We start from the raw sequence: 114,958 nt of genomic DNA, 5'->3' as shown, positions 1-114,958 counted from the left end.
TTGCCATGCATGCGCGCTTCAAGCAGGTAGATGCCGCCTTCGAGCGAGATCAGGTTGAGCTCGTCGATCAGGCCGGCATTGGCGTGGGTGGTCAGTTCCTGAAAATTCATGACTGCACCTCAAATGATTTGTCTGGATACCGCTGCTCATTTTTCATACAGCGCCAGACAAAGCACAAGGCGGCCATCACACCGCCTGTCCGATACCGGTCAAATCAGTGCTTGGTCAGCTTGTCCAGGTATCCCATGGCGAACGCCGACACCACGAAGGTCATGTGGATGATCACGTACCACATCAGGTATTGCGGCTCGATGTTGCGCGCGTCCATGAACATGCGCAGCAGGTGGATGGAGGAGATGGCCACGATGGAGGCCGCCACCTTCATCTTCAGCGAGCTGGAGTCCATCTTGCCCAGCCAGCTGAGCTTTTCCTCGCCCTCGTCCACGTCCAGTTGCGAGACGAAGTTCTCGTAGCCCGAGAGCATCACCATCACCAGCAGGCCGCCCACCAAGGCCATGTCGATCATCGACAGCAACACCAGAATCAGGTCGGCTTCACCCATGGAAAACACGTTGGGGATGACGTGGAAGACTTCCTGGAAGAACTTCAACGCCAGCGCCAGCAGGCCCAGCGACAGGCCCACGTAGATGGGCGCCAGCAGCCAGCGCGAGGCGTACATGGTTTTTTCGATAAAGCGTTCCATTGAAAACGGCACCTGGGCGGTAAAATCGGGGAGCCGATTATACCTGCGCAAATGCCATTCCTGCCCCCCTGCGACCTGTAGCCGCGTGGGAGCGGGCTCTGCCCGCGAAAGGGCCACTGCAGTTCGTCAGGCGGATCGCGTTAGCCTTTTCGCGGGCAGAGCCCACTCCCACAACCAATAGTGGTCAGGAGGAACAGCGGTGACATCGCTCCCCATTGATCTTGCGCAGTTGCGCCTGCAAGTGCAGCGACCAGATCTGCGGGTCTCCCGCCACCTGGTAACCATGCAGCGTAAGGCTGTCGACAATGGCTTCCATCACCGACTCGGCCACCGTGGGGCCCGGGAAGGGGCCTTGGGATTTGATGGCGGAAGGCTGTTCGCCGGCCATGCCGGCGGCAAAAAGCAGAGTCCACATCCCGGTATCACCGGCCAGTGGGCGTATGCTGCATTCGATTCGGGTCACCAGACCCAGGCATTGGCGAGTAAGGCTGAGGTTGCGCGGCATGGCGTCGCTCCTCGGTAAAGCTTTTGCTTCAACCTTCGCTGGAAGGCTGTTTCAATCCTGCGACCCGTGGCTATCCTTGCCCTGAGGATAGAAGAAAACCTGCGCTGGCAAAATGCGACTGCGCGGTCAGGCGCCGAATGGTCATTCGGCGCCCTTCCGGGTTCAGGCTGGCTTGACCTGGGCCAGTTCGGCCTCGGCGTGCTCTTTCTCCGCTTCCTTGAGGTCTTCCTCGCTGATCATCTCGGCGATCTCGCGCAGGCGCTCCACGACGCGGGCGTTGACGCTGCCCTCGGGGAACTCACCGTTGGCGTCCGGCGAGCCGGCGTCCTCGCCCACCAGCAGGCTCAGAGCCTCGTCGGCCTGGCGCACGGCGTACACGTGGAACTGCCCGTCACGCACGGCCTGCAGCACCTTCTCGTCGAGCATCAGGGTGGCGACGTTGGCGTAGGGGATGATCGCCCCCTGCTCGCCCGTCAGGCCACGGGCCTCGCATAGGCGGAAGAAGCCTTCGATCTTCTCGTTGACCCCGCCCACCGCCTGCACTTCACCGAACTGGTTGATGGAACCGGTGATGGCGAAGCACTGCTTGAGCGGTGTGCGCGACAAGGCCGAGATCAGTGTGCACGCCTCGCCCAGCGACGCACTGTCGCCGTCCACGTAACCGTAGGACTGCTCCAGGGCGATGCTCGCCGAGATCGCCAACGGGAATTCCTGGGCGTAACGGCTGCCCAGGTACCCGGTCAGAATCATCACGCCCTTGGAGTGGATCGGCTGGCCCAGATTGACCTCGCGCTCGATGTCGACGATGCCGCTGCCACCCGGGTACACCGTGGCAGAGATACGCGCCGGCACGCCGAACGCCGAATCACCCACTTCCAGTACCGTCAGGCCGTTGCACTTGCCCACGGCGGCGCCATCGGTGTCGATCAGGATGATGCCCGCCAGCATGTCGTCGAGAATCCGCGCCGACACCCGCCCGGTGCGGGTGGCCTTGGCCCTCAGCGCGCGGTCGATGTGGCCGGCGTCAGTCATCTCGTCGTTGGCCAGGTGGCGAATGAAATCGGCCTCGCTGACCAGCTGGAACAGGTCGCCAATGCGCGCCGACAGGCGCCCCTGGTGCTCAGCCAGACGCGCGCTGTAGGTGGCCAGGCGCGCCACCGCATCGGCGGTCAGCGGCGCCATGCCCTCCTCCGAAGTGCGGGTCTTGAGCAACTGGGCGAACTGCTCCAGGCTCTCGTCGACCATGGGGATGTCTTCGTCGAAGTCCACCAGCACCCGGAACATCTCCTGGAAGTCCGGATCGGCGTCCTGCAGCGCGTAGTACAACTGGCGCGAACCGATGATCACCACTTTGACCTGCAGCGGGATCATCTGCGGCGTCAGGGTGACGGTCGCCAGGCGACCGTACTCGCCCAGCGGCGATTCCATCTTCAGCTTGCGCGATTGCAGGGCGCGTTTCAGCGCGTCCCACACAAAGGGTTCGCCCAGCATCTTCTCGGCTTCCAAAATCAGGAAACCGCCATTGGCGCGGTGCAGGGCACCGGGGCGCAACTGCCGGTAAGTGGTGTACAGGGCGCCCTGGTCGGTGCTGTATTCGATGCGGCCGAACAGGTTGTCGTAGGTAGGGTGCGGCTCGAACACCATCGGTGCGCCACCGTTGCCCGGATGGCCCACCACCAGGCTCGGCGCGTACTGCTCTTCAAGCAGTTTACGCGCCTGGGCGTCGGTCTTGCTGTCGTCCACCAGTTGCTCGACCACGGTCTTGAGCAAGTACACCTGCATGGCCTGCAGGTAAGCGCAGACGGCGGCGTTTTCCGCGTACTTCTCCGACAACGGCGCCAGCAGCGGTTGCAGGGCCAGGGTGATGGTCTCTTCGTTCAGCTGGCGCAGCTGGTTGCCGGACTCGCGCTTCCACTGCGGCAGGCTGGCCAGTTCTTCGTTGAGGCGCTCCTCAAGGTCCGAGATATCCTGGTGAAAGCGATCACGGTCGGCTTCGGGCAACTGGGCGAATTCGGCTTCATCCAGCGCCTTGCCGTCGAGCATCGGCGTGAAGGCGATGTTGCTGCTGTCGCGGTACAGGGCCACGTCCTTTTCCAGCGACAGGCGCTCGATCACGTCCAGGGCGCGGTCGTAGCGCTGGTTGAAGGCGCGGTCGATGGCGCTTTTTTTCTGTTGGTAGGACGGGTGCTCGAACACCGCCGGGAAGGTCGACAGCAGGTTGTCGATCAGCCCGCCGATGTCGGTCATGAAAGTGGTCGCGCTGCCCGCTGGCAGCTCCAGCGCGCGGGGTTCGCGGGGCTCGTCGAAATTGTTGACGTACACCCAGTCCGCCGGCGTCTTCAGGCGCTTGCCTTCGGCCTTGAGGTAGCGTTTGACGAACGAGAAACGGCCAGTGCCGGGCTCGCCCATCACGAATACGTTGTAGCCGGGGCGTGGCATGGCCACGCCGAATTGCAGCGCCTCTACGGCGCGTTCCTGGCCAAGCACACCGCGAAAGGGCTCCAGATCATTGGTGGTGGAGAAGCTGAACTGTTCAGCGGAAAACGGACGGGTCAGCGCTTCTGGCGCAAGACGCAAGCTGGCAGCAACAGGATCAGGCATCGGGCATCCTTACTTCGGCGGGGCAGATGACGGCATTCTGGCGCCGATAAGCGCCGCGCTGCAAGCGGCTTCCACCTGTAGCACCAACTGTCTGTGTGGGAGCGGGCTCTGCCCGCGAATGGGACGCTGCGGTGCATCTGAACCCATGCGGTGTGGCCTTCGCGGGTAGAACCCGCTCCCACAGCAGCAGAGCCTGCCCCCAGCAACACAGGGCACTTGAAATAGTCAGTTTTTCAGTGGAACTGTGAAACCCCGCCTAAACTCCAAACTGCGTCCTGGAGCCAGGCAGTCCCAGGCAATCCTGAACCTTTGGTTTTGCACCTTACAAAGAGAACAAAGCTATGAAACGGATTCTTCTGGGTACGCTGTTCACCGTTGTCTCGCTCAACGCCATGGCCCAGGCCCCTGGCGGTCCGGACTGCGGTTGGGGGAACATGCTGTTCGCAGGCCAACGCGGCACGCCGGCACACTTCCTGGCTTCCACCACCAACGGCACTTCGGGCAACGCCACCTTCGGCATGACCTCGGGCACCAACGGTTGCTCCACCAACGCGGCACTGACCTACGGCGGCAAGTCGTGGATCGCCATGAACGGCATGATGAACGAACTCTCCGAAGACATGGCCAAGGGTCAGGGCGAAGCGCTGACCACCTACGCCGTGGTACTGGGCGTGGCGCCACAGGATCGTGCCTACTTCGAATCCGTCACCCACCAGCACTTCCAGGACATCTTCACCACCGCCAACGTGACGGCGGACGATGTTCACGCCAACACCCTGCAGGTACTCAAAAGCGACCCACGCCTGGCCAAGTACGCGGCCGAGGCCTAAGCTCGAACCGCCCGCCCCTCGGGGCGGGATTTCCACGCCACTGCGGCACGCCTTTTCGTCCCTCTGACTTAGTTGCCAAAGATGCTCAAACGCCTCGCTTACCTGGCGCTCTGTGTCTGCGCCCCGCTGCATGCCGCACCTCACGTGGATCCATCCCGAATCACAGCCCTGGCGGCCGACCCGTACTGGATCGCCCTGGGCCACTACACACCGGCCAAATTCGGCGGCTGGCGCAGCTACGTCGATGACCGGCGGTTCTTCCTGGCGGCCGACGGTGCCCATCACCCGGACCAGGAACTGGCGGCCACAGTCGACGCGCTCTACGCGCCTGCCGCCAAAGGCGACCAGCACGCCCAATGCGTGTTCCCCGCCCGTACCCGCTGGCTGCGCCAGCAACTGAATCTGCAGGAATTACCCGCGCCCGACTGTGGTGACTTCCACAAGTGGTACAAGGAAATCTCGCCGCACCACACCGTGCTGGTGTTCCCCGCCGCCTACCTCAACAGCCCGTCGTCCATGTTCGGCCACACCCTGCTGCGCATCGACCAGGCCGAAGCGCGGCAGGACAAGACCTCGCTGCTCAGCTACGCGATCAATTTCGGCGCCTACATTGAAGGCAATGACAACAGCATCCTCTATGCCTGGAAAGGCCTGGCCGGCGGCTACCCGGGCATGTTCTCGCTGGTACCCTACCAGCAGAAACTGGCCGAATACCGCAGCCTGGAAAACCGCGACCTGTGGGAGTACCACCTCAATCTCACGCCCGAGGAAACCGGGCGCATGGTGGAGCATGTGTGGGAGCTCAAGCAGGTCCGCTTCGACTATTTCTTCTTCGACGAAAACTGCTCGTACCGCTTGCTGGAACTGCTGCAAGTGGCGCGCCCCAGCCTGCAACTGACCGGGCAATTTCCGCTGACGGCCATCCCCACCGACACGGTGAAAGCGGTGAAGCAGGCCGGCATGGTCGGCGAGATCGACTACCGCCCTTCGCGCGAACGTGAACTGCTGGCCCGCGCCAAACCGCTGAGCGCCGATGAGCAGCAATGGGTGCTGAAGGTGGCCGAGGACACCAATCAACTGCAAAACCCCACCTACAAGGCCTTGGCCGCCGACCGCCGCGCGTTGATCCAGGATGCGGCTTACCGACTGGAGCGCTACCGCGCCACTGCCCAGGAGCGTGACCCGGCGCGCACCCAGCGCAGCTTCCAACTGCTGCGGGCCATCAGCCAGAACCCGCCCCCGGAGCTGAACGTTGCGCGCCCGGGCCTGCCCGAAGACGGCCACGATTCGCGCACCTGGCAAGTGGGCGTAGGCAACCGCGACGGCAAGAACTTCGCCGAGTACGGGCTGCGCATGGCCTACCACGACCTCAACGACAACAGCGAAGGCTTCCCGCTGGGCGCGCAGATCGAAATCCTCAACATGAAACTGCGCCAGTACGCGGGCAACCGCTGGCAGGTACAGCGCCTGGACCTGGCCACCATCCGCTCCATGACCCCGCGCAACGAACTGCTGCAACCCTGGTCCTGGCAGGTCACCGGTGGCCTTGAGCGGGTGTTGGGCAAACACGGCGACGAGAACCTGGTCAGCCACGTCAACGGCGGCGCCGGCGGCACCTGGCAGCTGGGCGACAACACCCTGGCGTTCGCCCTGGGCACGGTGCGGGTGGAGCACAACAACGACTTCTCGGCCCTGGTCTCCCCCGCCGCCGGTTTCGACAGCGGCCTGCTGTGGAAAAACCGTCTGGGCAACCTGCGCCTTGAAGCCCAGGGCGACTACTTCCTCAACGGCGAGGTACGACGCACCCTGAGCCTGAACCAGCAATGGGAGCTGTCACGCAACCTTGGGCTGCGCCTGAGCGCCCAGCGCGACTTCAGCGAGCTTACCGGGCCGCGCAACGAGGTGATGCTGTCGCTCCAGTGGTATCACTACTGACAATTCCATCACACGGCCTTGACGCAGCGCCAACCAAATCGAACCTAGACTTGGCTCATGGGTCCACCGTTTGACCGTCGCAGTTTCCAGACGGGAGCGGTGGGCATGAAACGGGAGTCGGATCATGTGGCGCTGTGTGGTGGTGATGATGGTGGTGGCGCTGGCGGGATGCCAGTCAACCCATGAACAGATGATCAGCCAGGGGTACCCGCCGGGTTACGCCGACGGGTTCAAGGATGGCTGCGGCAGCGGGCGGGAAGCGGCTGGCGTGAATGGGTTCTTCCGCAAGGACGTGCCGCGCTATCTGAAAGAAAAGGTGTACGCCACCGGCTGGGACGACGGCTTCCGCCAATGCCAGGCCAGCGCGGCCAGCCAGCCTAACCAGAGCGACTGGAGCGTGCAGCACGGCGACGACCGCGAGCGGGCGTGGCAGCAACAAAAAACTCAGGGCGAAGGCCGGGCCTATCACCCCTGACCCCGTAGCCGCTGCCGCAGGCTGCGCTGGCCCTGTGCCTCACTGGATATCTTCAGGGTTCACGCCGGCCAGCGCAGCCTGGCGGCAGCGGCTACAGAATCAGGAGCGTGACATGAGTCGAGCGTTCGTCAACGAAGACCATGCCCAGGTCAGCCAGGCCGCCGAGCGGCGCGTCAGCGACCAACCCAATTACGTCACCCCCAGGGGCCTGGAATTGCTGCAGGCACGCCTGCGCGCTTTGCAGGGCGGCGATAACGAGCCGCAGCGGCTTGCCGACCTGCATTACTTCAGCCAACGCGTGCAGAGCGCCCAGGTGGTCATGCCCACTGACAACGGGAAAGTGCAGATCGGTAGTTGGGTGAGCTTTGCCGATGAAAACGGCAACGAACAACGGGTATGCCTGGTAGGCGAGGATGAGGCGGATGCGGCGCAAGGGCTGATCAACTGGGGTTCGCCGCTGGGGCGGGCGTTGATGGGTGCCCGGCAGGGCGATGAAGTGGTGTGGAAACGACCGGTGGGGGATATGCCCATCGAGATCGTCGCCATCGAATGCTTAGCCCCGTAGCCGCTGCCGCCAGGCTGCGCTGGCCCTGTGCCGCGCTGGAGATTTCAGGGTACATGCGGGCCAGCGCAGCCTGGCGGCAGCGGCTACGGGTTTTCGCCCGGCCATGAAAAACGGGGCCCGAAGGCCCCGTTCCTGTATTACGCCAGTTTCTTGTGGCGTACCCGATGCGGCTGGGCCGCTGCGTCGCCGAGGCGCTTTTTGCGGTCGGCTTCGTATTCGGTGTAGTTGCCTTCGAAGAACACCGCCTGCGAATCATCCTCGTACGCCAGGATGTGGGTCGCAACACGGTCCAGGAACCACCGATCGTGAGAGATCACAATGGCGGCGCCAGGGAAGTCCAGCAGGGCTTCTTCCAGCGAACGCAGGGTTTCCACGTCGAGGTCGTTGGACGGTTCGTCGAGCAGCAGGACGTTGCCGCCCTCCTTCAGGGTCAGGGCCAGGTGCAGACGGCCACGCTCACCACCGGACAGGTCCTTGACGAACTTCTGCTGGTCGCCGCCCTTGAAGTTGAAACGGCCGACGTAGGTACGCGACGGGATCTCGTAGTTGCCGATGCGGATGTTGTCCGAACCGTCGGAGATCTGCTGGAACACAGTCTTGCTGCCGTCCAGGTCGTCACGGCTCTGGTCCACGCAGGCCAGTTGCACGGTTTCACCGATTTCGATGCTGCCCGAGTCCGGCTGTTCCTTGCCCATCAGCATGCGGAACAAGGTCGACTTACCGGCACCGTTACCGCCGATCACGCCGACGATGGCGCCCTTCGGCATGGCGAACGACAGGTTATCGATCAGCACGCGGTCGCCGTAGCCCTTGGTGACGTTCTTGAATTCGATGACCTTGTCACCCAGGCGCGGACCGGCCGGGATGTAGATCTCGTTGGTTTCCGAACGCTTCTGGAATTCCTGCGACTGCATTTCCTCGAAGCGCTGCAGACGAGCCTTGGATTTCGACTGGCGGGCCTTGGCGCCTTTGCGCACCCACTCCAGCTCTTCCTTCATGGCCTTTTCATGGGCCGACTGCTGCTTGGATTCCTGGGCCAGACGGTCGGACTTGGCTTCCAGCCAACCCGAGTAGTTGCCCTCGTACGGGATACCGGCGCCGCGGTCCAGTTCCAGGATCCAGCCTGCCACGTTGTCCAGGAAGTAACGGTCGTGCGTGATCGCAACCACGGTACCCGGGAAGTCGTGCAGGAAGTGCTCCAGCCAGGCGACGGAATCGGCGTCCAGGTGGTTGGTCGGTTCGTCGAGCAGCAGCATGTCGGGGGCCGACAGCAGCAGGCGGCACAGGGCCACGCGGCGCTTTTCACCACCGGACAGGTGTTCTACCTTGGCGTCCCAGGCCGGCAGGCGCAGGGCGTCGGCCGCCACTTCCAGCTGGCGCTCAAGGTTGTGACCGTCGCTGGCTTGCAGGATGGCTTCGAGCTTGGCCTGTTCGGCGGCCAATTTGTCGAAGTCGGCATCCGGATCGGCATAAGCGGCATACACTTCATCCAGACGCGCCTGGGCGTCCTTGATGACGCTGACCGCTTCTTCCACCACTTCACGCACGGTCTTGGCCGGGTCAAGTTGTGGTTCCTGCGGCAGATAACCCACGTTGAGTTCGGGCATCGGGCGCGCTTCGCCGTCGAATTCCTTGTCAACGCCGGCCATGATTTTCAGCAGGGTGGATTTACCCGAGCCGTTGAGGCCCAGCACGCCGATCTTGGCGCCGGGGAAGAACGACAAGGAGATGTTTTTGAGGATTTCCCGCTTCGGCGGCACAACTTTGCTCAGCCGATGCATGGTGTAGACGTATTGGGCCATGAGTAACCTGGTGACAGTAGACAGATGAAGAATCCGCGAGAAGGCCAAAGCTACCGGAATGCGCGAAGCAGGGCAAACCGCCCGCAACCAGTAGTGGCACGTAGCCATAAAACAAGGCATGCTAGCCGCCCTTCGGGCGTACGGCTTATAGTGCGCGCTGTTTTCGGCCCCGCCCCTGTTTGCAGAGGGTTTTCGCGGCCTTCACCAGCCACATGCCACAGCCAGCCAGACCGCAGGATCACAGTTTGACCAACCTCAATCAGCCGTCTTCCCTGCGCTCCCCGGCCACTGCGTCCGGCGAACCGACGCGCGGTACGTTAAAGAGTGCCCTGGCGCTACTGGCGCTGCTGCTATTGACGCTGCTGGTCTGGCAGCTGGTTGACCAATTCAAGCACAGCGTTGCCGACCAGCGGCAGCGCACGGTGGAGTACACCGCCGTGCTGGGCGAGCACCTGGGGCTGAACATGGCCCTGGAAGGGCAGCAAGCCTTGTACCGCCTGACCGCCGGCGATGTGCAGACGCCTCAGGCGGTGCAAGCCCTGATGAGCCCGCGGTTGCCCGCCCTGCAAAGCGTGGCGCGCCTGGACAGCCAGGGCAACGTGTTGGCCGACAGCGCCGGCACGGGCCCGGCCCAGGACCTGGCCGGCCTGATCAAGCGCAGCCTGGGCCAGCACTTTCATTTCAGCCAAAGCCAGGACGGCCGCCAAGTGTACCTGCTGGTCAGCGCCAGCGAGCGCCCGGTGGATGGCTACTGGTTGCTGCGCCTGGACACCTCCATCTATTCCAGCCTGACCCACCGAGTGGACCCCACCGCCCTGCCCCGCTGGCTGCTGGAAAGTCGCGAGCCCAACTTGGTACTGCGGCGTGACCCGCGCAGCACCGAGCAAGGCCTGGCCCTGAGCGCCCGCGAGCAGGCCCAGAGCGTCACCACCGTGCCGCTGCCCAATACCGACTGGCAACTGCGCACCCTGTTCGACCAGCACGAAACCGAGCTGCAACTGCTGCCCGCGTTGATCGGCAAGTTCCTGCTGCTGGGTGCCTGCTCGCTGTTGCCACTGGTGGCCCTGTTCAACCTGCGTCGCCGCCAGCGCTTGCTGCATGAAGGCCGCCGTCGCTACCACGACATATTCGAAGGCACCGGCGTTGCCCTGTGTGTACTCGACCTGCGGCCCCTGCAGGACCAACTGGCCGCCGCCCAGGTTGGCAACCCGGCCGAACTGGACGCATGGCTGGCCGCGCACCCGAACCAACGCGAGCAATTGCTGCAGCAACTGCGGGTGACCGAAGTCAACCAGATGGCCCTGGGCCTGCTCAATGTCACCGACAGCCATGGCGCCTGGCAACGCCTGTTCGGCCTTGACCGCCTGGACGGCGCCAGCATGGGCCGGCAATTGCTGGACACCCTGCTCAGCGACCAACAGGAACTGGAAACCGAAATCCGCATCGCCGACCGCCTGGGCCAGGACCAGTACCTGTGGCTGACCTTGCGCCTGCCGCACGCCACCGGCGACTACGGCTCGGTGATCCTGAGCATCAACGACGTCACCAGCCGCAAAAGCGTCGAGCTGTCGCTGGTGGAACGCGAGGGCTTCTGGTCGGACGTGGTGCGCACCGTGCCCGACCACCTGTACGTGCAGGACGTGCTGAGCCAGCGCATGATCTACAGCAACCACCATCTGGGCCAGACCTTGGGCTTCAGCAAGGCCGAGCTGGCGCAGATGGGCGAATACTTCTGGGAGATCCTGCTGCACCCCGAAGACGCCAGCGACTACCAGCGCATGCGCCTGGCCCGCCGCCAGGACGCCGAGCTGCAACTGCTGCAATGCCAACTGCGCTTCAAGCACAAGGACGGCCGCTGGCTGCGCTTCGACATCCGCGAACAGGCCCTGGCCCGCGACAGCGACGGCCGGGTGACGCGCATCATCGGCGTGGCCAAGGACGTCACCGAGCAGATCGAGGCCAGCGAATCCCTGCGTGACAGCGAACAGCGCTACCGCATGCTGGCTGAAAGCATCAGCGACGTGATCTTCTCCACCGACAGTAAGTTGGCCCTCAACTACGTCAGCCCCTCGGTACAGGCGGTACTGGGCTACGACGTGCCGTGGGTGTTCGACAACGGCTGGCAATCGACCATCGCCAACCCGCAGCAACTGACCGGCATCTACCAGTTGATCGAGCAGGTCAGCCAGGTGCTGGACAAGCCCGAGGAACTGGCCGCCCTGCGCAGCCAGCTGACCACGCAACTGTTCGTGCTCGACTGCCTGCGCGCCGACGGCCGCAAGATCCCCATCGAACTGCGCCTGGTGCTGGTGTGGGACGACCACGGTACCTTCGAAGGCATCCTGGGCGTGGCCCGCGACATCAGCCAGCAGCGCCGCGCCGAGAAAGACCTGCGCATGGCCGCCACGGTATTCGAGCACTCCACTTCCGCCATCCTGATCACCGACCCGGCCGGCTACATCGTGCAGGCCAACGAGGCCTTCAGCCGCGTCAGCGGCTACGAAGTGGCGCAGGTGCTGGACCAGTTGCCCACCATGCTCACCGTCGACGAGCAGCAGCAGGCGCACCTGAGCTACGTGGTCAAGCAACTGCACAGCCGCGGCAGCTGGGAGGGCGAGGTGTGGCTCAGGCGCCGCAGCGGCGAGCACTACCCGGCCTGGGTGGGCATCACCGCCGTGCTGGACGATGAAGGTGACCTGGCCAGCTACGTGTGCTTCTTCAGCGACATCAGCGAGCGCAAGGCCAGCGAACAACGCATCCACCGCCTGGCCTACTACGACGCGCTCACCCACCTGCCCAACCGCACGCTGTTCCAGGACCGCCTGTACAACGCCCTGCAGCAGGCCGAGCGGCAGAAGTCGTGGGTAGTGCTGATGTTCCTCGACCTGGACCGTTTCAAGCCGATCAACGACTCCCTGGGCCACGCCGCCGGCGACCGCATGCTCAAGGAAATGGCCATCCGCCTGCTGGCCTGCGTCGACGACGAAGACACCGTGGCGCGCATGGGCGGCGACGAGTTCACCCTGCTGCTGCAACCGCGCAACACCCGCGAGGCCGCGCTCAACCGCGCCATCCACGTGGCCGAGCAGATCCTGGCCAGCCTGGTGAAGCCGTTCGTGCTGGAAAACCGCGAGTTCTTCGTCACCGCCAGTATCGGCATCGCCCTGAGCCCTCAGGACGGCAGCGAGCTGAGCCAGCTGATGAAGAACGCCGACACGGCCATGTACCACGCCAAGGAACGCGGCAAGAACAACTTCCAGTTCTACCAGGCCGACATGAACGCCAGCGCCCTGGAGCGCCTGGAGCTGGAAAGCGACCTGCGTCATGCCCTGGAGCAGAACGAGTTCGTGCTGTACTACCAGCCGCAGTTCAGCGGCGACGGCAAGCGCCTGACCGGTGCCGAAGCGCTGCTGCGCTGGCGCCACCCGCGCCGCGGCCTGGTGCCGCCGGGCGACTTTATCCCGGTGCTTGAAGAGCTGGGGCTGGTGGTGGACGTGGGCGACTGGGTGCTGACCGAGGCCTGCCGCCAGCTGCGCGCCTGGCACCAGGCCAAGGTGCGGGTGCCCAAGGTGTCGGTGAACATCTCGGCGCGGCAGTTCTCCGACGGCCAACTGGGCACGCGCATCGCCAACATCCTCAAGGAAACCGGCCTGCCGCCGGCGTGCCTGGAGCTGGAGCTGACCGAAAGTATCCTGATGCGTGAAGTCAACGAAGCCATGCAGATCCTCGACAGCCTGAAGTTTTTGGGCCTGAGCATTGCGGTGGACGACTTCGGCACCGGCTATTCGTCGCTCAACTACCTCAAGCAGTTCCCCATCGATGTGCTGAAGATCGACCGCACCTTCGTCGACGGCCTGCCCGAAGGCGAGCAGGACGCGCAGATCGCCCGCGCCATCATCGCCATGGCCCACAGCCTCAACCTGGCGGTGATCGCCGAGGGCGTGGAAACCCATGAGCAGCTGGACTTTTTGCGTGAGCATGGTTGCGACGAGGTGCAGGGCTACCTGTTTGGCCGGCCGATGCAGGCCAGCCGCTTCGAGGCGCAGTTCAGCAATGACGCCCTGTTCATGTTCGACTGAGCATCGCGTCGCGTCGTTCGCGGGCAGAGCCCGCTCCCACAGGTACGGGGGCACCGCAGATTTGTGTGGGAGCGGGCTCTGCCCGCGAAGGGCGCACCACCGCTGCCCCTGCATGAACACCACTCGTCAACGCAATGACTGCCTTTCATATGCCAGATAAAACGCGATGGGGTAGAATGCGCGCCTGATCACCTTTTTCCAGCACGATCCTTGAGGACCGCCATGTTCAGCCGTGATTTGACCCTTGCCAAGTTCGACGCCGATCTCTTTGCCGCCATGGAGCAAGAAGCTCAGCGCCAGGAAGAGCACATCGAGCTGATCGCCTCGGAGAACTACACCAGCCCAGCCGTCATGGAAGCCCAAGGCTCGGTACTGACCAACAAGTACGCCGAAGGCTACCCAGGCAAGCGCTACTACGGTGGCTGCGAGTACGTCGACGTGGTTGAGCAACTGGCCATCGACCGCGCCAAAGAGCTGTTCGGCGCCGATTACGCCAACGTTCAACCGCACGCCGGTTCCCAGGCCAACGCCGCTGTTTACCTGGCCCTGCTGCAGGCTGGCGACACCATCCTGGGCATGAGCCTGGCCCACGGCGGTCACCTGACCCACGGCGCCAGCGTTTCCTCGTCGGGCAAGCTGTACAACGCTGTCCAGTACGGCATCGACGCCAACGGTCTGATCGACTACGACGAAGTCGAGCGCCTGGCTGTTGAACACAAGCCGAAAATGGTCGTGGCCGGTTTCTCCGCCTACTCGCAAGTGCTGGACTTCGCCCGCTTCCGCGAAATCGCCGACAAGGTGGGTGCCTACCTGTTCGTCGACATGGCCCACGTGGCCGGTCTGGTCGCCGCTGGCGTCTACCCTAACCCTGTGCCTTTCGCCGACGTGGTCACCACCACTACCCACAAGACCCTGCGCGGTCCACGTGGCGGCCTGATCCTGGCACGCGCCAACGCCGACATCGAGAAGAAGCTGAACTCCGCGGTATTCCCAGGCGCCCAGGGCGGCCCACTGGAGCACGTCATCGCCGCCAAGGCCGTGTGCTTCAAGGAAGCGCTGCAGCCTGAGTTCAAGGCTTACCAGCAACAAGTGGTCAAGAACGCCCAGGCCATGGCCAGCGTGTTCATCGAGCGCGGCTTCGACGTGGTGTCGGGCGGTACTCAGAACCACCTGTTCCTGCTGTCGCTGATCAAGCAGGAAATCTCCGGTAAAGACGCCGACGCAGCCCTGGGCAAAGCGTTCATCACCGTGAACAAGAACTCGGTGCCTAACGACCCACGCTCCCCATTCGTCACCTCGGGCCTGCGCTTCGGCACCCCGGCCGTGACCACTCGTGGCTTCAAGGAAGCAGAGTGCAAGGAACTGGCTGGCTGGATCTGCGACATCCTGGCAGACCTGAACAACGAAGCGGTGATCGACGCCGTTCGCGAGAAGGTCAAGGCCATCTGCGCCAAGCTGCCGGTTTACGGCAACTGATAGCGTGATGATGTGAAAAAGCCCGGCTCAGTGAGCCGGGCTTTTTTTTGTCTGCACGACACTCGTAGCCGCTGCCGCCAGGCTGCGCTGGCCCGCGTGAACCCTGAAGATCTCCAGTGAGGCCTAGGGCCAGCGCAGCCTGGCGGCAGCGGCTACGGGTTAGCGCACCATCACGATTCGGCCGGCGCTGGTGGTGGCGCCGGCGCCCGGGGTCTGCTGCAAATAGCCCAGCAATGCATCAAGGTCAATCAGGCGGGTGTCCACCCGCTGGGTGCCTTGCTTGAACACGCCAAAGCGGTCCCCACCGTCAGCCAGAAAACTGTTCATCACCACGCGGTAGCTCTTGCTCGCCTGCACAGGCTTGCCATCCAACATCAGGCTGCCCGGCACCACCTTGTCCCCACTCTGACGGGTGTGGTCCCAGCGATAGCTGAACCCATGGGAAACCTGCAACGGGTTGAAGTCATCCGCCTGCCACTGCTGGTTGAGCAACTGCTGCAACTGCGCCCCCGTGAGGCTCATCAACACCAACGTGTTGTTGAAGGGCTGCACACTGGCGACCTGGGCGTAAGTGAGCTGGGTCTGCCCCGGCGACAGGATCAACTGGTTGCGGATACCGCCCTGGTTGGTGAAGGCGATCTGCGCACCCAGCTTGCGGGTCATGGCCAATTGGGCGTCGGTGATCAGATCCCCCAGCGGCGACTCACCGTTGATATCGGCCGCAGCGGTGATCTTAGGGGCGCCAGGCGTGCCCACCGGGCGCAGCAGCACAGTGTTGCTGCGCGCTTCCACGGCTTGCTGCAACGCCGCCATCTTCGCATCGGGCGGGTATTTAGCCGGGTCTGCCAGCAGGTTCTGCGCCTGGATGGCGGTAACCTGGTGGGTACCGGGCGTCACTTCCAGCGTCAGATGGGTGAGCAGGTGACCGTAGGAACTGCCCTGGGTCACCAGCAGTTTACCCACCTTGCACAGGTAGCCCTGATGCGAGTGGGCCGAGATCAGCACGTCCACGGCAGGGTCCAGACGCTGGGCCACGTCTACGATATCGCCCTGCAAGTGCGAGCAGTCGGCCTTGTCGTAAGGCTCCGGTGTGTCGCCGCCCTGATGCACCACCGCGACGATGGCGTTGACGCCCTGGGCCTTGAGCTCGGGGATCACCGCATTGACCGCGTCAGCTTCATCCGTCGCCTTCAACCCCTGCATACCCTTGGCACTGACCACCTTGGCCACGTCCCGCAATACCGCCCCTACGAACGCCACCTTCACCCCGTGCACGGTTTCAATGCGGTAAGCGGGCAGCAACGGCCTGCCCGTGTCAGTATCGATCAGGTTGGCCGCCAGGTAGGGAAAGCCGCCACCGGGGAAATTGGCCTGGAATTGGCAGGCTTTATCCGGCCGTGGTGATTGGCAGCCGCCGCTCATCTGGCGCAGGAACTCGGCCTTGCCGTTATCCAGCTCATGGTTGCCGATGGTGCTGAATTTCAGGCCCATGCCGCGCAGCGCCAGCAAGGTCGGTTCATCCGCCCACATGGCCGACAAGGGCGGGCTGGCCCCGACCAGATCACCGGCGCCGATAAACAGCAATTGCGGGTCCTGGGCACGCAGCTGGTCAAGCATGCCGCCGAGTGTGGCAATACCACCGGCCTCCACCCGCTGCACCTGCCCATTGCCATCCTTGTACGCATAGCGGTTGGCCTGCAGGTAGCCATGCAGGTCATTAATGGCAACGATATTCACCGCCACCGGTTTGGGCGGTGCCGACACACAGCCGCTCAGGGCCAGCGCCAGCGCGGTGGCTTTCAACACTCGATGCATTGCACTCTCCTTAGTACAGAACCGTCATTTCGTGCCCGGATGGGGCGTGGGGTAATCGCGGTTGATGTCCACCGGGCTGGCATACGGGCCATCCCACAACTGCGCATGCAGTTGCTCGATACGCGCGGCCATGGCCGGGTTGCGCATCACCACTTCCAGGTTGCGCGACTTGTCCAGGTAGCCGCCCAGCCAGTTGCTGGTGCCGACCCAGGCCACCTGCCCGTCAACTTCCAGGGTCTTGGTATGGATCACCCGAGCATACGGGATGAAGCCCTGCGACGCCTGGGGCAAGGTGACGATACGCACCTGCACGTTGGGCAGTATCGCCAGGCTTTTCAGGTAGGCCAGTTCCGGCGGCGCGGTGTTCCAGTCCGAGACCATCAGTTTCACCAGCACACCGCGCGCCGCAGCAGCGCGCAGGGCGTTGTCGATCACGGCGTAGTACGGCCGGGTGTTGTCGGGGCCATAGGACAGCGGTGCGTAATCCAGCAATTGCACGCGGATCTCTTTCTTCGCTTCCGCCAGCAGGCGCGGCAGTTCCTGCTCCGAATCGCCGACGCCGGGCGGGTTGTAGCGGGCGGGGCTGGCGACCAGATAGTTACTCGTGCGCGGCGCGGGCTGGCCTGCGGCTGGCAGGGGCACGGGCTGGCCCTGGCTCAAGGCCTGTTCGGCGTGCCAGTCCTGATCGAAGATGGCCTGCACCTGGGCGGCCATCGGCGCGTCGCTGATCAGCAGACCGGTTTCGTGAATATGCTCCAGCGAGCGCCAGTCGAAGTTCTGGCTGCCGACGAACGCCCGCACGCCGTCCACCACCATGAACTTGGCGTGGATGATGCCGTTGCCGGTCAACTTGGCGTACGGCAGCACCGCAATGCTCAGGTTGGGGATAGCCCGCAGACGCGCCAGGGTGGCCGGGTCGGACAGTTTCTGACCTTTGTCTTCCAGCAGGAAGCGGATCTTGACCCCGCGCTTGCCGGCGGCTTCCAGATGCTGCAGCACCTGCTCCATCACCGAGCCTGGGTGGTCGACCGCATAGAACTGTTCGATGTCGATGCTGTGCCGGGCGCCGTCGAACAGCTGCATCCACACCGGGCCCGGGCTGCGCAGGTCGGGGGTGGCCAGGGTGGTGTCGACGGGGGCGGTGTGGATCAGTTCGAAGCCGGGGATGGCGAAGTCGGCGTGGGCCTGGGGGATTGCAAACAGCAGCGCGAGTGCGCCCAGGTAGTGCTTGAACATGGTGACTCCCAGTTATCGATATACCTGTGGGACCGGGCGAAGCTCGGGAAAAAGGCGCTGCGGTGTAGCAGTTGAAGCCAAGCGCGCCCTTCCCGAGCTTCGCTCGGTCCCACAAGTCCCGCAGGTCCAACAGTTGGCTCACCAGAAATTATGCGGTGCGGTAGCGGGTGGCCTCGGGTTCCAGCAGGTCGCTTTCAGCCACGGTGCGCGCCCCCATGGCGGCGCGGATCAGCAGCATTTTCAGCTGCTCATTGATGCGCTCCTGGCGGTCCTGGAACAGGTTGTGGAAGACGATGCAGAACAGCGCGATGGCAATGCCCAAACCCGTGGCATACAAGGCCGTGCCGATACCGGCCGAGATCTGCCCCGGGTCCGACACACCGGCGCTGGCCAGGGCCTTGAAGGTGTCGATGATGCCCAGGATGGTACCCAGCAGCCCCAGCAGCGGCGCCGCCGTGGTGATGGTCTCGATGATCCACAGGCTGCGCGCCAACGGTGCACGGGTGTGCAGGTACTGGCTGTCGATCACATCGTCCAGGTCCTTGCGGGTGCCGATCGAGGCTTTCTGCTTGAGTACTGCGGTCACCATCTCCAGCGGCAGGCTGTTGCGCGCCGTCAGTTCGGCTGGCAGTTCACGCGGCGCGGCGTTGCCGGACATGGCGGCCAGCAGGCGCGCGGCCTGCTTGCGCACGTAGGCGAAATACACCGAGCGCTCGATGATGATGAACACGGCGATCGCCAGGGCGCCGTACATCACATAGAACGTGATGTCGTGCATGAGGTTGGTATTCATGAGGTCTGCTCCACAGGGTCGAAATCAGAAATTGGCTTCCAGCGCCACGGTCACCGTGCGCTCCACGCCGACGATGTAGGCCGGGTCGCCGTCGCGGTAGCCGCCGTAGGTGGCCGAGTTGGTCTTCACCGTGTACACGCCGTCCAGGTACTTCTTGTCGAACAGGTTGTCGACGTTCAGGCGCAGGGTGGCGTCCTTGAAGAAGCGATGGTCCACCGGCAGGTGCACACCGGCGCCCAGGTTGAACACTGTGCGGCCGGGGATGCTTTCGTCGTTGGTCAGGTCGCCGTAGATCTTGCTGGTGTACTTGCCGCCGAAGGTGCCGTAGTAGTGGCCGTCGTCGTAGCCGATGTTGGCGGCCAGCATGTTGCGCGGCACGTTGGCGAACTGTTTGCCAGCGGTGGGCAGGGTCACCGCCACGCCGTTGTTGTAGGCCGTCATGTCGTCCTTCTGCTCGGCCTTGGTGTAGGTGTACGAGGTGTAGTAGTTGAAGTTGTGCGGCAGCAGGCCGCTCCAGGCCAGCTCCAGGCCGGAGTTGTCCACCTGGCCCACGTTGATGTCGGCGTAGTCGCCGTTTTCATCCTTGGACGACACCTGGCGGTTCTCGAACTTCATGTAGAACAGGCTGGCCGACAGGCTCATGTTGGGCTGCTGGTAGCGCCAGCCCAGCTCGTGGTTCCAGCTGGTCTCGGGCTTGAGGTCGATGGAAGTTTCGTTGGCGTCGTACAGCACGTAGTTCTGCGGGATGCGCATGTTGCGCGACAGGCTGTAGAACAGCTGGTTGTCTTCGTTGAGCTGATACTTGATGCCGATGTTGGGCAGGAACTTGTTGTAAGTCTGCTCGCGCTTTTCCTCCGCTTCAGTGAGGCTGCCCAGGTTGTGGCCCTTGCGCTCCACGTTCATGAACGACAGGCCGCCGATCAGCGTCCAGTCCGGGGTCAGGTACCAAGTGTCCTGGGCCCAGACCTTCTGCGCCGGGGTCTCGGTGTAGCGGTTGCGGCCCTGCACCTTGTTGCCGTTGGCGTCCACCACGTAGTCGCTGTCGGCCCAGATATCATCCGGCTTGCCGGCGGAATTGATGCTGACGAAGGGTTGGGTCTGACGCTGGCGGGCGTCTTCGAACCAGTAGCCGAATTGCAGGCTGTGGTCGCCCAGGTCCCAGTTCAGTTTGGTGGTGATGCCGGGGCGCCAGGTCTGGGTCAGCGAGGAGCGGTAATACACGCCGCTGTTGCTGGTGCCGTCGGCGTTGTACTGGGCTGCCGTGGACAGGTTGCTCAGGTCATACACGCCGCTGGTGCTGGAGCCGCTGTTTAGCGCGTAGCTGGAACTGCCCACGCCACCGCCGTTGCCGTAGTAGTAATACGGGATCACCGACAGCGACAGGTTGTCGGCCAGCTTGAAGTTGGTGTTGAGCACCGCGGTGAAGGTTTCGAACGGGTTCAGCGCCAGGCCGTAGTAGCTGGTGATCTTGCCGCTGCTGTTCTTGGCGGCCACCGACGGGTACGGGTCGTAGTCACGGCCGTACTGGGTGAACTGCGACTTGGTCAGCTGGCTGTAGCTGTTGTTTTCCTGCTTGTGGTACTTGAGGATCAGGTTGGCGGTGTTGCCGTCGCCGGCGTCGAAGAAGCTGTTCCACTCCACCTTGTCAGCCCGCACGGCGCCGTCACCGCGCCATTTCTGGCCTTCCTCGTGGGACATCGACAGCCAGTTGCTCAGGCCGTTGACCTCGCCGGTGTTGACCCGTGCAAAGGTCTTGTAGGTGCTGTTGCTGCCCACGGTCTGCTTGACGAACACCCCGGTTTCCTTGGTGGGGCGGATCGTGACGATGCCGATGTTGCCGCCGCTGGAGCCGATGTGCGGGCCGTCGGACTCGGACGCGCCCTGGGTGACGAAAATCTGGTCGATGTTTTCCGGGTCGCCCAGCAGGTTGGAGTACAGCGCATAGTTGCCCGAGTCGTTGATGGGCATGCCGTCCACCGACATGCCCACCTGGTCGGAGTTCATGCCACGCATGGTGAACTTGAAGCCCGACAGGCCGGTGCTGTCTTCACTGGCGATGTTCAGGCCCGGCACGTACTTGAGCTTGTCGATGGCGTTGCCGGTGGCGGTCTGCTTGTCCAGGGCTTCCTTGGTCACGGTGGAGCGCGACTTGGGCGCCTCCTCCTGCACCATGTAACCGGCACCGACACTGGCCTTGCCCTCCACGCCAATGGTGCCCACGTCCGAATCACTGGTGTCGGCGTAGGCGGCGCCGTGGGCCATGCCGGCAGCGATCACGGCCAGCCGAATCTTGCTATACCTCATTGCTTGCTCCTTTGCGCTCGGTGCTTATTGCACGCTGTAGTTAAAAGTGGCGGTAAAACGCTGTTGGCTGCGCCCGCCAAAGGCTTGCTCGGGGAACGGCTTGACTTGCTTGATGCGTCGCAGGCTGGTGCTGGCCGCGCGGTTGAGCAGCATGCTCGAGGCCTGGGTCTGGATGCCGGAGTCCAGGACGTTGCCGGCCCGGTCCACCAACAGCCACACCACCACCTCACCCGTGGGGCGTTCCAGCGCCGCCTGGCGGCTGGTGGGGTATTGCTTGAAGCGGTCGATATCGCCGCGCAGGCCCTGCAGGTAGCCGCCTTCCAGGGCCTGGCTGTCGACCTTGGGCGGCGCGGGTGCAGGTGCTGGGGCCGGTGGCGCTGCAGCGACGGCAGGGGCTGGGGATGCCGTAGGTGCGGTGACGGGCTGAGCCTTCGGCGCCGCCTTGGCCACCGGTTTGGCGGTGGGTTTGGGCGGCACCGGCTTAGGCGGCACGGGCTTGGGCACCGGCTTGGGCGGTGGTGGCAGGGCCGCTTCCTCGTCTTCCACCACGGGCGGTGGCGGCGGTGTTTCCACCACCGGCTGGGGCGGTTGCTCAGGCTCGGGCTCCACCAGCGCCAGCTCAACGGCCGCCTCGTCGTAGGTAGGCTCGATTTTCAACGGCGCGGTGCGTACGCCGATCAGGATGATCACCAGCGCCGCCAGCGCCGGTGCCCCGCCCAGCCATTGGCGGGCGCGGTACAGGGCGTACAGGCTCATGATTTGCGCGTGGCGATGGACACGGACGTGAAACCACCGCCGCGCAGGGTGTCCATCACCTCCACCAGGCGCGCCACCTCCACGCCCTTGTCGCTGTTGACGATGATGGTGGTCTTGGCGTCCGGCTGTTGCGCCGCCTTGAGTGCCGGCACCAGGCCGTCGAGGGTCATGGCCTGGCCATCGAGCTGCAGCTGGCCGTCGATGCCCAGGGTCAGGATCGCCTTGTTCTGCGGCTTGAGCTGCTGGGCGTGGGCGGCGCTGGGCAGTTGCGTTTTCATGCCCAGCGCCGGAATCACGTTCAGGCTTACCAGCACGAAAAACACCAGCAAAAACATCATCACATCGATCATCGGGATCAGTTCGATGTGCGCCTTGCGCTTCTTTGGCTCGTCCCAGGTTCTCATGGGGCCCCCTCCGGTAAAGTTAGGGGCGCCAAGCTAGCAGCCGAAAATGACTGAGGGGTTACCTGTTTTTGACCGGTTGGCGGCAAGCGCAAGTCAGTCAGATGAAGCTTTAACTGTTCATTTTCTGTTCACCAAAATGCAACAGGGAGGATTCAGGATCCATGTTTTTTTGACCGAGGAGACAGGCTTTTCATGACCGCCCCCAGCCGTATCGACCTGCCCCGGCGCCGCCTGATCACCGCCGTCGGCGCGGGCATGGCACTGTCTATCCTGAGCCCTTTCGCCCGTAGCAGCGGTATCGAACAGCCCTTCACCCTGGGCGTGGCCAGTGGCGACCCGCTGCCGGATGGTTTCGTTATCTGGACCCGCCTGGCGCCCCAGCATCAGGTATTGAGCAGGCCGGTGGCGGTCCGTTGGATGGTGGCCAGCGACGCGGCCATGACCCGCATTGTGCGCAGCGGCCATGTGCAGGCCGACGCCCGCCTTGCCCACTCGGTGCATGTAGAAGTGACAGGCCTGCAACCGGCCCGGCCCTACTGGTACCGCTTCGAGGCGCTGGGCGAACAGAGCGCCATCGGCCGGGCGATCACCGCGCCGGTGCAGATGGCCGCAGCGCTGAACATGGGCTTTGTCTCGTGCTCGCACTGGGAGCGCGGCTACTTCAGCGCCTACCGTCACCTGGCGGCAGAAAACCCCGACCTGGTGTTTTTCCTCGGCGATTACATCTACGAAAACTCCTACCCGGCCAGCAGCGGCAAGGTGGTGCGCGCCCACGCCATCCCCGAGGCCCGCGACCTGGACGGCTACCGCAACCGTTACACCCAGTACAAACGCGACCCCGACCTGCAGACGCTGCACGCCAGCGCACCCTGCGTGGTCACCTGGGACGACCACGAAGTGCAGAACGACTACGCCAACCGCTGGTCCCAGGACGCCGGCGTCGATCGGCAAGCGTTCCTCAAGCGCCGCGCCGCGGCCTACCAGGCCTTCTACGAACACATGCCGCTGCGCCGCAGCAGCCTGCCCCACGGCCCGGACATGCGCGTGTACCGCCGCCTGGAGTGGGGTCCACTGGCGCGCATCCATGTGCTGGACGGCCGCCAATACCGCACCGAACAACCCTGCGTGCTGCCCGACGGCCGCCACGGCGGCCACGTGGCCACCTGCACCGCCCTCAGCGACCCGCAGCGCACCATGCTCGGCTGGGAGCAGGAGAAGTGGCTGCGCGACGGCCTGCGCCAGTCCCGGGCCGGCTGGAACATCGTCGCCCAGGACCTGCTGATGGCGCCGCTGGACCAGCAAGACCCGCACACCCACGAATGGGGCCACTGGACCGATGGCTGGGACGGCTACGAAGCCACCCGCGACCGGGTGCTGGCCAACGTGCAACAGAGCGGCGCGCGCAACCCCGTGTTCTTTGGCGGCGATATCCACTCGTTCTGGACCACCGACCTGAAGGTGGGGGCCGAGGTGGTAGCCACGGAATTCGTGGGCACCTCGGTGACGTCTGATGGGCCACCGTACGAGGCGTTCAAGGCTGTACTACCGCGCAATCCGCATGTGCGGTTTTTTGATAGCCGGCCGCGCGGGTATGTGTCGGTGAGCGTGGATGCGCGGCGTATGGAGACGCGGTTTCAGGCGCTGTCCGATTGCCGTGACCCGGCGGCTACGGTGTCGACCTTGAAACGCTTTGTAGTCGAGGATGGCCGGCCTGGCGCGCAAGAGGGTTGATGCACCCAACCGGACTACCGCGTCGATGCCATCGCGAGCAAGCTTTGCTCCCACAGTGTTGAGCCGAATACAGGTGTAGGGCTCAACACTGTGGGAGCAAAGCTTGCTCGCGATGAGGCCAGTGAACATCACACAAGACCAGAGCGAACACGGATTTACGGTTAGCTTAGGTCAGTGCCTGGAAGCCTTCACGGATCTTGGCTTCCGGCAGATCATCGGCAATAAACACCATCACACTCTCGCGCACCTCACCCTCGGCCCACTCGGTGTCCCAGTCAAAGCCATACAGCTTCAACACGCCCTGGAACACCAGGCGGCGATCCTCACCTGCAATATTCAGCACGCCCTTGTAGCGCAACAACTGCCGCCCATGCTCCTCCAGCAACTGGTTCATGAAGTCGCTGAGGCGATCAATGTCCAGCGGCTTTTCGGTACGCAGCACCATGCTGCTGATACGGTCCAGGCTGTCGGCCGCCACCACCGGGCGCAGGTTTAGGCTGCCATTGAGGTTGAAACCGCGCACATCCAGCAACTCGGCCAGATCGATCTGGCCATGCTCCACCACCCGCACCGGGGCGCGGCGGTTGATGCGCGTCAGGCGCTGGCTCAGCGCTTCAAAGGCCTCGGCGCTGACCAGATCGGTCTTGCTCACCAACAGCCGGTCAGCGAAGCCCACCTGGGCCTGGGCGATGGTCTGGGCCAGGTGCACCTCGGCATTGGCGGCGTCCACCAGGGTGATGATGCCGTCGAGGATATAGCGCTCGCGCAGCTCCTCGTCGATGAAAAACGTCTGCGCCACGGGGGCAGGGTCGGCCAGGCCGGTGCACTCGATCACCAGGCGGTCAAACGCAATCTCGCCGCTGTCCAGACGTTCCAGCAGCAGGTACAGCGCCTTGGTCAGGTCGGTGTGGATGGTGCAGCACACACAACCGTTGGCCAGGGTCATGACCTGCACGGGGGCATCGCCCAGCAGCTGCGTGTCGATGCCCGCGTCGCTGAATTCGTTCTCGATGACGGCGATTTTCAGGCCGTGCTCGGCCTTGAGCAGGTGGCGCAGCAAGGTGGTCTTGCCAGCGCCCAGGAAGCCGCTGAGGATGGTGACGGGGATGGGGGAAGACAAATTACATTCTCCAGCATTTTCGGGGGGCTGAATGTGGGAGCGGGCTCTGCCCGCGAAGCAGGCACCGCGCACTGTCTGACGCTGCGCGGTGCCTGCTTCGCGGGCAGAGCCCGCTCCTACAAAAGACAATCATGCCCAGTTGCTGTCCGCAGGCATGATCGTTAAATCAACAACACTTCGGCCCGCCCTTGCCGCCGTAGCGGGCCTCCTGGCGTTCGCGGAAGAACGCCTCGTAGTCCATCACCGGCTTGTCCGGGTGTTTGGTCTGCATGTGCTCGACGTAGTTGTCATAGTCGGGCATGCCCACCATCAGGCGCGCAGCCTGCCCCAGGTATTTGCCCAGCCGGCTCAGGTCATTGAACATGTCTGCCTACCTCTGTGATCAAGCGCCGGGCACCGCCTGGAAAGGCGATTCCTTGTCGGTACGTTCCTTTTTGCCCCAGGCCGCGATGCTGACCTTGATGGCAAACAGCAGGATCGAAAACACCACCAGCAGGAACAACCCGGTCAGCGCCGCGTTGGTGTACGCGTTGAAGATCACGTGCTGCATCTGATTGATGTCCTTGGCCGGGGCAATGATCTGCCCGGCGTCCAGCGCGGTGCTGTACTTCTTGGCCAAAGCCAGGAAGCCCACCGCCGGGTTGGCGTCGAACAGCTTGATGAAGCCGGCCGTGGTGGTGCAGATCAGCAGCCACACCGCCGGAATCAGCGGCACCCAGATGTAGCGCTGGCGCTTCATCTTGATCAGCACGACCACGCCCAGCATCAGCGCGATACCGGCCAGCATCTGGTTGGAGATACCGAACAGCGGCCACAGGGTGTTGATGCCGCCCAGCGGGTCGACCACGCCCTGATACAGCAGCCAGCCCCACAGCGCCACGCAACCGGCGGTGCCGATGATGTTGGCCACCCACGACTCGGTACGCTTGAGCGAAGGCACGAACGAACCCAGCAAGTCCTGCAGCATGAAGCGCCCGGCACGGGTACCGGCGTCTACGGCGGTGAGGATAAACAGCGCCTCGAACAGGATCGCAAAGTGGTACCAGAACGCCATGGTGTTCTCACCCGGCAGCACCTGGTGCAGGATCTGCGCGATACCCACCGCCAGGGTCGGCGCGCCACCGGCGCGGGCCAGGATGGTGGTTTCGCCAATGTCGTGGGCCACGGCCTGCAGGGCATCCGGGGTAATCGCAAAGCCCCAGTTGCTGACCGCCGTTGCCACGGCCACCACATCGGTACCCACCACGGCGGGCGGGCTGTTCATGGCGAAGTACACGCCCGGCTCGATCACCGAGGCCGCGACCATGGCCATGATCGCCACGAACGACTCCATCAGCATGCCGCCGTAACCGATGTAACGGGCGTTGGTTTCATTATCCAGCAGCTTGGGCGTGGTGCCCGAAGAGATCAGCGCATGGAAGCCCGACACCGCGCCACAGGCAATGGTGATGAACAGGAACGGGAACAGGCCGCCCTTCCATACCGGCCCGGTGCCGTCGATGAACTGGGTCAGGGCCGGCATTTTCAGCTCTGGCATGGTCACCAGGATGCCGATGGCCAGGGCCACGATGGTGCCGATCTTCAGGAACGTCGACAGGTAGTCACGCGGTGCCAGCACCAGCCACACCGGCAGCACCGCAGCCACGAAGCCGTAGCCAATCAGCATCCAGGTAATCTGAATACCGGTGAAGGTAAACACCTTGGCCCACGCCGGATCAGCAGCAATCTGGCCCCCCAGCCAGATCGAGGCCAGCAGCAGAACCACGCCCACCACCGAAATCTCGCCAATGCGGCCCGGGCGGATGTAACGCATGTACACGCCCATGAACATCGCGATCGGGATGGTCGCCATCACCGTGAACATGCCCCACGGGCTGTCCGCCAGGGCCTTGACCACGATCAGCGCCAGCACCGCAAGGATGATGATCATGATCAGGAAGCAGCCAAACAGGGCGATGGTACCGGGGATGCGGCCCATCTCCTCGCGCACCATGTCACCCAGCGAGCGACCGTTGCGGCGGGTGGACATGAACAGCACCAGGAAGTCCTGCACCGCACCGGCCAGCACCACGCCGGCAATCAGCCACAGCGTGCCGGGCAAATAGCCCATCTGCGCGGCCAGCACCGGGCCCACCAGCGGCCCTGCGCCAGCGATGGCGGCAAAGTGGTGACCAAAAAGGATGTGTTTGTTGGTCGGCACATAGTCCAACCCGTCATTGTTGAGCACCGCCGGCGTGGCCCGGCGCGGGTCCAGCTGCATCACGGTATTGGCGATGAAGAGGCTGTAGTAACGATAGGCAACCAGATAGATAGCCACCGCCGCCACCACAATCCACAGTGCGTTGATCGGCTCGCCGCGGCGCAAGGCCACGACACCGAGCGCGCACGCTCCCAGTACTGCCACGATCAGCCATGGCAGATGGCGGAGCGGACTATTGTTGTTGTTCATTTTTTTTATTCCAACCAAGTGGATACGAAAGTCAGCCCTGCGAGTCTAGCGAGACTGTCGGGAAAGACCACCCCCAACATTGGTCTAGAGCCCTCATTTACAGGACGACCATCATTTTTATCCGCCCTTGAACGCCACTTGGCAAGCACCAGCAGACCAGTGAACACACAGCCAAAATACCGGTCGCAATAAGTAAGCCCCCCGCACAGGACCTACCCCATGCCCAAGGCCCCTTTTCCACCGCCGCTGCTGTACCTGACCTTCATTGCCGTGGCCATCGCCCTGAGCTACGCCCTGCCCCTGCCCGTGCCCGACACCAGTTGGACCCGCGCCACCGGCGTGGCCCTGATTCTCATCGGCCAGGGCCTGTCGTTCTGGGCCATGCTGCGCTTCAAACGCCAGGCCACCACCGCCAGCAACTTTGACGCCCCGGACGAACTGTTGCAAAGCGGCCCCTTCGCCCTGTCACGCAACCCGGTCAACCTGGGCGACACCCTGTCGTACGTCGGCATTGGCGTGATGCTCAGCAGCGTCTGGCCGTGGCTGCTGCTGCCCGCCCTGATCACCATCATGAACCGCGCCGTCATCCGTCCCGACGAAGCGCAGCTCGAACACCTGTTTGGCGACACCTATCGTCAATATTGTCGACGGGTTCGAAGATGGCTCTAAGACACTAGGCTATAGTCAGTGGACTCGCAGAGGGCCGCAGCCATGACCGATAACCACGACGAGCGCCGCCGTTTCAAGCGCGTGTCATTCGACGCCAAGACCCAGATCACCCAAGGCAACCGCACCTGGTCGGTGAAACTCATCGACCTGTCGCTACGCGGCGCCCTTATCCACAAGCCGGAAGACTGGGTGGTGGACCCCAAGCAGCACTTTCTGATCAACATCCACCTCACCGACCTGATCGAAGTGCAGATGGATGCCGAGCTGCGCCATGAAGAGCATGGGCACCTGGGGTTTGCGTGCCTGCATATCGGGTTGGAGGATATTGGGCACTTGCGGCGGATCATTGAGTTGAATCTGGGGGACATGGAGGAGTTGGAGCGGGAGTTGGGGGCGTTGGTGGAGGTTTGAGGGGGAAGCTGCTCCCGGGACTGTAGCCGCTGCCGCCAGGCTGCGCTGGCTCTCGTTTACGCTGAATACCCCCAGCGCAAACTTTGGGTGGGCAGCAGCCTCAGAATTTGGCACGAATGCCATCCAGGACCGTGAAGATCCCTCGCCCTTCGGCCAAGTCTATTTCAAGCCCATGGAAGACCGCCTCCCACCCCGCCAGCGTCTCAAGCGTCTGATCAATGTAATCATCAACCTTGAGATAGCGGTATTCTTTGCATAGCTCCCTTAACAGGGCGCGCGTCGGCTTGCCTTTACCAGCAAACGAAGTGGAGTGCTCACCCATCCCTTCGGAAAACGTTACGTCATAGGCCGGCGCCATGACCCAACCATCGCCGCTGCGAAGGAAAGCAAAGTTCTTGCTGTGATCGTCGTAGTTATGGGCAAGCGCGTTGAAAACCATCAAGCGTGCCATTTTCTCAACTTCCCCCGCCCTGCCTGTCAGCATCTGGGTGAGCTTGAGCATGTCGCTGTAATCAATCGATGGCATCCGAAAATCGGCATACGTCAAGGCAGCCACCGTCATCATGTGGACTTTGGCGTCCCCTTCCCTGTCGAACCTGCGGGTGGCAAATACACGCTCCATCCCCCCCTTGGCCAATGGAACATCGATCAAACGAGATACCGCCATATTCACACCGGCATCACGCGCCATCTGTGCGTAGGCATGCTCTATCGCTCCAGTTTCAGGTGATTCGTCCAATGCCCTGAACTTGATTATCCAATGTTCAAAGCCAGGGGCCAGTGGCTCGAACGCGGAGGTCCCATGGGCGCAGTCGGCGGACAGTGCAACGATTGCCTTCGGCCTGGCTCCCCCTGGAGAACCGCCAGCCAGGCGTAAATCCTGAAGCACCTGCTCGGTCTGCCCGGTCTGAACCTGCACACTGGCTTCATACAACTGAGCCAGGCTGATCTCGCCACTTAAATCTACTGTCTCGGATTGTGGCTGGTACTCCAATGCCCCCATTCCTCGGTCACCCAGATACGCGAGCCGGTCCAGCGGTGTGAGCGTCAGAGAAGTCCCAACCCCGAAAGTGCTGTTGAAAAACTTGTCCATCAACAACAACCCCCATCCATCGGGGAGCGAATCGGCAAATGGCCCATGCAAGCCGCGAAATACGTTGTCCGACGCCAACTGCGGCGCGTCGTCAAATTTCATGGTGAGCGGTGATAAATTGAAACCGTGGGCTAACCAGTCACGCGCATAGGTAAAATAGAGGCCCGCACCCTCTTGCCAGCGAAGTTCGCCGACGTTGTGCCCCCCCTTTACAACCCGAAGCGCTGTAGTAGGGGTAAACACCTTCCGAGCATTGACCGAACTCATCGAGTACCCCGCTGGCGCCCAGCGCTTTTCAACTCCGCCAATGAGCGTGGCGGCACGGCCTTGAACAACCCTGCGACCTGCCCTACTTCATCCAACGCCAACGCAACAAGAATCAGTGCTTCAAGCGAAATGGACCCATTGACCTCCAACCGCTTAATCGAGCTTTCGGAGACCCCTGCCCGCTCCGCCAACGACTTGCGGGACAAGTTCTTCGCCAAACGTAGCTGTTTGACGTTAGCGCCCACGTTGCGAGCAATCTCTGCGGGTGTGGCGAGCAAGTGCAAAAGCGCCATAAAAAAACCTCAAAAACAAAAGGTCATATATGACCAATTATAGCAAATATCCAACCATAACAGCTCATTTATGACCCATTATAGGTGGTACATCATCCTGCCAATGATGCTAAAAACAAGATAAGCGTATTCAAAATCGTGAAGCATTCGGAGAATAGATTCTTCGAAACGCTCAAACCAGCCATCCGGACAAAACCGGAAGCCTCCTACAAACCGTAGGGAAACCTTCCCACTGGATATCCCATCACCCAGCCCACCCGGCAGGAAGCCCCATGAGCAACAGCCCCCTCAACGACCTCAGCAAATTCCTCAGCTACGTCCTGCGCCACGAGCCCCAAGCCATCGGCCTCACCCTGGACAGCGAAGGTTGGGCCGACCTCGACCAACTCATCCGCGGCGCAGCCACGCAGGGCCGCACCCTGAGCCGAGACCAGATCCACGCCGTAGTCGACACCAGCGACAAGAAACGCTTCGCCCTGTCCAGCGACGGCCAGCGCATACGCGCCGTGCAAGGCCACTCCACCACCAGCGTCAACCTGCAGCTAGAAGCACAAGAGCCACCAACCGTTCTCTACCACGGCACCGCCACCCGCTTTCTGGATTCCATCCGCGAACAAGGCCTGATCGCCGGCGCGCGCCACCACGTGCACCTGGCTGAAGACACCACTACGGCAACGGCCGTGGGGCAGCGCTATGGCAAGCCTGTGCTGCTGCGCATCGAGACACAGGCGATGCGGCAGCAGGGCTTCACGTTCTTTCGGGCGGAGAATGGGGTGTGGTTGGTGGAACGCGTGCCTGCGCAATTTCTCGGGCTGGACACGGAAAAGGCGGAACCAAGCCAAGGCTGACGGGTTATGGAAATGCACCGCCAGTTTCTCCGCGCATCCCCCACCCCAAGCAAGTTCTGTAGCCGCTGCCGCCAGGCTGCGCTGGCCAGCAGTCCCGCAGCCCATACTAAGCGAGCACCTGCGTCCGGAACAATGAACGCGCTCCCCCATCTTTGCGGCAGGTCTACCTCCCCCCTCTCACCTTTTGTTTCTAAACGTTTTAGCCCCTTGCGCCCAAACCTCGCGACCACGATCATCGCTTGCCGGAATAATTATCGTGGGTACATTAACTGTGCGATTTCCGTACGATCCAGGAAAGAGCGCACCTAACCTGGCAGAGCGTGGAATATCGTTTGAGAGCGCCCAGGAATTCGATTGGTCAACTGCCCAGGTGCTGCAGGATCTCAGGTTCGACTACGGCGAACCGCGTTACCAGGCAATTGGGTTTATCCACACACGTTTGCACGTGCTGATCTTCACACCGCGCGATAACACGGTGCACGTCATCAGCCTCCGCAAGGCAAACAAACGAGAGGTTCGAGGCTATGCACAAGCCCAGCAAATCTGACCACCCAGATGCAGTCAGCCCTGAATGGTCCGACGCCGACTTCGCGCAGTCCAGGCCCGCTAGTGAAGTGCTTCCTGAGCTGTTTGGGGCGCTGCAAGCACGCGAGATGCTGAAACCCAAGCGCGGCCAGCCGAAAGCCGAGGTGTGCAAGGAGCACGTGAACCTTCGGCTGGATGCGGCTGTGCTGGAGGCATTTCGGGCGTCAGGGCCGGGGTGGCAGACCCGGGTCAATGCCGCGTTGGCAGACTGGCTTAAGGATCACTCTCCAGTGGATCTGGTGCGCTGACGCTTTCATCCAATGCAAGAGCGGCCAGAATCAGTGCTTCGAGCAGAATGGACCGAGAAGCCCTGAAACTTTGATTTGGCTAGCTGTAACTGCAGAGAGGGCGCTTGTTTTGCGTAAGGGCCCACTCATGAACCGAGAAGGGCGACGCTGCCGCGCCCCTCTCTGCTACGGCCCAAGAGTGATCTAGGCACCGCTTCAGCTCAGTGGGCAGGTCAGGCTTGAAGTATCCAAGCCAATACCTCGCCCGGGGTATGCCGGTCGCCCTGTTCACCACAGAAAGACCGACATGCGCATGAGCATCAGCGGCCTTGAGCTTCAATGCCCTCCGCCACAGCGTCCACCAAGGCACGCGCACTCGACATCAGCTCAAGCGTCGCCCACACCAGGCCTGTATCGCCATCACCGTTGTCAGTCAGCTCATAAGCGGTCGCATAGGCACACTTGAGGAGATGGGAGGCATGAACCAACGCATCCCCGACTTGTACGCCAGCGCAGACATTAAACATTGGTCGCTCGAAACCATCGCTCTGCCCAAAGGGTTTCGGGAGCGTGACCGAACCAGCACCGCCGCAGCGTGGCAATGAAGAGAACAGGGTTGTATCGATATCCATCAGTAAAGCTCCATGAGAAAGAGAGCCTTGATCTGGGCGGCCTGTCAAAACCGGCTACTCCATGGGGAGCGGCGGTGGATAGCGTAGGGATCACCGTCCTCAATCGCAAGCGAATAGGGGCGGGCCTAAGGAAATCGGAAACGTCCTACATCGCCTGCATCAACCTCGAGAGGTCTGCTGGCAAGCCGACCTTCTGCAGATACTCAAGAAAATAGACTTCTGCGCCAAGGGCCGCCTTCATTGCTCGATAGCACGGGGGCGCACCTGGCGTACATCAAGTGAACCACTTACGCGGAAGGCTCAAATTTAACACGCCCTGCGACGCTCGGAAAATCAGCAGGCAATAAATGGGTAATTATTTTTCTGGAAAGCAACATAACGAGAAACTCAACACAACCCACTGGATAAATCTCCTCCGTACCCTGATCAACGCTATGCACACCTACCCTCCAACTGTCGGGGTCACCGCAGACTATCCACACCAGCGTTTCGCCATTGTCCGTAACCGCCCAGGGTAGAAAACTTTTCTCCTCAGGAAAACGGGATCTAAAGTACTCCCCTCCAAACTCAGACTTCATCGACTCATAAGCGTTAACGAAGTAGAGAGCCTGATCAAAATTTAGATTATCATTCTTACTCAGTGGGTCAAGCACCCATAAAAAACCATCGATACACCCACCACAAATTGCATCTATCATCATTTTATAATCAGACGGCAGTTTGCGGGTTATACGGCACTCCACAGCGTTCCAGTCAACCGGCACTCGCAATGGCGGGTTTACGAGTATTAGAAGATCTTTTAGCTGTTCAAGCATCATTCATTGCCGCCTTGACAGTTGAAATCACCCCAACTCTACCTAAACTTCCGGCACAGCCCTCTGGTAGTTAGCGGCGCCAAACAGATTAATCCAAAAAACATACCTACTCACCCTTTCCCTCAAAATACTCTAGAACTGTTACAACCAGCTGCAACTATTTCGAACCAAATATCAATGATTGAAACTTGTCTTAACCTCACCACCTCGCACATATGTCATAGTAAAAGATCTCCAGCCTTCTCCTCGCGCCACAAAATTTCTATGCAGGGTACGTACCAAACGATATAGAATAGCCCCATTAAAATCAGTTTCGGCATCATAAAAACTGCCACCATTTATTTCAACACGCAAAGTCTCCTCGGTATACCCCTCAGCCACTTCTACTTCGTAACGAAAACTATCATATCCATTAACGATCCCGGCCTCAATCAAGGAGAATATCTCATGCGCTATTTTTAGGTCTTCAGAGACTGCCATACACTTCACCTTTATAAACTCAACTATTCCAACATTAAATTTTAGCGACCAAAACAACTCAAATATGCCAACCCATTAATTATCTAACAACAGACACAGCCAAGCAAACCACCCTAAGTTACAGACATGACCACCCACCAACTGCTCGATAACCTGTAATACAATTTCATTACCGCGATTATTCCCAGACTCCAACGTAATCATGACAGGGAAGTCGTCATACACCAGCCTCATATTTTCCCCGGACACGCAGACCTCCCAAATCCTGAAATCAACGGCATCAACTTTACCACCGATACTCCAGATAGAAATCCGATGATTTTATTTGCATAATCAGGAAACCCATCCCAACCTACGGACGAGGTCAATTCAACGCGCAGCCAACCGAGCTTATTCATCTCAGCGACCAAATCCAAATGGTCAATAAACTTAACCATCCTCACCTCAAAATGTGATGTAGATCTAGCGACTTTCCAAGCGCCTCCTGAAGCAGTTCATTATAAACTTCCAAAACACTGTCATCCTTGTCGACACTTTACCATGACCATCGCTGAGTAAGCCCAAGCTTATGAAAACGTCGCTTGGAGTTTGAAAATAAGAGCCCATCTTTCCAGAATCAAACGCTTCAGCTGAAGCCCCTTAGGACACGACTCAAAAACGGGAGTCCTTCAGCATAGCCATCATAGTCACGAAAATATTCAGCCCATACTTCTCCAGCCCCGCGCCTCACCAATTGCACCATTGAACTCAGAATATGGTGCGTGTCCGTAGTTTACTTTCGCAACAATCTCTGGCTCGGCTTGATTAATCGCTCCTGCACCGAAGCTCTCGTCGTAAGCGGCAGCTTTTCCGGTACCTACAACACTTTTTTCTCCAGAAACCAAACCGGATGCAGTGTCTTTTGCACCATCAGATATCCTGCGTCAATATATTTACAAACATTTCAAATGCCTGAGAAATATATTCTTCCTCTTCTGGAGAAAGCAACACATTCATAACCTGATCATCAAGAGCACAGTCATATATATCAATACCTACCCAACCTTCAGACCAAAACTCGACAGCCCCCAACTTGTTAAAACCTTCCAGCTCTATCCTTTCAAGGTCTCCAAAATCCCCATCAGCAAATGATGAGCACTCTAGAGAGAACCCCTTCAAATGTGGTTTTACGCATTCATGAAACCAAGAGCAATCCATAAGACCTCTTACTTCTTATCTAGAATTTCAACCACCTCGAGATCAGAGAGACTTCCACATTCATTAAACATAGTCAGAAAGTGTGACTTATCAAAATCCTTCCTTCCTTCACAGGAATCCGTCCAGTCTCTGACAATCTCAATCATTGCTTCAACCTCGCACCTAGAAGCTCAGCAATTGCTCCCGAGAAGCTCACCAGGGGTCGCGGACGCCCCCCTAGCTTTGAACTGATCCCAGTGACTTCAACCGTTCAACTTTTTTAATTCGTCAAGCACAGCCCCGTCAAAAAACCCAACCCAGTTCAAATAATCACGATAAATGTGCCAAAATTCTTCTGTATAAAAAACCGTAAAAATCAGCCGCATAATGAATTAACTCCCCAGATGGCAGCCGTTGCAGTATTGGGTATTCCCCTTCAAAAACCGAAGAACAATCAAACATAAACAACTCACCAAAATCCGTTTCACTTATGAGCAGTTTAGACTTGTCCCACCCGGCCTTCCGCCCTACGATATGGTGATACACAATGTCCCCGCCACAGACAACGTTAAAATCCATGCCATATATACTGTAAATCTCCTCGGAGCCTATTTCCCCGCCACCATAATTTTTCAAAAACCAAAGATAGGACGGAGGCAGCGACCATCCTAATATGCTCTCCGCTTTCGCGACCCAATTGTCACCCACATAATCATTCGTGCACCCGAACTTTACGACCTCTGGATGCCCGGCTATCAGATGCCCTATCCTCTCGCTCCGAATTTCCATCAAATCAACCCCTCAAAGCACCGGGTTCTTCTACTAATTTCCAACACAGCAACTCTAGCTCCCCCATCACGCCTGCTCTCTGCCTGTAACCGATCAGCCCCCCTTTCTAGACTCTGTACGAAATGCATCCCAGCTCACCCATGCTGCGTTGAAAACAGGCTCGGAATGCTCATTTACAATACGTAAGCTCCGCTTCCTCGCCTGTTTTCGCCTTGCCTGGCCTTCGCTGGAATACATTTCATACAGACCCTAGGACACGACCTATACAAAAACAACACCTTCACTTTCGGCAACCTGAGGGGCAACTTCCCCAGAGACGAAAATATCGTCGCCCAAGTTCATAATCACCAACCGCCCGCCTGATTCAAAGCCCATTAATATACCTATAAACTCACCCTGGACTTCCGAATATACCTGACTTATTTCGACGACCTTTTCCCCTACCACGGCAGAAACAACAGTATTATCTTCGAGCACGTAGCGTTTAAATTTTCCGTAAACGCCCAGATCGCACTCTGAAGCGTCCCCCAATTCGAAACTCAAGGAGGCACCGTCTTTCGCGCACTTAACACTAACCACACCAATCGAGTCAAACACCAGTTCCAATACTTGTGGCTGGCCATCACACTTTCCGCCAACCATGTGATATATCGCAAGAATCGATTGGAGAGTTTTTCCATAAAAACGAAAAAACTCAAACTTAAGTATTTCACCAGATATCATCTCAACTTACCTTCCAGCCCACTTTTAACGGCGCAGGGCCGCTGTCGACAGTGCCAGATCAAATTGCAGCATTTCTACAGATCAAAGCAACCAGCTCATTTTTCAACCATTGCTCATGCACATGGGCAACGTGATCATAGTTCGAGGCAGAGTGGTATTGATTCTGCGGCAAAGTCATCGCACCAAGAATCATCAACAGTGGAGCATCAGCAGGCCATTCCCAGCCCGACCAAAACTCAGATAATTTTATCAACCCATAGAGCGGGTCCGAGCTTAGGTTTGCTAGCAGTTCCTCCAATGCGGCCGCTCGCCATATTCTCTTGGCTCGTTGCATTATCGGAAATATCGGAAAAACAATGCCCAACCGGAGTCCATGGGAATTCTTGGGTGGCATAAGGACCATTGAGCCTCTCTGACTCTGAATACACAGGTATTGTTTCTCCATCAGCCCCAACAACTTGTTTATTCGGAAGTTGGCATACTTTATTTCCGCTACCTTGACCCTTCGTACTATTCCCAATACGCGCTTCAATAGAACATAGCTCGGATCGGTATGATTGTGGTTAATCTAGACCAGGCAGTTTCTTTGCTCACTCTAGTTGAACAAGAACAGTCCCAACTCGCAAAGCTTAATCTGTAACTACTTTATAAAATCGATCACGGAGATAACCTCCGTAAAATCAATGCCCCCGACTCCGTCACTGCAGCGAAGCTCCAGACCTCCACTCTCAACGGGGTGAACAACAATCCCGGAGTTCCCGACCCAAGCTTGGACCAACCCATCAACCTCCCATACATTCCAAATTTTCAATATACATCCACGATTTGCAACAACCTTGAAATTGCATATATCGGGACTTGTATTTGACCACAGCACGACATCAGAGTGAGCCTCGCCTTCGATCTCGACTTTACCTTTCGCCACCTTCAACTTCAACCCCGAAAGCGGCATGGCTTTTGCCCGAATGCGCCTAAGGCTAAACTCGTGAACACCTTTGTCCAACGGGAACAGGACAATAGGCACGACAACTTCACCCTGATAATAAATTGGCGCCCCCATGTTTTTTTGAAATACAGCAGACAGTGTCTCATTCATTTTTCATATAGGTATGCGTATGGGTATCGGAAAGATATTCCGCAGGCTTTTCTTGGTTTCCATATCCTTGATTAGTGTAGTCCTTTCTTTTAACCTGCCGACCATACTGGTCGTACTAGATCACAGATTCCTCCAGTTTACCAGTCGCGGCGTTGTACCTCACCCGTGTCACACTCCCTATTCCAAGGATCGTCTTATGCGGTTTCTTCCGGTAAGCACCTCGTCTGGAAACGCCCCTTCCGTTGCAGAAACTTTCGTCCCGCCCGTCGCAGCTGTACCTGCTACTTCTTTTGAACCAAATAGCCTTCCAGCCATCTAAAATCTTCTGCATAAGCTCAACACGATTTCTGCAGTAACATTAGTTGCACCCCAGCTATTCCCCTTCGACAATAACTCGAACAGCAAAAAGCGGCGTTTGAATGCTGGACACAACCCCACCACTGCTTTAGAAGCACTTACTCGCATACAAACATCAAATGAAAAGGTCTATTTTCTTCCAGCCAAAACTCATTGACCTCCAACCATGAGGTCACGAGACGACCGAGTGCAAGTGGATTCCTTCCCCACGCTAAATTTGCGTCTCGAAGAATTAACAACACTCCACTTGGAGCTAACCACCCTAAATCGCCGAGACAGTCATTCAAAGCATCCCAATTACTTCCAAAACATTCAGGAAAGCTCAGCGCCTTAGATACCACGCCAAACAGGTCCTGTTCACTCAACACTCCAGCCAATGTTGCCTCATTACGCTGGACCCTGCTTGAAATCAAAGAATCTAGCTCTTGGAGGCAACCAAAATGCACTGATACTGCCGAAGGCTTTTCAAATGCATCAACCAACATAACATTACCTCTTTACAGGATCGATCTGAATAAAACTCTTGTAGTGATCATCAGTATAGTACACTTTCCCCGTTCCTTGATCGGTGATTACCCTACGTGCCGCCCGATAGTTGACACCAGGAGTATCTACCGTGTATTCCAAATATCTCCCACTCGGCAAAATACCTTCTTTGTTCTTGAAGACTGTTCCATCCTGCCTATAAGGGAACGGACCACCTGCCTGTATACGATTAAGTGTTTTATTGACTTCTACAAGACGATCGGGATCACGAAAAGGTAACGCCCTGCTAGGTGGCGCTGCGCTTTCTCCACTAGCCTTCCCTGCCGTACCGAGGGAAATTGCAAGCTGAGCAGTTAGTTTTATTAGTGTACCTATAGCTCCAGCGCTGGTGCTGCCTAGCTCCGAAGCAATCGTCTGCCCTGCTTCTAAGTTGCTGTTGACAATTTGCCCGACGGCCGCTGCTGCACCTACTGAGCCATTGGCGCGAAGTTGGCTTGTAAGTACCAATAGTCTCTCATCGTCGCCAACCAAACGCTTTGATATTTCTGCGCACTCTCCTGGCGAACTCTGACAAAGAGATGAAAGCTCTTCATTCCTTCTCACGTCTAGTTCAGCGTACCGCGCCCTAACGGCTCTCTTACCCTCCTCAGTCGGCTGCTTATCAATCTCAGCCAACATCTGTTCCACTTCCTCGTGATACAGATAATTGAACGTTGTCGCCTTCTGCGCGACTTGAGCCCCAGTGTTCAGATCCCCATCCACCGCCGCCGCCGCAACCAACCCAGTCAACTGCGAAAGCATCAACTGAAGATCCCGGTTATCCCCAGCGACCTCAGCCATCTGATTGATCAGCGCTTCATTCAATCCAGCAGCAACTGCTCCCGTTTTGAAATCACTCCCCGTCGCTTCCGCCAGCAGGCCACCCATGATCGCGTGCGCCGCAATCTTCTCGATGCTGCCATTAGGGAACTTGACGTAGTCGCCAACGAAGTTGAAGCCCGTGGCCATAGCCACGTTGCCGGCCTCACCCGCTAGCGCGGATCCGAAATTCTTGCCGAAGCTTCCACCATCGATCGCCGTCGAGATCCCGCTACTGATGGCTGCTCGCCCAACAGCACGCGTAGCGGTATCAACAGCTGAGCTCCACCGCAGGATATCCTTGGATGAGTTAGTAACTGCCAAGGTAGAACTGGTGGTAGGCGCGACGCCTTGGACGCCGCTAGCGCCCGCTGCTGCGGTACCGCCTTGGGCCGAGCCACGCTAATTAACGTACTAAACTATCCACCTCACCTCAAAATCAACTAGCTGAGCCTGAACCCCTGCCTCATGCTCGAACCAGTAGTCAAACCCTTCAACATCGCTTTTCTTCAAGTAAAGATAATACCCGCCAGTTTCGCCATCACGGTCGTCCGCAACAACAATTTCCCAGCCAGAATATTCGCCAGTGACAACAACACCCTTCCGAACGATAGACATATGCATATCCTAGTCCGCATAGGGAACATGGTTGTTAGAAATATATTTTCCAGTCACAGGATCTTTAACTCCGAAATGTACATGTGGAACCCCCGGAGCGTGTGCTCCTGATATAGATCCTGAATCGATACGGAACTCCTTGGTGCCATCAGCGCTGTGAAACACCCCTGAGCCGGGCTTACCGATTTCCCTGTACCCGGAACCGAGATATTTTTGCCCTGCTGATAGAGCCTCATCGGTTGTGAGCGTCATAGAGCTCGTGAAATTTTTCTTACCAGATAGAGTTTCATTGATAACTTGATCTACACGCTGCCCAGCACCTGCTTCCAGTTGAATCTGCTTTTCAGCATTAACAAAGGTTTTCCAGTTCTTAGTAGGACCAGCTAGTGCAGTCCGTGAAATATCAGTAGCTTTTGCACCATAGCCAATACGCGGTTCGGCGTTAACATCATTTGATAACGCTGTCTCTCTTTTGGCATCAGCAATCCTTTTTTCCGCCGCCACCAATTCGGCAAGGTTACCCCCTGCCTTTGGCTTCAGTCCATTGCTGGTCTCAAAATAGAAGCTACCATTAGGTGCCAGAACCTCTACGTTACCAGTCCGGGTATTGATGACCCGACGATAACCTACCGGTAACCCACCGGTCTCATTGAAAGCTGCCCCTACTGTTCCGCCATCACGGTAGCCTACAGGCAGAATAGAGCTCTCAACAGACAACGCCCCCCTCTTGACAATGTCGCCTTCAATCTTGGCGGCAATCTGTGCCGCCTTCCCAATCCGATTCGCCGGAATCATGTCCAGGATCAGACCAGCCTCATCCTTCGCCCTGACCGCTGCACTGGCCGCCGCATCCCCCTGAAGCGAGTACAGCGCCTCCAACACTTTCGTGTTGTTATGTTCCTCCCAATAACTGTTCCAGGCCTGATCAGTCGAAACCGCAGCCACCAGCCCATTTGCAATGCCGGAAGACGTGCCAACGAAATTATTGGTCAGGCCTTTCGCAAGCGACCAGTAATTGCCAGCTGCCTCCGTGACCGCATCCTTGTAGCCCTGGGCCGTGCCTGAGAGCGAGCCGGACACGCCTTGATAGGCGTTACCGGAATAGTTGAGATTTTTCTCGTAGAACCGGTAATCGTCCTGGCTGCCGAGACCAAACCCCGGGTTGAGGTACTCCGAGTTGATCAGCTTGTCTTGATACTGGTCACCATGCAGAAACTGGTAACGCTGTACCAGGAAGAGCACTTCGTCTGGTGTGTACTGCTGCTCGGCTTGTCCTACAGATGGGAACCCGTTGATGAGCAGTGGCGTGTCGTATTCACTGCCTAGCGGCGCCAACGCGATGCCAAGGTATTTCAGCGTGGTGTCATCCGGCGCAGCATCTTTACCGCCGATAACTTCGTGCCAGCCTGCGTCAAGGTAATATGCCAACGCTCTGGCAAGGCGTTTCTCTGCCTCCGCGTCACTGATACCAGCCTCTTTGGCCAGCTCAGACGCCTGCGTTTTAAGCAGCGCGATTTCCTTGGGGTGCAACTGCCGGTTGTATTGATCTACCGCCGAGCCGGCCTGGGCACCTGCGATCTGGCCGGCCGTGGATTGCCCTGTGGCCCCAGTGGCACCAGCCCCCACGCCAGCAGCAATGATGGAGGCCAGGGCGTTCCTTTGAGTCTCATCGGTGACCCCGCTTGCTTTAAGCGCGTCGTCGACCAGCGGCATGATGCTGGCCGATGCAGCGGCGCCAACTGCGCCGGCCAGGGGGTTGCCGCCAGATAATCCCTGCAACGCGCCGGCCAAGGTGTGCATTAACGTGCGTGCAGAACCACCTTCGGCCCAAGCCGCACGGCTGGCGTCGTCCGTAGCGGAGAGCTCCTGCCGATTGGCAAAGTCGCCAATGGCCTTGTACGTATCCGCTGCCGTGGTGTTGGCCAGTATCCCGACATTCGTCGTGGTGCCAGCCCCGCCCAGTGCTGCGGCGATGACACCGGTGGCGACATCCGCCAGCAAGCGTTTATCGCCACCCAACGCCCAGTCGTTGGCCTCTTTGATTGCGGCATTGGCAGCAGCCACTTCTTCCGGTGTGGAAGCTTTACGGGCTTGTTCTTGCGCATCCTTACGCTTGGCGGCTGCGACGGTTTCAACCGCGCTCTGTCCCAGTTGTACCGTGCTCTGGATCAGGTCGATACGCTCTTGCATCGCCTTCAGGTCGGGTCGATCCAGCTGTTCGTTGGCGTGAGCAGTGTCGCGATTGAGGCCGACAAGATCGTTGGCCCCTTCTGGATTACGAACGGTGATGGAACCTTCGCTGATTGCGCTGCGGGTATCACTGGTACCGTTGTCGGTCAGCATGAGCGGCACACTGCCGCCCACCCCGCTTTCATTGCCGTTGTAGGAAAGGCTAATCCCAGCCGCAGAGCTTTTGACTTCGCTCTTGTTCTTGATATCGCTGACAACCAACCGATCAGTATCAAGGCGGTTTTTGTCCGGCGTAGCCTCGCTGGCGATGACAGCACCATCCAGGCGGGTAGTCCCGCCTACATGAATGTCGTAGCCACCCGTGCCAGCGAACAGCCCCGTCTGCTCCGTGACCGCAGCGTAATCAGACTTGGTGTTGCTTGCTGCCAGGTTGCCGCTGGCGGTAACCGTGGCCCCATAGCAGAACGGCGGTACACAGATGCTGCCGCCAAAGCCACCGCTGGTTTGTTTGTTCTTGCTGTCTGACTCGTCCTGGCGAGACGCGATATTGAGGTTGCCGCCAATGTCAGCATTGATGCTGTCTGCACGTACCTGCGCACCCGCCAGCGTAGTGTCCCGGCCGCTGCGCACTGTCAACTGAGAGGTGTCGACGGTCGTGTTGACCTGGGTTACTTCACTGCCAGTCCCCAAGCCTTTCGCCGCCTGAGCGCCCAGGTCGAGGGTAAAGCCATTCTGCGAGCCGATGTTGAAACTGGCGCCAATGGCCAGCTTGCTGTGGGTGTCGTGATTGCTCCATTCCTGGGTGTTCTGCTGGCTTTCCAGGTTGATGTTGTTCTTGGCCAGCAGCAGCGTCTGCTCAGCCTTGAGCTGACTGCCGAGGATGTCGATGTCACCCTTCGCGTCCGCCTGGTCGCCGGTTGCGATGACGGACAGATTGCCGCCACTGGTCACCGTCGACGATTTGGCCGTCTGGCTTTCGTAATCGCTGGTGCTTTTGCTATGGGTGGACGCCAGTTCAGTGCCGATCTTGATCAGCGAACCGCCACTGTTGGCTGGCCGACCGTCGGACTCGTTGGCCGCGCCGGCGCTGGAGTTGCCCACGGCGTTATAGAGCGACAGTGCCGCCTGCGCGCCCTTTACTGCGGCCAGTCGCTTGTCGTCAGCCTGGCGGGCAGCCTGGACGTCGTTGCGGATACTCTTGACGGTATCGATGACCGTACCGCCAATTACCCTGCCCACGGCAAGGCTGCTGGAGGTATCGACGCTGCTTTGCTTGCCGGTCTCCATACCTGCCGCGATGCGCACATCGGCACCGGTCAGGGTCATGTCCTTGGTGCTGACAAGATCGCTGCCAACCACGCTCAGCGTTCGCCCCGCACTGAGGTTGAGGTCGCCTGCGCTTGAGCCAATAGTGCTACCGGTCAAGGTGGTTTCGCTGGCGTTGCCGGTATGTTTCTGACTGCCGATGGACAGGTGAAGGTTGCCGGTGATGTCATCGAGCCCGCCCATGTTGGCGGTGGCGATGCCCGTCAGGTCACGGCTTTTTTCCTTGTGATACTCCGTGCGCTGGAAGGTATTTTCGGCGGCGTCCACGGTCAGGTCACGCCCGGCCAGCACGTTGATATCGTCGGTGCTAACCAGCGAGGAACCAGTGATAGCCGCATCCCGTCCGGCCGTCACATTCACCGTGTCGCCAGAGACCAGGCTGCCTGCGGCACTGGTCTGGTTTTCGTTGACCTTGTCCTTGACCTTGCTGGCCTTGAGGCCGCCCCAGCTGCTTTTGCTGCTGCTCTTCTCGTGGCGGGCAGTGGTGGTGTCTTCACCGGCAACGATCGCCACGTCGTTGACCGCTTGCAGGCGTACATCGCCTTTGTCGGCCGACACTTCACTGCCTCTGATCAGCAAGTCTTGCCCGGAAACGACCGTAGTGCCCTGCCCGCTGGTGACGGCGCTGCCAGCGTTGGTGGTGTTGGTGACCAGGTCCAGCTGGCTTTTCTTGCTGGTACGGCTCTTCTTGGTCATGTCGTAAAGGGTGGAAGTGCTGTTCTCCCCCGCCAGTACGCTTACTTGTTTGCCGGCATACAGGTACGCCTCGTCGCCAGCGGTAATCTTGCTGGCAACCAGAGTCATGGTATTGGTGGCTACGGCGACAACGTTACCGCCCGCGCTCAACTCACCCGCTTGCTGCTGGGTCTGGTTGTTTTCCCGGGTGACGCGTTTGTGCCCGCTTTTGCTGAACGAGTGCACGTCCTGTACATCGCCCGCCGACAGCAGATTGATGTCGCGGCTGGCGGTGGCCTGCAGGTCTTTCTCGGCGTTGGCTTTACTGGCGACGACATTCAGGTCTCGGCCTGCATCCAGGGCCAGGTTGCCTTTGGCGGTCACCGTGGAAGCGAGGTTATCCACAACGTGGGTGATACTGGAGTTGTGGCCGCCGTTGTGGGATTCGTGCTTCTCGCTGACGTCCTGTACCGCGCGCAAGTTGATATCGTGCCCGGCTTGCAGGTTGGCATTACCCTCGGAACTGATCGCCCCAAGGTTGGTGAGATCCTGGCCAGCGGTAGCATTCAGGGCATTGCCCGCCGTTATCCGCCCCCCCTCATCCGTAACAGTGCGCATCCCCGCCCCATCACGCACCGCAATCGCCGTACGGTCATTGACGATGTCGCCCTTGAGCGTAACCAGATCAACCTGCCCAGCACGAATATCCCCCGCCAGCGCATTGCGGATACTGTCCTGCGCCAACAGGCTCAAGCGCTGATTGGCCTCCGCGACCCCGCCGTTGTAGACGCTCCCGCCTACGCTCGCACTCAGGTCATTGCTGGCACTCAGGGTGCCCACGTTGATCAGGTCATTGCCCGCCATCAGTTTCAGGTCGCGGCCCTGAATCAGCGCGCCGCCATTGACGTTGCGGCTGTCGGCCTGGGCCAGGTACAGCACTGGCACCAGTACGCTCTGGCCGTCGATGACGCGGTTTTCCATCCACACGATGTCGTGGGTCAGGGCGGCGACCTGCTGGGCGCTCAGGCCCACGCCCACGCTGAGGTTGAGCGCGCTCTTGCTGGCCAGGGCGTTGTCCATCAGATAGCGGTACTGGTCGTAGTCGCTGGTCAGGCTGGCGGCCAGGAAGCGCTGGCCGGTGCGCGCGACCACGGCGTCGCTGATCAGGCGGGTTTCGTAGCGGCCGTCGCCCAGGCGGCGGGCGGACTCGTCGCTGCTGTAGCCCAGCTGGCCCAGCAGGTAGTCCGAGCTCATGAATTTGCTCGGGTCGGTGAGGTTGGGGTTGGTCTCGATCAGGTAGTGGCTTTGCGGGTTCTGGCTGGGTACGAACAGGCCGTACTCGCCCTGGGGCAGGCGGAAGCTGCTGGAGGCGGTGGGGTCTACGGCGGCGAAGGGCACGCCGCTGAAGTCCACGGGGGTGAAGCTGACGCGCACCGTGCCGTCGGGGTCGATGTGTTCGACGCGCTCCACGTCCTTGGCATCTGCCAGGGTGCCCTCTGTGTGCTCGGGGCTGAGCTGGATTTCGACGGCGCTTACTTTCAGCGTGTCTTCGGTTTGCAGCTGGCCGGTGAGTTGTGCCTGGGTCTGTTCCAGCAACTCGCCGTTCTGCACGCTGTGGGTGACGTTGAGCGCCACGGTGCCGCCCGATTGAATCGTGCTGCTGTAGTTGTGGGTGGCGTCGGGGGTCCAGGTGGTGACGTCGCTTTGCTGCTGGAAGCGGCTGTCGCTGGAACGGGCGATCAGTTCGTTGAAGCGTGCTTCGTCGAAGTTGCCGGCGGCGACGGCGGCGTTGAACGCCGGGACGTCGATGTATTGCATCTGGTCCCAGTAGCCGGTGCCGATGCGCTCGGGCGTGCCGATGACGATGACCTGGCTGCCGCTGCGCGCCGAGGATGCCTGGTTGAGCAAGGTGTCGGCGTTGATGGTCAGGTCGCCGTTGGCGGCCATCAGGCTGTAGCGGTTCTGTACGTCGCTGGCGTTGAGCACCATGCCCTGGCCGGCGATCAGGCGGGCCATGGGCGAGTCCGCCAGTACGGTTTCGTCCAGAGTCTTGGTGATGGTGATGGTGCCGCGCTTGAACGAGTCGTGGCCGCCGCAGTGCTGGCCGCAACGCCATTCAAGGGTGCCGCTGGTCACGGCCTTGGCCAGTTCGAACTGGGCCTTGGCGTTTTCGATGCTGACGGCATTGAGGTCGATGGCGCCGTGGGCCTGGATGCTGCCGGAGAGGTTGCTGAAGGCGCTGGCGCGGCCACCGTCATAGCCGGCGAAGCTGAAGCCGCCCTGGCTGTACAGCTCGCCGTAGGTGTTGCTGAAGCGGTCGGCGCGCAGGGTCATGTCGCCGGGGCTGAACATCAGGGTGTCGGGACTGTTGATGATGGCGCCCAGGGCCTTGAGGCTGAGGGTGCCGGTGCTGCTGCCCAGGGTGCCGTTGTTGGTGATGCTGTTGGCACTGATGCTGAGGTTTTGGCCGGCGATCAGGCGCCCGCCGTTGGTGAAGTCACCGGGCAGGACCAGGGTGGTGTCGCCCACGCTGGCCAAGGTGCCGCCCAGCTGGCTGAAGGTGGTGGCCTGTACGCTGAGGTCGCGTTGGCTGGACAGCCGGCCGCGGTTGACCAGGCTGCCGGACAACCCCATGGCCAGGCTGTGACCGCTGGCCAGGTCGCCGGCGTTGTCCAGGCTGGCGACGTTCAGGGTCAGTGCGCCGGCGCTGGCCAGACGGTCGCCCGCCAGCAGAGTCAGGTTGCCAGCGCTGGTCAGGCTGAAGGCACCGTCGAACTGGGCGCGGCCCACGCTGTGTACATTGCCCAGGCGCCAATCGGCGCTACCGGTACCGGTGATGGTGCCCTGGCTGCCGTCCAGGGTGGCGGCTTGCAGGTAAAAGGCCTGGCTGTAGAGCTGCAGGGTGCCGCTGTTGGTCAGCGTGCCGCCCAAGGTGAACTGGCTGAGGTCGCCGCCCAGGGCGCGCAGGCGGCCGCTGTTGCTGACGTTGCCACCGCTGAGGGTCAGGCTGCCGGCGGACTCGATCAGGCCCTGGTTGTCGAGGGTATCGGCCAGGTTGAGGGTGAGGTTGGCGCCGCTGATTTCGCCGCCCGCGCCGTTGTCCAGGCGCTGGCCATCGAGGGTCAGCTCGCCGTTGGCGAAGAGTTTACCGGCGCGGTTGCTGAGGTGTGCCACAGTCAGTTTGAGCTTGCCCACCAGACTGGACAGCATCCCGGCGCGGGTGTCGTCGGCGCTGTTGTCGAGGGTGCCGGCGGTGATGTCCAGGCTGTCGGCCACGGCCGTACCGCCCTGGTTCTGCAGGGTGCCGTCGCCCAGCGCCAGGATGAGGTCGCCGCCATTGGCGCGCAGCAGGCCCTGCTGGTTGAGCACGGTGCTGGCGGTGATCAGCAAACCGTCGGCGCCAGCAATGATCTGGCCGCCCTGGCGGTTGTCGATCTGGGCGCCATTGATGTCGATGCGCTTGCCGCCCAGGCTGCCGTTGCGGTTGTCCAGCTGGGTGAAGCCTTGCAGCCACAGGGCCTGGTCGTCGGCATCGATGACGCCGGTGGTGTTGTCGAGCACGCCGCTGATGGCCAGGCGCACAGTGCCGCCGTTGCCCAGTACGGCGCCCTTGGCGCTGTTGTTCAGGGTGGTGGCGGTGAGGGTGACGGCCTTGCCGCTGATGACACCGCCCTGGTTGTCGAGGGTGGGCGCGGTGATGCGCAGGTCGGCGTCGCTCTGGATGCGCCCGCCGCTGTTGGCCAGGCTGTCGAGGATCAGGCGCACGCCGCCAATGCCGCCGACGATCAGGCCGGCGTCACGGTTGTCGAGCTGGCCGGCGGTGAGGTCGAGGGTGTCGAACAGCAGGCTGCCGGCGCGGTTGTCGAACGCCACGCCGGGGTTGTTGAACACCAGCGCCTGGCCTTGCAGCTTGCCGCCGCGGTTGTCCACGCTGGCGGCTTGCAGGCTGAACAGGGTCTTGGCCAGGGCGCGACCGGCCTGGTTGTTGAAGCGCTGGGCCAGGCGCAGGTCGAGGCTGCCTGCCGTGGCGATGATCTGCCCACCGGCGCTGTTGTCCAGGCTGTCGGCGGTCACGCTGACGCTGGCAGCGCTGAGGGTACCGGCGCTGTTATTCACCGTGCCGGCGTTGACGTCCAGCGCTGTGCCAGCCTCGATACGGCCGCCCTGGTTGTCCAGCAGCGCGCTGGCTTTCACCGTGGCGTCGCCGGTGCTGGCGGAGAGGATGCCGCTGCGGTTGTCCAGTTGCCCGACATCGAGGTCGAGGCGGTCGGCCAGCAGGGTGCCGGCGCGGTTGTCGAAGGTGCTGGCGGCTACCTTGAACTGGCCACCCACCACTTCCAGGCGGCCGGCGCGGTTGTCCAGGCTGGTCAGGCTGAGGTCGACGTTCTGCCCGGCGCCGAAGCGGATCAGGCCGCCCAGGTTGGCGAGTGCCGGGGTGTTGAGGTTGAGGCTGGTTTCCCCGCGCAGGCGCGCCGTGCTGCCGTTGTTGGTGAGCTGGGCGCTGTGCAGGGTGACGTCGCGGCCCTGGATGACGCCGCCGTCGTTGCGCAGGCTTTGGGTGCCGCGCGCGTCGAGCGTGCGGCTGGCGATCACGCTGCCAGTGTTGACGATGTCGGCGGCGCGCAGGGTGACGTCGCCCTGGCTATTGCGGGTGTTGTCGGCATTGACGCCGGCTTCGATCACACCGGGGTTGTTCAGGCGGCCATCGGCGCTGAGGGTGATGCTGTCGCGGGCGGTCAGGCTTTGGCGGTTGTCGAGGTTGCCCGCACTGTGCAGCTCAATGCGCGTGCCACCGTATACCGGGCCCTGCGCGTCGATCTGGGCAGCGTTGGCCACCACCGCGCCGTTGGCGCTGACATTGGCCATGGTCAACTTGCCGTTGGCGTCGATCTGCACGTCGCCGGCGCTGGCGGCCAGGTCGCCGGCCAGGCGCACGCCCACGCCTTTCTCGGTGCCCACCAGTTTTACCGCGCCCACGTACATGCCGCCCAGGGCGGCGCTGTCGATGGCCAGTTGCGGTTTGTCCGAGCCGTCATCGGCGCGTGGCGTGGCCTGCAGGGTGTCGGCGTTGACGTCGTTGCGGCCGGTGACCACGGTGAGGTTCTTGGCGTACAGCTTGGCGTTGAGCTTGGTGGAGCGAGTGATCAGCTCGAACTGGTCGACATTGGCGGCGTTGAGGTCGGCGCCTTCGATGGCGATGTCGCCGCCGTCCACTTGCAGACGGTCCAGCCGGCCACTGCCGTCCAGCACCGGCTTGCCGGTGGTCAGCGTGGCGCGCGGGGTGTTGATGAAGCCGCAGCCGTTGCAGGTGATGCCGTAGGGGTTGGCGACGATCACCCGCGCGGCCTGGCCGGCCACTTCGGTGTAGCCCTGCAACTGGCTGCGGTTGTTGCCGGTCACCTCGTTGAGGATGGTGGTGGCGGCCTTGCCGTTGAGGTTGGCGTTGCCCAGGATGATGCCGCCCAGTTGCGTGGCCTGGGTGCGGCCGGTGGCGTTGTTGAGGATCACGCCCTGGCTGCCGACGTTGTAGTCCTGGAACTGGTTGTGCGACAGGCCGCTGGCGTTGGGCGCAGCAATGTTGACCACCGGCACGCCGTTGCCCGCCGCCCCCAGGGTGGTGCCCGGGCCGCTGACCACGATGCCCTCGGCCTGGGCCCACAGCGGTTGCCAGAACATGACGTTGGCCAGCAGGAAGGCCAGCGCACGTTTGGGCATGCCCCAGAAACGTTCACGGGGCTGAAGGGTGGCCGAAGGCTGGCGGGCCAGGAAGGCAAGGTGACGGGCGTCCATGTCGTGTACTCGTGCAGCGAAATTCAGAGGAAGAGGTTGAGGCTGAAATAGATCGGCGTTTCGCGGTCGGCGATGGCGCCGGGGCGTTCCAGCGAGTGGGCGACGGTGACGCTGGCGCCCAGGTAGCGGCCGCGGGCGAACAGCTCCACGGCGTTGCCGCTGAGGCGGCCGTGCTGGTCGCCACTGCCCCGGCCATGGCTGAGCACGCCTTGGTCGTAGGCCAGGGCCATGCCGTATTCGGTCAGGGCCGGGCGCAGCAGGTCCCAGTCCAGCGGGCGGGTCCAGCGCACTTCGTTGCGCCAGTAGCCGCCGCTGTCGCCAGCCAGGTACTGGTCTTTGAAGCCGCGCACCGATGACAGGCCGCCGACGCTCATGCGTTGGGAACTGAACAACTGGTCCTTGCTGTGCTGCCCGGTGGCCAGGCTGCTGAAGGTGAAGCGCTCGCCCCACAGCTGGAAGGGGTGCAGGTAGCTGGCGGTCGCGGTGTATTTGCGGTAGCGCGGGGATGGGCCTGTGCTTCCCAGGTCGCCCTGGGCACCGAAGGCGCCGATGCCTTTCTGGGTGCCGAGGTCGATGTTGAGGAGGGCGTTGCCCACGCGGCGGCCGTGGTTGATGCCGTAACTGGCTTCGGTGAGGGTGTTGCTGCTGCCGATGATCCGCGCCTGGTCGTTGTAGTTGTTGGTGGCCAGGCGCGTGAGGCCGACGTTGACCGAGGTCTTGCTCAGGGCATCGCGGTACACCACGCGCTCGGCGCGCAGTTGGTGGGTTTGGCTGTCGCCTTTTTGCTTGAAGATTTTCTGGTTCGGGGGCACGACCTGTGAGCGATAGGCGCTCTGGCTGTAGCTGTAATTGAAAGTCCACCACCCCCACGGCAGGTTGTAGTTGAGCATCTCGTTGTGCGAGCCGTGGGCCGAGTCGCTGACCGCATCGTGCCCGGCGCGCAGCATCAACTCGTCGGCCAGGCCCAACGGGCTGTCCCACTCAAGCCCGGTGTTCCACTGCTGCTCACCGGTGCTGCGCTGGCCGTCGTTAGTGCGGCCCAGGGAGGCGCGCCAGGGCTTTTGCGGGCTGTTGGTGACCAGCACGTCGCTGCCGCCCACGGCCTGGCCGGGGCTGAGTTCCATGCGGGCCTGGTGGGAGGGCAGGCGGTTGAGCTGGTCGACCATCTGCTCGATCTGGCGCAGGTCCAGCACCTCGCCGGCGCGCCCCGGGAAGGTCATGGCCAGCTCACGTTGGCTGATGCCGCTGTCGGGCGCACCCTTGAGGCTTTCCAGACGCCCTTCCACCACTTGCACCACCAGCGTACCGCTGCTCAGATCCTGGGGCGGCAGGTAGGCGCGGCTGGTCACCAGGCCGCGCTCCAGATAATGGTTGGTGATGGCCTTGAGCACATCGTTTAGCTGCGCCACGGCCAGGCATTGGCCGAGGAAGGGCTGCACCAGCTTTTCCCGCTCGGTGGCGGACAGGTGATCGGCGCCCTTGAGCTCGATGCGGGTGATGGGGAAACAGCGGTTGTCCGAAGGCGCCGAGAGGCTGTCCTGGGGGGCGACCTTGCCGGGCAGGTTCTTGAGGTCTTCGAGACGCCGCTGCTGATCTTCCAGCAGGCGATTCTGGCGCTCGCGGATCAGGTCCTGATCGCCTTGGGCAGGCATCGATACAGGTGCGGCGTGGGCGGTAATGGGCAGGTAGCAGATGCTGAGAAACAGACAGAACCAGGCCGGGATCCGTGGTCTGGGAATGGACATTGAATCGATCCTTGAAGCGTCGGGGTGCAAAAAGAGCGGCGATACTAGGCGCCTGCTGCCCGAACGTCAATTTCTGGATACAATTTCGTATAATCCAAGATATTAACGTTAGAAGGCGCCTAAAATCGGCGATAATCAAGAAGATACAGATTAAATAGAAAAAACCAGTACAGATTAAAAAGGGATCTATTCCGCTTTCTCGGCATATTAAAACCGACGAACGGCACACGCTCCCTTTTTGTTTGTGGGACCGGGCGAAGCTCGGGAAGCGGCCACCCTGGATTACCGAGTCGTTCGCTTCCCGAGCTTCGCCCGGTCCCACATGAGCAGGGCAGAAGGCGTTTTATTCGAACAACGCATCCAACGCCTGTTCCAGCCGCGTCACCCCAATCACCTGCAACCCGGCTGGCGACTCCTTCGGCGCATTGCCCTTGGGCACGATGGCGCGCTTGAAGCCGTGCTTGGCGGCTTCCTTCAGGCGCTCCTGGCCACTGGGCACCGGGCGCACTTCACCCGACAGCCCTACTTCGCCAAACACCAGCAAGTCATGGGGCAACGGCCGGTTGCGCAGGCTGGACATGATGGCTGCCAGCAGCGCCAGGTCGGAGGCGGTTTCCAGCACCTTCACGCCACCCACCACGTTGAGGAACACGTCCTGGTCGTGGGTGGGAATGCCGCCGTGGCGGTGCAGTACCGCCAGCAGCATGGACAGGCGGTTCTGGTCCAGGCCCAGGGTGACGCGGCGCGGGTTGGCCATGTGGCTGTCGTCGACCAGGGCCTGTACTTCCACCAGCATCGGCCGCGTGCCTTCCCAGGTGGCCATGACCACGCTGCCGGGCACTTCTTCCTGGGCGCGGGTGAGGAAGATGGCCGAGGGGTTGGAGACTTCCTTCAGGCCCTTGTCGGTCATGCCAAACACGCCCAGTTCGTTGACGGCGCCGAAGCGGTTTTTCACGGCACGCAGCAGGCGCAGGCGGCCGTCGGATTCGCCTTCGAAATACAGCACGGTGTCCACCATGTGTTCCAGCACGCGCGGGCCGGCCAGGGCGCCTTCCTTGGTCACGTGGCCCACCAGGAAGATCGCCGTGCCGCTCTGCTTGGCGTAGCGCACCAGCAGGGCGGCGCTTTCGCGTACCTGGGAGACGCCGCCGGGGGCGGACTGCAGGGCCTCGGTGAAGATGGTCTGGATGGAGTCGATGACCATCACCTTGGGCTGTTCGACGCGGGCGGTGGCGATGATGGTTTCGATGCAGGTTTCGGTCATCACCCGCAGTTTGTCCTGGGGCAGGCCCAGGCGGCGGGCGCGCATGGCCACCTGCTGTTGCGATTCCTCGCCGGTGACGTACAGCGCCGGCATGCGCGCGGCGATGTTGCACAGGGTCTGCAGCAGGATGGTGGATTTGCCGATGCCGGGGTCGCCGCCGATCAGCACCACCGAGCCGTCCACCAGGCCGCCGCCCAGCACGCGGTCAAGTTCGGTGGAGGCGGTGGTGAAGCGCGGGATTTCCTCGACGCTGACTTCGGCCAGGGTCTTGATCTGCGCCTGCTGGCCGGCCCAGCCGGTGCGGCCGCTGGGGGGCGCGGCGGCGCCGGCTTCGATCATGGTTTCGGTCAGGGTGTTCCAGGCGCCGCACTCGCCGCACTGGCCTGCCCATTTGGGGAAGGTGGCGCCGCATTCGGTGCAGCCGTACAAGCGCTTGGCCTTGGCCATGGTGGAACCCCCTGTATATAAAAACAGTCATCATACCGGAACATTCTTGTAGCCGCTGCCGCCAGGCTGCGCTGGCCCCTGAGTGCACTGCAGATTTCGAGCGTGAACAAGGGCCAGCGCAGCCTGGCGGCAGCGGCTACAGGATTGGATCAAACTTCTGACGCGATGGCCGGTCATTGTTACCAGGTGTTGGGCATGACGCGAATTGGTGTCTTACACTGCCTGCAACCATTCATTTGTCACGAGGGATATCGAAACATGGGCGTACTAACTGAGTTCAAGGCCTTCGCGGTCAAAGGCAACGTGGTCGACATGGCCGTGGGTATCATCATCGGCGCCGCCTTCGGCAAGATTGTGTCGTCGTTCGTGGGTGATGTGGTGATGCCGCCGCTGGGGCTGTTGATTGGCGGGGTGGACTTCAGTGACCTGGCGGTGGTGCTGCGTGAAGCGCAGGGGACCGCGCCGGCGGTGGTGCTGGCGTATGGCAAGTTCATTCAGACGGTGATCGACTTCCTGATTGTGGCCTTTGCCATCTTCATGGGCGTAAAGGCTATCAACCGCCTCAAGCGCGAAGAAGCCAAGGCCCCTACCCTGCCGCCTACGCCGACCAAGGAAGAGCTGCTGCTGGGTGAGATTCGCGATTTGTTGAAAGAGCAGAATGCTCGTCCGTAGACCGCAGTGTCCGTGACGCCGCCTTCGGCAGCTGCTACAAAATACCGTGTAGCAGCGGCCGCCAGGCCGCGTCAGCGGCAACGCGGTTACCAGTAATTCTCTACCGCAATCTGCCCCGGCTTGCGGGTCAGTGCCAGGCGCATGTCTCGGCCCTTTAGCACCTGCCGGGTGTCGTCGATCATCTGCGGGTTGCCGCAGATCATCACCCGCGAATCAGCCGGCGTCAGCGCACAACCCGCCGCCCGTTCCAACTCGCCGTTGTCGATCAGCGTGGTGATGCGCCCACCCAGCGCCCCCGGGTATGGCTCGCGGGTAACCGTGGGGATGTACTGGAATTTGTGCGCGTACTCGGCCAGGTATTCACGCCCGGTCAGTTCGGCAATCAAAGGCTGGTACGCCAGTTCACGACCTTCGCGGGCGCTGTACACCAGGATGATGCGCTCGAATTTCTCCCACACCTCGAAGTCCTGCAGTATCGACAGGAACGGCGCCACGCCCGTGCCCGTAGCCAACAGCCACAGGTCACGGCCATCGGTGAAACGGTCAGGGGTGAGGTAACCGAATGCCTGGCGGTCGACCAGCAAGGTATCGCCTTCGCGCAGCCGGCTCAGTTCGCTGGTGAACTCGCCGCCCGGTACCACGATGGAGAAGAACTCCAGAAACTCGTCGTGGGGCGACGACACCATCGAATAAGCCCGCCATGCCACCGAGCCATCGGCCTTGGTCACGCCCAGGCGGGCGAACTGCCCGGCGCGAAACCGAAACCCGGGATCGCGGGTGGTGCGCAGGGTAAACAGGCTTGGGGTCAGTGGCTGCACCTCCAGCAGGGTCTGGCGGGTGAAATTCTCGGCACTGGCGGTCATGGTGGTCTCCACGAAAACAATGCCTAAGTGTCCTGCAATCGGCCGCGTAATAACACCTGCGAGATGTAATGGCATTTACAAGCTGAGCCTGCAAAATCAATTCGTTTTACCGACGACTTACAGCTTTTTTTCCGCCATCTGCGCCTAGAATCAAACCAGCATCTGTTTTGGATCCTGGATCTCATCTGTGATGGAGGGCGTTCGAATGAAGTACTGGCGTAAGGCGCAACTGTGCGAGTTGCAAGCGATGACCGATGACGACGAGATCCTGGAAGCGGCCTATCGATCGGCGCGTACGCTGGGTTTCGATTACCTGGGATTTGCCACCGCCCCCGACTTCACCGGCCCTCGTTCCCACATGGAAGGCGTGAGCAACATGCCCACCGCATGGTGCGACCGCTATCGACAACAGGGTTATGTAAACAGCGATCCCACGGTCAGGCATTGCCTGCAGTCGGTGGTGCCGCTGCTGTGGTCCGATCAGGTGTTCGCCCGCGCGCCCGCCCTGCGTAATGATGCCTGGGCGCATGGCATGCGGCATGGCGTGAGCCTGGCCATCCATGACACCGGCGGGCGCATGAGCATGGTGTCGTTGATCCGCCGTGAATTGCCGGTGACCGCCGATGAGTTCTGTCTCAAGGCCGGCGACTGCCTGTTGCTGAGCAACCTGCTGCATGAGCACCTGGGCGGCCACCTGTTCAAGTCCCTGGACGGCTCACCGGCGCACCTGTCCACCCGCGAGCTGGAGATGCTGCGCTGGTCAGCGCAAGGCAAGACGGCGGGCGATATCGGCATTATCCTGAGCCTGTCCGAGCGCACGGTGAACTTCCACATCAACAACGCCGTGCGAAAATTGGGCACCAGCAACAAGATCACCGCCGTCGTCCATGCGGCCCAGGCCGGCATGCTGTAGCCACCACCCCTGCATAAATCTGCAAATAAACGTAGAATTCCCGGCCCGGAGCGCCACAAGGCGGCTCCCCGCTGCGAGTTTGGTGTCGCCGAGACTTGCGTATCATAAAGCTGCCCATCCTGAGTCTCTGCCCCATGCCCGTGCTGACCACACCCTTTGCCCAACTCGACCTGATCCGCCAGCCTGACCAGCCCAACGAACCGCTGCAGGCGTTCGACGCGGCGGATGAGTACCTGCTCAGCCATTTGGCCGAACAGCAGTTGCCCGCCAACACGCGGGTGCTGGTGCTCAACGACAGCTTCGGCGCCCTGGCCATCAGCCTGCAGGGCCAGTTCGATCTGGTCACCAGCGGTGATTCGTTCCTGGGCAGCCAGGCGCTGGAAAAGAACCTGGTGCGCAACGGTCGCCCGTTCGACGCCATTACCGTGCTGCCCGCCAGCCAGCGCTGGGAGGGCCTGTTCGACCGCGTGCTGATCCGCGTGCCCAAGACCCTGGCCCTGCTGGAAGAACAACTGATTCGCCTGCAAGGCCATCTGGCGCCTGGTGCCCAGGTGGTGGCTTCGGCCATGGTCAAGCACCTGCCGCGCGCGGCGGGTGATCTGTTGGACAAGTACATCGGCCCGGTCAGCGCCTCGCTGGCCGTGAAGAAAGCGCGCCTGCTGATCGCCAGCGCCGAAACGCGCCCGGCCTTCACGTCGCCCTACCCTAGCCGCTACCGTCTGGAGCAGCCGGCCCTGGAACTGCTCAACCACGCCAACGTGTTCTGCCGCGAAGGTTTGGACATCGGTACCCGCGCCTTCCTGCCGCACCTGCCTACCGGCCTTGGCGCCGCGCGGGTGGCGGACCTGGGTTGCGGCAATGGCGTGCTGGGCATTGTCAGCGCCCTGCAGAACCCACAGGCTGAATTCACCCTGGTGGACGAGTCGTACATGGCGGTGCAATCGGCGGCCGAGAACTGGCAGGCGGCGCTGGGCGAACGTGCCGTGACCGTGCGCGCCGGCGATGGCCTGGCCGGGCAGGCACCGCAGTCGCTGGACGTGGTGCTGTGCAACCCGCCGTTCCACCAAGCCCAGGTGGTGGGTGACTTTTTGGCCTGGCGCATGTTCCAGCAGGCTCGGGAGGCGTTGGTGGTGGGTGGGGCTTTGTATATCGTGGGTAACCGGCACTTGGGCTATCACAGCAAGTTGGCGCGGTTGTTCCGTGGGGTTGAACAAGTAGCCTCCACGCCGAAATTCGTCATCCTCAAAGCCCGCAAATAATCGGTAGCCGCTGCCGCCAGGCTGCGCTGGCCCTTCGCCTTGCTGGAGATCTCCAGGGTTCACGCGGGCCAGCGCAGCCTGGCGGCAGCGGCTACGACATTATCGCCAGGCAAAAAAAACCCTCCGAAGAGGGTTTGAAAACCGCTGCCTGTGCAAAACAGCGGGTGGGATGAGACGGTAATTTCAGTGCGATTTCATGCCCGCGGCGGTCATGAACATGCGCAGCAACTCGGCAACGATGCCCAGGGCGACGATGCTGCCTGCCCAGATCACCAGCAACCAGCCCACGCGCTTCCACCAGGGGGTGTTGGTGGCCGGGTCGGGTTCGTGTTCCTTGATGCTCATGTCAAAATCCTCCAAACGTCGCCGAAATCGGTGACGGCGTCTGTGGGAGCGGGCTCTGCCCGCGAAAAGAACACAGCGTACTCACTGTGATAACGCATTGCCCTTTTCGCGGGTAGAACCCGCTCCCACAGCCAGTACCGTCACACAGCACTATCAGTGGTAGCCATCCTCTGGTTTCACCTTGCCGCGGAACACGTAGTAGCTCCAGAAGGTGTACACCAGGATGAACGGAATGATGAACAGCGTGCCCACCAGGATGAAGCCCTGGCTTTGCGGCGGCGAAGCAGCATCCCAGATCGACACGGCTGGCGGGATGATGTTCGGCCACAGGCTGATGCCCAGCCCGCTGTAACCCAGGAAGATCAGGATCAGGGTCATGATGAACGGCATGTAGTGGGCGCGTTGCGACACCGATTTCAGCAGCGCGTACACCGACAGCAGTACCAGCAGCGGCACCGGCATGAACCACAGCAGGTTAGGCATGCTGAACCAGCGGCTGGCGATGTCGGCGTGGGTCAGCGGCGTCCAGATACTGACGATACCGGTCACCAGCAGCAGTACCAGGGTCAGCGGCTTGGCCAGCTTGTGCATGGCTTCCTGCAGGCTGCCTTCGGTCTTCATGATCAGCCAGGTGCAACCCAGCAGGGCGTAGGCCACGATCAGCGCCAGGCCACAGAACACGCTGAACGGCGTCAGCCAGTCCAGGCCACCACCGGCGTAGGCACGGTTGACCACCGGGATGCCGTCGATGTAGGCGCCCAGGGCCACGCCCTGGAAGAAGGTGGCAACCAGGGAACCGCCGATGAAGGCCTTGTCCCAGATGTGGCGCTTGTTGTCGCGGGCCTTGAAGCGGAACTCGAAGGCCACGCCGCGGAAGATCAGGCCAATCAGCATGAAGATCAGCGGCAGGTACAGGGCTTCCAGCACCACCGAGTAGGCCAGCGGGAAGGCGCCGAACAGCGCCGCGCCGCCCAGCACCAGCCAGGTTTCGTTGCCGTCCCATACCGGGGCGACGGTGTTCATCATCACGTCACGGTCCGACTCGCCCTTCAGGAACGGGAAGAGAATCCCGATGCCCAGGTCGAAACCGTCCATGATCACGTACATCATCACGCCGAAGATAATGATGATTGCCCAAATCAGTGGCAGATCAATACCCATGACTCAGTTCCCCTTGTTCAGGCTGTCGACGGTGCCTTCTTCGGTGCCTTCATGGGCAGCGGAGAGGGGACGTGCAGGCGTGCGGTTCTGGCCAGGACCACCGTGGGTAGCTTCGGCGCCTTCGTGGGTTTTCGGACCCTTGCGCACCAGGCGCATCATGTAGCCGAAACCGGTACCGAACAGCGAGAAGTAGACCACCACGAACAGCACCAGGGTGATGCTCATCTGGGTAGCGCTGTGGTTGGACACAGCGTCCGTGGTGCGCATCAGGCCGTAGACCACCCACGGCTGACGGCCGATCTCGGTGGTGAACCAGCCGGCCAGCAGCGCGATCAGGCCCGATGGCCCCATGCACATGGCCAAGGTCAGGAACAGACGGTTGGTGTACAACCCGCCGCGCCAGCGCAGCCAGGCACTCCACAGGCCCACGCCGATCATCAGCATGCCCAGGCCGGCCATGATGCGGAACGACCAGAACACGATCAGCGAGTTCGGACGGTCTTCAGGCGGGAACGACTTGAGCGCCGGGATCTGCTTGTCCAGGCTGTGGGTCAGGATCAGGCTGCCCAGGTACGGCACTTCGATGGCGTACTTGGTTTTCTCTTCCTTCATGTCGGGGATGCCGAACAGGATCAGCGGGGTCGGCTCGTTGCCGACGTTTTCCCAGTGGCCCTCGATGGCGGCGATCTTGGCCGGCTGGTGCTCCAGGGTGTTCAGACCGTGGGCGTCACCGACGAAGGCCTGGATAGGCGCGACGATCAGTGCCATCCACATGGCCATGGAGAACATCTTGCGGATGGCAGCGTTGTCGCGGCCACGCAGCAGGTGCCAGGCAGCCGAGGCGCCGACGAAGAACGCGGTGGCGACGAAGGCGGCGATGGCCATGTGCGCCAGGCGGAACGGGAACGAGGGGTTGAAGATCACCGCCAGCCAATCCACCGGGATCACGCGACCGTCGACGATCTCGTAGCCCTGCGGGGTCTGCATCCAGCTGTTGGAAGCCAGGATCCAGAAGGTGGAGATCAGCGTGCCCACGGCCACCATGACGGTGGAGAAGTAGTGCAGGCCACGGCCCACACGGTTCCAGCCGAACAGCATGACGCCGAGGAAACCGGCTTCCAGGAAGAACGCCGTCAGCACTTCATACGTCAACAGCGGGCCGGTGACCGCGCCTGCGAAGTCGGTGAAACGGCTCCAGTTGGTGCCGAACTCGTAAGCCATGACCAGGCCCGAGACCACGCCCATACCGAAGTTGACGGCGAAAATTTTCGACCAGAAATGGTACAGGTCGCGGTAGGTGTCGTCCTTGGTCTTGAGCCACAGGCCTTCGAGCACAGCCAGGAAACTGGCCAGGCCGATGGTGATGGCAGGGAACAGGATGTGGAACGATACCGTAAACGCGAACTGCATTCGGGCGAGATCTAGAGCCTCTAAGCCGAACATATGGTTTCCTCTATCAGATGATTCATCTGCGTGTGCCGGGGACGCCCCCGTCAAACCGCGCCGATGGCCCTCACGGTTAATGAGTGCGGCGCGCGAAAAGTGTTCTGGGTGTGCAAGTGCAGCAGTGACCAGCGGTCAGCACACCGTGCCGAAGCAAAGTGTGTTGATCTGGATCAATTACCAGTGAAAGAGTAGACCCAATCTGTCCATATAACCGCGTGGTCGATTGTCACGCGGCAGGTTGCCTCACCCTGCTAAAGCAGGGCTTGCAGCGATTTTCGGGGATCGGGCGAGAGGATGGTGGCGAACGTCATCGACCTGTTTTTACGTAACCTGGCGTTACAAAGTAATGATAATCTCGCGCATTCCGCTCGCGAGGTCGCCCTGTCCCATGTCCAGTTCCACTGTACTGCTGCTGCGCCGTCACCGTCCTTTCATGTCCTTCTGGCTGGCGCGGGTGTTTACCGCCAGCGGTTTCCAGATGCTGACCGTGGCCATCGGCTGGCATTTGTACCAACTGACGGGCAGCGTGCTGGACCTGGGCCTGGTGGGTTTGGTGGAATTCACCCCGCGTGTGCTGTTCATGCTGCACACCGGCCACGTGGCCGACCGCTACGACCGCCGCAAGGTGGCCGCGCTGTGCCAGGCCGCCCAGGCCCTGATTGCCATGGCCCTGGTGATTGGCAGCAGCACCGACAACGTCAGCCGCGACATGATCTTTGTGCTGGCCTTCCTGCTGGGCGCCGCCCGGGCGTTTGAAATGCCCACCACCCAGGCCCTGTTGCCCAATATCGTCCCCGCCGAGCTGTTCCCGCGTGCGGTGGCGGCCTCGGCGTCGGCCATGCAGACCGCCACCATCGTCGCACCGGCCTTGGGTGGCTTCCTTTATGCCTTTGGCAGCGTCTGGGTGTATGGACCCACGGTGGTGCTGTACGTGATCGCGCTGTCGCTGATGCTCAGCCTGCCTGCGCGCCAGACCCCGCTGAACAAGGGCAAGGCCACCCTGCAATCGTTGCTGGCGGGTATCAACTTCATTCGCAGCCGCCCGGATATCCTCGGCGCCATCTCCCTGGACCTGTTTGCCGTGCTGCTGGGCGGCGCCACCGCGCTGCTGCCGGTGTTTGCCCGCGACATCCTGCTGACCGGCCCCTGGGGCCTGGGCCTGCTGCGTTCGGCGCCAGCGGTGGGGGCGTTGCTGATGTCGTTCTGGCTGGCGCGCTTCCCCATCGAGCGCAAGGTGGGGCGCATCATGTTTACCGGCGTGGGCGTGTTTGGCGTGGCCACCATTGCCTTCGGGCTGTCCACCTCGTTCTGGTTCAGCCTGGCGACCCTGGCGGTGCTGGGGGCGGCGGACATGATCAGCATGGTGATTCGCGGGGCATTTGTGCAGCTGGAGACCCCGGATGAGATGCGCGGCAGGGTGAGTGCCGTGAATGGGCTATTTATCGGGGCTTCGAACCAGCTGGGCGAGTTCGAGTCGGGGCTGACGGCGCATTGGTTTGGCACGGTGCCGGCGGTGGTGCTGGGTGGCGTGGGCACGCTGGCGATTACCGGGATCTGGATCAAGCTGTTCCCTACCCTGGCCAAGCGCGATCATATGCATAACCGCCAAGCCTGACCCTGCGTAGCCGCTGCCGCAGGCTGCGCTGGCCCTATGCACCACCGGATATCTGCAGTGCATATCAGGGCCAGCGCAGCCTAACGGCAGCGGCTACAGATCTGCAGTGCATATCGGGGGCGGCGCAGCTTGGCGGCGGCGGTTACAAGAATTCACCGGCAGGCAGCCATGCTGGTATGATGCGCGGCTTTTTTCGGCCCCCGCGCGAGCTTGTGCTTTGCTTGAGGGGTCAATTCATTCACGGCGCCGGGGCGCGCCACGGGGATCAGGCATGCTGGAAAGGCTGTTTCAACTAAAAGCACACAACACCAACGTGCGTACCGAGATACTGGCGGGCATCACCACGTTCCTGGCCATGGCCTACATCCTGTTCGTCAACCCGAGCATCCTCGGCGAGACCGGCATGGACAAGGGCGCGGTGTTCGTCGCCACCTGCCTGGCTGCCGCCATCGGCTCCACCGTGATGGGCCTGATCGCCAACTACCCGATCGCCCTGGCGCCGGGCATGGGCCTGAACGCCTTCTTCACCTACACCGTGGTGCTGCACATGGGTTACACCTGGCAGACCGCGCTGGGTTCGGTGTTCATCTCGGCGGTGCTGTTCTTCCTGCTGTCGATCTTTCGTATCCGCGAATGGATCGTCAACAGCATCCCCCTGCCCCTGCGTTCGGCCATTGCGGCCGGTATCGGCCTGTTCCTGGCGCTGATCGCCCTGCACAACGCCGGTATCGTGGTCGGCAACCCGGCCACCCTGGTGGGCCTGGGCGACCTGAAGCAGCCTGCGCCTATCCTGGCCACCCTGGGCTTCGTGCTGATCGTGGGCCTGGAAGCCCTGAAAGTGCGCGGCGCGGTGCTGATCGGCATTCTGGCGGTGACCGTCGTCTCGATCCTGATGGGCTTCAGCCCGTTCGGCGGCGTCACCTCGATGCCCCCTTCGCTGGCCCCGACCTTCCTGCAACTGGACATCAAGGGCGCACTGAACGTGGGCCTGGTCAGCGTGATCTTCGCCTTCCTGTTCGTTGACCTGTTCGACAACTCCGGCACCCTGATTGGCGTGGCCAAGCGCGCCGGCCTGATGGGCAAGGACGGCCACATGCCGAAAATGGGCCGTGCCCTGATCGCCGACAGCACCGCGGCCATGGCCGGTTCGCTGCTGGGCACCTCGACCACCACCAGCTACATCGAGTCGGCGGCAGGCGTGAGCGCCGGTGGCCGTACCGGCCTGACTGCCATCGTGGTGGCCCTGCTGTTCATCCTGGCCTTGTTCTTCGCCCCGCTGGCGGGCAGCGTGCCGGCCTTCGCCACCGCCCCTGCCCTGTTGTTCGTGGCCGTGCTGATGATGTCGGGCCTGGCGGAAATCAACTGGGACGACATCACCGAGGCCGCGCCCGTGGTGGTCACCGCCCTGGCCATGCCGTTCACCTACTCGATCGCCAACGGCATTGCCTTCGGTTTCATTTCCTGGACACTGATCAAGCTGCTGTCGGGCCGCACCCGTGACCTGAACCCGGCGCTGATCATTCTGTCGATCCTGTTCGTCATCAAGCTGGGCTGGTTCAACGCATGAGTACGGTAGTGAACCCGGCGGGCTACAGCCGCCAACTGGACGAGAAAACGGCGCGCCTGCGTGAGCTGCTGGCGCCGTTCGATGCCCCGGAACCGGCGGTGTTCGATTCGCCGCGCGAGCACTACCGCCTGCGCGCCGAGTTCCGCCTGTGGCGCCAGGACGGCCAGCGTCACTACGCCATGTTTGCCCCGGGCGAGAAGCACACGGCCATCCTGATCGAGGAATTCCCGATCGCCAGCCTGCGCATCAATGAACTGATGCCCAAGCTGAAAGCCGCCTGGCAGGCCAACGAGGCGCTGAGCAACAAGCTGTTCCAGGTGGAGTTCCTGACCACCCTGGCCGGCGATGCCATGGTTACCCTGTGCTATCACCGCCCACTGGACGAGCACTGGCAGGTGGCCGCCGAGCAACTGGCCGCCGACCTGGGCATTAGCCTGATCGGCCGTTCCAAGGGCAAACGCGTGGTGATTGGCCGCGACTTCGCTGTGGAAAAGCTGGACGTGGCGGGCCGTGTGTTCAGTTATCAACAGCCCGAAGGCGCGTTCACCCAGCCCAACGGCACGGTGAACCAGAAGATGCTGACTTGGGCGTATGAAGTCCTGGGCCAGCGTGAAGATGACTTGCTGGAACTGTACTGCGGCAACGGCAACTTCACCCTGCCCCTGGCCACCCGCGTGCGCAAGGTGCTGGCCACCGAGATCAGCAAGACCTCGGTGAACGCCGCGCTGAACAACCTGGCCGACAACGCTGTGGATAACGTCACCCTGGTGCGCCTGAGCGCCGAGGAGCTGACCGAAGCGCTGAACGAAGTGCGTCCGTTCCGTCGTCTGCAGGGCGTGGACCTGAAGAGCTACGAGTTCGGCAGCGTGTTCGTCGACCCGCCGCGTGCGGGCATGGACCCGGATACCTGCGAATTGACCCGTCGCTTCGACAACATCCTGTACATCTCCTGCAACCCGGAGACGCTGGCGGCCAACATCGCCCAGTTGCACGATACGCACCGGATCGAGCGTTGTGCGTTGTTTGACCAGTTCCCGTATACCCATCACATGGAATCGGGTGTGCTGCTGGTTCGCCGCTAAGGCACGCAAACCTCACAGGCTAACCATTGTGGGAGCGGGCTCTGCCCGCGAAAAGACCGCCGCGTAGTTTCAGATAAATCGCGGTGTGCTTTTCGCGGGCAGAGCCCGCTCCCACAAATGGGCGCTGTGAACTAAAACGCGAAGCACGAACAGCCAAACGCCCCCCAGAACCCCTGAAAATCACTGACCGGCACGCTCGACTGCCGCGCCCTGTCGTGGCTGTGGGCATGCACACCGCACGGGCCGCTGCACTGATGCACCTGCTGCAACACCGGCGACTGCGGCCGCCAATGGCCCGGCACGATGGCCACCGGCGACCAGTCCGGGGTTACCGGCAAAGTCGCTGGCGCCAGCTTGTCGAACTCACCCGCCGCGTGCACCACTTTGCCGTCCACCACGGTCAACAATGATTCGATCCACTTGATCGCCTCTTCCTCGACGCTGAAATAGTCCGCCGACAAGGCCACCAGGTCCGCCAACTGCCCGACCTTGATCTGGCCCTTCTTGCCCTGCTCGGATGAAAACCAGGCACTGCCATGGGTGTACAGTTCCAGCGCCGTGTCACGTTCAAGGCCCTGTGGATAAAGCTCCAGCCCGCCCACGGTCTTGCCGCTGACCATCCAGTACAGCGAGGTCCACGGGTTGTAGCTCGACACCCGGGTGGCATCGGTGCCCGCGCCCACCGGCACGCCCTCGGCCAACATGCGCTGGATAGGCGGGGTCTGTTCGCCGGCTTTCTTGCCGTAGCGGTCGACGAAGTATTCGCCCTGGAAGGCCATGCGGTCCTGGATGGCGATGCCGCCGCCCAAAGCCTTCACCCGTTCGATGTTCTTCGGCGTGATGGTCTCGGCGTGGTCGAAGAACCAGGGCAGGCCGTTGAAGGGGATATCGCGATCAACCTTCTCGAACACATCCAGCATCCGCGAGATGGATTCGTCATAGGTGGCGTGCAGGCGGAACGGCCAGCGCTGCTCCACCAGGTGGCGCACCACCGGCTCCAGGTCCTGCTCCATGGTGGCGGGCAGGTCCGGGCGCGGTTCCAGGAAGTCCTCGAAGTCAGCGGCCGAGAACACCAGCATCTCGCCGGCACCGTTGTTGCGCAAAAAGTCGTTGCCCTGCCCGTAGCGGGTGCTGGCGGTCCAGTGCTGGAAGTCGGCCAGCTCTTCCTTGGGCTTCTGGGTGAACAGGTTGTAGGCGATGCGTACGGTCAGCTGGTCCTTGGCGGCCAGCTCGTTGATTACCTCGTAGTCATCGGGGAAGTTCTGGAAACCGCCCCCGGCGTCGATGGCGCTGGTGACGCCCAGGCGATTGAGCTCACGCATGAACTGGCGGGTGGAGTTGACCTGGTATTCCAGCGGCAGTTTCGGGCCTTTGCTGAGGGTGGAATACAAAATCATCGCGTTGGGGCGCGCCACCAGCATGCCGGTGGGGTTGCCCTGGGCATCGCGCTGAATCTCGCCACCCGGCGGGTTGGGCGTGTTGCGGTCATAGCCCACCACGCGCAAGGCAGCGCGGTTGAGCAAGGCGCGGTCATACAGGTGCAGCACGAACACCGGGGTGTCGGGCGCGGCCTTGTTCAGCTCTTCCAGGGTGGGCATGCGCTTTTCGGCGAACTGGAACTCGTTCCAGCCACCCACCACGCGTACCCACTGCGGCGCTGGGGTGCGCAGGGCCTGCTCCTTGAGCATGGCCAGGGCATCGACCAGCGAGGGCACGCCTTCCCAGCGCAGTTCCAAGTTGTAGTTCAAGCCACCGCGGATCAGGTGCAGGTGCGAGTCGTTGAGCCCGGGGATCACCGTGCGCCCGCGCAGGTCGATGACCTGGGTGGCGCTGCCGCGCAGGGCCATGGCTTCGGCGTCGGTGCCTACCGCGACAAACTTGCCGTCCTTGATGGCCACGGCGCTGGCCTTGGGCTTGGCGCGGTCGACGGTGTGCAGGCGGCCGTTGTGCAGGATCAGATCAGCGATGACGGGGGTGTTCATGACAGGGTTCCTTGTTGTCCGGGTTCAACGGGCTTGCAGCCAGCCGCTCAGCCAGCGGGTGGCCCGCGGCATGAAGACGTAGACCACCAGCAGCACGACGCTCAGGGTGATCACGGTATTGGCCGGGGCATAGCCGCCCAGCCAGGGAATCAGGTTGAAGATCGGGCCCCACAGCAGCGGCACGATGAAGCTCAGCGGCAGAATGACCATGAAGGTCACGCAGGCCTGCTTCCAGCGCGGCGGCTGGGCAGCGCCGGCGTCCACCGGGGTGAACCAGAACTCGCGGTCGTTGTTGATTTCCAGCTGGTCGCCGTCGGCCAGCATGGGCTTGGCTTCTTCCACCAAGCGCAGACGGTCACTGGAGTCGAGCCAGGTTTGCAGCTGTTCGGTGCTGGCAAAGCGCAGCACGCTGGTGAACAGTTGCAGGCCCTCGCTCTGGCCGCGCATGACATCGATGCCCAGATGGCCGGGGTAGCTGCGGGCAGTGCCGATGATGCGGCGCAGCCATTCTTCGTAAGCCGGTTCGCGGCCTTTGCTGACGCGGTGGCGAACCAGCAGGGTGACTACGCCATCTGCCATTTCGATGTTCATGCCTGACTCCTTTCACACGGATGCGGTAAGGCGAACCGGGGCCTTGCGGTCCCGGGCGCTGAGCTTAGTTGACCTGACGCTGGGGGGCCTTGTGGACCATGGTGTAGGCGTAGTCCACGCCCATGCCGTAGGCGCCGCTGTGCTCGCGCACCAGGCCCATGACCGCGTCGTAGGTGTCCTTGTGGGCCCAGTCGCGCTGGAATTCGAGCAGCACTTGCTGCCAGGTCACCGGTACCGCGCCCGCCTGAATCATGCGCTGCACCGACATGTCGTGGGCTTCCTGGGTGGTGCCGCCGCTGGCGTCAGTCACGATGTACACCTCATAGCCTTCGGCCATGGCTTCCAGCGCCGGGAAGGTCAGGCACACTTCGGTCCACAGGGCGGCGATGATCAGCTTCTTGCGGCCGGTGGCCTTGACCGCTTCCACGAACTTGGCGTCTTCCCAGCTGTTCATCGAGGTGCGCTCGATGGGCTTCTGGCCTGGGTTGACACCCAGCAGCTCCGGCCAGATGAAACCGCTGAAGCTTTCGGTTTCCACCGAGGTGTAGATGGTCGGCACGTTGAAGATCTTGGCGGCCTTGGCCAGGCCCACGGTGTTGTTCTTCAGGGTCTGACGGTCGATGGACTGCACGCCGAAGGCCATTTGAGGCTGGTGGTCGATCAGGATCAGGGCGGCGTTGGTTGGGTTCAGCAGTTCGCGGATGGACATGGTGTATTCCTTTTCAGATGTCGAGTATTCGGGTTTGAGGTGGCGGACGCTGGTGCCCGTCTTGGGGGGCTGTGTGCGTCCGGCTTGGTGCTAATGTATGCGCGTGCAATATCTGAGACAATTCCCTAGAATTGAGAATCATTGATTCCAATTTGGGGACACCGATGGACCGTATCGACGCCATGCGCGCGTTTGTCACCACCGTCAACGAAAACGGCTTCGCCGCAGCGGCCCGTGCGATGGACGTGCCGCGCTCGAAAATCAGCAAGCAGATACAGGCGCTGGAAGAGGATCTGGGCGTGCAATTGCTGCAGCGCACCACCCGCAGCCTGCACCTGACCGAGGCGGGCGCCGAGTACTACGAAGCGGTGCGTGAAGTGCTGGCCTCGGTGGACGAGGCCGAGCAGCGTGCGCGCAGTGGGTTGGGCGAGGCGCGTGGGGTGTTGCGGGTGAACGCCCCGATGTCGTTCGGGCTATGCAAGCTGGGGCCGCTGGTGCCGCTGTTTCATGAACAGCACCCGCAGATCGAGCTGCAACTGGTGCTCAGCGACCAGCAGGTGGACCCGGTGCGCGGCGGGTTCGACGTGACCATCCGCATCGCCAGCCTGGGCGACTCCAGCATGGTGGCCAAGCAACTGGCCCCGGCGCCGCGGGTGCTGGTGGCCTCGCCGGCCTACCTGGAGCGCCATGGCACGCCGCAGGAACCGCGAGACCTGATCGCGCACAAATGCCTGAACTATGGCTACCTGCAGAGTGGCGTCAGCCTGCAATTGAGCAACGGCCGCGACACCCAGCGGGTGCACGTGACCGGGCCTTTGCACGCCAACAATGGCGACCTGCTGGCCACCGCGGCCGAGGGCGGCATGGGCATTGCGCTGTTGCCGGCGTTCATTGTCGAACAGGCCCTGGCCGAGGGGCGCCTGGTGGCGGTGATGTGCGAATGGCAGGCGCCGCCGATCAGCATCAACGCCGTGTACCCGTCGGCGCGACGGGTGCCGCAGAAGACCCGGGCGTTTATCGAATTCATGGTGGCGCATTTGGCGCCGTAGTAGGAGCCGACCTTGGTCGCGATGCAGGCACCGGGGTGTCAGATAGGGCCTCATCGCGCGCAAGGGCTGGGCGCCCCCCGTTCTCCCGCAGTGTTAAGACGGCACACCACTGTGGGACCGGGCGAAGCTCGGGAAGGGGCCCGCTAGGTTATCCGCGTTGCCTGTTTCCCGAGCTTCGCCCGGTCCCACAGAGCGGAAATGGCTGAGGCCCTGAAAACTCGCTGGCAACCCAGCTCCCACAAGGCGGTTGCTGCTGTGTAGCCGCTGCCGTCAGGCTGCGCTGGCCGGTGTGAACGCTGAGAATCTCCAGTGAGGCCCAGGGCCAGCGCAGCCTGGTGGCAGCGGCTACGGGTTGGGGCGTCAACGAAAATGGTTGGCTACCTGGCGCAGGCCGTCTTCGTCGAAGGTGCCGGCGGTGGCCATGCCGTAGGCCGCGTTGTGATGGCGGCGCAGGTTATTGAGTTCCAAGATTGTGGGACCGGGCGAAGCTCGGGAAGCAGACGACTCGATAATCCTGCTGCCCCCTTCCCGAGCTTCGCCCGGTCCCACAGAGCGGAAATGGCTGTTGTGCCCCTAAGAGCTCGCTGGCAAGCCAGCTCCCACAAGGCCGTTGCTGCTGTGTAGCCGCTGCCGTCAGGCTGCGCTGGCCGGTGTGAACACTCAAAATCTCCAGTGAGGCTCAGGGCCAGCGCAGCCTGGCGGCAGCGGCTACGGGTTGAGGTGTCAGCGAAAATGGTTGGCTACCTGGCGCAGGCCGTCTTCGTCGAAGGTGCCAGCGGTGGCCTGCAGGTCTACCCAGGCCAGCAGCCAGGCATGCTGCGCTTCGCGTAGCTCCAACCGTGCGCGGTACAGTTGCTGTTCTGCATCCAGCACGTCGAGGTTGATGCGTTCGCCACCCAGCAGGCTTTTGCGCGTGGCGTGCAGTTGCGCTTCGGCGCTGGCGGCGGCCAGGCCGTAGGTCGCCACCCGCGCCTGGCCGCTGCGCGCCGCGTTGTAATGGCGGCGCAGGTTGTCGAGGGTGGTGACGATCTGGCCGTCCAGTTCATGCCGCGCCTGGGACAGACGGCTGCCCGCCTGGCGGGTCGCTGCGCTGACGCCGCCGCCGGCAAACAGCGGTACGCTGACTTGCAGGCCGATGCTGTGGGTGTCGAAGGCCTGCTGGTAGGTGTTTTCCGATTCCGATTGTGACTGTCTGCTGCTGGCGTAAAGACTGACCTTGGGCAGATGACCGGCGCGCTGGCGCTGTACTTCCTGTTCTGCCACCGCCAAACCCTGCTGCCGCGCCGCCAATTGATGGTTGCGCTGCAAGGCCAGGCGCTGCCAGCTGTCGAAGTCGGCGGGTGTCAGGGACGGCAACGCGAATCCTTCTGCCAGCGGTTGCAACTGCGATAGGGCCACCCGCTGCCCGATTACACCCTGCAACGCGCGTGCAGCCACATCCTGGGCGTCCAGGGCCTCGATCTCTTCGGCCACCGCCAGATTGAGCCGCGCCTGGGTTTCCAGTACATCGGTGTGGGTACCCGCGCCGCCCGTCAGCAGCCGCTGATTCAGCGCCAGGCGCTCGCCCAGGGCATGCTTGCGCTCACGAACCAACTGCGCCCGCCGGGCCGCGAGCAAGGCGTTGCTGTACAGACGCACGACCTTGGCCAGCAATACGTGTTGCTCACCCTTCCATTGCCGTCGCGCCATGTCCGCCTGGACGTTGCCTTGCCGATAGCGGGCCAGGGCATCGAAGTCCAGCAACGGTTGTTGCAGGCTCAAGGTGGCGGCATGGCTTCGGTAATCGCGATCCTGGCGCTGCGCCCCTTGGCTCACCTCCGACTGGTTGCGTGAGGTGTTGTAGCTCCAGTTCAGGGTGGGCAGCAAGGCAGCTCGGCCAATGGCCTTCTGCTCAAGCCCCGCGTCGCGGGCGGCGGTGGCGGCCTGCCAGGCGGGGTCATTGCGTTGCGCCAACTGGTAGGCGTCGAACAGGCTCAGGGCCTGGGCGCCGGGGGCCAGGCAGATCAGTAGATAAGCTATCCGTGCGTTCATCATTCCTCCACCAGCGCCAGGCGGCTGCGGTCACGCAGGGGTTTGAGCAGATAATTGAGCAACGAGCGCTCACCCGTGCGGATGAACGCCTGCACCGGCATGCCCGGTTGCAGGGTCAGACCGGCCAGCTGCGCCTGGCCGCTGACCTCGGCACGCAGCAGGTAGTACGGCTCCCCCGTGCGCTCGTCCTGCTGGCGATCGGCGCCCACCAGGGTCACCCTGCCGGACACGCGCGGCGTGGTGCTCTGGTTGAAAGCCGGGAACAGCAACTCTACCGGCAAACCGATGCGCACCTTGTCGACCGTCTCCACGGCAAGCCGCGCTTCCACCTGCAAGGGTTTGCCGCGTGGCACGATGTCGAGCAGCACTTGGCCGGGCTTGACCACTTCGCCCAAGGTGCTGACCTGCAAGCCGCTGACTCGCCCGGCCACCGGCGCCAGCAAGGTACTGGCGGCCAATTCGCGCTCGGCCACGGCCAGACGGTGGCGCAGGTCCTCAGCCTGTTGGCGGGTATCGGCCAACTGGCTGGTAGCGTCGCGGCGGAAGGTTTCTTCGAGCTGACCGTAACGCACTTGCTGTTCTTCGACCTGACGACGTAGCAAGCCAATGCGCCCGTGGCTCTCGTCTATCGCTACCCCCAGTTGAGTCAGCTGCCGGCTGAACTCCAACGCACGGTGTTGGCTGACGAAGCCTTCGCTGGCCAAGCCCTGCAGGCTGTCGACCTGGCCTTGCAGGCTGCGTTGCTGCTGTCGCTGGCCTGACAGCGCCGCTTCCAGACCCTTGAGTTGCGCCTGGCTGCCGAGCAGGCTGGCCTTGAGCGCCTGGCGTTCACTCAGCAGGCTGCCGGCGCGGCGCTCGAAAAGTTGCTGCTGCAAAGCCCGCACAGCCGGCTCCAGGTTCGCCGGGAACTGGGGTGTTTCACCGTTTTGTTCGGCGCTCAACCGCGCCATCTGCGCTTCGGCCGCCTGCCACTGTTGACGCAGGTTGCGTACCTGGCTCTGCAGGATCGGTTGCTGCAGCCGCATCAATGCCTGGCCGGCCTCCACCGGCTGACCGTCACTGACCAGGATGCTTTCCACCACCCCGCCGCTGGCGTGTTGCACCGTCTGCCGCTGGCCCACCACGGTGAGATGCCCGGCCACCGCCACGCCCTGGTCCAGCGGCGCCCACATGGCCCAGGCGAAAAAGCCCCCCAGGCCCAGCAGCAACAAGGTCCAGCCCAGGCGTGCCGCTGCTCGCTCATTCGGTATCGGGCTCATGCCGCCACCTCCTGCTGGGCCAGCACCGACGCGGCAGGGCCAAAACGATGCAGTTGGCCGTCACGCAGGATCAGCAGGTGATCGACGCGGCTCAGCACATTGGCCCGGTGGGTCATTAGGATCACTGTGCGCTGCAATGCCTTGAGCTGGTCGATAGCCGCCAGCAATGCGTGCTCCCCCGCTTCGTCAAGGTTGGCGTTGGGCTCATCCAGCACAATCAGCGCCGGTAGCCCATACAGTGCGCGGGCCAGCGCGATACGTTGTTTCTGCCCACCGGACAGCCCCGCCCCGCCCTCGCCCAGACGGGTGTCATAGCCTTGGGGCCATTGCAGCACAAGCTCGTGCACACCGGCCAAGGCAGCGGCGGCCAGCACCTTGTCGCCGTCGGCGGGGCCGAAACGGGCGATGTTTTCCGCGACCGTACCAGCGAACAGCTGAATATCCTGGGGCAGGTAGCCGATCTGTGGTCCGAGTTGGCGCGGCGGCCATTGGGCAAGCTCGGCGCTGTCCAGACGCACCTGGCCAGCGCTGGGTTTCCAAACCCCCACCAGCACTCGCGCCAGGGTCGACTTGCCGCTGCCCGACGGGCCGATCACCCCCAGCACGCTACCCGCTGGCAGGCTGAACGCCAGCCCCTGCAACGTCGGCTGGCTGCGACCAGGAGGCCCGGCGTCTACACCTTGCAACACCAAGGTGCCTTTGGGCGCAGGCAGGCGCAGCGGATCAAGCGCTGGCGGATGGTCATTGAGCAGTTGCCCCAACCGCATGTAAGCGTCGCGAGCCGGGCCCCATTGCTTCCACGCCCCGATCAGTTGATCGATGGGCCCCAGCACCCGCCCCATCAGGATGGAGCCAGCGATCATCATCCCGGGACTGATCTGCTGGTTCACTGCAAGCCACGCGCCCAGTCCCAGTACCAGCGACTGCAAGGCCAGGCGGATGCCCTTGGACCAGGCGCCCACCGCCGCCGACCGCTCACTGGCCAGCCCATGCACCGCCAGAAAGCCTTGCTGCTGCACCTGCCAGCGCCCGCGCAAGGCGTCGAGCATGCCCATGGCCTGCACCGCCTCGGCGTTTGCCAGGTGCGCGGTGGCCTGCTGGGCCGCCACCTGCGCCAACTGCCCGGCCTGCGCCTGATGGCCACCGCACAGCCGCTCGTTGAGCCACGCCAACAGCACCAGCAGCACTGCACCGCCTAGCGCCAGGCCGCCCAGCGCCGGGTGAAACAGAAACATCACCCACAGAAACAGCGGAAACCACGGCGCGTCGAACAAGGCGAACAACGCCGTGCCGCTGGCGAACTGCCGCAGGCTGGCCAGGTCGTGCAAGGCCAGCCCCGCCGCGCCCTGCCCCTCGCGCAACTGCGCGGCATGGGCAGCGTCGTGCACCCGCCCCTGCAACGACAGCTCCAGGCGCGCGCCCAGGCGAATCACCAGCAAACCGCGCAACCACTCAAGCGCCCCCATCAGCGCCAGCACGCCAAGGATCATCAGCGTCAGCATCAGCAGCGTCATCTCGTTGCCAGAAGCCAGCACCCGGTCATACACCTGCAACATGTACAGGGCGGGCGCCAGCATCAGCAGGTTGACCACCGCCGAAAACACGCCGATGTCCACCAGCGAACGCCGGGCAGCCGCCAGCGCACTGCGCAATTCATTGCCAGAGCGGATCATTCAGGGATTTCCTTGCAAAGATATCCACAGGAGCCCGCCGAGCGGCGTTGACGGAATGCCCGGCGTTCCCCACAATTCAAGAGCGCCATGACCTCGGCCTAGAGAACCTCGGGTCACAGCGCTGTTTCAGCGAAGCGGGTGGGAGAGAAATCTTCCACTCGCTTTTTTATGCCTGCGGTTTAGGCAGCGAAGGCCCAGTCCCACCAGGATTGGTCAGCGCTGGCCAGTACCAGGTTCGGCATGGCCACGGGTGCTGCCACGGGGGCTGCGGCTGCGACCTGGTCGAAGGTTGCGGCGGTGGACAGGTTGTACTCCGCGAGGAGTTTGTTGAGGGTGGCTTCCAGAGGGTCGGCGTTGCCTTTCATCAGGCCGTAGACGACTTCGTGGACGGGGTTGCCTTCACGGCCGGCGCCTTCGGGGGCGGAGAGGTTTAGGCCGTTGAAGGAGACGTTGTTTTCAGCAAGAGTAAAGTCTACGCCTTTACCACCACTTAGTTTCTGTCCCAGTTGGACATTGTCCAGCTCACCCCAGAGGTAATGATTCATGTTGGGGCTCACCGCACCAAACATCTTGAATACGTAGTTCAGGCCATCAGCAGTATCGCTCTCAGCAATCATCGCGTAGTTCGAGGTTTTACTTGCGGTGGCGTATTGATCGCCGGTGGTGGGAGGGAGAATCATGCTGGAGGTATTAAACCCTCCAGTTGCCCCTGCACCATGCCCGGCGGTTACGAAGCCGGCCTCCCAACCTTGCAGGTAGTCGCTGATTTTGGAAGCACCCAACTCTGGTTTGTAGCTAACAGAAATGCTCATTACAGTACCTCTGGTACATTCGACGGATAAAGCCGTCACTTCTTCGCCCGACAAGGGCAAAACTTGTTGTTCTTTCAAGTCAAACAGTCAAAACGTGTATTGCAGCGTGCCCGTCAATGTCCGGCCACGCGCTATTGCCAGGTTCTCGAAATCGGCTTTAGGCACAAAGTACGCTTCATCCGTTGCATTCTCCAATGCCAAAAAGACAGTAAGATCCTTGGTCGCCGCATAACTTCCGTACAGGTCATAGGCCACATAAGAAGGCCAAGCGGCAAGATCCCATCTTACCTTCTTAGCACCTTTATCCAAGTCATTGCCAAATCCGGCGCTATATCTGGTGCGTACACCCACATCCAGCTTTTTATCGAAGAAGCGGGCACCCAGCGTTAGAGAGCCACGATCTGCGGGCGTATAGGTAGCACTCCCAACAATATAATTACACTTGGTATTTTTATTAGCTTGATGGTCATCCGACCATATATCCAGATCTGGATTACCTGGGATTGCTGTCCACTTCGTGGCGCCGCCCATATAATTTTCAAGACCGCAAAACTTGTTTTGCCCAATCATTCTCGTGTAAGTGAACCCAGCATAAACCCGTTCAACATCGTAATCAACCCGATACTCAACCCCGCGATACCTGACTTGTTTCAGGTTATTAACATTCGCAAGATTTGAATAACTCCTATAGATGTCAGAACGCGGCGGAACTGCTCCCAGCATCATGAACATCATCTTATCGATCCGCGTATCGAAGTAGTTGACTTTCATCGCCAAGCGGTCATCAGTAAACAGCACTGCGCGTTTGAATACATTGATCCCCAACTCCCAGTTTTCCGAGGACTCAGGTTGCAACGTGGGATTGGGAAATAATAAAGCGCTCCCTCCGCCCGCATGCGGGCTGCCCGACATAAATACCTCACTTACGCTAGGTGGTCGCCAGCCTCTCCCCCAACTGCCATAGATCTGTGCCCACTCGAGCCCAGGCTTGATACCTATGCCGAAGTTTGGTGACCAGCGCCCCCCCTTGAGATCAACGTTGTAACGATGCTCAACCGGGCGTTTTATGAATTCATGGATGCCCACCGGTGGAAACTCGTAAATGGTCGAGTGCGCTTCCCCGTAAACTCGGTACTGGTCATGACGCAGGCCCGCGTCGACGGTGAGCCAGTCACCGTATTCGTACTGCAACCTGTTGAAGATGGCTGCCATGCTCCGATTGCCGTGAGGGGTCGCGCCAATGATGATTGGCGTTGTATCCTGATTTTCTGCCGGCACGTAGCCAGTCTTTGGCTTAAAGCTGTCGTGGAATACTTCACCGCCCACGGTCCATCGGGAAACACCCGCTACGCCATGATCAAAGCGAGCGGTATTTTCAGCCTGCAACCCCCACGTCACGGTCTGATACTGCGAGTCGAAAGGGGCAATGTAATTGCCGGAGTCTTTTGACGCAGCCTTCCCGGCGCTCCAACGATCCAGCTGAGTGTTGACGAAATACAGCTTTGCTTTAGCGTCGATCAACGGGTCTTCGGGCTGGTAGCTGTAGTCCAATGCGTAGTTCTGGACGTTCATTTTGTCCCTGGCAATCCGTCGATAGCCAAGAAAGGTCGGGCCTAGATTCGGCCCTGCCGTCCCACCATCCGCACTGGTACGCAAATAGCTAGCCTGCAACCGCTGATCATTAGGCAAATTCAAACCAAACTTCACCATCTGCGAACGATTTGCACCATCCATAAAATCCACATCCGCCGCCAACCAATCATGAAACGTCTGCGGCCATAAATCGCGAAACCCCAACTGCTCCCCCAACCGCCGATCATTGTTATTCCCCGCCCGATAATCCCCAAACCTTCGCTCACTCACCCCCAGCAATATATCCCCACGCTCATCCCCCACCGCAAACAACCCACTGCCATTGAAGTGCGTGCCATTCCCCAACTTGCCAATCCCATGCCCCACCCGCACTCGCCCACCAACATCCTTGCCATCCTCAAGAAAGTCCCGCGCCTCAAACGTGCGGAAGGTGGCGATGCCTCCCAACACCCCCGCCCCGCCCTGACCCGCCTGGGTGCCTTTTTCGATGTCGATGCCGGCGACCATCTCCGGGTCTACCAGGATGACGCCGTTGCGCTGCTGGTGGCCGCTGACGTTGAAGTTCTGGCGCATGCCGTCGATGTTCATGTTGACCCGGCCGTAGTCCTGGATGCCGCGGATGTTGATCGACAGGCCGGGATCGCGCTGGTTGACGGCGGTGTAGACGCCGGTGGTTTCCTCGAGCATGTCGGCGGCGTGGCGCGGGGGGCGGTTGTCGATCATTTGGCGGCTGATGTGCGACACGGCGCGGGGCTGCTGGTAGACCCAGTCGCCGGGCTTGGTCGATTCGGCTTCGGCGCTGATGTCGATCATGTCCAGTTCGATGGCGCCGCCATCGCTGGCGCCTGGGCGGGGCATCAGGGTGATCAGCCCTTCTTCGTTGCGGCGGTGGATCAACGGGTGGCCCTGGAGCAGTAGCTCAAGCGCGGCGTCCGGGGTGTAGCTGCCCTTCACGGGGGTGCTGCGCAGGCCTGCCAGCAGGCGGTTGTCGTATAGCAGGATCAGGCCAGTGCGTTGGGTGAATTGCTCGATGGCCTGTTGCAGGGGCTGGGCGGGGATATCGAAGAGGGTGGTGCGTGGCTGGCCGGCGGCGCTGCGCCGTTGTTCGTCGGCGTACGCCAGCCCTTCCCCGGCCAGCAGCACGAACACGCCCATGTGGATGGCAAGGGCCAGCCGCCGGGTGACCGGGGCTGCCTTGCGTTGGATGACAGTCATTGAGCTTCCCTTGTTGGCAGATTCTTGTGATGAGAATGGATCTCGGTAGCAAGACGCCTGACAGGGGGAAACTCAGTAAATTATTTTTCGATGGCTGGGCGTAGCCGCTGCCGTAGGCTGCGCTGGCCCTGTGCCTCACTGGGGATCTGTTGTGAACTCATGGGCCAGCGCAGCCTGGCGGCAGCGGCTACGAGTGTGACTGGTATCGCGCGGTGGCCGAATCGCGACCAAGGTCGGCTGCTACAAGGCCAAGGCGGACCAGGTTTGGCGGGCGAAGGCCAGGGCTTCGGCGTGGCGCGGGTCCTGGGCCAGCCAGTTGGCCAGTTCGGCTTTCTCGATCAGGTTGAGTTCGCCAGCATCCTGACGCACCACCCACTGGGCAGCGGCTTCGATCAGGTCTGGGGGTAATGGCTGTTGGTTCACGGCAGGGCTCGACGATGCGTTGTGGGCCTACTATGCCATTCACGCCCTACACTTGTCGTAGGGCATTTCCCACAGAGTCACTGCAAACGCTGCATGATCATTGCCAGGCCCTTTGCCAGATGCTTCTGCACGGAGCTGTCGGAAATTTCCAGTTTACTGGCGACCTCGGCATGGGTCAGGCCTTCCAGGCGGTTGAGTCGCAGCACTTCGCGGGTGCGGGGCGGTAGCTGTGCGATGGCGTCGCGCAGGGCCTGGCGCTGTTGCTGGGCCATGGCGGCAAGCTCGATGCAGGCGGCGGGGTCTTCCACCGTCACCAGGGCCTCGGGAGGCACCGCGTGGGTGTTGCGCCGGGCTTGCTGGCGCAGGTGGTCCACCAGCAGATTGCGGGCGATGCGGTAGAGGTAACCGGCCGAGTACTGCAGCTTGCCCAGACGCTGTTGTTCGGCCAGGCGCAAAAAGCTTTCCTGCACCAGGTCTGCCGCCAGTTGCGGGTCGCCCAGCCGCCTTGCCAGGTAGCCGCGCAAGGCGCGGGCGTGGCCCAGGAACAGGCCCGTGAGTTCCATATCCGACAAACCGATTCCCTGGAAAAAGTGACGCATGAAGGCGGCATCTTAGGGCTTATCGAGAAACATTATCAAATGTAACACCATGTTGAACGGCCGCCTCCGATCGATCGAGCTGACCGGCGATACAAATTAATTTGACCAAATTAACCGGTTAGTACAATTTATGTACACCTCGCTCCACAGTCTCACACCAAAAATAACAAGGGAGAGTCTCCATGAGCCGTACCGTACTGGTGCTCAACGGCCCGAACCTCAATATGCTGGGTACTCGTGAACCTGCCACTTATGGCCACGAAACCCTCGCCGACGTCTCTGCCCTGTGTGCTCGCACTGCCGAAGAACACGACCTTGTGGTCGAGTTTCGCCAGAGCAACCACGAAGGCGAAGCCATCGACTGGATTCACCAGGCCCGCGGTCGCTGCGCAGCGATCGTGATCAATCCAGGTGCCTGGACCCATACCTCCATTGCCATTCGCGATGCACTGACCGCCAGCGACCTGCCGGTGATCGAAGTGCACATCAGCAACGTGCACGCGCGCGAAACGTTCCGCCACCACAGCTACATCTCCGGCATGGCCGTGGCTGTGCTGTGCGGCTTTGGCACCCATGGTTATCGGTTGGCGCTTGAACACGTCAGCCACCTGTTGAACAAGAAAGGTTAACTCGCATGTCCCAGAACAATAAAACCAGCGTACTGGCCGGCCTGATTGGCGCTGGCATCCAGGCTTCCCGCACCCCTGCCCTGCACGAGCGCGAAGGCGCCGCCCAAGGCCTGGGTTACCTGTACCGCCTGATCGACCTGGACCAGCTCAAGCTCGACACCAGCCACCTGGAAGAACTGCTGACCGCCGCCCAGCGCATGGCCTACACCGGCCTGAACATCACCTTCCCGTGCAAGCAGGCGATCATCCCGCTGCTCGATGACCTGTCGCCGGAAGCCCGTGGCATTGGCGCGGTGAATACCGTGGTGCTCAAGGACGGCAAGCGCGTCGGCCACAACACCGACTGCCTGGGCTTTGCCGAAGGCTTCCGCCGTGGCATGGAAGGCGCTGCGCGTGAGCGCGTGGTGCAGATGGGTGCCGGTGGCGCAGGTGCGGCCGTGGCGCACGCGCTGCTGATCGAAGGCGTGCAGCAGCTGACCATTTTCGACGTGGACGCCAGCCGTGCACAGGACCTGGCCGACAACCTGAACCAGCACTTCCCGGGCAACCGCGCCCGCGCCGGCAGCGACCTGGCCGTGGCCATGAACGAAGCCGACGGCATGGTCAACACCACGCCGATGGGCATGGCCAAGCTGCCCGGCATGCCGGTGCCGGCCGAGCTGCTGCGCAAGGATTTGTGGGTAGCCGAGATTGTCTACTTCCCGCTGGAAACCGAACTGCTGCGCACTGCCCGTGCATTGGGCGCTCGCACGCTGGATGGCGGCACCATGGCAGTGTTCCAGGCAGTGAAGGCGTTTGAGCTGTTCAGCGATATCGTGCCGGATGCGGATCGCATGACGGCGCATTTCAACAGCATGTAATCCCGCCCGACGTCACCCACCTGTGGGACCGGGCGAAGCTCGGGAAGAGGACAGCACGACCACCGCGGCGATCGCTTCCCGAGCTTCGCCCGGTCCCACAGAGGTAGCTGCAACCCTGCATCACAACACCGGACGCAGCAGCGCCTGGGCTTCGTAGAGCGCCGGCAGGTAGCGTTGCTGCATGGCCTGGGTGCTTAACCGGGCCACCTGGGTGGTGATCGACAACGTCGCCTTCAGCTCGCCCTTGCGGTCCCGCAGGGGCACGCTCAATACCGCCATGCCCACCTCGAATTCCTGATCCACGCAGCAGAAGCCCTGTTCGCGTACCCGCGCCAGTTCGTCCTCCAGTGCCGCCATTGTGGTCTTGGTATAGGGCGTCAGCGCGCGCAACTCCACACGCTGCAGATAGGCTTGCAACTCATCTGCCGCCAGCGCCGCCAGCCACACCCGCCCGCTCGCCGTGCAGTACAGCGGCAAGCGCGAACCCGGCCGGATCGATAGCGATGACACGTGACTGTAGCGGCTGCGCACCACGTGAATGATGTCGTCATCATCGCGCACGCCCACCGACACATGCTCCTGAGTGGTTCGCGCCACCTGCTCGACGATCGGCCGCAGCATGCGCGGCAGTTGCGCCGAATCGACATACGCCTGGCCGATGCGCAGCGCCTTGGCGGTCAGCCAGTACTGGCGGCCATCGGTCTCCACGAAACGCTCCTGCACCAGCGTCAGCAGAAAACGCCGCGCCGCGCTTTGGGTCAGGCCCGACAGCGTCGCCGCCAGCGGCACAGTCAGGCGTGGATGCTCCTCGCTGAACAACTGCATCAGCGCCAGGCCTTTTTGCAGGCCTACGATCAGGTCGCGGTCATGGATGGTGGGTTGTTTCATCAAAACCCCGAGCGGTAATTATCGACGATGACTGCGATTATCGCAGTGCCCCCGCGAATAACAACCAAAAGCGCCGACAGCCGCGTTGTCGCCTCTACCCCCTCGCCGCACCATGGACCGACAACAACAGACAACGGTCCAGGAGATCGACATGATTCGCGGCTCGACGCAGCTGGTGGCCATTCTCGGCACGCCCATCGCCCAGGTTAAATCCCCGGAAAACTTCAACCGCTGGTTCGCCGACAACGACCGCGACATCGCCATGCTGCCCATCGACCTGGGGGCCCAGGCGCTGCCGGCCTTCATCGACACCCTGCGCGGCTGGAACAACCTGCGCGGGTGCGTGGTGACCGTGCCCTACAAGCAGGCCGTGGCGCCGCTGCTGGACGCGCTGACCGACCGCGCCGCCGCATTGGGCATGACCAACGTGATCCGCCGCGAGGCCGACGGCCGCCTGGTGGGCGACCATCTGGACGGTACCGGCTTCCTCAAAGCGGCAGCGGCCCATGATTTCCACCCCGCCGGCAAGCGTGCCCTGGTGGTGGGTGCTGGCGGCGTAGGCGCGGCAATTGCCTACGCACTGGCGGAACAAGGCGTACAGCACCTGACGCTGGTGGACGTGCGCCAGGCGCAGGTCGAAGCCCTGCAAGGCGTGCTGCTCAAGGCCTTCCCAAGCCTGGACGTGCAGGCCACCTACACTGACCTGAGCACCTTCGACCTGGTGGTCAACGCCACGCCCGTGGGCATGGGCGACACGGGGCAGATGTCGCTGCCCGGCGCACAGGTAGCCACCTTGCGACCGCACACGCTGGTCGCCGACGTGGTGACCTCGCCGCAGATCACGCCCCTGCTGGCCCAGGCCAAGGCGCAAGGCTGCCGCATTCAGACCGGCCCGGAAATGGCTCGGGCGCAGATGGGCAACCTGGGCGCCTTCATGGGCGTGACCCCGGAAGACGCCTGAGGAGCCGGCCATGAACGCACCCGTACCTTCACCGGGCTGGACCCATGACTTCGATCTGGTGGTGCTGGGCAGTGGCGCCGCCGGATTTGCCGCAGCGACGACGGCGGCCTGCCGCGGCCTGAGCGTGCTGCTGGTGGAAAAGGCCGACACCTTCGGCGGCACGTCAGCCATCTCGGGCGGTGCCGTGTGGGTCTATGGCACCGACCAGGCCAGCGCGACGGGCGTCACCGACAGCGCCGACGCCGTGCGCACCTACCTCAAGACCACCATCGGCCGCGGCTACCGCGCCGAGCTGATCGACGCCTACATCGACCGTGGCGCCGAGGCGTTGCGTTATCTGCAAAGCCACAGCGAGTTGAAATATGCCCTGCGGCCCTTCTCGCCCGATTACTACCCCGACTTACCGGGCGCCACCGACACCGGGCGGGCGCTGGAGATGGTCGAGTACGACGGCCGTCGCCTGGGCGCAGCGTTCAAGCACCTGCGCAAACCACCGGCAGGGATGCTGCTGTTCGGCGGCATGATGGTCAACCGCGTGGATATCCAGCACTTCCTCAGCTTCCGCCGCTCGCCGCGCTCGCTGTGGCACTGCCTGAAGCTGATGGCGCGCTACGGCCGTGATCGCCTGAGCCACGACCGGGGCACTCGCCTGACCGTCGGCAATGCCTTGATCGCCCGGCTAGCCACCACGGCGTTCGCTAAAGGCGTGCAGCTGTGGCTGAACGCCCAGACGCAATCGCTGGTGATCGACAACGGTGTGGTGACCGGGCTGACGATTCGCCACGAAGGCCAGAGCCTGCGGGTGCAGGCCCGTGGCGGCGTGGTGTGCGCGGGCGGTGGCTTTGCCGCCGCAGCCGATGCCGGGCAGCGCCGCCCGGCCACCGGCAGCGGCCACCTGAGCATGTCACCGCCCAGCAATAACGGCGACAGCCTGGCCCTGGCCAAGGCCGTCGGCGCACAGCTTGGCGAGGGACTGGCGGCAGATTTCTTCTGGGCGCCGGTGTCGCAATTGCGCCGTGCCAATGGCGAGTTCGAGCGCTTCCCGCACCTGGTCACCGACCGCGCCAAGCCGGGCATCATCGCGGTAAACCGCGCCGGGCAACGCTTCGTCAACGAGTCCAACTCGTACCACTGCTTCGTGCAGGCCATGCAGGCCGAAGGCAATGCACCGTGCTGGCTGATCGCCGATGCCCAGGCGCTGAACGCCTACGGCATGGGCCTGGCGCGGCCCAAGCCGGTGGATAACAGCGCGCTCGTCGAGGGCGGCTACTTACTGCGCGCCGACAGCCCGGAACAACTGGCACACCTGATCGGCGTTGATCCCAAGGGCCTGGCCGCTACGTTGCGCCAGCACAACGCCGACGCCCTGGCCGGCACCGACAGCCAGTTCGCCAAGGGCGGCAACAGCTACAACCGCTCCCTGGGCGACCCGCACCACCGCCCCAACCCCTGCCTGGCGCCGCTGACCCGGGCGCCGTTCTACGCCATCCGCATCGAGACCGGCGACCTGGGCTCGGCACGCGGGCTGGTCACCGACGCCAACGCCAACGTGCTCGACCAGCAAGGCCAGCCAATCCCCGGCCTGTACGCCGCCGGCAATGACATGAACTCGATCATGGACGGCACCTACCCCGGCCCCGGCATCACCATCGGCCCGGGCCTGACCTTCGGCTACATCGCCGCTACCCACGTCGCCGAGCGCTTGCGCAGCGGCACCCCCACCCAACAAGAGGCTTGATCCCATGTTCTATGAATTGCGCACCTACACCCTCAAACCCACCAAGCTGGCCGACTGGCTGGCGCTGTACCAGAGCGATGCCCTGGCCGTGCAGACCGAACACCTGGGCCAGTTGATCGGCTTCTTCACCACCGAGATCGGCGACGTCAACCAGGTAGTGCATATCTGGGCCTGGGAGAGCCTGGACGACCGCATGGCCCGCCGCACGGCGATGGCGGCAGACAGCCGCTGGATGGAGTTCAGCCGCAAGAACAAGGAGCTGGATGCGGTGATGAAGCTGGAGTCGCGGATGATGCGGCCTACGGCGTTTTCCCCGCTTAAATAACGCGGCGCCTGCATCGCGAGCAAGCTCGGCTCCTACAACGGATGTGAGCGCTGCGTAGGAGCCGACCTTGGTCGCGATGCAGGCAATGCGATACCCCGATACTACGAAAATAAAGGGCGACCATGAGCGCTTCCGATTTGTACGACTGCGATGTTCTGGTCATTGGTTCGGGCGCCTCGGGGCTGGCCGCTGCCGTGACTGCCGCCCACCAGGGCCTGAAAGTAATCGTCGCTGAAAAACATCATCAACTGGGCGGCACCAGTGCCTGGTCCGGCGGCTGGTTGTGGGTGCCGGGCAACCCGCTCGCGGTAGCCAACGGGCAGGTGGAAACACCCGGCGCTGTGGAGAACTATCTGCGCCACGAATTGCACACCGACGTGCTCGACGAGCGCCTGCAGACCTACCTGCAACAGGCGCCGCAGATGGTCGAGTTTTTCCAGCATCACACTCAAGTGCAGTTCTATTCCGGCAGCCGTATGCCCGACATGCACGCCTCCCCTGGCGCCGCCAGCGGCGGTCGATCATTGTGTGCCCAACCCTTCGACGGTCGCCTGCTGGGGCCGTGGCTGCACCGGCTGCGGCCACCGCTGGACCTGATCAGCCTGGGCGGCATGGGCATCGCTGGTGGCGTGGACCTGGCGCATTTCTTCAATGCCACGCGTTCGCTGCGTTCGGCGGTTTACGTGGCGGGGCGGTTGCTGCGGCATTGGCGTGATCGCGTGGTGCATGGGCGTGGAATGCACCTGGTGAACGGCAATGCGCTGGTCGCGCGGTTGCTGCGCAGTGCCTTGGATGTGGGGGTGGAACTGCGCACTGGGGCCGCTGCGCATGGCTTGCTGTACGAAGGCGCGCGGGTCGTGGGGGCGCAGTTGTCCACAGGGCAGGTTCGGGCGCGCCGGGGGGTGGTGTTGGCGGCGGGTGGGTTTGCTCATGATCGGGAGCGGATGGCCGCGCTGTTCGGGCATGACAATCATTTGTCGGCGGCGCCTGTGGAAAACTCCGGGGATGGGTTGCGGTTTGGGGAGCAGGCGGGTGGGGTTGTGGCCAGGCTGGTTCATGCGGCGGCTTGGGCGCCTGTGTCTAAAGTAGTCCGTGGCGCTGCCTTCCCGAGCTTCGCTCGGTCCCACATGGATCGCAGTACTCCTGTGGGACCGGGCGAAGCTCGGGAAGCAGGCGCCGCATTCCCCCACCTGATGGACCGCGCCAAACCCGGCTTCATCGCCGTGCTGGACAACGGCCAGCGCTTCACCAACGAAGCCGACTCCTACCACGATTTCATGCAAGCGCTGTTCGCCGCCCTGCCCGAGAACCGTCAGCCCCACTGCTGGCTGATCTGCGACCACCGCGCCCAGCGCCGCTACGGCCTGGGCGCCGCACGACCGTTCCCGTTTCCCAATTGGGGCCTGCAACGCCAGGGCTACCTGCGCAAGGGTCGCACGCTGACGCAATTGGCCGAACGCTGCGGCATCGACGCCGCACAATTGCAGCGCACTGTGGATAACTTCAACAGGGGCGCCAAGGCAGGGCGGGACGATGAGTTCCAGCGCGGCGCATCCGCCTACAACCGCGCCCAGGGCGAGGCGCTGCACGCACCCAACCCGTCACTGGGCGAGCTGCGCACGGGGCCGTATTACGCGGTAAAGCTGGAACCCGGCAGCCTGGGCACCTTCGCCGGGCTGGCCACGGACAGCCAGGCTCGGGTACTGGATACCCAAGGCCAGGTCATCAGCGGGCTTTATGCGGTGGGCAACGACATGGCCAGCCTGATGGGCGGCCATTACCCCAGCGGTGGCATCACCCTGGGGCCGGCGTTGACCTTCGGTTACCTGGCAGGCCTGAGCCTGGCGCAGGACACCCTCAGGGCTTCAGGAAGCGCAGCACCGTCTCCACGATCATCTCGCGATGACGCACCTTGTGCTGCTCGTCACTGAAGTCGATCTGGAAGATTTCGCCAAAGGTGTGCTTGTTGGACACGCGGTAGAAGCAGAACGAACTGATCAGCAGGTGCACGTCCAGCGCGTCCAGGCCCTGGCGGAACAGGCCGCTTGCAGCGCCACGCTCCAGCACTTCGTCGAGGGCATGCAGCACGGTCTTGTTCATCGCGCGAATCGCCGAGGATTGCTTGATGTACTCGCCTTTGTGCATGTTTTCGTTACAGACGATGCGCACGAAGTCGACGTTGCGATCGTGGTGGTCGAAGGTGAATTCCACCAGGCGGCGGATGCCTTCGCACGGCGCCAGCTCGCCCAGGTGCAGGTCCACCTCGGTGCTGCGGATGTCGCCGTAGAGTTTTTCCAGTACTTCGACGTACAGCTGTTCCTTGCTGCCGAAGTAGTAATAGATCATGCGTTTGGAGGTTTGCGTGCGCTCGGCAATGGCGTCTACCCGGGCACCGGCAAGGCCCTGCTGAACGAACTCGGCGATTGCCGCCTGCAGGATGTTCTCGCGGGTTTTCTCGGGGTTGTTCTTGCGGCTCTTGCGTGGTGCGGCTTCAGCGGTATCCACGGAGCGTTCTGTCATTGTTGTCATTCTGGGCTCACGGCCATCGTTAAACAGCGGCAATTATGGAGCGGCCAGCGCGGCGAAGGAAGCCTGCAAGCCCCGGTATACAACCAAAGGCTTGCAGTTCCCTACAAATGGTTACAATTTGGCGTGACGAACACCCTTGCTGCGCGCCTTGGCCATGGCTGCCAGGCGCACCGCCACGTTTGCCGCCCCATAGCCGGCATAACCATTGCGACGCTGGATGATTTCGAAGAAGAAGCGGTCTTCGAAGGGTTCGGTGTACACGTGGAACAGCTCGCCGCCGTTGGCGTCACGGTCGTAGAGCACGTTGTAGTAGGCCAGCTCGCTGAGGAACTCGTCGTCGAAGTCGAAGCGCGCGGCCAGGTCGTCGTAGTAGTTGAGCGGGATGTCCAGCAGCGCCAGGCCCGCTTCCTTGGCCTTGGTGACGGCGGCGAAGATGTCGTCGCAGTCAAAGGCGATGTGGTGCACACCCGAGCCACGGTAGGTGGACAGCGCGTGGGAGATGGCCGTGTTGCGGTTCTCCGAGATGTTCAGCGGCAGGCGGATGGAGCTGTCGCGGCTGCGGATGGCGCGGCTTTTCACCAGGCCGTACGGGTCGGGCAGCACCACTTCGTCGTCGGCGGTGAAGTCCAGCAGGCTCTTGTAGAACAGCGTCCAGTTGTCCAGGTTGTCTGGTGGCAGCGCCATGGCCATGTGGTCGATGCGCTTGAGGCCCAGGGCGCTCGGCTTGACGTCCTGGATGCTGAAGTCGGTGTCGTAGATGGTGCGGCCCTGGTCATCCTGGTCCACCAGGTAGATCAGGCTGCCATCGGGGGCGCGCACAGCGGCCAGTTCACGCTCGTTGGGGCCTACCAGGCCACGGAACGGCTGGCCTTTGTAGGCTACGGCACGCTCCAGCGCCTTGGCGCTGTCTTTTACGCGGATGGCGGTGGCGCACAGCGACGGGCCGTGGGACTCGAAGAAGTTGTGGGCGAACGAGTACGGCTCGGAGTTGAGGATCAGGTTGATGTCGCCCTGACGCATCAGGCTCACGGCCTTGGACTTGTGCTGGCCGGCCTTGGCGAAGCCCAGTTGCTCCAGCCAGCTGCCCAGTTTGGCACCCTGGGCCTCGTCGACGGCGAATTCCAGGAACTCGACGCCATCGTACTGATCGGCCTCGGGCGGCGAGAACAGGATGTCCAGGTTCGGTACCGGCGCTGCTTCCTTCTCCAGCAGCTTGCGGGTTTTTTCCTCAAGGTACAGCAGCGAACGCAGGCCGTCGGCGGCGTTGGCGCGCGGCGGCGCGGCGCGGAAGCCGTCGTTGAAGATTTCCAGCGACAGCGGGCCGGTGTAGCCGGACTTGATGATCGGTGCCAGGAAGCCTGGCAGGTCGAATTCGCCCTGGCCCGGGAAGCAGCGGAAGTGGCGGCTCCACTCCAGCACGTCCATGTTCAGGATCGGCGCGTCGGCCATCTGCACGAAGAAGATCTTGTCGCCGGGGATGTCGGCGATGGCGGCCGGGTCGCCCTTGAGCGACAGGGTGTGGAAGCTGTCCAGCAGCACGCCCAGGTTGGGGTGGTCGGCGGCTTTGACGATGTCCCAGACCTGCTGGTAGGTGTTGACGTGCTTGCCCCACGCCAGGGCTTCATAGCCGATGCGCAGGTCGCGCTTGCCGGCGTGTTCGGCCAGCAGGTGCAGGTCGTCGATCAGGATCTGGCGGTCGCCCACCGAGTCGGCCGAAGCGTTGCTGCACACCAGCACCAGGTCGGTGCCCAGTTCCTGCATCAGGTCGAACTTGCGCTCGGCGCGTTCGATGTTGCGCGCCAGGCGGTCGCGGCGGCAGCCTTCGAAGTCACGGAACGGCTGGAACAGGGTGATGGCGATGCCCAGATCGGCGCACATCTGGCGGATCTCACGGGGGCTGCCGTCGTAGTACAGCAAATCGTTTTCGAAAATCTCGACGCCGTCGAAACCGGCCGCAGCGATGGCTTCGAGTTTTTCCGGCAGGGTACCGCTCAGGGAGACGGTGGCAATCGAACGATGCATGGTTCAGCTCCATGGGGCTGCTGCGCGGGCACTTGAACGGTGCGTACTTCGGCAGCTAACCGGTGTCCGCTGCGAGGTGTCAGGTGCACCTGCGGCGGGTTGAAAGAATTCTTGGATAGTAATTTATACCGCAATTCGGGCGCGTACGAACCAGTTAGTTTTGTGTGCGATTATCGACCGAAAAGCGGCCGGTTCAATTGACGATTTTTCGACCAATCGCCAACATCCCCACCCCTCATTGAAGTCTGTCAGGCGGCCAAAAGCCAACCGGCAAATGAATCTGAAGTTCTCATACCCAGAGAATTCCAGAGAGCGCTACTCCATAAAAATTTCAAGAATCGGGTAACTACCATGCAAGCTGTAAATGTTCTTGCGTCTCGCCATGCCAGCATGGGCGAGAAAATCCGCGGCGCCATGGCCGTCGGAAAGACCCGCTGGGGCATGCTCGCCCTGGTGTTCTTCGCCACCACCCTGAACTACATCGACCGTGCCGCCCTGGGCGTCATGCAGCCTATCCTGGCCAAGGAAATGAGCTGGACGGCGATGGACTACGCCAACATCAACTTCTGGTTCCAGGTGGGCTACGCCATCGGCTTCGTGCTGCAAGGCCGACTGATCGACAAGGTGGGCGTGAAACGCGTGTTCTTCTGCGCGGTGCTGCTGTGGAGCCTGGCTACCGGCCTGCACGGCCTGGCCACCTCGGCGGTGGGCTTCATGGTATGCCGGTTCATCCTGGGCCTGACCGAGGCCGCCAACTACCCGGCCTGCGTGAAGACCACCCGCCTGTGGTTCCCGGCCGGCGAACGCGCCGTGGCCACCGGCATCTTCAACGCCGGCACCAACGTGGGCGCCATGATTACCCCGGTGATGCTGCCGCTGATCCTGACCGTGTGGGGCTGGCAGGCCGCGTTCGTGTGCATGGCGTTCCTGGGCCTGACCTGGGTGGTGTTCTGGGGCCTGAAATACTACAACCCCGAAGATCACCCGCGGGTGAAACAGAGCGAACTGGACTACGTGCAGGGCGAGCCCGAGCCTGACCAGAAGGCCGTGCCGTTCCACAAAATCCTGCGCATGCGCGGCACCTGGGCCTTCGCCCTGGCCTACTCGATCACCGCCCCGGTGTTCTGGTTCTACCTGTACTGGCTGCCGCCGTTCCTGAACCAGCAATACCAGTTGGGCATCAACGTGACCCAGATGGGCATCCCGCTGATCATCATTTACCTGAGCGCCGACTTTGGCAGCGTGGGCGGCGGCATCCTGTCGTCGTTCCTGATTGGCCGTGGCGTATCGCCGGTCAAGGCACGCCTGACCTCGATGCTGCTGTTCGCCCTGTGCATCATTGCCGTGGTGGGCGCGGCCGGCACCAGCAACCTGTGGGTGGCGGTACTGGCGATCTCCCTGGCGATTGCCGCGCACCAGGCGTGGACGGCGAACATCTGGGCGGTGGTGATGGACTACACGCCCAAGCACATGATGAGTACGGTGTTTGGCTTTGGCGGCATGTGCGCGGCGATCGGGGGCATGTTCATGACCCAGATCGTGGGTTACATCCTGACCGTGACGAACAACAACTATCACGTGTTGTTCATGATCATCCCGGGGATGTATTTCATTGCCCTGACGTGGTTGTACCTGATGGCGCCGCGCAAGGTGCCGGTGGTGGATTGAGTCACTGACGCGCGTAGCCGCTGCCGCGAGGCTGCGCTGGGCCCATGCCTCGCTGAAGATCTTCAGCGTACTCGGGGGCCAGCGCAGCCTGGCGGCAGCGGCTACAACATGTCTAGCTGAACAACTCGGACGCCGGGCTGGCGCTGGACAGCTCTTCGGTAGCAGCCAGCAACAACACCGACAACTCCTGCAACCGCGCCTCACTCAACCGCGCCGTCGGCCCCGCCACGCTCAACACCCCCACCACCCCGCCATCCAGCGGGCGACGCACCACGGCCGCAATCGCCGACGTACCCACCGCCGAGCTCTCGATCACCAACGCATAACCCCGCCCCCGCGCCTGCTCCAGGTAGCGCAGCAAGTGTTCATTCGAGGTCGGCGCATTGGGCCCGAAGTCCGCACGGTCGGCGATGCCCTGCTGCTCCACCAGCACCAGCGCCTGCTCATCACTCATACTGGCCAGCCAGGCATGGCCGGATGCGGTGTAGAACAACGGCGCGTCCTGGCCCATTTCCGGATCGTAGCGAAGCCCCGAGCGGGCGCCCTGGGCCTTGGCGATCCAGGTCTGGCGGTCGCCATCGATCACGCCCAGGCGCACCAGCTCACCGGTCTCCTGCGCCAGGCGGTCGAGGATCGGCTGGACGATGTCGGCACCGCTGCTGGCCAGGTAGCGGAAACCCATGGCCACCAGCTTGGTGGACAGGTGGTAGCGGCTGTTGTCCGGGTTCTGCCGCACGTAGCCCAGGCGCATCAGTTCGCCCAGCATGCGGTGGGTGGCGCTTTTGGGGATGTCCAGTTGCTCGGCCAGGCTTTGCATGGGCAAGCCGCGGGGGTCGCTGGTGAGGCTTTCCAGAAGGCTGAAAGCACGTTCGATCTGACTGCCGGCCATGGTCATGGTCCTGGTGAAAGTGTGGCGATAGTAGCCATGGGCGGGCGAAGTGCAACCATTGTCCGATCTTCGCCCAACTTTGCCGCCCCACCCCTTGGCCGGGCGGGAAACGCGGCCATAGAATGTGGAACCTGATTCCAAAATACTACAGAATCCGTCACCACACACGAATGCAGGGAGATCGAGCATGCAGAGCATCACCAACCGTCACGGGCTGAACATGCCCAAGCTGGGCCTGGGCACCTGGCCCATGGTGGGCGAGGAATGCACCGCCGCGGTGATTCAGGGGCTGGACGTGGGCTACCGCCACATCGACACCGCCGCCGGCTACAACAACGAAGACGCGGTGGGCAAAGCCCTGGTGCAGTCCTCGGTGCCGCGCGAGCAGATCCATGTCACCAGCAAGGTGTGGTGGGACAAACTGGCTCCGGCCGACATGCGCCAGTCGTTCGACAACACCCTGAAGGCGCTGCAAAGCGACTACATCGACCTGTTCATGATCCACTGGCCGACCAAGGACTGGGACCTGGAACGCACCATCGAGACCCTGGTGTCGTTCAAGGAAGACGGCCGTGCGCGCAACATCGGCGTGGCCAACTTCCCGCTGCCGCTGCTGACCCGTGTGCTGGAAGAACTGGGCGCACCGCTGTCGGTGCTGCAGGTTGAATACCACGTCACCCTGGACCAGAGCCCGCTGCTGCAACTGGCGCGCAAGCACGACATGGCGCTGACGGCTTATAGCCCGCTGCTGCGCAACCGTGTGTCGGACATTCCTGAACTGCAAGCTATCGCCAAGAAGCACGGCGTGCTGCCGACCCAGGTGGCGCTGAAATGGCTGCTGGATCAGGACGGTGTGGCGGCGATTCCAAAGGCGGCCAGCAAGGCCAATCAGCTGAGCAACCTGGCGTCGCTGCAGGTGCCGCTGGATGATGAAGATCGCCGGATCATTGCGGCGTTGCCCAAGGATCAGCGGCTGGTAAGCCCGCCCTTCGCCCCGCAGTGGGACTGACGAACAACCCGTAGCCGCTGCCGAAGGCTGCGCTGGCCCTGTGCATCACTGAAAATCTTCAGGGTTCACACAGGCCAGCGCAGCCTGGCGGCAGCGGCTACAGGCATAAAAAAACCGCCTTGAAGGGCGGTTTTTTGTGGCTGCATTCAGGCTTAGAAGTCGAAGAACACTGTCTCGCCTTCACCCTGGATGCGGATGTCAAAACGGTAGGCCGTCTTGCCATTCACTTCGCAACGGGTGGCGATCAGGGTCTCGCGACGGGCCGGCTGCTCGATCAGGTTCAGCACCGGGTCCTTGGCGTTGGCCTCGGCTTCGTCGCTGAAGTACAGGCGGGTTTGCAGGTGGATGTTGATGCCACGGGCAAACAGGCTGACGTTGATGTGCGGTGCCATCGGCACGCCAGCGGCGTTCTTGACCACGCCCGGCTTGATGGTGTGCAGGTCCCACTCACCGCCGTCGAAGGTGGTGGCGGTGCGGCCGAAGCTGTTGAACGGCTTCTCCAGGTTGTAGTCCGTGTCGTAGTGGCCGTTGGCGTCAGCCTGCCAGAACTCCAGGAACGAATCGCGCACCTTGTGGCCGTTGCCGTCGTAGACATCGCCCAGCAGGATGATGTGCTCGCCAGGCGCGCCAGGCTTGGCCATCTGGTTCCAGATTTCTTCGTCGCGCGGCGGGTTGCCGGCAGCGGACAGGGCCAGGCCGATGTGCACGTACGGGCCGGCGGTCTGCGAAGGTGTTTCCTTGAGCAGGGTAATAGGCATGGTGGCGCTCTCCTCAGCAGTTTTCGAAGTGGGTCTTGCGCTGGCCGCGCAGCACGATGTCGAAGCGATATGCCAGGCAATCCATCGGGTTTGCGTGGTTCATATCCAGCTTGGCGATCAGGCTTTGCACCGCTTCCGGGTCGGCGATCGATTTGACGATCGGGCACATCGGGATCAGCGGGTCACCTTCGAAGTACAGCTGGGTGATCAGGCGCGTGGAGATCGACGGGCCGCTGATGGACACGTGGATGTGCGCAGGACGCCAGTCGTTGGGGCCGTTGCGCCATGGGTACGGGCCCGGCTTGATGGTGCGGAAGTTGAAGTAACCTTCGCTGTCGGTGACCATGCGGCCGACACCACCGAAGTTGGGGTCCAGCGGCGCCAGGTAGCGGTCGTTCTTGTGGCGATAACGGCCGCCGGCGTTGGCCTGCCAGATTTCCACCAGGGTGTGCGGGATCGGCTTGCCGTACTGGTCGCACACGCGGCCGGCCAGGATGATGCGCTCACCGATCGGCAGGCCACCGTTGTTGAAGTTCAACAACAGGTCGTTGTCGTACTTGCCGAATTTGAGGTGCGAGAAATCAGGGCCGGTGGACTCGCTGACCGACTGCGGGATGCTGACCAGCGCCTGGCGCGGGGAGCGTGCCACGGAGGTCTTGTAGTCGGGGGTCAGGGCCTTGGGGTGCCAGTTACGATCACGGATAACGAAGCGACTGGTGTCTTGGGAAGACATGCCGTTCTCCTATTATTTGATTTATTGGGTCCTGCGGACAGGCTTCGGACTAGTCTCAATGAAAAACACTACAACGAAAATTGAATAGTGCGGTCACATACATAACCAAATGGTTATCCGAAGTCCTGTCGTGGAGGGTATGCGCCATGTTGTGGAAAAAAGGTCGTCGCAGTGACAACGTGGTTGACGCACGGGATGACGGTTCCGCTGCAGGCGGCGGAGGCGGCGGCCTGCGCATTGGCGGCAAGGGCCTGAGCCTGACGGCCGTGGTGCTGATCGTAGGCTTCGGCCTGCTGACCGGCCAGGACCCGATGCAGATTCTCGGACAACTGACCGGGCAACTGAGCCAGCCACAGACCGCCCCGGTAGACACCCGCGACCGCCCTGCCCCGCCCGCCAACGACGAACAGGCGGAATTTGTCCGCGCCGTGCTGGGCGACACCGAAGACACCTGGCGCGAAGTGTTCCAGCAAGGCGGCCGCCAGTATCAGGACCCCAAGCTGGTGCTGTTCCGCGGCCAGGTCAACTCGGCCTGCGGTTTTGCCACCTCGGCCACCGGCCCCTTCTATTGCCCAGGGGACAAGCAGGTGTACCTGGACATGGACTTCTTCAAGGAAATGGCCCAGCGCTTTCAGGCCGCCGGCGAGTTCGCCGAGGCTTATGTGATTGCCCATGAAGTGGGCCACCACGTGCAGAACCTGTTGGGGATACCGGCCAAAGTGCAGGCGGCACGCCAACGCGGCGCAGCCATGGAAGGCGCGAACGGTTTATCGGTGAGGCAGGAATTGCAGGCCGATTGCCTGGCGGGGGTGTGGGCCTACCATGCGCAGCAGCGGCTGCACTGGCTGGAACCCGGCGACGTGGAGTCGGCGCTGAACGCCGCCAATGCCATTGGCGACGATCGCTTGCAGCAACAGAGCCAGGGACGCGTGGTCCCCGACTCGTTCACCCATGGCACTTCAGCCCAGCGCGTGCGCTGGTTCAAGACCGGGTTCGCACAAGGTCAGATCAACCAGTGCGATACCTTTGCGGCGAAGGCGCTGTGATCAGAATGCAGCCTTGATCTGCACACCGGCCATCAGGGCGTTCTGGGTGTTGGTGCCGTAGAAGGCGCCTGGCTCTTTGATGTACTGCACGTCAGGACGCACGGTCAGCCACTTGGTGACCTGGGCGGTGTAGCTCAGCTCGATCAGCTGCTCGCCGCTGTCCAGGTTGTCGATGTCATCGGCCGCAACGGCGGTGGAAGCAGCGGCGATCTGGTTGTCGCGGGTGCGCTCGTTGAGCACTGCACGGCCGTAGGCCAGGCCGATGGCGTCGTCAGGACGGCTGTCGAACGGTTTGTGCAGCACGATGCCAGCCGAGTACCAGTGACGGAACGGCGATGTGGCGGCGTCGGTCTGGGTAGCCTGGCCAAACACGTGCAGGTTGCGCTTGGGGTCGGTTTCCGAACGCCATACAGCCTGGTCGGCCAGCACGTAGGCACCCGAACGACCGGCGGCGGTGCCGCTGCCGTTGATGCGCGCGGTGTCGGAGGTGTCGTAGTACCAGCCGAACTTGTACTGACCGTCGTAGGTGCCACCACGGGTGTAGATCGCTTCGATCGGCATGATGGTGCCGGTGTAGTGATCCGGGCTCATGCGCAGCGCGTACTTGGACTCGCTGTTGGTGATCGGGTTGACCTCGAACGCGGCGGTCTGGATAGCCCACTCGTCGTTGATCTTGTATTTGAGCATGCCGCCCCAGTGGCCGGTCGGGGCGTTGGTCCAGCCGCTGCCACCGGACATCGACAACGGGTGGGCGCAGAAGCCGGCGTTGACGAAGTTGGTGAGGATGCTCATGCCGCCGAAATCGTTACCCATCGGCATGAAGCCGACTTTCATGTCCAGGTCCGGGGTAAAGATGGTGCGCTCGTAGCTGAACTCGCTGATGCGGGTGTACTGGCCACCGTAGATTTCCTGCACTGGCAGGCGGTTGCCGACCAGGTCGGCCGAGGCGCTGTTGCCGCGACGGTCGGTGACGGTCACTTGCACGACGCCGCCGTTATCCACACCCAGAATCTTGCTGAGGTCGAAGCGTGCGCCCAGGCGCAGTTGCTGGGCGTAGCGTGCACCATGGCTTTCACCACCGTGGACAGTGCCGAAGGTTTCGGACACGTAGTCGCCGGTCAGCTTGACGCCTTTCTGTTCCAATTCGGTGCGGGTGCCGCCCCAGTTGCCGGTCATGGTGGAGTCATCGGCCAGGGCCATGCCCGGGGCCGAGACAGCCAGGGAGCCCAACGACAGGCCGGCCACCAGGCCCGAAGTCTTGATGCAACGCGAGGATTTGATCAGCATGATTCTCTACGATTTCGATTGATTCAGGGGGGGTATCGGCAGGCAGGTGCATTACGCCCAATACAGAGGGTGCATCATAATGACGCACCCCGAGGGGATTAAGACCAATGGTAACAAAATTGTATTGCGGAATTTAAGAAAATGATCGGAATAGTTAGTTTAGTTTCATTTTGAGGTGTGCGAAGGTCGTGCGGGGCGCGGTGTGGGTTGTCGCAGGAGAAATCGCGTTGCCTGTATCGCGGCCAAGGCCGGCTCCTACCACGATCGGCGTAGGAGCCGGCCTTGGCCGCGATGAGGTCAGTGAAGAGTTGTGATCAAGTCAGGTATTGGCGAGGTTGAGCAGGTCGGCGCAGGTCGGTGCGTGCCAGTCGGCAAGCTCAGGCCAGGGGTTGTCGGGCAGGTTCACCAGCACGGTGTGGGCCCCCGCCGCCCGACCGCAATCCAGGTCGAAACGGTAGTCACCCACCATCACCATCTGCGCCGGCGCCACGCCCCAGGCGTCGGCCAGCTTCAGCAGGCCATCGGGGTCGGGCTTGGGCAGCGCATTGTCACGCCCCAGCACATCCTGCACCGCGAAGCAGTCGGCGATGCCGATGGCTTGCAGGGTGATGTGCGCCAGCTCCTGCGCATTGCGCGTCAGGATGCCGAGGGTGTGGCCACGTTCGGCCAGGCTGCGAACCAGTTCCACCGCGCCGTCGGCCGCGCGTGAAGCCACGGCCAACTCGCGCTCGTGCGCAAGCAACCAGGCATGCTTGGCGGCGGCCACCTCGGCCGGCAAGGTGGCCAGGTGGGTGAGGATGTCGTCCTCGGGCGGGATTTCCAGGGCCACGCGGATGGCCGCGAAATCATGCACCGCCACCGTCAGGGTGCCGTCCATGTCGAACACCCAGTGGCGGATATCACGCAGGCTCATGCCCAGTCCTTGCGGTGGCGAATCAGGCCTTCCTGGGCCGAGGACGCCACCAGCTGGCCGGCGCGGTTGTACACGCTGCCGCGGCAGAAGCCGCGGGCATTGCCGGCCCACGGGCTGTCCATGGCGTACAGCAGCCAGTCATCGGCGCGCAGGTCGCCGTGGAACCACAGGGCGTGGTCAAGGCTGGCCAGTTGCATATCCTTGTGCCACACCGACTTGCCGTGGGGCAGCAGGGAGGTGGTCAGCAGGCCGAAGTCCGAGGCGTAGGCCATGATGTATTTGTGCAGCGCCGGGATGTCCGGCAGCGTGCCGTCGGCGCGGAACCACACATACTTCACCGGATCGCCCGGCACCGGGTTGTAGGGGTCGCGCTCGGTCACCGGGCGCACTTCGATCGGCTTGGGGCACAGCAGTTTGTCGCGAATGTGCTCGGGCAGCAGGTGCGCCACTTTCTGGGTCAGCTCAAGCTCGGTGGGCAGGTTTTCCGGGCCCACCACGGCGGGCAGCGCGGCCTGGTGCTCGTAGCCCTGCTCGTCGTACTGGAACGAGGCGCTGCAGGTGAAGATCTGCTGGCCCTTCTGCACCGCGGTGACCCGGCGGGTGCTGAAGCTGCCGCCGTCGCGCACCTTGTCGACCATGTACACCACCGGCAACTGGGCGTCGCCGGGGCGCAGGAAATAACCATGCAGCGAATGCACGTGGCGGGCATCCTCGACGGTCTGGCTGGCCGCCGACAGCGACTGGCCCAGCACCTGGCCACCGAACAACTGGCGGAAGCCCAGGTCCTGGCTGCGCCCGCGGAACAGGTTTTCCTCGATCGGCTCAAGGGTCAACAGGTCGACCAGATCGTCCAACACATGGCTCATTCGAACTCTCCAAAAAACAGAAACAGTGCCCGTGAGACGAGACAGTAGTGGCAAATGATACAGCGTTTGAGCACGCCTACCCCAGTGCCACGACATGGGTCTAGCCGTGCAGCGTTTCCCGCCATTGGTCACGATTGATACGGTAGAGCACGTGGCGCTGCAATTCATGACCGGGCGGCAGCCGTGGATGATCGAAATCGTCGCCAGGGTCGCGCTGCATGCCAATGGCCTGCATCACCTTTTCCGACGGCAGATTGCACTGGGCGGTGAATGCCACCACTTCCTCCAGGCCCAACTGGCCGAAGGCGGCGCGCAGGCTGGTCCACGCCGCCTCGCTGGCAAAGCCCAGGCCCCAATGGCGGCGTGCCAGGCGCCAGCCGATTTCCACGGCCGGGGTGAAGGGCGCGTCGAAGCTTACGGTGTTGAGGCCGGTAAAACCGATGAAGGCGCCGGTGTCCTTGCGCTCCAGCGCCCACAGGCCGAAGCCGAATTCGTTGAAATGGCCACGGATGCGGCCAATCAGGGCGGCGCTTTCCAGGCGGCTGAGCAGCTCGGGGAAATAGCGCATTACCTGCGGGTCGGCCGACATCGCGGCGAACTCCGGCAGGTCGTCGTCGCGCCACTGGCGCAGCACCAGGCGTGCGCTTTCCAGCTCCAGGATCGGCTTCATTGATCGAGTCCCCCATGCAGTCCTTGAAGTTTAACGTGCCGATGGCAAGAATCGGACACCCACCGGACCCGAATTGCTCATGCCGCTGCCACTGATTTACCACGACGACTACAGCCCGCCCTTCCCCGCCGAGCATCGCTTCCCCATGGACAAGTTCCGGCTGCTGCGCGACCACCTGGTGGACAGCGGCCTGGTGCGCGACGCCGACCTGCTGCGCCCGCCTCTGTGCCCGGCCGACACCCTGGCGCTGGCCCATGACCGCGACTACATCGAACGCTTCATGAGCGGCCAGCTGGCGCGCGAAGATCAGCGGCGCCTGGGGCTGCCGTGGAGCGAAGCCTTGGCGCGGCGCACCGTGCGCGCCGTCGGCGGCTCGCTGCTGGCCGCCGAGCAGGCGTTGCAGCATGGCCTGGCCTGCCACCTGGCGGGCGGCACCCACCATGCCCACTACGATCATCCGGCAGGCTTCTGCATCTTCAATGACCTGGCCATCATCAGCCACCAGCTGCTGGCCAGCGGCCGGGTCAACCGTGTGCTGATCTTCGACTGCGACGTGCACCAGGGCGACGGCACGGCGCGGATCCTGGCCAATACGCCGGACGCCATCACTGTGTCGCTGCACTGCGAAAAAAACTTTCCCGCGCGCAAGGCCGACAGCGACTGGGACATCCCCTTGCCCATGGGCATGGGCGACGCCGACTACCTGCAGGTGGTGGACGACACACTGAACTACCTGCTGCCGCTGTATCAGCCAGACCTGGTGCTGTACGACGCCGGCGTCGATGTGCACAAGGACGATGCCCTGGGTTACCTGCAACTGACCGACGCCGGGGTGTCGGCACGCGATGAGCGCGTGATGCGCCACTGCCTGGGCCGCGACATCCCGGTGATGGGCGTGATCGGCGGCGGTTACAGCAAGGATCGACCTGCCTTGGCCCGTCGCCATGGCCTGCTGCATCACAGCGCGCAACGGGTGTGGACAGATCTGGGGCTGTGACTTACCCACATCGCCTGTGGAACCGCCTGTGGATAACCTGCGGGAAAGCTCTGCCACGCCAGTAACGGCGTGGCCTGCAGCCGGTTGTACGTTTTTTATCCACCGGCGATGAGATACAATGGACGGCTTATTTCGCCCCGTGTAGCCATCCATGTCCGATTCCCGCCCCGCCCCCGCCCACCACATCGCAATCATCGGCGGCGGCCCTGCCGGTTTGATGGCGGCCGAAGTGCTCAGCCAGGCCGGCGCCCGCGTCGAGGTGTTCGACGCCATGCCGTCGGTCGGCCGCAAGTTCCTGCTGGCCGGGGTGGGCGGCATGAACATCACCCACTCCGAGCCCTACCCGGCCTTCGTCGGCCGTTATGCCGAGCGCCAGGCTGAAGTGGCTGCGCTGCTGGAAGGCTTTAATGCCGATGACCTGTGCCAGTGGATTCACGGTTTGGGCATCGACACGTTCATCGGCACCTCCGGCCGCGTGTTCCCCACCGACATGAAAGCCGCCCCGCTGCTGCGCGCCTGGCTCAAGCGCCTGCGCGAACAGGGTGTGGTTATCCACACCCGGCATCGCTGGCAGGGTTGGAACGCGGACGGGAGCCTGTGCATAACCCATTCCGGGGGTGAGATCGCGCTCAACCCAGACGCCACGCTGCTGGCGTTGGGCGGCGCCAGTTGGGCGCGGTTGGGGTCGGACGGCGCCTGGCTGCCATGGTTGCAGGCGCGCGGTGTGGATACAGCACCGTTGCAGGCGGCCAACTGCGGTTTCGAAGTGGCGGCCTGGAGCCAACTGCTGCGCGACAAGTTTGCCGGGGCACCGTTGAAGAACGTGGCCATGCACCTGGCCGACGGGGCGCCGCGCCTGGGTGAGGCGATCGTCACCGCAGGCGGTATCGAAGGCAGCCTGGTGTATGCGCTGTCGGCGCAGATTCGCGAGCAGATCAATGCGACGGGCCAATCAACGGTCTATCTCGATCTGCTGCCCAACAAGGCTGTGGATAAAGTCGCCGCGGCGCTGAGCAAGCCGCGTGGGTCGCGCTCCATGGCCAAGCATCTGCACAGCGCCCTGGGCATTGATGGGGTGAAGGCGGCGTTGCTGCGTGAGTTGACCGACAAGGCCACGTTCGATGATCCACAGGCCCTGGCCCGGGCGATCAAGGCGCTGCCGATTGTGCTGGTGCGGCCACGGCCGCTGGATGAGGCGATCAGTACCGCGGGTGGGGTGCGCTTCGAAGGGCTGGATGACGGGTTGATGCTGAAGGCGGTGCCGGGGGTGTTCTGCGCCGGCGAGATGCTGGATTGGGAGGCGCCTACGGGCGGGTATCTGCTGACGGCCTGCTTCGCCAGTGGGCGCCGCGCCGCAGAGGGCGCGTTGGGGTGGCTGGCCACTGGATGATGGTGCCGGTGCTGGCCTCATCGCGAGCAAGCTTTGCTCCCACAGTGTTAAGGCAAGCACCGATGTAGGGCTTTACATTGTGGGAGCAAGCTTTGCTCTCACAGTGTTAAGGCAAGCACCGATGTTGGGCTTTACATTGTGGGAGCAAGCTTTGCTCTCACAGTGTTAGGGCAAGCACCGATGTTGGGCTTTACATTGTGGGAGCAAGCTTTGCTTCCACAGTGTTAGGGCAAGCACCGATGTTGGGCTTTACATTGTGGGAGCAAAGCTTGCTCGCGAGAGGCCAGTAGCCCCTGCGCCTGAATCAGGGTTTACGCTTGCGTGGGCCGGTGTTGAACACCGGCACCTTGCGCACCGGCCGCGGCGCTGGAGCCACGTTTTCGGTCGGGGTGTCGCCGCTGTCCATCCATTTGCCCAGCGTTTTCTTGCCGCCGCTGACCTTGGGCTTCTTCGGCTTTTTCGGCTTCTTCAGCACGTCGCCGCTGGCGTTGGTTTCCGGCACACGGTGATCAGGCTCGAAACCGGCTTCGTCGACACGCTTGAGGGTCTGGCGGGTCAGCACTTCAATGGCCGACAGCAGCTGCACTTCATCAGCGCACACCAACGAGATCGCCTCACCGGTCTGGCCAGCACGGCCGGTACGACCGATGCGGTGCACGTAGTCTTCAGCCACGATCGGCAGGTCGAAGTTGACCACGGTTGGCAGGTCATCAATGTCCAGGCCGCGAGCAGCAACGTCGGTGGCCACCAGGATCTGTACTTCGCTGGCCTTGAAGCGATCCAGGGCGCGCTGGCGGGTAGCCTGGGGCTTGTCGCCGTGGATGCCGTCGGCGTTGATACCCAGGCCCTGCAGGCGCTCGACCAGTGCGTCAACACCGTTGCGGGTCTTGGCGAACACCAGGGTCTGCTGCCACTTGTGGCGCTTCATCAGGTGGATGAACAGCTCCGGCTTGCGCTTCTTGTCCACCGTGACCACCCACTGCTTGACCGAGGCCGCAGCGACGTTGCGCGGGCTGACTTCGATGCTCAGCGGGTTGTTGAGCATCTGCCCGGCCAGCAGGCGGATGGCGTCGGAGAAGGTGGCGGAGAACAGCAGGGTCTGGCGCTTCTTGGGCAGGGCGGCGTAGATGTCACGCAGCTCTTCGGCGAAGCCCAGGTCGAGCATGCGGTCGGCTTCGTCCAGCACCAGGGTTTCCAGCTGGCTGAACTTGACTGCGTTCTGGCGGTAGAGGTCCAGCAGACGGCCGGGGGTGGCCACCAGCAGGTCGACGCCCTTGCGCAGCTTCATCATCTGCGGGTTGATGCTGACGCCGCCGTATACCGCGTAGGTGCTCAGCGGCAGGTGCTGGCCGTATTCCTGGATGTTGGCGTGCACCTGCTCGGCCAGTTCGCGGGTCGGCACCAGCACCAGTGCGCGCACCGAGTTGCTGGCCACTTTCGGGCCTTCCATGGTCAGGCGTTGCAGCATCGGCAGGGCGAAGCCGGCGGTCTTGCCGGTGCCGGTCTGGGCGGCGGCCATCAGGTCGCGGCCGGCCAGCACGGCCGGAATGGCCTGGGCCTGGACTGGCGTCGGGGTCTGGTAGCCGAGGGTTTCCAGGGCGCGCAGCAGGGGTTCAATCAGGCCAAGGGTGGCGAATGTCATGGGGGTACCGTCAGGTGAAGTTCTGCAATGGGGGGCAGTTTACCTTGTTGGCGGCGGTTGCTGCTCACCAGCGCGATCAATAGATCAAAGCCGAACCTGTAGCCGCTGCCGAAGGCTGCGCTGGCCCTCTGCCTCACTGGAGATCTTCAGTGTCTGCAAGGGCCAGCGCAGCCTGGCGGCAGCGGCTACGCTGGGTGCGGGTTAGCCGCGATGTTTGCGCAGGGCGTCGCCGATCTTGGCGGCGGGGACTTTCTGCAAGGTGCAGAACAGTTCGTGCGAAACGTTGGGCAGGCCGTGGGTGGTGCGCAATTGACCCGCCAGGTGCTGGATCAGGTTGGCCGCCATCTCGGCGTCGGCCATAGCCCGGTGGGCGGTGCCTGTGTTTGGCAGGCCGGCCCATTGGGTCAGGGTGCCCAGTTTATGGTTGGGCGCCGCCGGCATCAGGCGGCGGGCCAGCAGCATCGAGCAGGCAAAGCGCTGGCGGCGCTCGCGGCGCAGCAGGCCCAGTTCGAAATCCCAGAACCGCTGGTCGAACGAAGCGTTGTGCGCCAACAGTGGCGTGTCACCGACAAAATCAGCCACTTCGTTCATCACCTGGGCCGCAGGCGGCGCTGCGCGCACCATGGCCGTGCTGATGCCGGTCAGGCTGGTGACGAAGGCCGGCACCGCAACGCCGCCGTTCATCAGGCTCTGGTAACGGTCCACGATCTGCCCGCGTTCGAGCATCACCACGGCGATTTCGGTGGCACGGCAGTAGGCCCCCGGCGAGATGCCGGTGGTTTCAAAGTCGATGACAGCAATACGTTCCACTACAACTCCAGGGTATTCAGTTCTTGAGCAGCAACGCGCCTTCGATGGGCACGTAGCGGCTGGCGGCGCGGATCAGCGAATTGGCGGTCAGCCCAGGCACACCGTAGGCCACGGCCTGCACGCCGTGCTTGCTGATGATGCGTTCGAGCAGCATGTCGAAGTCGCCATCACCGGAGGCCAGCACCACTTCGTCGACGTGATCGGCGGCGTCCATGATGTCCAGGGTGATGCCCACGTCCCAGTCGCCCTTGGCCGAGCCGTCGCTGCGCTGGATGTAGGGCTTGAGCTTTACCGTGAACCCCAGGTTGCGCAGGATCTGCTGGAACTGCTGCTGCTTGCTGTCACCGCGATCGATGGCATAGGCGTAGGCCTCGACGATCTGGCCATGCTTGCTGATGTCGGCCCACAGGGCGGCATAGTTGAAATGGCAGCCGTAAGCCTGGCGCACGGTGTAATAGAGGTTTTGTACATCGGCGAACACCGCGATTCTTTTCACCGCACATCCTCGTGGCGCCAAAGCGCTCGACCTTGATCAGGCCGTCAGTATGCCAGTTGCGACGCGGGTGCTGGGAATTGTCTGGCGAAATGGCCCGCCGGGTGGTGGCGGGCCATTGGCCGAGGGGGGGATCAGACGAAGGTATCGTCGTCGTCGAAGAAGCTGCCGCCGCTGTCATCGTTGAAGTCGGTGTCGGCGAAGCCACTGTTGTCGTTGTTGCCCCACGCGTCGTTATTGGCGAAACGCTCGGGTTCGCCACCCCAACCGCCCTGGTCCTGCACCGGTGCTGGCTCTTGCAGCACTTCGACAATTTCCTGGGGCTGGTTGTTGTGGTGGAACAGGCTGCTGATGCCCTCGGCCAGCATCACACCACCGGCCACGCCGGCTGCGGTCTGCAGTGCACCACGCATGAAGCCGCCGCCGGCCGGGGCCGCCGCCTGTTGTGGCGGTGGTGGGGGCGCGTACTGGGGCTGTTGCGGTGGCTGCTGATACTGATTGGCAGGCTCGCGCCAGCCGCCGGACGACTGCGGTGCCGGGGCAGGTGCCGCCGGGCGCGAGCTGCCGCCGAAGATGCTGGACAGAAAACCACCGCTGGCCTGGGGCTGTTGCTGGGAAGCGGCAGCAGCCTGGGCCTGGGCTTGGGCCAGGTCCGATTGCAATTGTTTGACCTGCTCGTCCATGCGCTTGAGGGCCGCTTCCTGCACCAGGATGGCCTGGGCCATGTAGTAAGGCACTGCCGGTTGCGCGGCCACATGTTCCTTGATCCGCTCGAACGCCTGGGCGTCGCGTGGGGCTGCTCCCGTTTCGGCTTGCTTGAGCCGGGTAAACAGACCATCGATCAGGGTTTGCTCTTCGCTGTTCATGGCGACCTCGTTAGATTGCCGGTAAAAATGTCGGCCCGGCCCGGTATGGGCGGCCTGTGTACAAAATGGGGCACGGCCATGACGGTTTCAATGGCGGCACCGCATGAAACTTCCTTCAGGCAGCCATCGGTGACGGCGGTTGGAGCGGCTGGGCGCATCGGCTAAAGTGTCGGCCTGCTTTTACATGTGCGATACCGACTGATGAACCCGCTGACCGTCTTGCGTGACTCCCTGTATTTTTTCCGCCGCAACCTGCTGGCCATCGCCCAACTGTGCCTGCCGCTGGTGGTGCTGGAAGCCCTGGGCGCACAAATGGTGCAACAGGCCGTGGGCCCCGATGCCTCGCCTATGTATGACATCGCCGTGGGGCTGCTGTTCTACCCGCTGTACACCGGCGCGCTGATCCTGTTCCTGGACGCCCGCAGCAAAGGCCTGCAACCGCTCAAGCGCAACCTGCTGGCGGCCACCCTGCGCATGTGGCCGTATTTCGCCCTGCTGGCGGCGACCAGCACCGTGCTGATCATGCTGGGCCTGTCGCTGTTCATGCTGCCGGGGCTATATGTGCTGGTGAAACTGGTGTTCTCCGAATACCTGCTGGTATTGCGCGGCCTGACGCCCATGTCGGCCATGCGCGAGAGCTTCCAGCTGACCCAGGGGCATTTCGTGCGCATCCTCACCTGCCTGCTGGGGGCGATGCTGCCACTGGGCGCCATCGAGCTGGCCAGCGCCATGGTATGGCCGGAGCCCAGCCACTGGCAGCAACTGCTGCTGGACAGCGTCAACGGCTTCCTGCAGCTGTTCACCAGTGTGGTGCTGTACCGCCTGTTCATGCTGCGCGTGGACGACACCGGCCAGGCCTGAGGCTTGGGCGCGACGAGCGGCTCGGTTATGCTGCGGTGATACCGCAAAGCCATAAGCCGAGCCCATGACCCGATTGCTGCGCATTTCCCTGCTGGTACTACTGGCCCTGGCACTGCTGGCGGGGCTGCTGGTCTACACCCTCACCTGGCGCCCCCAGCCCCGCGAAAAGCTTGCGCAGACCTGCCGTGCGCAGGCCCCGCAACTGGTGCCCGGCCAGGCCGTGAAGGTGATGACCTGGAACGTGCAGCACCTGGCCGGCAAGCAATACGTGTTCTGGTACGACCTGCCCGACGGCAGCGGCCCGGACGAGCGCGCCACCCGCGAAGACCTGGCCTACAACCTTGATGAAGTGACCCGGGTGATCCGCGACGAGCAGCCCGACGTGCTGCTGTTGCAGGAACTGGACGACAACGCCAAGGCCAGCGACTACCAGGACCAGCTGGCGTTGCTGCGTGCCCGCATCGTCGACCTGTACCCGTGCGGCGTCGAAGCGTTCGACTGGAAGGCCGACTTTATCCCCAACCCGCATATTCTCGGCAGTGTTGGCCGCAAGTTGGCCACGCTTAGTCGCTATCAAATCGTGCAGGCCGAACGTCAGCAATTGCCACGCCGCGAAGGGCACTGGCTGACGGCGCCCTTCGATCCGCATCGCGCGCTGCTGACCAGCTACCTGCCAATTCAGGGCGGCGGGCAACTGGCGGTGCTCAATACTCATCTGGATGACTACGCACCTGACGAAGATACCCAGGCGCGGCAGATTCAGGCGATTCTCAAGCGTATCGACCGCATGGAGAGCCATGGCACGCCGTGGTTGCTGGGCGGGGATTTCAATGCCCTGCCGCTGGGGCAGGCGATGCGTTTGCCGCCGGCGCAGCGGGCGGCCTATCCCGCCGACAGCGACCTGCATCTGCTGTGGGATCGTTACCCCATGATTCCGGACAACACCGAGGCCAGTGGCGAGGATCGTGCGGACTGGTTTACCCACTACCCCAACGACCCGGCGATAGCGGCGCCGGATCGCACGCTGGATTACCTGTTCCATAGCCCCAAGCTCAAGCGCATCGAGGCACGGGTGCGCCAGGAGGATACCGAGGAGATCTCGGATCACCTGCCGCTGACGGCGCGGGTGCTGCTGCCGCCGCCAACGGTCCCGTAGCCACAACTTTCTTCTGTGGGAGCGGGTTCTACCCGCGAAGGCCATCCCGCGGAATGGCTGACGAACCGCGTGGTTCTTTTCGCGGGTAGAACCCGCTCCCACGAAGGGTCATTTGCGGGGTTTGATGCGCGCGGTGGCTTCGGCGATCAGGGGGTCGTCCGGCCAGTAGTGTTTGGGGTAGCGGCCTTTGAGGTCCTTCTTAACTTCGGCATAGGTGGTGCGCCAGAAGTTGGCCAGGTCCTGGGTCACCTGCACCGGGCGGCGCGCCGGGGACAGCAGGTGCAGCAATACTTGCTGGCGGCCATTGGCGATACGCGGGGTTTCAGCCAGGCCAAACAGCTCCTGCAATCGTACGGCCAGGATCGGCGGATGCTCGCTGTAATCCAGCCGCACATTGCTGCCCGACGGCACCGTCAGGTGCTGCGGGGCCCATTCGTCCAGGCGCTGCGGCAGCGGCCAGGGCAAGGCGTTGCGCAGGATGGAGGACAGGTCCAGGTTGCCGAAGTGGCTCAGGCGCGTGACCTTGCCCAGATACGGTTCCAACCAATCTTCCAGCGTGGCCAGCAGGGCAGCATCGCTGACGTCCGGCCATTCGCTGCTGGTACCCTTGGCCAGGTCCAGCTGGCGCAGCAGGTTGACCCGCGCCTGCCATTGGCGCAGTTCCGGGGTCCAGGGCAGCAGTTCCAGCCCTTTGCGCCGCACCAGCCCGGCCAGCGCCCGGGCGCGTGCGGCATCGTCCAGGCCGGGCAGTGGCTCGCGGCTGAGTACCAGTTCGCCCACCTTGCGCTGGCGTTCGGCGCGCAGCACGCCTTCGCGCTCATCCCACTCCAGCTGATCGACCTGGCGCACCTGCTCGGCCAGCACGCCGTCGAACAGGTGCGCATCGAAATCAGTGGCCAGGTAGATGCGCTCTTCACGCTGACCCTGGCGGCTGCCGAGGTCGGCGATGACAATCCATTCATGCTTCATCAGCGCGTCCGGCTCGCCGAACTGCGCAGCGCGGCCGTTGGCTAGGCGGTATTCGCCGCCACCGGCACGGCGTTGCTGGGCAACCCGGTCGGGGTAGGCCAACGCCAGCAAGGCGCCGAGCCAGCGGGGATGATCGGCATCGCCGACCGGCTCACTTGCAGCCCCTTTCAGATAGCCACGGTATTGCCGTGCCAGTTGTCTCACCCGCTGCACCCCGCCCTGACTGCCTCGGCCGCCGCGCTGCTCGCCGGACAACAGGCCCAGACGACTGTGCAAGTCGGCACCTGCACCACGGACGATGTCACGTTCGCCCAGCAAGGCGGCCACGTCACAGGCCAGGTCAGCCAGCCCCAGCGCCTGCCCGCGCAACAACAGATGGGCGATGCGCGGATGCGCCGGTAGCTGGGCCATGGCCTGACCGTGCTCGGTGAGGCTGACCGCCGTTGGCTCGGCGAGCGCGCCCAGGCGTACCAGCAGGTCCAGCGCCTGGCTGTAGGCGGCAGCAGGCGGCAGGTCGAGCCAGCTCAACTGCGCCGGGGTGACGCCCCAGCGGTTCAATTGCAGGGCAAGGCCGGCAAGGTCGGCCTGCAGGATTTCGGCAGCACCGTACGCCGCCAGTTGCTCGTGCTGCGCTTCGGACCACAGGCGATAACACACACCCGGCTCCAGCCGCCCTGCCCGGCCGGCGCGCTGGGTGGCGCTGGCGCGGGAGATGCGCTGGGTGTCCAGGCGGGTCATGCCGCTGCCCGGGTCGAAACGCGGCACCCGCGCCAGGCCCGCGTCGATGACCACGCGCACGCCGTCGATGGTCAGGCTGGTCTCGGCGATATTGGTGGCCATTACCACCTTGCGCTTGCCGGGCGGTGCCGGATCGATGGCGGCGCGCTGGGCGTTAAGGTCCAGTTCGCCGTGCAATGGGCACAGCAGCACGTTGCCGCCCTCGCCCAGGGCATCGCTGAGTTGCTGGTGCACGCGGCGGATTTCGGCCTGACCGGGCAGGAACACCAGCAGGCTGCCGGTCTCGTCGTTGAGCGCTTCGAGCACGGTATTGACCACCCGCGGCTCGATAAACTCGCCGGGCTGGAACGGCCGACCCCAGCGCATCGCCACCGGGAACATGCGCCCTTCGCTGCGCACCACCGGCGCGTCGTCGAGCATGGCTGCCAGGCGCTCTCCCTCCAGGGTCGCGGACATCAGCAGGATCTTCAGCGGCGGATCGTCACGCAGCAACTCGCGGCCGTTGAGGCTCAGGGCCAGCGCCAGGTCGGCGTCCAGGCTGCGCTCATGGAATTCGTCGAAGATCAGCAGCCCCACGCCATCCAGCGCCGGATCATCCTGCAGCCGACGCGTGAGAATGCCTTCGGTGACCACTTCGATGCGGGTCTTGGGCCCCACGCGGCTTTCCAGGCGGATGCGATAACCCACGGTTTCACCGACCTTTTCCCCCAGCTCGCTGGCCAGGCGCTCGGCGGCCGCGCGGGCGGCCAGGCGCCGCGGTTCCAGCATCAGGATGGTCTGGCCGGCCAGCCAGGGTTCATCCAGCAGCGCCAGCGGCACACGGGTGGTTTTACCGGCGCCGGGCGGCGCTTCGAGGACGGCTTCGTGGCGTTCGCTCAGCGCTTCGCGTAGCGCAGGCAGAACGACATCAATTGGCAATGAAATCATGGTGGCTCCCAAGCAAGCCGACGAGTATAACGGCGAACCAGAGCTGCATAATCATGGTCTTAATTACAGCGACCCGGTACGGTTGCATTTACCTTTTCGGAGATTCCCATGCGTATTCCTTCGCGTTTGATTGGCGGCGTCCTGGTCGGCGCCCTGCTCACCCAGGTAACGGCCTGCGGCAGCCTCTTTTACCCTGAGCGTCGCGGCCAGATCGAAGGCCGCATCGACCCGGTGATTGCCATCGCCGACGCCGTCGGGCTGCTGTTCTACATCATCCCCGGCCTGATCGCGTTCGGTGTCGACTTTGCCACCGGCGCCATCTACTTCCCCCATGGCAAGACCGCCCAGGTCGCGCCGGAAAAACTGCGCGAAGCCGTGGGCGTCGACGGCAAGGTGGACCGCGCCAAGCTGGAAGCCATCCTGCACAATGAACTGGGTCGCAGCCTGCCCCTGAACGACCCGCGCCTGATCGAGAGCCGTGGCAGCGTCGAACAGCTGGCCATGTACGGCCTCAAGCCCGCCGCATAAGCACAGGCCCCCATGACCACATCCGCTCGCCACATCAAGCTGCTGCGCCTGGCCACCCGGGCGTCGCTGGCCACGGCCACGATCCTGATCATTGCCAAGGCCATCGCCTGGTGGTTGAGCGGTTCGGTCAGCCTGCTGGCCGGCCTCACCGACTCGGTGCTGGACGGTGCCACCTCGTTCCTCAACCTGCTGGCCGTGCACTACGCCCTGCGGCCCGCCGATGAGGATCATCGCTACGGGCACGGCAAGGCCGAGGCCATGGCGGGCATGGCCCAGGCGCTGTTCATTGGTTTCAGTGCCGTGCTGATCGCCTACCAGGCCATCGAACGTCTGCAAAACCCGCAGCCGCTGGGGCAGGCCGGGGTGGGTATCGCGGTGATGGTGCTGTCGCTGGTGCTGACCGCAGGCCTGTTGGCCATTCAGTTCAAGGTGATCCGCGAAACCGGCTCCACCGCCATCCGCGCCGACTCGCTGCATTACCGCTCGGACATGATGCTCAACGGCAGCATCCTGGTGGCGTTGCTGCTGGCGCAGTTCGGCTTCGGGCAGATGGACGCCTACTTTGGCCTGGGAATTTCGCTGTACATCCTCTGGAGCGCAGTGCAGATCGCCCGGGAAAGCTCGGCCATCCTGATGGATCAGGAGTTGCCGGTGGATGTCAGTGAGCAGATGCTGCAACTGGCCTGCGCAGTGCCTGGCGTGCTGGGTGCCCATGACCTGCGCACGCGAGTGTCGGGCAACCATTGGTTCGTGCAGTTGCACCTGGAATTACCGGGGGACCTGACCCTGACCGCCGCCCATGACCTGTGCGAACAGGCCGAGGCGGCGATCATGGCGCAGTACCCGAAGGCCGAAGTGCTGGTGCACGCCGACCCCGAAGACGTGGTGCGGGCCGGCAAGCCCCACACGCCTCAATTCACCCTGTAACCCCGGGTGCTCAGGCACGACGCCAAGGCGTTGCGGTAGCTGTACACCACCGCAGGGTCGGGGGCGTAGGTGGCGTTGGCCGGGTCGAAGCCGGTCTGTTGCACGGCAATTCGGTAGCACTCGTACTTGTCTTGCTGGATCTGCTCGGGGCTTTGCCCGTAGGCCGGGTAGACGGCTACGTCATATGGGTCGGCTGCTGGCTGCGGCTGCTCCACCTGGGCAACGGGCGGGTTCACCACTTCATATTCCTGGGAGCTATCCAGCCACTGGTAATAGCTGCCGGCGGCGAGGAAAAGCAACGAGCCGCCAATCCACACTTCGCTGGCGTAGTCGGGCAGATAGCGGGTGCGAATGCCGCGTGGCGGCGCCACCACGATGTAGCGCGGGCCCTCGGGACGGTACCAATAACCGCCTGAGTAGAAGTAGTCACCGCCACGGTACGGCACGCGGTAGGACTGGCCGGGGAAGCGATCCACAAATTGCCCCGGACGGTACTGCGGGCCGGGGCCCCAGCCATTGCCACGGCCATCCGGACGGCCGGGCCAGCGGCGGTCGTCACGACGATCGCGGTTGGGCATGTCGGCATAGTTGCCACGAATCGGTTGCTGGGTCTGGCGCACTTCGTCAGGGCGGGGGCGAATCGGCGGTTGTTCGACCTGCTGTTGGCGTGGCTCCTGGTGGAACTGATATTGCCCGCTTTGCTGCGGCGCACGCGGTTGCTCCTGATGGAACTGCGTGGGGGTGTCGCGCTGCTGGTGGAACTGCGGCTGGGCGTTTTGCGGGCGAGCGTTGCCCGGTTGCTGATCGCGGTTGAAGTTCTGCTGGTGGAACTGGTACTGGCCGCTTTGCTGCTGCGGGCGTTGTTGCTGCTGTTGTTGCTGCGGCTGCGGACGGTTTTCATGCTGACCACCACCGCGTTGCTGCCCTGGCGGGCCCCGATGATCATCCTGCGGCCCCGGGCCTTCGGCCAGGACCTGAGCGCTCGCGCTCACGCAGAGTAAACCAACACCTGCCAAATGCCAGATGCGCGACTTCATGCTGTTCCTCACGGGGGGATTGGGGCGTATAGATGAGACTGGAAAAACCGGGTTCGGTTCTTCAAGTCTATCAGTCTGTATGGGAAGGGTATCGGCGGGGACATGTTTTTCATGCGCGGGTATTTTTTGGCGCACAAATAAAGAAGGGGAGACCCGTCGGCCTCCCCTTGAGTATCTTCCGTCCTGCTCGACGCTTGTGGCGTCGGCTCACCTCACGCCGTCTTCTGGACAGTGTGTAACCCGGGGGCCAGCACGTCCCCTGTGGGGGCGGTGGCCGCAACCTGCCTGCTTGGGTCTGGTTGCAGTGGACTCGTGTCCGGGTAGTGATTCTGGTTAAAAGAATACGGCGAAGCCGGCGGCACAGGATTGCTAAGATTGCTGATGAAAACATCACTTGCGCAATTTTTGCCTTCAGATGGATAATTTGCAGCAATATTAAAGATCAAGGGCTGATCCATGAGCAAGCTGGACCGTTATGACCTGAGCATTCTGGCTGAATTGCAGCGCGATGCCCGTATCTCCAACCAGGAACTGGCCGAGCGCATCGGCCTGTCGCCCTCGCCCTGCTCGCGCCGGGTCAAGCAGTTGGAAGACGACGGCTACATCACCCGCCAAGTGGCCCTGCTGGACCGCAAGATGCTGGGCCTGAGCCTGACCGCCTACGTACATATCGGCATGGATCGCCACACCCCCGAGCGTTTCGAAAACTTCGAGGCCGCCGTGCGCGCCCTGCCCCAGGTGCTGGAATGCAGCCTGGTGACCGGCATGGAGGCGGACTACCAACTCAAGGTGGTGGTACCGGACATGGACCACTACCAGAAACTGCTGCTGGGCCACCTGACCCGCATCGACGGCGTGACCAGCGTGCGTTCAAGCTTTGTGCTGAACCAGGTGCTGGCCAGCACTGAACTGCCCCTGACCCACCTGCGCAACTAGGAGGCGCCACCATGGACCCGGCGGTATTTGAAGATTGGATGATGACCATCCTGGTGACCGTGTTGATCGGGTTCATGGGGTTTATCGTCTGGGACCTGGCGAAGAAGTCCAAGGCGGGGCGGTTTGGCACGATTATTCTGTTTGCGGTGTTGGGGCTGGGGATACTGGCGTTTGCGATCAAGAGTGTGGTGATTGCGGTTATCGAATCCCACTAGGTTTTAGCCCCTGGGTGTTGCTGATGGCCTCATCGCGAGCAAGCTTTGCTCCCAAAGTGTAAAGGCTTGCATCTGTGGCTGGCTCGACACTGTGGGAGCAACCGGGGTCGCGCTCGACCTTGCTCGCGATACAGGCGCCGCGCAATTAAAGCCTGGCCGGGACTTCGCGGTATTTGCCTTGCTCCAGGCCATCCAGCGCCCAGTCGCCGATGCGCACGCGCACCAGGCGCAAGGTGGGCAGGCCCACCGCGGCCGTCATGCGCCGCACCTGGCGGTTGCGACCTTCCTTGATGACGAGCTCCAGCCAATGAGTGGGCACGCTCTTGCGAAAGCGCACGGGCGGGTCGCGCGGCCACAGGTCCGGTTCTTCCAATAGCCGCGCCTGCGCCGGCAGGGTCATGCCGTCGTTGAGCTCCACCCCCTGACGCAAACGCTGCAGATGCTCCTCGGTCGGCTCGCCCTCTACCTGCACCCAGTAGGTTTTCGCCAGCTTGTGCTTGGGGTCGGCGATGCGTGCCTGCAACTGGCCGTCGTTGGTCAGCAGCAACAGGCCTTCGCTATCACGGTCCAGTCGCCCGGCCGGGTAGATGCCGGGGATGTCGATGAAATCCTTGAGGGTGGCGCGCCCTTCCCCGTCGCTGAACTGGGTCAGCACGTCGAAAGGCTTGTTGAACAGGATCAGCCGCGGCTCGGCCGGCGGCGCCTTGGCCACGCGCCGTGGCTGCCCGGGTTTGGCAAAGGGTTTGGCGCCCGGGCGGCGGGCATTGGTGCGGGGTGGCAAAGACATGGAGGCAACATTTCAAGGCAGCTGGGGCGACTATGCTAGTGGCCCCGGCCGCTTTGGGCAAACCTCAACGGAACGGCGGTTCGTCGAAGCTGCGCAGTTTGCGCGAGTGCAGGGAGTTGAGTTGCGTGCGCAACAGGTCCAGGGCCGCGATGCCGATGTTCAGGTGCTGGCTGACCGCGCGGTTGTAGAACGCGTTGGCCGAACCCGGCAGCTTGATCTCGCTGTGCAGCGGCTTGTCGGACACGCACAGCAAGGTGCCGTACGGCACACGCAGGCGATAGCCCTGGGCGGCGATGGTGCCGCTTTCCATGTCCACTGCCACGGCGCGCGACAGGTTGATCAGCGGCCGTTCCTGGGCCCAGCGCAGCTCCCAGTTGCGGTCGTCGTAGGTCAGCACGGTGCCGGTGCGCAGGCGCTTTTTCAGCTCGTCGCCACGCTCGCCAGTGACCTGGGCAGCCGCCTCTTGCAAGGCCATCTGCACCTCGGCCAGGGCAGGGATGGGGATGTTTGGCGGCAGCACGCGGTCGAGGATGCCGTCTTGGCGCATGTAGGCGTGGGCCAGTACGTAGTCACCGATGGTCTGCGACTGGCGCAGGCCGCCGCAGTGGCCGATCATCAGCCAGCAGTGCGGGCGCAGCACGGCCAGATGGTCGGTGATGTTCTTGGCGTTGGACGGGCCCACGCCGATGTTGACCAGGGTCACGCCGTCGCCGTCGGCGGCGATCAGGTGATAGGCCGGCATCTGGTAGCGGTGCCACACCACGCTGTCCACCAGGGCCTGGGCCTGTTCGCTGGCCATGCCCTTCTCGATCACCACGTTGCCGGGCATCACCATACGCACGAAGCGCGGCTCGTTCTGCAACTGCTCCAGGCCGTGGGTGACGAACTGGTCGACGTAGCGGTGATAGTTGGTGAGCAGAATCCACGGCTGCACATGGCGCCAGTCGCTGCCGGTGTAGTGGATCAGGCGGCGCAGGGAGAAGTCCACACGGGCGGCGTCGAACAGCGCCAGCGGCATTGGATCGGCCGCGGCCCAGTCGTACAGGCCGTCGGCCACGCCGTCGGTGGCGGCGGACAGGTCGGTGCTGGGGAACACGCGGGCCAGGGCGGCGGCGGTGACGCCACTGCCGGCCAGCTCATCGCCCTGCTCCACCACGTAGGGGTACGGGATGTTCTGCTCGCTGACGCCCACTTCCACGGTGACCGAGAAGTCGCGCATCAACGGCTTGAGCTGGTCCAGCAGGTAGGTGCGGAAGGCGGCGGGCTGGGTCACGGTGACCGAGTAAGTGCCCGGCGACTGTACCTTGGCGTAGGCGCGGGTGATGGGCGGGACTTCGCCGCTGTAGGTGTAGGTGACGCGCAGTTCCGGGTAGCGGAACAGGTCGCGCTGGGCAGCGTCGGGCTCGCTGCGGTCCTTGAGGTATTGCTTGAGCGCCTGGCTCAGGGCCTGAGTGGCCCGTTCGTGCAGTTCAGCCAGACGATCGACGGCTTGTTCGGCGGTTTCGACAACTACAAAGGCTTCGGCGGTTCGAGTCACGGTGCGCTTCCTGTCTGATATCGCAGGCCTCCATCTTGCCTGTAACAACGCCT

General features: G+C 62.5%; 98 protein-coding genes and 1 pseudogene (1 of these 99 only partly in view). 36 read left to right on the top strand and 63 right to left on the bottom strand.

Features of this window, described 5'->3' with window-relative positions; all coding sequences use genetic code 11:
- The 4 genes from ACZ9GA_RS00760 to ACZ9GA_RS00745 all read right to left on the bottom strand — a co-directional run.
- On the bottom strand, positions 1 to 110 hold the start of the coding sequence (locus ACZ9GA_RS00760) for a DUF6482 family protein (RefSeq protein WP_027981201.1). Its footprint begins 196 nt before the window's first position; the window shows 110 of its 306 coding nt (coding positions 1–110); the start codon lies at positions 108 to 110; the stop codon falls past the left edge of the window.
- Positions 111 to 214: 104 nt separating this feature from the next.
- Positions 215 to 703 (bottom strand): TIGR00645 family protein, encoded by a 489-nt coding sequence (locus tag ACZ9GA_RS00755; RefSeq protein ID WP_457357858.1) that lies wholly within the window; start codon positions 701 to 703, stop codon positions 215 to 217.
- Between the two features lie 184 nt (positions 704 to 887).
- Entirely contained in the window at positions 888 to 1,208 is a 321-nt protein-coding gene (locus ACZ9GA_RS00750; RefSeq protein WP_416426968.1) for a PA4575 family protein, read from the bottom strand.
- 162 nt (positions 1,209 to 1,370) lie between these two features.
- Positions 1,371 to 3,809: a Lon protease family protein gene (locus tag ACZ9GA_RS00745; RefSeq protein ID WP_457357861.1), complete on the bottom strand. Its 2,439-nt coding sequence runs from the start codon at positions 3,807 to 3,809 to the stop codon at positions 1,371 to 1,373.
- A 341-nt stretch (positions 3,810 to 4,150) separates the two neighbouring features.
- On the opposite strand from ACZ9GA_RS00745, the gene ACZ9GA_RS00740 reads away from it, so the two are divergent.
- The 4 genes from ACZ9GA_RS00740 (at position 4,151) to ACZ9GA_RS00725 (ending at position 7,614) form a co-directional block, all read left to right on the top strand.
- The gene (locus ACZ9GA_RS00740) at positions 4,151 to 4,639 is read left to right on the top strand and encodes a DUF3015 domain-containing protein (protein ID WP_457357863.1); all 489 of its coding nucleotides are present in this window, start codon (positions 4,151 to 4,153) and stop codon (positions 4,637 to 4,639) included.
- Between the two features lie 81 nt (positions 4,640 to 4,720).
- Positions 4,721 to 6,574: an Lnb N-terminal periplasmic domain-containing protein gene (locus tag ACZ9GA_RS00735; protein ID WP_457357865.1), complete on the top strand. Its 1,854-nt coding sequence runs from the start codon at positions 4,721 to 4,723 to the stop codon at positions 6,572 to 6,574.
- Positions 6,575 to 6,698: 124 nt separating this feature from the next.
- Positions 6,699 to 7,049: a hypothetical protein gene (locus tag ACZ9GA_RS00730; RefSeq protein ID WP_457357867.1), complete on the top strand. Its 351-nt coding sequence runs from the start codon at positions 6,699 to 6,701 to the stop codon at positions 7,047 to 7,049.
- 112 nt (positions 7,050 to 7,161) lie between these two features.
- Entirely contained in the window at positions 7,162 to 7,614 is a 453-nt protein-coding gene (locus ACZ9GA_RS00725; RefSeq protein WP_457357868.1) for a GreA/GreB family elongation factor, read from the top strand.
- A gap of 137 nt (positions 7,615 to 7,751) precedes the next feature.
- Here the strand turns inward: ACZ9GA_RS00725 and ettA are convergent, their stop codons facing one another.
- Positions 7,752 to 9,416 (bottom strand): energy-dependent translational throttle protein EttA, encoded by a 1,665-nt coding sequence (ettA, locus tag ACZ9GA_RS00720; protein ID WP_416426973.1) that lies wholly within the window; start codon positions 9,414 to 9,416, stop codon positions 7,752 to 7,754.
- A gap of 245 nt (positions 9,417 to 9,661) precedes the next feature.
- On the opposite strand from ettA, the gene ACZ9GA_RS00715 reads away from it, so the two are divergent.
- Entirely contained in the window at positions 9,662 to 13,495 is a 3,834-nt protein-coding gene (locus ACZ9GA_RS00715) for a sensor domain-containing protein (RefSeq protein WP_457357870.1), read from the top strand.
- Between the two features lie 222 nt (positions 13,496 to 13,717).
- Positions 13,718 to 14,971, top strand: coding sequence for a serine hydroxymethyltransferase (gene glyA, locus ACZ9GA_RS00710; RefSeq protein WP_457357872.1), 1,254 nt, complete (start codon positions 13,718 to 13,720; stop codon positions 14,969 to 14,971).
- Positions 14,972 to 15,130: 159 nt separating this feature from the next.
- Here glyA and ACZ9GA_RS00705 read toward each other — a convergent pair whose 3' ends face one another.
- The 6 genes from ACZ9GA_RS00705 to ACZ9GA_RS00680 form a co-directional block, all read right to left on the bottom strand.
- Complete coding sequence (locus ACZ9GA_RS00705) at positions 15,131 to 16,786, bottom strand: bifunctional metallophosphatase/5'-nucleotidase (protein ID WP_457357874.1); 1,656 nt, start codon at positions 16,784 to 16,786, stop codon at positions 15,131 to 15,133.
- 24 nt (positions 16,787 to 16,810) lie between these two features.
- Entirely contained in the window at positions 16,811 to 18,022 is a 1,212-nt protein-coding gene (locus ACZ9GA_RS00700; protein ID WP_457357876.1) for a phospholipase D-like domain-containing protein, read from the bottom strand.
- A gap of 148 nt (positions 18,023 to 18,170) precedes the next feature.
- Entirely contained in the window at positions 18,171 to 18,815 is a 645-nt protein-coding gene (locus tag ACZ9GA_RS00695) for a MotA/TolQ/ExbB proton channel family protein (protein ID WP_457357878.1), read from the bottom strand.
- Between the two features lie 24 nt (positions 18,816 to 18,839).
- Complete coding sequence (locus tag ACZ9GA_RS00690) at positions 18,840 to 21,119, bottom strand: TonB-dependent receptor family protein (RefSeq protein ID WP_457357880.1); 2,280 nt, start codon at positions 21,117 to 21,119, stop codon at positions 18,840 to 18,842.
- Between the two features lie 24 nt (positions 21,120 to 21,143).
- Positions 21,144 to 21,869: an energy transducer TonB family protein gene (locus ACZ9GA_RS00685; protein ID WP_457363601.1), complete on the bottom strand. Its 726-nt coding sequence runs from the start codon at positions 21,867 to 21,869 to the stop codon at positions 21,144 to 21,146.
- A gap of 2 nt (positions 21,870 to 21,871) precedes the next feature.
- Complete coding sequence (locus ACZ9GA_RS00680; RefSeq protein ID WP_027981185.1) at positions 21,872 to 22,279, bottom strand: ExbD/TolR family protein; 408 nt, start codon at positions 22,277 to 22,279, stop codon at positions 21,872 to 21,874.
- A gap of 192 nt (positions 22,280 to 22,471) precedes the next feature.
- Between ACZ9GA_RS00680 and ACZ9GA_RS00675 the strand changes: the two genes are divergently transcribed.
- On the top strand, positions 22,472 to 24,010 hold the full coding sequence (locus tag ACZ9GA_RS00675; protein ID WP_457357882.1) for an alkaline phosphatase D family protein: 1,539 nt from the start codon (positions 22,472 to 22,474) through the stop codon (positions 24,008 to 24,010).
- A gap of 166 nt (positions 24,011 to 24,176) precedes the next feature.
- Here ACZ9GA_RS00675 and yjiA read toward each other — a convergent pair whose 3' ends face one another.
- The 3 genes from yjiA to ACZ9GA_RS00660 all read right to left on the bottom strand — a co-directional run bounded on the left by yjiA (position 24,177) and on the right by ACZ9GA_RS00660 (position 27,579).
- Entirely contained in the window at positions 24,177 to 25,130 is a 954-nt protein-coding gene (yjiA, locus tag ACZ9GA_RS00670; protein ID WP_457357884.1) for a GTPase, read from the bottom strand.
- Positions 25,131 to 25,296: 166 nt separating this feature from the next.
- Entirely contained in the window at positions 25,297 to 25,494 is a 198-nt protein-coding gene (locus ACZ9GA_RS00665) for a YbdD/YjiX family protein (protein WP_008371622.1), read from the bottom strand.
- Positions 25,495 to 25,512: 18 nt separating this feature from the next.
- The gene (locus ACZ9GA_RS00660) at positions 25,513 to 27,579 is read right to left on the bottom strand and encodes a carbon starvation CstA family protein (RefSeq protein WP_457357885.1); all 2,067 of its coding nucleotides are present in this window, start codon (positions 27,577 to 27,579) and stop codon (positions 25,513 to 25,515) included.
- 219 nt (positions 27,580 to 27,798) lie between these two features.
- Between ACZ9GA_RS00660 and ACZ9GA_RS00655 the strand changes: the two genes are divergently transcribed.
- Positions 27,799 to 28,248, top strand: a complete 450-nt coding sequence (locus ACZ9GA_RS00655; protein WP_457357887.1) for a methyltransferase family protein — start codon at positions 27,799 to 27,801, stop codon at positions 28,246 to 28,248.
- Positions 28,249 to 28,290: 42 nt separating this feature from the next.
- Complete coding sequence (locus ACZ9GA_RS00650) at positions 28,291 to 28,659, top strand: PilZ domain-containing protein (protein ID WP_027981180.1); 369 nt, start codon at positions 28,291 to 28,293, stop codon at positions 28,657 to 28,659.
- A 100-nt stretch (positions 28,660 to 28,759) separates the two neighbouring features.
- Here the strand turns inward: ACZ9GA_RS00650 and ACZ9GA_RS00645 are convergent, their stop codons facing one another.
- Positions 28,760 to 30,019, bottom strand: coding sequence for a type II toxin-antitoxin system HipA family toxin (locus ACZ9GA_RS00645; protein WP_457357889.1), 1,260 nt, complete (start codon positions 30,017 to 30,019; stop codon positions 28,760 to 28,762).
- Positions 30,016 to 30,312: a helix-turn-helix domain-containing protein gene (locus ACZ9GA_RS00640; protein ID WP_457357891.1), complete on the bottom strand. Its 297-nt coding sequence runs from the start codon at positions 30,310 to 30,312 to the stop codon at positions 30,016 to 30,018. Before ACZ9GA_RS00640 ends, ACZ9GA_RS00645 begins: the two co-directional genes overlap by 4 nt.
- Before the next feature lie 272 nt (positions 30,313 to 30,584).
- On the opposite strand from ACZ9GA_RS00640, the gene ACZ9GA_RS00635 reads away from it, so the two are divergent.
- The 3 genes from ACZ9GA_RS00635 (at position 30,585) to ACZ9GA_RS00625 (ending at position 31,993) form a co-directional block, all read left to right on the top strand.
- Entirely contained in the window at positions 30,585 to 31,160 is a 576-nt protein-coding gene (locus tag ACZ9GA_RS00635; protein WP_457357893.1) for an RNA 2'-phosphotransferase, read from the top strand.
- A gap of 256 nt (positions 31,161 to 31,416) precedes the next feature.
- Entirely contained in the window at positions 31,417 to 31,707 is a 291-nt protein-coding gene (locus tag ACZ9GA_RS00630; protein ID WP_457357895.1) for a BrnT family toxin, read from the top strand.
- A complete protein-coding gene (locus ACZ9GA_RS00625) occupies positions 31,685 to 31,993 on the top strand; it encodes a BrnA antitoxin family protein (protein WP_457357897.1) in 309 nt (102 codons plus the stop codon). The genes ACZ9GA_RS00630 and ACZ9GA_RS00625 overlap by 23 nt, the downstream gene beginning before the upstream one ends.
- 299 nt (positions 31,994 to 32,292) lie before the next feature.
- Here the strand turns inward: ACZ9GA_RS00625 and ACZ9GA_RS00620 are convergent, their stop codons facing one another.
- The 15 genes and pseudogenes from ACZ9GA_RS00620 to radA form a co-directional block, all read right to left on the bottom strand.
- On the bottom strand, positions 32,293 to 32,604 hold the full coding sequence (locus ACZ9GA_RS00620; protein ID WP_457357899.1) for a DUF3077 domain-containing protein: 312 nt from the start codon (positions 32,602 to 32,604) through the stop codon (positions 32,293 to 32,295).
- A 287-nt stretch (positions 32,605 to 32,891) separates the two neighbouring features.
- Positions 32,892 to 33,422 (bottom strand): hypothetical protein, encoded by a 531-nt coding sequence (locus ACZ9GA_RS00615; protein WP_457357901.1) that lies wholly within the window; start codon positions 33,420 to 33,422, stop codon positions 32,892 to 32,894.
- A gap of 171 nt (positions 33,423 to 33,593) precedes the next feature.
- Positions 33,594 to 33,899, bottom strand: coding sequence for a hypothetical protein (locus ACZ9GA_RS00610; protein ID WP_457357903.1), 306 nt, complete (start codon positions 33,897 to 33,899; stop codon positions 33,594 to 33,596).
- A gap of 909 nt (positions 33,900 to 34,808) precedes the next feature.
- The gene (locus tag ACZ9GA_RS00605; RefSeq protein WP_457357905.1) at positions 34,809 to 35,096 is read right to left on the bottom strand and encodes a hypothetical protein; all 288 of its coding nucleotides are present in this window, start codon (positions 35,094 to 35,096) and stop codon (positions 34,809 to 34,811) included.
- Positions 35,097 to 35,405: 309 nt separating this feature from the next.
- The gene (locus ACZ9GA_RS00600) at positions 35,406 to 35,783 is read right to left on the bottom strand and encodes an SMI1/KNR4 family protein (RefSeq protein ID WP_457357907.1); all 378 of its coding nucleotides are present in this window, start codon (positions 35,781 to 35,783) and stop codon (positions 35,406 to 35,408) included.
- 342 nt (positions 35,784 to 36,125) lie between these two features.
- Positions 36,126 to 36,587: a hypothetical protein gene (locus ACZ9GA_RS00595; RefSeq protein ID WP_457357909.1), complete on the bottom strand. Its 462-nt coding sequence runs from the start codon at positions 36,585 to 36,587 to the stop codon at positions 36,126 to 36,128.
- A gap of 58 nt (positions 36,588 to 36,645) precedes the next feature.
- The gene (locus ACZ9GA_RS00590; RefSeq protein WP_476226072.1) at positions 36,646 to 36,921 is read right to left on the bottom strand and encodes a DUF2247 family protein; all 276 of its coding nucleotides are present in this window, start codon (positions 36,919 to 36,921) and stop codon (positions 36,646 to 36,648) included.
- Between the two features lie 306 nt (positions 36,922 to 37,227).
- On the bottom strand, positions 37,228 to 37,683 hold the full coding sequence (locus ACZ9GA_RS00585; protein WP_457357912.1) for a hypothetical protein: 456 nt from the start codon (positions 37,681 to 37,683) through the stop codon (positions 37,228 to 37,230).
- A gap of 455 nt (positions 37,684 to 38,138) precedes the next feature.
- The gene (locus tag ACZ9GA_RS00580) at positions 38,139 to 38,525 is read right to left on the bottom strand and encodes a barstar family protein (RefSeq protein ID WP_457357914.1); all 387 of its coding nucleotides are present in this window, start codon (positions 38,523 to 38,525) and stop codon (positions 38,139 to 38,141) included.
- 4 nt (positions 38,526 to 38,529) lie between these two features.
- Positions 38,530 to 39,204, bottom strand: a complete 675-nt coding sequence (locus ACZ9GA_RS00575) for a guanyl-specific ribonuclease (RefSeq protein ID WP_476227572.1) — start codon at positions 39,202 to 39,204, stop codon at positions 38,530 to 38,532.
- Between the two features lie 201 nt (positions 39,205 to 39,405).
- Positions 39,406 to 39,711 (bottom strand): annotated as a pseudogene (locus ACZ9GA_RS00570) (DUF637 domain-containing protein); the annotation flags it as partial.
- A gap of 87 nt (positions 39,712 to 39,798) precedes the next feature.
- Positions 39,799 to 40,002, bottom strand: coding sequence for a hypothetical protein (locus ACZ9GA_RS00565; RefSeq protein WP_457357918.1), 204 nt, complete (start codon positions 40,000 to 40,002; stop codon positions 39,799 to 39,801).
- 9 nt (positions 40,003 to 40,011) lie between these two features.
- On the bottom strand, positions 40,012 to 49,983 hold the full coding sequence (locus ACZ9GA_RS00560; RefSeq protein WP_457357920.1) for a hemagglutinin repeat-containing protein: 9,972 nt from the start codon (positions 49,981 to 49,983) through the stop codon (positions 40,012 to 40,014).
- 23 nt (positions 49,984 to 50,006) lie between these two features.
- Positions 50,007 to 51,728, bottom strand: a complete 1,722-nt coding sequence (locus tag ACZ9GA_RS00555; protein WP_457357922.1) for a ShlB/FhaC/HecB family hemolysin secretion/activation protein — start codon at positions 51,726 to 51,728, stop codon at positions 50,007 to 50,009.
- Positions 51,729 to 52,071: 343 nt separating this feature from the next.
- A complete protein-coding gene (gene radA / locus ACZ9GA_RS00550; RefSeq protein WP_455922162.1) occupies positions 52,072 to 53,439 on the bottom strand; it encodes a DNA repair protein RadA in 1,368 nt (455 codons plus the stop codon).
- Positions 53,440 to 53,697: 258 nt separating this feature from the next.
- Here radA and mscL point away from each other — a divergent pair, with 258 nt between their 5' ends.
- The gene (mscL, locus tag ACZ9GA_RS00545) at positions 53,698 to 54,111 is read left to right on the top strand and encodes a large-conductance mechanosensitive channel protein MscL (protein ID WP_457357923.1); all 414 of its coding nucleotides are present in this window, start codon (positions 53,698 to 53,700) and stop codon (positions 54,109 to 54,111) included.
- An 86-nt stretch (positions 54,112 to 54,197) separates the two neighbouring features.
- Here the strand turns inward: mscL and ACZ9GA_RS00540 are convergent, their stop codons facing one another.
- A complete protein-coding gene (locus ACZ9GA_RS00540; RefSeq protein ID WP_457357924.1) occupies positions 54,198 to 54,974 on the bottom strand; it encodes a ferredoxin--NADP reductase in 777 nt (258 codons plus the stop codon).
- 205 nt (positions 54,975 to 55,179) lie between these two features.
- Between ACZ9GA_RS00540 and ACZ9GA_RS00535 the strand changes: the two genes are divergently transcribed.
- A complete protein-coding gene (locus ACZ9GA_RS00535; protein WP_457357926.1) occupies positions 55,180 to 55,887 on the top strand; it encodes an autoinducer binding domain-containing protein in 708 nt (235 codons plus the stop codon).
- A 134-nt stretch (positions 55,888 to 56,021) separates the two neighbouring features.
- Complete coding sequence (locus tag ACZ9GA_RS00530; protein ID WP_457363602.1) at positions 56,022 to 57,146, top strand: methyltransferase; 1,125 nt, start codon at positions 56,022 to 56,024, stop codon at positions 57,144 to 57,146.
- Between the two features lie 183 nt (positions 57,147 to 57,329).
- Here the strand turns inward: ACZ9GA_RS00530 and ACZ9GA_RS00525 are convergent, their stop codons facing one another.
- From ACZ9GA_RS00525 to ACZ9GA_RS00515, 3 genes are all read right to left on the bottom strand, one after another.
- Positions 57,330 to 57,491, bottom strand: coding sequence for a DUF2474 domain-containing protein (locus ACZ9GA_RS00525; protein ID WP_457357928.1), 162 nt, complete (start codon positions 57,489 to 57,491; stop codon positions 57,330 to 57,332).
- Positions 57,492 to 57,644: 153 nt separating this feature from the next.
- Positions 57,645 to 58,652 (bottom strand): cytochrome d ubiquinol oxidase subunit II, encoded by a 1,008-nt coding sequence (gene cydB, locus ACZ9GA_RS00520; RefSeq protein ID WP_457357930.1) that lies wholly within the window; start codon positions 58,650 to 58,652, stop codon positions 57,645 to 57,647.
- A gap of 3 nt (positions 58,653 to 58,655) precedes the next feature.
- Positions 58,656 to 60,095, bottom strand: a complete 1,440-nt coding sequence (locus ACZ9GA_RS00515; protein WP_457357932.1) for a cytochrome ubiquinol oxidase subunit I — start codon at positions 60,093 to 60,095, stop codon at positions 58,656 to 58,658.
- A gap of 391 nt (positions 60,096 to 60,486) precedes the next feature.
- On the opposite strand from ACZ9GA_RS00515, the gene ACZ9GA_RS00510 reads away from it, so the two are divergent.
- From ACZ9GA_RS00510 to trmA, 3 genes are all read left to right on the top strand, one after another.
- Entirely contained in the window at positions 60,487 to 61,713 is a 1,227-nt protein-coding gene (locus tag ACZ9GA_RS00510; RefSeq protein WP_457357933.1) for an MFS transporter, read from the top strand.
- Positions 61,714 to 61,984: 271 nt separating this feature from the next.
- Positions 61,985 to 63,280, top strand: coding sequence for an NCS2 family permease (locus ACZ9GA_RS00505; RefSeq protein ID WP_457357935.1), 1,296 nt, complete (start codon positions 61,985 to 61,987; stop codon positions 63,278 to 63,280).
- Positions 63,277 to 64,362: a tRNA (uridine(54)-C5)-methyltransferase TrmA gene (trmA, locus tag ACZ9GA_RS00500; RefSeq protein ID WP_457357937.1), complete on the top strand. Its 1,086-nt coding sequence runs from the start codon at positions 63,277 to 63,279 to the stop codon at positions 64,360 to 64,362. The genes ACZ9GA_RS00505 and trmA overlap by 4 nt, the downstream gene beginning before the upstream one ends.
- A 131-nt stretch (positions 64,363 to 64,493) precedes the next feature.
- Here trmA and ACZ9GA_RS00495 read toward each other — a convergent pair whose 3' ends face one another.
- The 3 genes from ACZ9GA_RS00495 to ACZ9GA_RS00485 all read right to left on the bottom strand — a co-directional run bounded on the left by ACZ9GA_RS00495 (position 64,494) and on the right by ACZ9GA_RS00485 (position 67,644).
- A complete protein-coding gene (locus ACZ9GA_RS00495; RefSeq protein WP_457357938.1) occupies positions 64,494 to 66,344 on the bottom strand; it encodes an amidohydrolase in 1,851 nt (616 codons plus the stop codon).
- Positions 66,345 to 66,368: 24 nt separating this feature from the next.
- Positions 66,369 to 66,935 carry an antibiotic biosynthesis monooxygenase gene (locus ACZ9GA_RS00490; protein ID WP_457357940.1) on the bottom strand — a complete coding sequence of 189 codons (567 nt, stop codon included), beginning with the start codon at positions 66,933 to 66,935 and terminating at the stop codon, positions 66,369 to 66,371.
- A 64-nt stretch (positions 66,936 to 66,999) separates the two neighbouring features.
- A complete protein-coding gene (locus tag ACZ9GA_RS00485) occupies positions 67,000 to 67,644 on the bottom strand; it encodes a hydrolase (RefSeq protein WP_416427002.1) in 645 nt (214 codons plus the stop codon).
- A gap of 164 nt (positions 67,645 to 67,808) precedes the next feature.
- Between ACZ9GA_RS00485 and ACZ9GA_RS00480 the strand changes: the two genes are divergently transcribed.
- Positions 67,809 to 68,693 (top strand): LysR family transcriptional regulator, encoded by an 885-nt coding sequence (locus ACZ9GA_RS00480; protein WP_457357942.1) that lies wholly within the window; start codon positions 67,809 to 67,811, stop codon positions 68,691 to 68,693.
- A gap of 723 nt (positions 68,694 to 69,416) precedes the next feature.
- On the opposite strand, the gene ACZ9GA_RS00475 is transcribed toward ACZ9GA_RS00480, so the two are convergent.
- The 7 genes from ACZ9GA_RS00475 to ACZ9GA_RS00445 all read right to left on the bottom strand — a co-directional run bounded on the left by ACZ9GA_RS00475 (position 69,417) and on the right by ACZ9GA_RS00445 (position 78,271).
- Positions 69,417 to 70,724 (bottom strand): TolC family outer membrane protein, encoded by a 1,308-nt coding sequence (locus ACZ9GA_RS00475; RefSeq protein WP_457357944.1) that lies wholly within the window; start codon positions 70,722 to 70,724, stop codon positions 69,417 to 69,419.
- On the bottom strand, positions 70,724 to 71,983 hold the full coding sequence (locus ACZ9GA_RS00470; protein WP_457357946.1) for an HlyD family type I secretion periplasmic adaptor subunit: 1,260 nt from the start codon (positions 71,981 to 71,983) through the stop codon (positions 70,724 to 70,726). Before ACZ9GA_RS00470 ends, ACZ9GA_RS00475 begins: the two co-directional genes overlap by 1 nt.
- A complete protein-coding gene (locus ACZ9GA_RS00465) occupies positions 71,980 to 73,656 on the bottom strand; it encodes a type I secretion system permease/ATPase (RefSeq protein ID WP_457357948.1) in 1,677 nt (558 codons plus the stop codon). The genes ACZ9GA_RS00470 and ACZ9GA_RS00465 overlap by 4 nt, the downstream gene beginning before the upstream one ends.
- Positions 73,657 to 73,835: 179 nt before the next feature.
- On the bottom strand, positions 73,836 to 74,546 hold the full coding sequence (locus ACZ9GA_RS00460) for a heme acquisition protein HasA (protein ID WP_457357950.1): 711 nt from the start codon (positions 74,544 to 74,546) through the stop codon (positions 73,836 to 73,838).
- Positions 74,547 to 74,555: 9 nt separating this feature from the next.
- Positions 74,556 to 77,276 carry a TonB-dependent receptor gene (locus ACZ9GA_RS00455; protein ID WP_457357951.1) on the bottom strand — a complete coding sequence of 907 codons (2,721 nt, stop codon included), beginning with the start codon at positions 77,274 to 77,276 and terminating at the stop codon, positions 74,556 to 74,558.
- Positions 77,277 to 77,516: 240 nt separating this feature from the next.
- Positions 77,517 to 77,699 (bottom strand): FecR/PupR family sigma factor regulator, encoded by a 183-nt coding sequence (locus ACZ9GA_RS00450; RefSeq protein ID WP_457357953.1) that lies wholly within the window; start codon positions 77,697 to 77,699, stop codon positions 77,517 to 77,519.
- Positions 77,700 to 77,776: 77 nt separating this feature from the next.
- Entirely contained in the window at positions 77,777 to 78,271 is a 495-nt protein-coding gene (locus tag ACZ9GA_RS00445) for an RNA polymerase sigma factor (protein WP_457363603.1), read from the bottom strand.
- 209 nt (positions 78,272 to 78,480) lie between these two features.
- Here ACZ9GA_RS00445 and aroQ point away from each other — a divergent pair, with 209 nt between their 5' ends.
- Both aroQ and ACZ9GA_RS00435 read left to right on the top strand, forming a co-directional pair.
- Positions 78,481 to 78,927: a type II 3-dehydroquinate dehydratase gene (gene aroQ, locus ACZ9GA_RS00440; protein ID WP_027981158.1), complete on the top strand. Its 447-nt coding sequence runs from the start codon at positions 78,481 to 78,483 to the stop codon at positions 78,925 to 78,927.
- 5 nt (positions 78,928 to 78,932) lie between these two features.
- Entirely contained in the window at positions 78,933 to 79,787 is an 855-nt protein-coding gene (locus ACZ9GA_RS00435; protein WP_027981157.1) for a shikimate dehydrogenase, read from the top strand.
- A gap of 120 nt (positions 79,788 to 79,907) precedes the next feature.
- Here ACZ9GA_RS00435 and ACZ9GA_RS00430 read toward each other — a convergent pair whose 3' ends face one another.
- Positions 79,908 to 80,675, bottom strand: a complete 768-nt coding sequence (locus ACZ9GA_RS00430; RefSeq protein ID WP_457357955.1) for an IclR family transcriptional regulator domain-containing protein — start codon at positions 80,673 to 80,675, stop codon at positions 79,908 to 79,910.
- A 151-nt stretch (positions 80,676 to 80,826) separates the two neighbouring features.
- Here ACZ9GA_RS00430 and ACZ9GA_RS00425 point away from each other — a divergent pair, with 151 nt between their 5' ends.
- The 4 genes from ACZ9GA_RS00425 to ACZ9GA_RS00410 all read left to right on the top strand — a co-directional run bounded on the left by ACZ9GA_RS00425 (position 80,827) and on the right by ACZ9GA_RS00410 (position 85,630).
- Positions 80,827 to 81,636, top strand: a complete 810-nt coding sequence (locus ACZ9GA_RS00425; protein ID WP_457357957.1) for a shikimate dehydrogenase family protein — start codon at positions 80,827 to 80,829, stop codon at positions 81,634 to 81,636.
- A 10-nt stretch (positions 81,637 to 81,646) separates the two neighbouring features.
- Entirely contained in the window at positions 81,647 to 83,374 is a 1,728-nt protein-coding gene (locus ACZ9GA_RS00420) for an FAD-dependent oxidoreductase (RefSeq protein WP_457357959.1), read from the top strand.
- 4 nt (positions 83,375 to 83,378) lie between these two features.
- Positions 83,379 to 83,699 carry an NIPSNAP family protein gene (locus tag ACZ9GA_RS00415; RefSeq protein ID WP_457357961.1) on the top strand — a complete coding sequence of 107 codons (321 nt, stop codon included), beginning with the start codon at positions 83,379 to 83,381 and terminating at the stop codon, positions 83,697 to 83,699.
- Between the two features lie 122 nt (positions 83,700 to 83,821).
- Positions 83,822 to 85,630: an FAD-dependent oxidoreductase gene (locus ACZ9GA_RS00410; RefSeq protein ID WP_457357963.1), complete on the top strand. Its 1,809-nt coding sequence runs from the start codon at positions 83,822 to 83,824 to the stop codon at positions 85,628 to 85,630.
- Here the strand turns inward: ACZ9GA_RS00410 and ACZ9GA_RS00405 are convergent.
- The gene (locus ACZ9GA_RS00405; RefSeq protein ID WP_457357965.1) at positions 85,557 to 86,228 is read right to left on the bottom strand and encodes a TetR/AcrR family transcriptional regulator; all 672 of its coding nucleotides are present in this window, start codon (positions 86,226 to 86,228) and stop codon (positions 85,557 to 85,559) included. The genes ACZ9GA_RS00410 and ACZ9GA_RS00405 overlap by 74 nt on opposite strands.
- Before the next feature lie 111 nt (positions 86,229 to 86,339).
- Positions 86,340 to 88,250, bottom strand: coding sequence for a 3-dehydroshikimate dehydratase QuiC (gene quiC, locus ACZ9GA_RS00400; protein ID WP_457357967.1), 1,911 nt, complete (start codon positions 88,248 to 88,250; stop codon positions 86,340 to 86,342).
- Between the two features lie 351 nt (positions 88,251 to 88,601).
- Between quiC and ACZ9GA_RS00395 the strand changes: the two genes are divergently transcribed.
- A complete protein-coding gene (locus ACZ9GA_RS00395) occupies positions 88,602 to 89,918 on the top strand; it encodes an MFS transporter (RefSeq protein ID WP_457357969.1) in 1,317 nt (438 codons plus the stop codon).
- Positions 89,919 to 90,030: 112 nt separating this feature from the next.
- Here ACZ9GA_RS00395 and ACZ9GA_RS00390 read toward each other — a convergent pair whose 3' ends face one another.
- On the bottom strand, positions 90,031 to 90,807 hold the full coding sequence (locus ACZ9GA_RS00390) for an IclR family transcriptional regulator (protein WP_457357971.1): 777 nt from the start codon (positions 90,805 to 90,807) through the stop codon (positions 90,031 to 90,033).
- Positions 90,808 to 90,994: 187 nt separating this feature from the next.
- Here ACZ9GA_RS00390 and ACZ9GA_RS00385 point away from each other — a divergent pair, with 187 nt between their 5' ends.
- Complete coding sequence (locus tag ACZ9GA_RS00385; protein WP_457357973.1) at positions 90,995 to 91,816, top strand: aldo/keto reductase; 822 nt, start codon at positions 90,995 to 90,997, stop codon at positions 91,814 to 91,816.
- Positions 91,817 to 91,968: 152 nt separating this feature from the next.
- Here the strand turns inward: ACZ9GA_RS00385 and pcaG are convergent, their stop codons facing one another.
- Together pcaG and pcaH are read right to left on the bottom strand one after the other, a co-directional pair.
- Positions 91,969 to 92,574: a protocatechuate 3,4-dioxygenase subunit alpha gene (pcaG, locus tag ACZ9GA_RS00380; RefSeq protein WP_027981146.1), complete on the bottom strand. Its 606-nt coding sequence runs from the start codon at positions 92,572 to 92,574 to the stop codon at positions 91,969 to 91,971.
- Positions 92,575 to 92,587: 13 nt separating this feature from the next.
- Complete coding sequence (pcaH, locus tag ACZ9GA_RS00375; protein WP_457357975.1) at positions 92,588 to 93,307, bottom strand: protocatechuate 3,4-dioxygenase subunit beta; 720 nt, start codon at positions 93,305 to 93,307, stop codon at positions 92,588 to 92,590.
- Between the two features lie 146 nt (positions 93,308 to 93,453).
- On the opposite strand from pcaH, the gene ypfJ reads away from it, so the two are divergent.
- Positions 93,454 to 94,353, top strand: coding sequence for a KPN_02809 family neutral zinc metallopeptidase (ypfJ, locus tag ACZ9GA_RS00370; RefSeq protein WP_457357977.1), 900 nt, complete (start codon positions 93,454 to 93,456; stop codon positions 94,351 to 94,353).
- Here ypfJ and ACZ9GA_RS00365 read toward each other — a convergent pair whose 3' ends face one another.
- The 4 genes from ACZ9GA_RS00365 to ACZ9GA_RS00350 all read right to left on the bottom strand — a co-directional run bounded on the left by ACZ9GA_RS00365 (position 94,354) and on the right by ACZ9GA_RS00350 (position 98,089).
- Positions 94,354 to 95,640 carry a carbohydrate porin gene (locus tag ACZ9GA_RS00365; RefSeq protein WP_457357979.1) on the bottom strand — a complete coding sequence of 429 codons (1,287 nt, stop codon included), beginning with the start codon at positions 95,638 to 95,640 and terminating at the stop codon, positions 94,354 to 94,356. It abuts the gene before it with no gap.
- Between the two features lie 319 nt (positions 95,641 to 95,959).
- Positions 95,960 to 96,553: an HAD family hydrolase gene (locus ACZ9GA_RS00360; RefSeq protein ID WP_457357980.1), complete on the bottom strand. Its 594-nt coding sequence runs from the start codon at positions 96,551 to 96,553 to the stop codon at positions 95,960 to 95,962.
- Positions 96,550 to 97,419, bottom strand: a complete 870-nt coding sequence (gene tesB / locus ACZ9GA_RS00355; protein ID WP_457357982.1) for an acyl-CoA thioesterase II — start codon at positions 97,417 to 97,419, stop codon at positions 96,550 to 96,552. Before tesB ends, ACZ9GA_RS00360 begins: the two co-directional genes overlap by 4 nt.
- Before the next feature lie 100 nt (positions 97,420 to 97,519).
- Positions 97,520 to 98,089, bottom strand: a complete 570-nt coding sequence (locus tag ACZ9GA_RS00350) for a GNAT family N-acetyltransferase (RefSeq protein ID WP_457357983.1) — start codon at positions 98,087 to 98,089, stop codon at positions 97,520 to 97,522.
- Positions 98,090 to 98,168: 79 nt separating this feature from the next.
- On the opposite strand from ACZ9GA_RS00350, the gene ACZ9GA_RS00345 reads away from it, so the two are divergent.
- Both ACZ9GA_RS00345 and ACZ9GA_RS00340 read left to right on the top strand, forming a co-directional pair.
- A complete protein-coding gene (locus ACZ9GA_RS00345) occupies positions 98,169 to 99,086 on the top strand; it encodes a histone deacetylase family protein (RefSeq protein WP_457357985.1) in 918 nt (305 codons plus the stop codon).
- Positions 99,087 to 99,237: 151 nt separating this feature from the next.
- The gene (locus ACZ9GA_RS00340) at positions 99,238 to 100,476 is read left to right on the top strand and encodes a TIGR03862 family flavoprotein (protein ID WP_457357987.1); all 1,239 of its coding nucleotides are present in this window, start codon (positions 99,238 to 99,240) and stop codon (positions 100,474 to 100,476) included.
- A 304-nt stretch (positions 100,477 to 100,780) separates the two neighbouring features.
- Here ACZ9GA_RS00340 and ACZ9GA_RS00335 read toward each other — a convergent pair whose 3' ends face one another.
- The 4 genes from ACZ9GA_RS00335 to ACZ9GA_RS00320 form a co-directional block, all read right to left on the bottom strand.
- Positions 100,781 to 102,118: an RNA helicase RhlE1 gene (locus tag ACZ9GA_RS00335; protein WP_457357989.1), complete on the bottom strand. Its 1,338-nt coding sequence runs from the start codon at positions 102,116 to 102,118 to the stop codon at positions 100,781 to 100,783.
- Positions 102,119 to 102,319: 201 nt separating this feature from the next.
- Entirely contained in the window at positions 102,320 to 102,928 is a 609-nt protein-coding gene (locus ACZ9GA_RS00330; RefSeq protein WP_457357991.1) for a 3'-5' exonuclease, read from the bottom strand.
- A gap of 16 nt (positions 102,929 to 102,944) precedes the next feature.
- Positions 102,945 to 103,424, bottom strand: a complete 480-nt coding sequence (locus ACZ9GA_RS00325) for a LabA-like NYN domain-containing protein (RefSeq protein WP_027981137.1) — start codon at positions 103,422 to 103,424, stop codon at positions 102,945 to 102,947.
- Positions 103,425 to 103,555: 131 nt separating this feature from the next.
- Positions 103,556 to 104,287, bottom strand: coding sequence for a DUF2076 domain-containing protein (locus ACZ9GA_RS00320; RefSeq protein WP_457357993.1), 732 nt, complete (start codon positions 104,285 to 104,287; stop codon positions 103,556 to 103,558).
- Between the two features lie 201 nt (positions 104,288 to 104,488).
- Between ACZ9GA_RS00320 and ACZ9GA_RS00315 the strand changes: the two genes are divergently transcribed.
- The gene (locus ACZ9GA_RS00315; protein WP_457357995.1) at positions 104,489 to 105,148 is read left to right on the top strand and encodes a hypothetical protein; all 660 of its coding nucleotides are present in this window, start codon (positions 104,489 to 104,491) and stop codon (positions 105,146 to 105,148) included.
- 64 nt (positions 105,149 to 105,212) lie between these two features.
- A complete protein-coding gene (locus tag ACZ9GA_RS00310; RefSeq protein ID WP_457357996.1) occupies positions 105,213 to 106,304 on the top strand; it encodes an endonuclease/exonuclease/phosphatase family protein in 1,092 nt (363 codons plus the stop codon).
- 108 nt (positions 106,305 to 106,412) lie between these two features.
- Here ACZ9GA_RS00310 and hrpB read toward each other — a convergent pair whose 3' ends face one another.
- The gene (hrpB, locus tag ACZ9GA_RS00305) at positions 106,413 to 108,938 is read right to left on the bottom strand and encodes an ATP-dependent helicase HrpB (RefSeq protein ID WP_457357998.1); all 2,526 of its coding nucleotides are present in this window, start codon (positions 108,936 to 108,938) and stop codon (positions 106,413 to 106,415) included.
- Between the two features lie 108 nt (positions 108,939 to 109,046).
- Between hrpB and ACZ9GA_RS00300 the strand changes: the two genes are divergently transcribed.
- Complete coding sequence (locus tag ACZ9GA_RS00300) at positions 109,047 to 109,466, top strand: hypothetical protein (protein ID WP_027981110.1); 420 nt, start codon at positions 109,047 to 109,049, stop codon at positions 109,464 to 109,466.
- A gap of 12 nt (positions 109,467 to 109,478) precedes the next feature.
- The gene (locus ACZ9GA_RS00295) at positions 109,479 to 110,393 is read left to right on the top strand and encodes a cation diffusion facilitator family transporter (protein ID WP_457358000.1); all 915 of its coding nucleotides are present in this window, start codon (positions 109,479 to 109,481) and stop codon (positions 110,391 to 110,393) included.
- On the opposite strand, the gene ACZ9GA_RS00290 is transcribed toward ACZ9GA_RS00295, so the two are convergent.
- Positions 110,378 to 111,430, bottom strand: coding sequence for a DUF6515 family protein (locus tag ACZ9GA_RS00290; RefSeq protein ID WP_457358002.1), 1,053 nt, complete (start codon positions 111,428 to 111,430; stop codon positions 110,378 to 110,380). The two genes, ACZ9GA_RS00295 and ACZ9GA_RS00290, sit on opposite strands and share 16 nt — an antisense overlap.
- 456 nt (positions 111,431 to 111,886) lie before the next feature.
- Here ACZ9GA_RS00290 and ACZ9GA_RS00285 point away from each other — a divergent pair, with 456 nt between their 5' ends.
- A complete protein-coding gene (locus ACZ9GA_RS00285; RefSeq protein ID WP_027981107.1) occupies positions 111,887 to 112,366 on the top strand; it encodes an Lrp/AsnC family transcriptional regulator in 480 nt (159 codons plus the stop codon).
- An 11-nt stretch (positions 112,367 to 112,377) separates the two neighbouring features.
- On the top strand, positions 112,378 to 112,581 hold the full coding sequence (locus ACZ9GA_RS00280; protein ID WP_457358004.1) for a DUF2788 domain-containing protein: 204 nt from the start codon (positions 112,378 to 112,380) through the stop codon (positions 112,579 to 112,581).
- A 145-nt stretch (positions 112,582 to 112,726) separates the two neighbouring features.
- On the opposite strand, the gene ACZ9GA_RS00275 is transcribed toward ACZ9GA_RS00280, so the two are convergent.
- A complete protein-coding gene (locus tag ACZ9GA_RS00275; RefSeq protein WP_457363604.1) occupies positions 112,727 to 113,293 on the bottom strand; it encodes a pseudouridine synthase in 567 nt (188 codons plus the stop codon).
- A gap of 139 nt (positions 113,294 to 113,432) precedes the next feature.
- Entirely contained in the window at positions 113,433 to 114,926 is a 1,494-nt protein-coding gene (gene amn, locus ACZ9GA_RS00270) for an AMP nucleosidase (protein WP_457363605.1), read from the bottom strand.
- Between the last annotated feature and the right edge of the window lie 32 nt (positions 114,927 to 114,958).

This window comes from Pseudomonas sp. TE3644, assembly GCF_056278815.1.
Note: the sequence above shows the minus strand (reverse complement) of the source record. Positions and strands in the feature narration are given on the sequence as shown.

Bases quoted from the DNA above. Each gene is read 5' to 3' on its own strand.
- ACZ9GA_RS00755 (WP_457357858.1), bottom strand. From the start codon at position 703: ATGGAACGCTTTATCGAAAAAACCATGTACGCCTCGCGCTGGCTGCTG.
- ACZ9GA_RS00750 (WP_416426968.1), bottom strand. From the start codon at position 1,208: ATGCCGCGCAACCTCAGCCTTACTCGCCAATGCCTGGGTCTGGTGACC.
- ACZ9GA_RS00745 (WP_457357861.1), bottom strand. From the start codon at position 3,809: ATGCCTGATCCTGTTGCTGCCAGCTTGCGTCTTGCGCCAGAAGCGCTG.
- ACZ9GA_RS00740 (WP_457357863.1), top strand. From the start codon at position 4,151: ATGAAACGGATTCTTCTGGGTACGCTGTTCACCGTTGTCTCGCTCAAC.
- ACZ9GA_RS00735 (WP_457357865.1), top strand. From the start codon at position 4,721: ATGCTCAAACGCCTCGCTTACCTGGCGCTCTGTGTCTGCGCCCCGCTG.
- ACZ9GA_RS00730 (WP_457357867.1), top strand. From the start codon at position 6,699: ATGTGGCGCTGTGTGGTGGTGATGATGGTGGTGGCGCTGGCGGGATGC.
- ACZ9GA_RS00725 (WP_457357868.1), top strand. From the start codon at position 7,162: ATGAGTCGAGCGTTCGTCAACGAAGACCATGCCCAGGTCAGCCAGGCC.
- ettA (WP_416426973.1), bottom strand. From the start codon at position 9,416: ATGGCCCAATACGTCTACACCATGCATCGGCTGAGCAAAGTTGTGCCG.
- glyA (WP_457357872.1), top strand. From the start codon at position 13,718: ATGTTCAGCCGTGATTTGACCCTTGCCAAGTTCGACGCCGATCTCTTT.
- ACZ9GA_RS00705 (WP_457357874.1), bottom strand. From the start codon at position 16,786: ATGCATCGAGTGTTGAAAGCCACCGCGCTGGCGCTGGCCCTGAGCGGC.
- ACZ9GA_RS00700 (WP_457357876.1), bottom strand. From the start codon at position 18,022: ATGTTCAAGCACTACCTGGGCGCACTCGCGCTGCTGTTTGCAATCCCC.
- ACZ9GA_RS00695 (WP_457357878.1), bottom strand. From the start codon at position 18,815: ATGAATACCAACCTCATGCACGACATCACGTTCTATGTGATGTACGGC.
- ACZ9GA_RS00690 (WP_457357880.1), bottom strand. From the start codon at position 21,119: ATGAGGTATAGCAAGATTCGGCTGGCCGTGATCGCTGCCGGCATGGCC.
- ACZ9GA_RS00680 (WP_027981185.1), bottom strand. From the start codon at position 22,279: ATGAGAACCTGGGACGAGCCAAAGAAGCGCAAGGCGCACATCGAACTG.
- ACZ9GA_RS00675 (WP_457357882.1), top strand. From the start codon at position 22,472: ATGACCGCCCCCAGCCGTATCGACCTGCCCCGGCGCCGCCTGATCACC.
- ACZ9GA_RS00665 (WP_008371622.1), bottom strand. From the start codon at position 25,494: ATGTTCAATGACCTGAGCCGGCTGGGCAAATACCTGGGGCAGGCTGCG.
- ACZ9GA_RS00660 (WP_457357885.1), bottom strand. From the start codon at position 27,579: ATGAACAACAACAATAGTCCGCTCCGCCATCTGCCATGGCTGATCGTG.
- ACZ9GA_RS00655 (WP_457357887.1), top strand. From the start codon at position 27,799: ATGCCCAAGGCCCCTTTTCCACCGCCGCTGCTGTACCTGACCTTCATT.
- ACZ9GA_RS00650 (WP_027981180.1), top strand. From the start codon at position 28,291: ATGACCGATAACCACGACGAGCGCCGCCGTTTCAAGCGCGTGTCATTC.
- ACZ9GA_RS00645 (WP_457357889.1), bottom strand. From the start codon at position 30,019: ATGAGTTCGGTCAATGCTCGGAAGGTGTTTACCCCTACTACAGCGCTT.
- ACZ9GA_RS00640 (WP_457357891.1), bottom strand. From the start codon at position 30,312: ATGGCGCTTTTGCACTTGCTCGCCACACCCGCAGAGATTGCTCGCAAC.
- ACZ9GA_RS00635 (WP_457357893.1), top strand. From the start codon at position 30,585: ATGAGCAACAGCCCCCTCAACGACCTCAGCAAATTCCTCAGCTACGTC.
- ACZ9GA_RS00625 (WP_457357897.1), top strand. From the start codon at position 31,685: ATGCACAAGCCCAGCAAATCTGACCACCCAGATGCAGTCAGCCCTGAA.
- ACZ9GA_RS00620 (WP_457357899.1), bottom strand. From the start codon at position 32,604: ATGGATATCGATACAACCCTGTTCTCTTCATTGCCACGCTGCGGCGGT.
- ACZ9GA_RS00615 (WP_457357901.1), bottom strand. From the start codon at position 33,422: ATGATGCTTGAACAGCTAAAAGATCTTCTAATACTCGTAAACCCGCCA.
- ACZ9GA_RS00610 (WP_457357903.1), bottom strand. From the start codon at position 33,899: ATGGCAGTCTCTGAAGACCTAAAAATAGCGCATGAGATATTCTCCTTG.
- ACZ9GA_RS00605 (WP_457357905.1), bottom strand. From the start codon at position 35,096: ATGGATTGCTCTTGGTTTCATGAATGCGTAAAACCACATTTGAAGGGG.
- ACZ9GA_RS00595 (WP_457357909.1), bottom strand. From the start codon at position 36,587: ATGATATCTGGTGAAATACTTAAGTTTGAGTTTTTTCGTTTTTATGGA.
- ACZ9GA_RS00590 (WP_476226072.1), bottom strand. From the start codon at position 36,921: ATGCAACGAGCCAAGAGAATATGGCGAGCGGCCGCATTGGAGGAACTG.
- ACZ9GA_RS00585 (WP_457357912.1), bottom strand. From the start codon at position 37,683: ATGAATGAGACACTGTCTGCTGTATTTCAAAAAAACATGGGGGCGCCA.
- ACZ9GA_RS00580 (WP_457357914.1), bottom strand. From the start codon at position 38,525: ATGTTGGTTGATGCATTTGAAAAGCCTTCGGCAGTATCAGTGCATTTT.
- ACZ9GA_RS00575 (WP_476227572.1), bottom strand. From the start codon at position 39,204: ATGTTGGCTGAGATTGATAAGCAGCCGACTGAGGAGGGTAAGAGAGCC.
- ACZ9GA_RS00565 (WP_457357918.1), bottom strand. From the start codon at position 40,002: ATGTCTATCGTTCGGAAGGGTGTTGTTGTCACTGGCGAATATTCTGGC.
- ACZ9GA_RS00560 (WP_457357920.1), bottom strand. From the start codon at position 49,983: ATGGACGCCCGTCACCTTGCCTTCCTGGCCCGCCAGCCTTCGGCCACC.
- ACZ9GA_RS00555 (WP_457357922.1), bottom strand. From the start codon at position 51,728: ATGTCCATTCCCAGACCACGGATCCCGGCCTGGTTCTGTCTGTTTCTC.
- radA (WP_455922162.1), bottom strand. From the start codon at position 53,439: ATGGCCAAGGCCAAGCGCTTGTACGGCTGCACCGAATGCGGCGCCACC.
- mscL (WP_457357923.1), top strand. From the start codon at position 53,698: ATGGGCGTACTAACTGAGTTCAAGGCCTTCGCGGTCAAAGGCAACGTG.
- ACZ9GA_RS00540 (WP_457357924.1), bottom strand. From the start codon at position 54,974: ATGACCGCCAGTGCCGAGAATTTCACCCGCCAGACCCTGCTGGAGGTG.
- ACZ9GA_RS00535 (WP_457357926.1), top strand. From the start codon at position 55,180: ATGAAGTACTGGCGTAAGGCGCAACTGTGCGAGTTGCAAGCGATGACC.
- ACZ9GA_RS00530 (WP_457363602.1), top strand. From the start codon at position 56,022: ATGCCCGTGCTGACCACACCCTTTGCCCAACTCGACCTGATCCGCCAG.
- ACZ9GA_RS00525 (WP_457357928.1), bottom strand. From the start codon at position 57,491: ATGAGCATCAAGGAACACGAACCCGACCCGGCCACCAACACCCCCTGG.
- cydB (WP_457357930.1), bottom strand. From the start codon at position 58,652: ATGGGTATTGATCTGCCACTGATTTGGGCAATCATCATTATCTTCGGC.
- ACZ9GA_RS00515 (WP_457357932.1), bottom strand. From the start codon at position 60,095: ATGTTCGGCTTAGAGGCTCTAGATCTCGCCCGAATGCAGTTCGCGTTT.
- ACZ9GA_RS00510 (WP_457357933.1), top strand. From the start codon at position 60,487: ATGTCCAGTTCCACTGTACTGCTGCTGCGCCGTCACCGTCCTTTCATG.
- ACZ9GA_RS00505 (WP_457357935.1), top strand. From the start codon at position 61,985: ATGCTGGAAAGGCTGTTTCAACTAAAAGCACACAACACCAACGTGCGT.
- trmA (WP_457357937.1), top strand. From the start codon at position 63,277: ATGAGTACGGTAGTGAACCCGGCGGGCTACAGCCGCCAACTGGACGAG.
- ACZ9GA_RS00495 (WP_457357938.1), bottom strand. From the start codon at position 66,344: ATGAACACCCCCGTCATCGCTGATCTGATCCTGCACAACGGCCGCCTG.
- ACZ9GA_RS00490 (WP_457357940.1), bottom strand. From the start codon at position 66,935: ATGAACATCGAAATGGCAGATGGCGTAGTCACCCTGCTGGTTCGCCAC.
- ACZ9GA_RS00485 (WP_416427002.1), bottom strand. From the start codon at position 67,644: ATGTCCATCCGCGAACTGCTGAACCCAACCAACGCCGCCCTGATCCTG.
- ACZ9GA_RS00480 (WP_457357942.1), top strand. From the start codon at position 67,809: ATGGACCGTATCGACGCCATGCGCGCGTTTGTCACCACCGTCAACGAA.
- ACZ9GA_RS00475 (WP_457357944.1), bottom strand. From the start codon at position 70,724: ATGAACGCACGGATAGCTTATCTACTGATCTGCCTGGCCCCCGGCGCC.
- ACZ9GA_RS00470 (WP_457357946.1), bottom strand. From the start codon at position 71,983: ATGAGCCCGATACCGAATGAGCGAGCAGCGGCACGCCTGGGCTGGACC.
- ACZ9GA_RS00465 (WP_457357948.1), bottom strand. From the start codon at position 73,656: ATGATCCGCTCTGGCAATGAATTGCGCAGTGCGCTGGCGGCTGCCCGG.
- ACZ9GA_RS00455 (WP_457357951.1), bottom strand. From the start codon at position 77,276: ATGACTGTCATCCAACGCAAGGCAGCCCCGGTCACCCGGCGGCTGGCC.
- aroQ (WP_027981158.1), top strand. From the start codon at position 78,481: ATGAGCCGTACCGTACTGGTGCTCAACGGCCCGAACCTCAATATGCTG.
- ACZ9GA_RS00435 (WP_027981157.1), top strand. From the start codon at position 78,933: ATGTCCCAGAACAATAAAACCAGCGTACTGGCCGGCCTGATTGGCGCT.
- ACZ9GA_RS00430 (WP_457357955.1), bottom strand. From the start codon at position 80,675: ATGAAACAACCCACCATCCATGACCGCGACCTGATCGTAGGCCTGCAA.
- ACZ9GA_RS00425 (WP_457357957.1), top strand. From the start codon at position 80,827: ATGATTCGCGGCTCGACGCAGCTGGTGGCCATTCTCGGCACGCCCATC.
- ACZ9GA_RS00420 (WP_457357959.1), top strand. From the start codon at position 81,647: ATGAACGCACCCGTACCTTCACCGGGCTGGACCCATGACTTCGATCTG.
- ACZ9GA_RS00415 (WP_457357961.1), top strand. From the start codon at position 83,379: ATGTTCTATGAATTGCGCACCTACACCCTCAAACCCACCAAGCTGGCC.
- ACZ9GA_RS00410 (WP_457357963.1), top strand. From the start codon at position 83,822: ATGAGCGCTTCCGATTTGTACGACTGCGATGTTCTGGTCATTGGTTCG.
- ACZ9GA_RS00405 (WP_457357965.1), bottom strand. From the start codon at position 86,228: ATGACAACAATGACAGAACGCTCCGTGGATACCGCTGAAGCCGCACCA.
- quiC (WP_457357967.1), bottom strand. From the start codon at position 88,250: ATGCATCGTTCGATTGCCACCGTCTCCCTGAGCGGTACCCTGCCGGAA.
- ACZ9GA_RS00395 (WP_457357969.1), top strand. From the start codon at position 88,602: ATGCAAGCTGTAAATGTTCTTGCGTCTCGCCATGCCAGCATGGGCGAG.
- ACZ9GA_RS00390 (WP_457357971.1), bottom strand. From the start codon at position 90,807: ATGGCCGGCAGTCAGATCGAACGTGCTTTCAGCCTTCTGGAAAGCCTC.
- ACZ9GA_RS00385 (WP_457357973.1), top strand. From the start codon at position 90,995: ATGCAGAGCATCACCAACCGTCACGGGCTGAACATGCCCAAGCTGGGC.
- pcaG (WP_027981146.1), bottom strand. From the start codon at position 92,574: ATGCCTATTACCCTGCTCAAGGAAACACCTTCGCAGACCGCCGGCCCG.
- pcaH (WP_457357975.1), bottom strand. From the start codon at position 93,307: ATGTCTTCCCAAGACACCAGTCGCTTCGTTATCCGTGATCGTAACTGG.
- ypfJ (WP_457357977.1), top strand. From the start codon at position 93,454: ATGTTGTGGAAAAAAGGTCGTCGCAGTGACAACGTGGTTGACGCACGG.
- ACZ9GA_RS00365 (WP_457357979.1), bottom strand. From the start codon at position 95,640: ATGCTGATCAAATCCTCGCGTTGCATCAAGACTTCGGGCCTGGTGGCC.
- ACZ9GA_RS00360 (WP_457357980.1), bottom strand. From the start codon at position 96,553: ATGAGCCTGCGTGATATCCGCCACTGGGTGTTCGACATGGACGGCACC.
- tesB (WP_457357982.1), bottom strand. From the start codon at position 97,419: ATGAGCCATGTGTTGGACGATCTGGTCGACCTGTTGACCCTTGAGCCG.
- ACZ9GA_RS00350 (WP_457357983.1), bottom strand. From the start codon at position 98,089: ATGAAGCCGATCCTGGAGCTGGAAAGCGCACGCCTGGTGCTGCGCCAG.
- ACZ9GA_RS00345 (WP_457357985.1), top strand. From the start codon at position 98,169: ATGCCGCTGCCACTGATTTACCACGACGACTACAGCCCGCCCTTCCCC.
- ACZ9GA_RS00340 (WP_457357987.1), top strand. From the start codon at position 99,238: ATGTCCGATTCCCGCCCCGCCCCCGCCCACCACATCGCAATCATCGGC.
- ACZ9GA_RS00335 (WP_457357989.1), bottom strand. From the start codon at position 102,118: ATGACATTCGCCACCCTTGGCCTGATTGAACCCCTGCTGCGCGCCCTG.
- ACZ9GA_RS00320 (WP_457357993.1), bottom strand. From the start codon at position 104,287: ATGAACAGCGAAGAGCAAACCCTGATCGATGGTCTGTTTACCCGGCTC.
- ACZ9GA_RS00315 (WP_457357995.1), top strand. From the start codon at position 104,489: ATGAACCCGCTGACCGTCTTGCGTGACTCCCTGTATTTTTTCCGCCGC.
- ACZ9GA_RS00310 (WP_457357996.1), top strand. From the start codon at position 105,213: ATGACCCGATTGCTGCGCATTTCCCTGCTGGTACTACTGGCCCTGGCA.
- hrpB (WP_457357998.1), bottom strand. From the start codon at position 108,938: ATGATTTCATTGCCAATTGATGTCGTTCTGCCTGCGCTACGCGAAGCG.
- ACZ9GA_RS00300 (WP_027981110.1), top strand. From the start codon at position 109,047: ATGCGTATTCCTTCGCGTTTGATTGGCGGCGTCCTGGTCGGCGCCCTG.
- ACZ9GA_RS00295 (WP_457358000.1), top strand. From the start codon at position 109,479: ATGACCACATCCGCTCGCCACATCAAGCTGCTGCGCCTGGCCACCCGG.
- ACZ9GA_RS00290 (WP_457358002.1), bottom strand. From the start codon at position 111,430: ATGAAGTCGCGCATCTGGCATTTGGCAGGTGTTGGTTTACTCTGCGTG.
- ACZ9GA_RS00285 (WP_027981107.1), top strand. From the start codon at position 111,887: ATGAGCAAGCTGGACCGTTATGACCTGAGCATTCTGGCTGAATTGCAG.
- ACZ9GA_RS00280 (WP_457358004.1), top strand. From the start codon at position 112,378: ATGGACCCGGCGGTATTTGAAGATTGGATGATGACCATCCTGGTGACC.